Origin of the sequence: Pseudomonas sp. P4795, assembly GCF_048822895.1 — a bacterium.
Classification (GTDB): domain Bacteria; phylum Pseudomonadota; class Gammaproteobacteria; order Pseudomonadales; family Pseudomonadaceae; genus Aquipseudomonas.
On the sequence record NZ_JBMFBT010000004.1, the window covers coordinates 449,694 to 565,036 of the forward strand.

Annotated in this window: 95 protein-coding genes and 1 riboswitch (2 of these 96 cut by a window edge); of the genes, 52 read left to right on the forward strand and 43 right to left on the reverse strand. The window is 59.9% G+C overall.

Features of this window, described 5'->3' with window-relative positions:
• A protein-coding gene (gene gshB / locus ACOI8A_RS14205) for a glutathione synthase (RefSeq protein ID WP_420647345.1) crosses the window boundary here: on the reverse strand, positions 1-163 show its 5' portion. The gene continues 791 nt to the left of window position 1, outside the view; only the first 163 of its 954 coding nucleotides appear in the window; it begins with the start codon at positions 161-163; its stop codon lies off the left edge, out of view.
• 225 nt (positions 164-388) lie between these two features.
• Between gshB and pilG the strand changes: the two genes are divergently transcribed.
• The 7 genes from pilG to trhA all read left to right on the forward strand — a co-directional run bounded on the left by pilG (position 389) and on the right by trhA (position 11,041).
• Complete coding sequence (pilG, locus tag ACOI8A_RS14210; RefSeq protein WP_420647344.1) at positions 389-793, forward strand: twitching motility response regulator PilG; 405 nt, start codon at positions 389-391, stop codon at positions 791-793.
• Between the two features lie 59 nt (positions 794-852).
• A complete protein-coding gene (gene pilH, locus ACOI8A_RS14215; protein WP_027926574.1) occupies positions 853-1,218 on the forward strand; it encodes a twitching motility response regulator PilH in 366 nt (121 codons plus the stop codon).
• A 10-nt stretch (positions 1,219-1,228) separates the two neighbouring features.
• Entirely contained in the window at positions 1,229-1,768 is a 540-nt protein-coding gene (locus ACOI8A_RS14220; protein WP_420647343.1) for a chemotaxis protein CheW, read from the forward strand.
• A gap of 154 nt (positions 1,769-1,922) precedes the next feature.
• Positions 1,923-3,983 carry a methyl-accepting chemotaxis protein gene (locus ACOI8A_RS14225; protein ID WP_420647342.1) on the forward strand — a complete coding sequence of 687 codons (2,061 nt, stop codon included), beginning with the start codon at positions 1,923-1,925 and terminating at the stop codon, positions 3,981-3,983.
• 24 nt (positions 3,984-4,007) lie between these two features.
• Positions 4,008-9,911 carry an Hpt domain-containing protein gene (locus ACOI8A_RS14230; protein WP_420647341.1) on the forward strand — a complete coding sequence of 1,968 codons (5,904 nt, stop codon included), beginning with the start codon at positions 4,008-4,010 and terminating at the stop codon, positions 9,909-9,911.
• Positions 9,904-10,386 (forward strand): chemotaxis protein CheW, encoded by a 483-nt coding sequence (locus ACOI8A_RS14235; protein ID WP_420647340.1) that lies wholly within the window; start codon positions 9,904-9,906, stop codon positions 10,384-10,386. Before ACOI8A_RS14230 ends, ACOI8A_RS14235 begins: the two co-directional genes overlap by 8 nt.
• Positions 10,387-10,423: 37 nt before the next feature.
• Positions 10,424-11,041 carry a PAQR family membrane homeostasis protein TrhA gene (gene trhA, locus ACOI8A_RS14240; protein ID WP_420647339.1) on the forward strand — a complete coding sequence of 206 codons (618 nt, stop codon included), beginning with the start codon at positions 10,424-10,426 and terminating at the stop codon, positions 11,039-11,041.
• A 93-nt stretch (positions 11,042-11,134) separates the two neighbouring features.
• On the opposite strand, the gene ACOI8A_RS14245 is transcribed toward trhA, so the two are convergent.
• Together ACOI8A_RS14245 and ACOI8A_RS14250 are read right to left on the reverse strand one after the other, a co-directional pair.
• Positions 11,135-11,854, reverse strand: coding sequence for a 16S rRNA (uracil(1498)-N(3))-methyltransferase (locus ACOI8A_RS14245; RefSeq protein WP_420647338.1), 720 nt, complete (start codon positions 11,852-11,854; stop codon positions 11,135-11,137).
• Between the two features lie 209 nt (positions 11,855-12,063).
• On the reverse strand, positions 12,064-13,470 hold the full coding sequence (locus tag ACOI8A_RS14250; RefSeq protein WP_420647337.1) for an adenosylmethionine--8-amino-7-oxononanoate transaminase: 1,407 nt from the start codon (positions 13,468-13,470) through the stop codon (positions 12,064-12,066).
• A gap of 222 nt (positions 13,471-13,692) precedes the next feature.
• On the opposite strand from ACOI8A_RS14250, the gene ACOI8A_RS14255 reads away from it, so the two are divergent.
• From ACOI8A_RS14255 to ACOI8A_RS14265, 3 genes are all read left to right on the forward strand, one after another.
• Positions 13,693-15,552: a flavin monoamine oxidase family protein gene (locus ACOI8A_RS14255; protein WP_420647336.1), complete on the forward strand. Its 1,860-nt coding sequence runs from the start codon at positions 13,693-13,695 to the stop codon at positions 15,550-15,552.
• Between the two features lie 364 nt (positions 15,553-15,916).
• Complete coding sequence (locus tag ACOI8A_RS14260) at positions 15,917-16,468, forward strand: cytochrome b (RefSeq protein WP_420647335.1); 552 nt, start codon at positions 15,917-15,919, stop codon at positions 16,466-16,468.
• A gap of 32 nt (positions 16,469-16,500) precedes the next feature.
• Positions 16,501-17,076: a YceI family protein gene (locus ACOI8A_RS14265; RefSeq protein ID WP_008083105.1), complete on the forward strand. Its 576-nt coding sequence runs from the start codon at positions 16,501-16,503 to the stop codon at positions 17,074-17,076.
• A 182-nt stretch (positions 17,077-17,258) separates the two neighbouring features.
• Here the strand turns inward: ACOI8A_RS14265 and ACOI8A_RS14270 are convergent, their stop codons facing one another.
• The 4 genes from ACOI8A_RS14270 to ahcY form a co-directional block, all read right to left on the reverse strand.
• The gene (locus tag ACOI8A_RS14270) at positions 17,259-19,136 is read right to left on the reverse strand and encodes a DEAD/DEAH box helicase (protein WP_420647334.1); all 1,878 of its coding nucleotides are present in this window, start codon (positions 19,134-19,136) and stop codon (positions 17,259-17,261) included.
• A 221-nt stretch (positions 19,137-19,357) separates the two neighbouring features.
• A complete protein-coding gene (locus ACOI8A_RS14275; RefSeq protein ID WP_420647333.1) occupies positions 19,358-20,170 on the reverse strand; it encodes a substrate-binding periplasmic protein in 813 nt (270 codons plus the stop codon).
• Positions 20,171-20,294: 124 nt separating this feature from the next.
• Entirely contained in the window at positions 20,295-21,140 is an 846-nt protein-coding gene (metF, locus tag ACOI8A_RS14280; protein WP_420647332.1) for a methylenetetrahydrofolate reductase [NAD(P)H], read from the reverse strand.
• Positions 21,141-21,314: 174 nt separating this feature from the next.
• The gene (ahcY, locus tag ACOI8A_RS14285) at positions 21,315-22,724 is read right to left on the reverse strand and encodes an adenosylhomocysteinase (protein ID WP_420647331.1); all 1,410 of its coding nucleotides are present in this window, start codon (positions 22,722-22,724) and stop codon (positions 21,315-21,317) included.
• 23 nt (positions 22,725-22,747) lie between these two features.
• Positions 22,748-22,847: riboswitch (S-adenosyl-L-homocysteine riboswitch) on the reverse strand.
• Positions 22,848-23,045: 198 nt separating this feature from the next.
• On the opposite strand from ahcY, the gene ACOI8A_RS14290 reads away from it, so the two are divergent.
• Together ACOI8A_RS14290 and ACOI8A_RS14295 are read left to right on the forward strand one after the other, a co-directional pair.
• Complete coding sequence (locus tag ACOI8A_RS14290) at positions 23,046-23,453, forward strand: acyl-CoA thioesterase (RefSeq protein WP_007913723.1); 408 nt, start codon at positions 23,046-23,048, stop codon at positions 23,451-23,453.
• A 191-nt stretch (positions 23,454-23,644) separates the two neighbouring features.
• Positions 23,645-24,547, forward strand: coding sequence for a formate/nitrite transporter family protein (locus ACOI8A_RS14295; RefSeq protein WP_420647330.1), 903 nt, complete (start codon positions 23,645-23,647; stop codon positions 24,545-24,547).
• On the opposite strand, the gene ACOI8A_RS14300 is transcribed toward ACOI8A_RS14295, so the two are convergent.
• Positions 24,548-25,813, reverse strand: coding sequence for a cation:proton antiporter (locus ACOI8A_RS14300; protein WP_420647329.1), 1,266 nt, complete (start codon positions 25,811-25,813; stop codon positions 24,548-24,550).
• A 105-nt stretch (positions 25,814-25,918) separates the two neighbouring features.
• Positions 25,919-27,088 carry an MFS transporter gene (locus ACOI8A_RS14305; RefSeq protein ID WP_420647328.1) on the reverse strand — a complete coding sequence of 390 codons (1,170 nt, stop codon included), beginning with the start codon at positions 27,086-27,088 and terminating at the stop codon, positions 25,919-25,921.
• Positions 27,089-27,402: 314 nt separating this feature from the next.
• Here ACOI8A_RS14305 and ACOI8A_RS14310 point away from each other — a divergent pair, with 314 nt between their 5' ends.
• Positions 27,403-28,236: an EamA family transporter gene (locus ACOI8A_RS14310; RefSeq protein ID WP_420647327.1), complete on the forward strand. Its 834-nt coding sequence runs from the start codon at positions 27,403-27,405 to the stop codon at positions 28,234-28,236.
• Positions 28,237-28,272: 36 nt separating this feature from the next.
• Entirely contained in the window at positions 28,273-28,656 is a 384-nt protein-coding gene (locus tag ACOI8A_RS14315; protein ID WP_420647326.1) for an MAPEG family protein, read from the forward strand.
• Between the two features lie 45 nt (positions 28,657-28,701).
• Here ACOI8A_RS14315 and ACOI8A_RS14320 read toward each other — a convergent pair whose 3' ends face one another.
• Entirely contained in the window at positions 28,702-29,874 is a 1,173-nt protein-coding gene (locus ACOI8A_RS14320; protein WP_420647325.1) for a murein transglycosylase A, read from the reverse strand.
• A 127-nt stretch (positions 29,875-30,001) separates the two neighbouring features.
• Here ACOI8A_RS14320 and ACOI8A_RS14325 point away from each other — a divergent pair, with 127 nt between their 5' ends.
• On the forward strand, positions 30,002-30,451 hold the full coding sequence (locus tag ACOI8A_RS14325; RefSeq protein WP_420647324.1) for a c-type cytochrome: 450 nt from the start codon (positions 30,002-30,004) through the stop codon (positions 30,449-30,451).
• 157 nt (positions 30,452-30,608) lie between these two features.
• On the opposite strand, the gene ACOI8A_RS14330 is transcribed toward ACOI8A_RS14325, so the two are convergent.
• The 4 genes from ACOI8A_RS14330 to ACOI8A_RS14345 form a co-directional block, all read right to left on the reverse strand.
• On the reverse strand, positions 30,609-31,013 hold the full coding sequence (locus ACOI8A_RS14330) for a DUF1090 domain-containing protein (RefSeq protein WP_420647323.1): 405 nt from the start codon (positions 31,011-31,013) through the stop codon (positions 30,609-30,611).
• A 96-nt stretch (positions 31,014-31,109) separates the two neighbouring features.
• Positions 31,110-32,777 (reverse strand): NAD-dependent DNA ligase LigB, encoded by a 1,668-nt coding sequence (gene ligB / locus ACOI8A_RS14335; RefSeq protein WP_420647322.1) that lies wholly within the window; start codon positions 32,775-32,777, stop codon positions 31,110-31,112.
• A 208-nt stretch (positions 32,778-32,985) separates the two neighbouring features.
• The gene (gene metK / locus ACOI8A_RS14340) at positions 32,986-34,176 is read right to left on the reverse strand and encodes a methionine adenosyltransferase (protein ID WP_420647321.1); all 1,191 of its coding nucleotides are present in this window, start codon (positions 34,174-34,176) and stop codon (positions 32,986-32,988) included.
• Between the two features lie 18 nt (positions 34,177-34,194).
• Positions 34,195-35,190 carry an ArsR/SmtB family transcription factor gene (locus tag ACOI8A_RS14345; RefSeq protein WP_420647320.1) on the reverse strand — a complete coding sequence of 332 codons (996 nt, stop codon included), beginning with the start codon at positions 35,188-35,190 and terminating at the stop codon, positions 34,195-34,197.
• A 271-nt stretch (positions 35,191-35,461) separates the two neighbouring features.
• Between ACOI8A_RS14345 and tkt the strand changes: the two genes are divergently transcribed.
• The 6 genes from tkt (at position 35,462) to fba (ending at position 41,848) form a co-directional block, all read left to right on the forward strand.
• Complete coding sequence (gene tkt, locus ACOI8A_RS14350; RefSeq protein ID WP_420647319.1) at positions 35,462-37,459, forward strand: transketolase; 1,998 nt, start codon at positions 35,462-35,464, stop codon at positions 37,457-37,459.
• A gap of 163 nt (positions 37,460-37,622) precedes the next feature.
• Positions 37,623-38,681: an erythrose-4-phosphate dehydrogenase gene (epd, locus tag ACOI8A_RS14355; protein ID WP_420647318.1), complete on the forward strand. Its 1,059-nt coding sequence runs from the start codon at positions 37,623-37,625 to the stop codon at positions 38,679-38,681.
• A 27-nt stretch (positions 38,682-38,708) separates the two neighbouring features.
• Positions 38,709-39,872: a phosphoglycerate kinase gene (locus ACOI8A_RS14360; RefSeq protein ID WP_420647317.1), complete on the forward strand. Its 1,164-nt coding sequence runs from the start codon at positions 38,709-38,711 to the stop codon at positions 39,870-39,872.
• A 34-nt stretch (positions 39,873-39,906) separates the two neighbouring features.
• On the forward strand, positions 39,907-40,128 hold the full coding sequence (locus tag ACOI8A_RS14365) for a hypothetical protein (RefSeq protein ID WP_420647316.1): 222 nt from the start codon (positions 39,907-39,909) through the stop codon (positions 40,126-40,128).
• Between the two features lie 56 nt (positions 40,129-40,184).
• The gene (locus ACOI8A_RS14370; RefSeq protein WP_420647315.1) at positions 40,185-40,517 is read left to right on the forward strand and encodes an MliC family protein; all 333 of its coding nucleotides are present in this window, start codon (positions 40,185-40,187) and stop codon (positions 40,515-40,517) included.
• 266 nt (positions 40,518-40,783) lie between these two features.
• Positions 40,784-41,848: a class II fructose-bisphosphate aldolase gene (fba, locus tag ACOI8A_RS14375; protein WP_027617054.1), complete on the forward strand. Its 1,065-nt coding sequence runs from the start codon at positions 40,784-40,786 to the stop codon at positions 41,846-41,848.
• A gap of 275 nt (positions 41,849-42,123) precedes the next feature.
• Here the strand turns inward: fba and ACOI8A_RS14380 are convergent, their stop codons facing one another.
• The 3 genes from ACOI8A_RS14380 to ACOI8A_RS14390 form a co-directional block, all read right to left on the reverse strand.
• Entirely contained in the window at positions 42,124-42,561 is a 438-nt protein-coding gene (locus ACOI8A_RS14380) for a hypothetical protein (protein WP_420647314.1), read from the reverse strand.
• Between the two features lie 330 nt (positions 42,562-42,891).
• Entirely contained in the window at positions 42,892-43,251 is a 360-nt protein-coding gene (locus ACOI8A_RS14385) for a DUF6124 family protein (protein WP_420647313.1), read from the reverse strand.
• A gap of 468 nt (positions 43,252-43,719) precedes the next feature.
• Complete coding sequence (locus ACOI8A_RS14390; protein ID WP_420647312.1) at positions 43,720-43,959, reverse strand: hypothetical protein; 240 nt, start codon at positions 43,957-43,959, stop codon at positions 43,720-43,722.
• Between the two features lie 997 nt (positions 43,960-44,956).
• Between ACOI8A_RS14390 and ACOI8A_RS14395 the strand changes: the two genes are divergently transcribed.
• Positions 44,957-45,190, forward strand: a complete 234-nt coding sequence (locus ACOI8A_RS14395; RefSeq protein WP_420647311.1) for a hypothetical protein — start codon at positions 44,957-44,959, stop codon at positions 45,188-45,190.
• Between the two features lie 225 nt (positions 45,191-45,415).
• Here ACOI8A_RS14395 and ACOI8A_RS14400 read toward each other — a convergent pair whose 3' ends face one another.
• Positions 45,416-46,084 (reverse strand): polysaccharide lyase family 7 protein, encoded by a 669-nt coding sequence (locus ACOI8A_RS14400; RefSeq protein WP_420647310.1) that lies wholly within the window; start codon positions 46,082-46,084, stop codon positions 45,416-45,418.
• 323 nt (positions 46,085-46,407) lie between these two features.
• Between ACOI8A_RS14400 and ACOI8A_RS14405 the strand changes: the two genes are divergently transcribed.
• The 3 genes from ACOI8A_RS14405 to ACOI8A_RS14415 are packed head-to-tail and all read left to right on the forward strand — an operon-like array spanning position 46,408 to position 49,386.
• Complete coding sequence (locus ACOI8A_RS14405) at positions 46,408-48,531, forward strand: putative bifunctional diguanylate cyclase/phosphodiesterase (RefSeq protein WP_420647309.1); 2,124 nt, start codon at positions 46,408-46,410, stop codon at positions 48,529-48,531.
• A 46-nt stretch (positions 48,532-48,577) separates the two neighbouring features.
• Positions 48,578-49,069 (forward strand): M48 family metallopeptidase, encoded by a 492-nt coding sequence (locus ACOI8A_RS14410; RefSeq protein ID WP_420647308.1) that lies wholly within the window; start codon positions 48,578-48,580, stop codon positions 49,067-49,069.
• A 20-nt stretch (positions 49,070-49,089) separates the two neighbouring features.
• Positions 49,090-49,386: a winged helix-turn-helix domain-containing protein gene (locus tag ACOI8A_RS14415; RefSeq protein ID WP_420647307.1), complete on the forward strand. Its 297-nt coding sequence runs from the start codon at positions 49,090-49,092 to the stop codon at positions 49,384-49,386.
• Between the two features lie 208 nt (positions 49,387-49,594).
• Here ACOI8A_RS14415 and ACOI8A_RS14420 read toward each other — a convergent pair whose 3' ends face one another.
• Positions 49,595-50,047: a GNAT family N-acetyltransferase gene (locus ACOI8A_RS14420; RefSeq protein WP_420647306.1), complete on the reverse strand. Its 453-nt coding sequence runs from the start codon at positions 50,045-50,047 to the stop codon at positions 49,595-49,597.
• 258 nt (positions 50,048-50,305) lie between these two features.
• Here ACOI8A_RS14420 and ACOI8A_RS14425 point away from each other — a divergent pair, with 258 nt between their 5' ends.
• The gene (locus ACOI8A_RS14425; protein WP_420651293.1) at positions 50,306-51,043 is read left to right on the forward strand and encodes a substrate-binding periplasmic protein; all 738 of its coding nucleotides are present in this window, start codon (positions 50,306-50,308) and stop codon (positions 51,041-51,043) included.
• A gap of 6 nt (positions 51,044-51,049) precedes the next feature.
• Here ACOI8A_RS14425 and yccS read toward each other — a convergent pair whose 3' ends face one another.
• The 9 genes from yccS to betI form a co-directional block, all read right to left on the reverse strand.
• Positions 51,050-53,233: a YccS family putative transporter gene (yccS, locus tag ACOI8A_RS14430; RefSeq protein WP_420647304.1), complete on the reverse strand. Its 2,184-nt coding sequence runs from the start codon at positions 53,231-53,233 to the stop codon at positions 51,050-51,052.
• 234 nt (positions 53,234-53,467) lie between these two features.
• Positions 53,468-54,646 carry an NAD(P)/FAD-dependent oxidoreductase gene (locus ACOI8A_RS14435; RefSeq protein ID WP_420647303.1) on the reverse strand — a complete coding sequence of 393 codons (1,179 nt, stop codon included), beginning with the start codon at positions 54,644-54,646 and terminating at the stop codon, positions 53,468-53,470.
• A 148-nt stretch (positions 54,647-54,794) separates the two neighbouring features.
• Positions 54,795-56,180: an ATP-dependent RNA helicase DbpA gene (gene dbpA, locus ACOI8A_RS14440; RefSeq protein WP_420647302.1), complete on the reverse strand. Its 1,386-nt coding sequence runs from the start codon at positions 56,178-56,180 to the stop codon at positions 54,795-54,797.
• Positions 56,181-56,237: 57 nt separating this feature from the next.
• Entirely contained in the window at positions 56,238-57,665 is a 1,428-nt protein-coding gene (mdtD, locus tag ACOI8A_RS14445) for a multidrug transporter subunit MdtD (RefSeq protein WP_420647301.1), read from the reverse strand.
• A 196-nt stretch (positions 57,666-57,861) separates the two neighbouring features.
• Entirely contained in the window at positions 57,862-59,199 is a 1,338-nt protein-coding gene (locus tag ACOI8A_RS14450) for a TldD/PmbA family protein (RefSeq protein ID WP_420647300.1), read from the reverse strand.
• Positions 59,199-60,641, reverse strand: coding sequence for a TldD/PmbA family protein (locus tag ACOI8A_RS14455; protein ID WP_420647299.1), 1,443 nt, complete (start codon positions 60,639-60,641; stop codon positions 59,199-59,201). The genes ACOI8A_RS14450 and ACOI8A_RS14455 overlap by 1 nt, the downstream gene beginning before the upstream one ends.
• A 336-nt stretch (positions 60,642-60,977) precedes the next feature.
• Positions 60,978-62,681, reverse strand: a complete 1,704-nt coding sequence (gene betA / locus ACOI8A_RS14460) for a choline dehydrogenase (RefSeq protein WP_420647298.1) — start codon at positions 62,679-62,681, stop codon at positions 60,978-60,980.
• A gap of 205 nt (positions 62,682-62,886) precedes the next feature.
• Positions 62,887-64,359, reverse strand: a complete 1,473-nt coding sequence (betB, locus tag ACOI8A_RS14465) for a betaine-aldehyde dehydrogenase (protein ID WP_420647297.1) — start codon at positions 64,357-64,359, stop codon at positions 62,887-62,889.
• A gap of 110 nt (positions 64,360-64,469) precedes the next feature.
• Positions 64,470-65,063: a transcriptional regulator BetI gene (betI, locus tag ACOI8A_RS14470; RefSeq protein ID WP_420647296.1), complete on the reverse strand. Its 594-nt coding sequence runs from the start codon at positions 65,061-65,063 to the stop codon at positions 64,470-64,472.
• Between the two features lie 379 nt (positions 65,064-65,442).
• Here betI and ACOI8A_RS14475 point away from each other — a divergent pair, with 379 nt between their 5' ends.
• Positions 65,443-67,383, forward strand: a complete 1,941-nt coding sequence (locus ACOI8A_RS14475; RefSeq protein WP_420647523.1) for a BCCT family transporter — start codon at positions 65,443-65,445, stop codon at positions 67,381-67,383.
• A gap of 223 nt (positions 67,384-67,606) precedes the next feature.
• On the opposite strand, the gene choV is transcribed toward ACOI8A_RS14475, so the two are convergent.
• The 3 genes from choV to ACOI8A_RS14490 all read right to left on the reverse strand — a co-directional run bounded on the left by choV (position 67,607) and on the right by ACOI8A_RS14490 (position 70,651).
• Complete coding sequence (choV, locus tag ACOI8A_RS14480; RefSeq protein ID WP_420647295.1) at positions 67,607-68,785, reverse strand: choline ABC transporter ATP-binding protein; 1,179 nt, start codon at positions 68,783-68,785, stop codon at positions 67,607-67,609.
• Positions 68,782-69,627, reverse strand: coding sequence for a choline ABC transporter permease subunit (choW, locus tag ACOI8A_RS14485; RefSeq protein WP_420647294.1), 846 nt, complete (start codon positions 69,625-69,627; stop codon positions 68,782-68,784). The genes choV and choW overlap by 4 nt, the downstream gene beginning before the upstream one ends.
• Before the next feature lie 76 nt (positions 69,628-69,703).
• On the reverse strand, positions 69,704-70,651 hold the full coding sequence (locus ACOI8A_RS14490) for a choline ABC transporter substrate-binding protein (protein WP_420647293.1): 948 nt from the start codon (positions 70,649-70,651) through the stop codon (positions 69,704-69,706).
• Between the two features lie 433 nt (positions 70,652-71,084).
• Between ACOI8A_RS14490 and ACOI8A_RS14495 the strand changes: the two genes are divergently transcribed.
• A complete protein-coding gene (locus ACOI8A_RS14495; RefSeq protein WP_420647292.1) occupies positions 71,085-72,461 on the forward strand; it encodes an L-serine ammonia-lyase in 1,377 nt (458 codons plus the stop codon).
• A 533-nt stretch (positions 72,462-72,994) separates the two neighbouring features.
• Positions 72,995-74,098 carry a GlxA family transcriptional regulator gene (locus tag ACOI8A_RS14500; protein WP_420647291.1) on the forward strand — a complete coding sequence of 368 codons (1,104 nt, stop codon included), beginning with the start codon at positions 72,995-72,997 and terminating at the stop codon, positions 74,096-74,098.
• 114 nt (positions 74,099-74,212) lie between these two features.
• Here the strand turns inward: ACOI8A_RS14500 and ACOI8A_RS14505 are convergent, their stop codons facing one another.
• From ACOI8A_RS14505 to ACOI8A_RS14525, 5 genes are all read right to left on the reverse strand, one after another.
• Positions 74,213-74,476, reverse strand: coding sequence for a hypothetical protein (locus ACOI8A_RS14505; RefSeq protein WP_420647290.1), 264 nt, complete (start codon positions 74,474-74,476; stop codon positions 74,213-74,215).
• Between the two features lie 257 nt (positions 74,477-74,733).
• Complete coding sequence (locus ACOI8A_RS14510; RefSeq protein ID WP_420647289.1) at positions 74,734-75,210, reverse strand: thioesterase family protein; 477 nt, start codon at positions 75,208-75,210, stop codon at positions 74,734-74,736.
• A 115-nt stretch (positions 75,211-75,325) separates the two neighbouring features.
• Positions 75,326-76,291, reverse strand: a complete 966-nt coding sequence (locus tag ACOI8A_RS14515; protein ID WP_420647288.1) for an L-carnitine dehydrogenase — start codon at positions 76,289-76,291, stop codon at positions 75,326-75,328.
• Positions 76,292-76,415: 124 nt separating this feature from the next.
• On the reverse strand, positions 76,416-77,303 hold the full coding sequence (locus ACOI8A_RS14520; protein WP_420651471.1) for a 3-keto-5-aminohexanoate cleavage protein: 888 nt from the start codon (positions 77,301-77,303) through the stop codon (positions 76,416-76,418).
• Between the two features lie 74 nt (positions 77,304-77,377).
• A complete protein-coding gene (locus ACOI8A_RS14525; RefSeq protein ID WP_420647286.1) occupies positions 77,378-78,322 on the reverse strand; it encodes a choline ABC transporter substrate-binding protein in 945 nt (314 codons plus the stop codon).
• 206 nt (positions 78,323-78,528) lie between these two features.
• Between ACOI8A_RS14525 and ACOI8A_RS14530 the strand changes: the two genes are divergently transcribed.
• Positions 78,529-79,473, forward strand: coding sequence for a GlxA family transcriptional regulator (locus ACOI8A_RS14530; protein ID WP_420647285.1), 945 nt, complete (start codon positions 78,529-78,531; stop codon positions 79,471-79,473).
• 136 nt (positions 79,474-79,609) lie between these two features.
• Here the strand turns inward: ACOI8A_RS14530 and ACOI8A_RS14535 are convergent, their stop codons facing one another.
• Positions 79,610-80,026 carry a DUF3010 family protein gene (locus tag ACOI8A_RS14535; RefSeq protein WP_420647284.1) on the reverse strand — a complete coding sequence of 139 codons (417 nt, stop codon included), beginning with the start codon at positions 80,024-80,026 and terminating at the stop codon, positions 79,610-79,612.
• Between the two features lie 47 nt (positions 80,027-80,073).
• The gene (locus ACOI8A_RS14540; RefSeq protein WP_420647283.1) at positions 80,074-80,475 is read right to left on the reverse strand and encodes a lysozyme inhibitor LprI family protein; all 402 of its coding nucleotides are present in this window, start codon (positions 80,473-80,475) and stop codon (positions 80,074-80,076) included.
• A gap of 234 nt (positions 80,476-80,709) precedes the next feature.
• Between ACOI8A_RS14540 and ACOI8A_RS14545 the strand changes: the two genes are divergently transcribed.
• The 9 genes from ACOI8A_RS14545 (at position 80,710) to ACOI8A_RS14585 (ending at position 96,320) form a co-directional block, all read left to right on the forward strand.
• Positions 80,710-81,687, forward strand: a complete 978-nt coding sequence (locus ACOI8A_RS14545) for a dipeptidase (RefSeq protein WP_007911246.1) — start codon at positions 80,710-80,712, stop codon at positions 81,685-81,687.
• 105 nt (positions 81,688-81,792) lie between these two features.
• The gene (locus tag ACOI8A_RS14550) at positions 81,793-82,323 is read left to right on the forward strand and encodes a DUF5943 domain-containing protein (RefSeq protein ID WP_008033249.1); all 531 of its coding nucleotides are present in this window, start codon (positions 81,793-81,795) and stop codon (positions 82,321-82,323) included.
• Positions 82,324-82,338: 15 nt separating this feature from the next.
• On the forward strand, positions 82,339-84,399 hold the full coding sequence (dgcA, locus tag ACOI8A_RS14555) for a dimethylglycine demethylation protein DgcA (protein ID WP_420647282.1): 2,061 nt from the start codon (positions 82,339-82,341) through the stop codon (positions 84,397-84,399).
• 144 nt (positions 84,400-84,543) lie between these two features.
• Entirely contained in the window at positions 84,544-86,508 is a 1,965-nt protein-coding gene (dgcB, locus tag ACOI8A_RS14560; RefSeq protein WP_420647281.1) for a dimethylglycine demethylation protein DgcB, read from the forward strand.
• Entirely contained in the window at positions 86,508-87,728 is a 1,221-nt protein-coding gene (locus ACOI8A_RS14565) for an electron transfer flavoprotein subunit alpha/FixB family protein (RefSeq protein WP_420647280.1), read from the forward strand. Before dgcB ends, ACOI8A_RS14565 begins: the two co-directional genes overlap by 1 nt.
• Before the next feature lie 9 nt (positions 87,729-87,737).
• On the forward strand, positions 87,738-88,508 hold the full coding sequence (locus ACOI8A_RS14570; protein ID WP_420647279.1) for an electron transfer flavoprotein subunit beta: 771 nt from the start codon (positions 87,738-87,740) through the stop codon (positions 88,506-88,508).
• Positions 88,509-89,536: 1,028 nt separating this feature from the next.
• Positions 89,537-92,989 (forward strand): GMC family oxidoreductase N-terminal domain-containing protein, encoded by a 3,453-nt coding sequence (locus ACOI8A_RS14575; protein ID WP_420647278.1) that lies wholly within the window; start codon positions 89,537-89,539, stop codon positions 92,987-92,989.
• 192 nt (positions 92,990-93,181) lie between these two features.
• Positions 93,182-95,050 (forward strand): hypothetical protein, encoded by a 1,869-nt coding sequence (locus tag ACOI8A_RS14580; RefSeq protein WP_420647277.1) that lies wholly within the window; start codon positions 93,182-93,184, stop codon positions 95,048-95,050.
• Positions 95,051-95,075: 25 nt separating this feature from the next.
• Positions 95,076-96,320: a metallophosphoesterase family protein gene (locus tag ACOI8A_RS14585; protein ID WP_420647276.1), complete on the forward strand. Its 1,245-nt coding sequence runs from the start codon at positions 95,076-95,078 to the stop codon at positions 96,318-96,320.
• A 95-nt stretch (positions 96,321-96,415) separates the two neighbouring features.
• On the opposite strand, the gene gbcA is transcribed toward ACOI8A_RS14585, so the two are convergent.
• On the reverse strand, positions 96,416-97,708 hold the full coding sequence (gene gbcA, locus ACOI8A_RS14590; protein ID WP_420647275.1) for a glycine-betaine demethylase subunit GbcA: 1,293 nt from the start codon (positions 97,706-97,708) through the stop codon (positions 96,416-96,418).
• A 283-nt stretch (positions 97,709-97,991) separates the two neighbouring features.
• Here gbcA and gbcB point away from each other — a divergent pair, with 283 nt between their 5' ends.
• Positions 97,992-99,092, forward strand: coding sequence for a glycine-betaine demethylase subunit GbcB (gene gbcB, locus ACOI8A_RS14595; RefSeq protein ID WP_420647274.1), 1,101 nt, complete (start codon positions 97,992-97,994; stop codon positions 99,090-99,092).
• A 195-nt stretch (positions 99,093-99,287) separates the two neighbouring features.
• Here gbcB and ACOI8A_RS14600 read toward each other — a convergent pair whose 3' ends face one another.
• The gene (locus tag ACOI8A_RS14600) at positions 99,288-100,112 is read right to left on the reverse strand and encodes an SDR family oxidoreductase (RefSeq protein WP_420647273.1); all 825 of its coding nucleotides are present in this window, start codon (positions 100,110-100,112) and stop codon (positions 99,288-99,290) included.
• A 251-nt stretch (positions 100,113-100,363) separates the two neighbouring features.
• Positions 100,364-101,404: a low specificity L-threonine aldolase gene (locus ACOI8A_RS14605; RefSeq protein WP_420647272.1), complete on the reverse strand. Its 1,041-nt coding sequence runs from the start codon at positions 101,402-101,404 to the stop codon at positions 100,364-100,366.
• Positions 101,405-101,532: 128 nt separating this feature from the next.
• Here ACOI8A_RS14605 and ACOI8A_RS14610 point away from each other — a divergent pair, with 128 nt between their 5' ends.
• From ACOI8A_RS14610 to fdhA, 8 genes are all read left to right on the forward strand, one after another.
• Positions 101,533-102,240 (forward strand): TraX family protein, encoded by a 708-nt coding sequence (locus ACOI8A_RS14610; protein ID WP_420647271.1) that lies wholly within the window; start codon positions 101,533-101,535, stop codon positions 102,238-102,240.
• Positions 102,241-102,524: 284 nt separating this feature from the next.
• The gene (gene glyA / locus ACOI8A_RS14615) at positions 102,525-103,778 is read left to right on the forward strand and encodes a serine hydroxymethyltransferase (RefSeq protein ID WP_420647270.1); all 1,254 of its coding nucleotides are present in this window, start codon (positions 102,525-102,527) and stop codon (positions 103,776-103,778) included.
• Positions 103,779-103,798: 20 nt separating this feature from the next.
• Positions 103,799-105,049 carry a sarcosine oxidase subunit beta gene (locus ACOI8A_RS14620; RefSeq protein WP_047303829.1) on the forward strand — a complete coding sequence of 417 codons (1,251 nt, stop codon included), beginning with the start codon at positions 103,799-103,801 and terminating at the stop codon, positions 105,047-105,049.
• A gap of 29 nt (positions 105,050-105,078) precedes the next feature.
• On the forward strand, positions 105,079-105,408 hold the full coding sequence (locus ACOI8A_RS14625) for a sarcosine oxidase subunit delta (protein WP_420647269.1): 330 nt from the start codon (positions 105,079-105,081) through the stop codon (positions 105,406-105,408).
• Positions 105,405-108,422: a sarcosine oxidase subunit alpha gene (locus ACOI8A_RS14630; RefSeq protein ID WP_420647268.1), complete on the forward strand. Its 3,018-nt coding sequence runs from the start codon at positions 105,405-105,407 to the stop codon at positions 108,420-108,422. The genes ACOI8A_RS14625 and ACOI8A_RS14630 overlap by 4 nt, the downstream gene beginning before the upstream one ends.
• Positions 108,423-108,505: 83 nt before the next feature.
• Positions 108,506-109,138, forward strand: a complete 633-nt coding sequence (locus tag ACOI8A_RS14635; protein WP_420647267.1) for a sarcosine oxidase subunit gamma — start codon at positions 108,506-108,508, stop codon at positions 109,136-109,138.
• 216 nt (positions 109,139-109,354) lie between these two features.
• Positions 109,355-110,212 (forward strand): formyltetrahydrofolate deformylase, encoded by an 858-nt coding sequence (gene purU / locus ACOI8A_RS14640; RefSeq protein WP_420647266.1) that lies wholly within the window; start codon positions 109,355-109,357, stop codon positions 110,210-110,212.
• A gap of 129 nt (positions 110,213-110,341) precedes the next feature.
• Positions 110,342-111,541 carry a formaldehyde dehydrogenase, glutathione-independent gene (gene fdhA, locus ACOI8A_RS14645; RefSeq protein WP_420647265.1) on the forward strand — a complete coding sequence of 400 codons (1,200 nt, stop codon included), beginning with the start codon at positions 110,342-110,344 and terminating at the stop codon, positions 111,539-111,541.
• Between the two features lie 56 nt (positions 111,542-111,597).
• Here the strand turns inward: fdhA and ACOI8A_RS14650 are convergent, their stop codons facing one another.
• Positions 111,598-111,909, reverse strand: coding sequence for a hypothetical protein (locus ACOI8A_RS14650; protein WP_420647264.1), 312 nt, complete (start codon positions 111,907-111,909; stop codon positions 111,598-111,600).
• Between the two features lie 262 nt (positions 111,910-112,171).
• Between ACOI8A_RS14650 and ACOI8A_RS14655 the strand changes: the two genes are divergently transcribed.
• Complete coding sequence (locus tag ACOI8A_RS14655) at positions 112,172-112,729, forward strand: DUF2780 domain-containing protein (protein WP_420647263.1); 558 nt, start codon at positions 112,172-112,174, stop codon at positions 112,727-112,729.
• A 1-nt stretch (position 112,730) separates the two neighbouring features.
• Here the strand turns inward: ACOI8A_RS14655 and ACOI8A_RS14660 are convergent, their stop codons facing one another.
• Positions 112,731-113,618: an acyltransferase gene (locus ACOI8A_RS14660; RefSeq protein WP_420647262.1), complete on the reverse strand. Its 888-nt coding sequence runs from the start codon at positions 113,616-113,618 to the stop codon at positions 112,731-112,733.
• Positions 113,619-113,862: 244 nt separating this feature from the next.
• On the opposite strand from ACOI8A_RS14660, the gene ACOI8A_RS14665 reads away from it, so the two are divergent.
• The 3 genes from ACOI8A_RS14665 to creC all read left to right on the forward strand — a co-directional run.
• Entirely contained in the window at positions 113,863-114,369 is a 507-nt protein-coding gene (locus ACOI8A_RS14665; RefSeq protein ID WP_420647261.1) for an ATP-dependent zinc protease, read from the forward strand.
• A 67-nt stretch (positions 114,370-114,436) separates the two neighbouring features.
• On the forward strand, positions 114,437-115,117 hold the full coding sequence (gene creB / locus ACOI8A_RS14670) for a two-component system response regulator CreB (RefSeq protein WP_420647260.1): 681 nt from the start codon (positions 114,437-114,439) through the stop codon (positions 115,115-115,117).
• A protein-coding gene (creC, locus tag ACOI8A_RS14675; protein ID WP_420647259.1) for a two-component system sensor histidine kinase CreC crosses the window boundary here: on the forward strand, positions 115,117-115,343 show its start. It continues 1,192 nt past the right edge of the window; 227 of the gene's 1,419 nt are visible here — the first part of the coding sequence; its start codon is at positions 115,117-115,119; the stop codon falls past the right edge of the window. Before creB ends, creC begins: the two co-directional genes overlap by 1 nt.

Sequence of the window (115,343 nt, forward strand, 5' to 3'; positions counted from 1 at the left end):
TGCGCGCCCGCGCCTGACCTTCGCCCTGATACAGGTCGCGCTGTTCCATATAGAACAGTTCCCAGCCGCGCTTCTGCGCGGCCAGCAGCATGGCCAGCGAGCTATCCTTTTTATAGGAAATGCTGGCGATAGGGTCCATGACAATCCCGACGCGAACGCTCATTGGGTTTTCCTCGAAAATGGGCTACCGGAACGGTATGAAAAAAGTGCCGCCAGAGTGGCGCCGGGCGGGTTTGCGGTCAAGGAAAAACCCGTCGATAGATTGCATCTGGAGACTGTGCTAAAAAGGCTGGCAATACGTGCTGGCCCTTGAGCATCAAGGGTTTGAAGCCAGCGGTCATCGCAAAACGGACAAATTGATTCGCAAAGGCGACGGTAGAGCCCCCTTATGGAACAGCAGTCCAGCGCCTTGAAGGTCATGGTGATCGACGACTCGAAAACGATTCGTCGCACCGCCGAAACATTGTTGAAAAATGCGGGTTGCGAAGTCATCACGGCAATCGACGGTTTCGACGCTCTGGCGAAGATCGCCGATAACCATCCCGGGATCATTTTTGTCGACATCATGATGCCGCGTCTGGATGGTTATCAGACCTGCGCTTTAATCAAGAACAACAGCGCGTTCAAGGCCACGCCGGTGATCATGCTGTCGTCGCGTGACGGGCTGTTCGACAAGGCCAAGGGGCGGATTGTTGGTTCCGATCAATTTTTGACCAAGCCTTTCAGCAAGGAAGAGCTGCTCGACGCGATTTCGGCCCATGTTCCGGGCTTCGCCGCCGTTTTGCCGCAGTAAGACATGTATAGAGACGCGCGGTCAGCGGGCCGTGGGTCGACAAGAAAATGGGGAAGACCATGGCACGTATTCTGATCGTCGATGACTCGCCGACCGAAATGTACAAACTGACCGGCATGCTCGAAAAGCACGGTCATGAAGTGTTGAAAGCCGAAAACGGTGCCGACGGCGTAGCGCTGGCCCGTCAGGAAAAACCCGACGCAGTGCTGATGGATATTGTCATGCCCGGCCTCAACGGCTTTCAGGCCACGCGCCAGTTGACCAAAGACCCGGACACCGGGCACATCCCGGTGATCATCATCACCACCAAGGATCAGGAAACCGACAAGGTCTGGGGCACCCGTCAGGGCGCCAAGGACTACCTGACCAAACCGGTCGACGAAGAAACCCTGATCAAAACCCTGAACAACGTGCTGGCCGGTTGATCGCGCAGCCATGAGCGAATCGCTGACCGCGTTCGAGCTGTTATGGCAGATCGACCAGCGCTGCCGTTTGCTGGCGGCGGACTTGCCGTCGCAGGCGGCGCGCGAGGATCGCTGGAGCGGCATCGGCTTTCGTCTCGGCGAACACTGGTATGTCGCGCCGATGGGCGAAGTCAGCGAAGTGCTGCCGGAACCGCGCTTCACTCAATTGCCCGGGGTCAAGCCGTGGGTCAAGGGTGTGGCTAACCTGCGCGGGCGTTTGCTGCCGATCATGGATCTGTGCGGGTTCTTCGGCCATGAGCTGTCGCCGATGCGCAAGCAGCGGCGGGTATTGGTGGTGGAGCATCAGGACGTGTTTGCCGGGCTGATCGTCGATGAAGTGTTCGGCTTGCAGCATTTCGAGCAGGACAGTTTTGAACCGATGCCGATCAGCCAGCGCCACGGCTCGAAGGCCGAGTTTGTGCAGGGGCATTTTCGGCGTGAGCAGGACTGGCGCGTGTTCAGCCTGTTTGCGCTGGCGCAGTCACCGGTGTTCATGAACGTAGCGATATAACAGATCCAATACCGTCCACTGTGGGAGCGGGCTTGCCCGCGATGAGGCCGGTACATCCGAAATTGATTGCGACTGACTTGACGCCATCGCGGGCAAGCCCGCTCCCACAGGGTATTCGGTGAGCTTCAAATAGTGCGGGAATAGGCGAGGACCGATGATAAAAGCAAAAACAGGCAAGCCCGCAGAAGGCTCGCGCAGCCGCTCGCAGATCATCGTGCTGTTTATCGCGCTGATCGTGTTCATCATGCTGCTGTTCGCCAACTTCGCTTACCTCAACACCCAGGCCAACTACGACAAGCAGTACATCGGCCACGCCGGGGAACTGCGCGTGCTCTCGCAACGCATCGCCAAGAACGCCACCGAAGCTGCGGCCGGCAAGGCTGCCGCGTTCAAGTTGCTCAGCGATGCGCGCAACGATTTCGCGCAGCGCTGGGGCTATCTGAAAAAGGGTGACCCGCAGACCAGCCTGCCGCCAGCACCTTCCGCCGTACGCCCGGAAATGCGCGCCGTGCAGCTGGACTGGGAACGCTTGCTGAAAAACACCGACGCGATTCTCTCCAGCGAGCAGACCGTACTTTCGCTGCATCAGGTCGCCGCAACCCTGGCCGAAACCGTGCCGCAGTTGCAGATCGAATACGAAAAAGTCGTCGAAATCCTCATCCAGCGCGGTGCCCCCTCCGCACAAGTGGCCATGGCCCAGCGTCAATCGTTGCTCGCCGAGCGCATTCTCGGCGCGGTCAACACCGTGCTGTCCGGCGACGAAAACTCCCAGCAAGCCGCCGACGCTTTCGGCCGCGACGCCGCGCGTTTTGGCCAGGTGCTCAACGGTATGCTGCAGGGCAACCCGGCACTGAAAATCAGCCAGGTCGAGGACCGCGACGCGCGTGCGCGTTTGAGCGAGATCTCCGAGCTGTTCCAGTTCGTCTCCGGCTCCGTGGATGAAATCCTCGAAACCTCGCCCGAGCTGTTCAAGGTGCGCGAGTCCGCCACCAACATCTTCAGCCTGTCGCAAACCCTGCTCGACGAAGCCTCGCATCTGGCCACGCGTTTCGAAAACCTGGCCGGCGGGCGCAGTACCGACACCATCGGTGGCTACGTTTTGGGCTTGCTGGCGCTGGCCTCGATCATCCTGATCGGCCTGGTCATGGTGCGCGAAACCAACCGCCAGCTGCGCGAGACCGCCGAGAAGAACGAGCGCAACCAGAACGCGATCATGCGTTTGCTCGACGAGATCGAAGACCTCGCCGATGGCGACCTGACGGTGACGGCCTCGGTCACCGAAGACTTCACCGGCACCATCGCCGATTCGATCAACTACTCGGTCGACCAATTGCGCGATCTCGTCGCGACCATCAACCTCACCGCCGGCCAGGTTGCCGCAGCAGTGCAGGAAACCCAAGCCACTGCGATGCATCTGGCCCAGGCCTCCGAGCATCAGGCGCAGCAGATTTCCGAAGCTTCGACCGCCATCAGCGACATGGCCGAATCGATCGATCAGGTGTCGGCCAACGCCGCTGAATCCTCGGCGGTGGCCGAGCGTTCGGTGGAGATTGCCAACAAGGGCAACGAGGTGGTGCACAACACCATCCACGGTATGGACAACATTCGCGAGCAGATTCAGGACACCGCCAAACGCATCAAGCGTCTCGGTGAGTCGTCGCAGGAAATCGGCGACATCGTCAGCCTGATCGACGACATTGCCGACCAGACCAACATCCTCGCCCTCAACGCAGCGATTCAGGCTTCGATGGCCGGAGACGCCGGACGCGGTTTCGCCGTGGTTGCCGATGAAGTGCAGCGGCTGGCCGAGCGCTCGTCCGCCGCCACCCGGCAGATCGAAACGTTAGTGCGGGCGATTCAGACCGACACCAACGAAGCGGTGATTTCGATGGAGCAGACCACCACCGAAGTGGTACGCGGCGCGCGGCTGGCGCAGGATGCCGGTGTGGCGCTGGAGGAAATCGAAGGCGTATCGAAGACCCTCGCAGCGCTGATTCAGAGCATTTCCAACGCGGCGCAGCAGCAGACCTCTTCGGCCGGGCAGATTTCGCTGACGATGAACGTGATCCAGCAGATCACCTCGCAGACCTCGTCCGGCTCGACCGCCACTGCCGAGAGCATCGGTAATCTGGCGAAGATGGCCAGTCAGTTGCGCCGCTCGGTGTCCGGTTTCACTTTGCCGGCAGAGCCGGGCGCGGCGACGGACAAGGCTTGAGGCAGCATGTTGAGCGGAGCGGTTATGGTTGATCGGCACGATTACGTGGCCCTCGAGTGGATCAAGGGCGAAATTGCCGAAACGCTGAAGCAGGCGCATCAGGCGATTGAGTCGGTGCTTGATGATCCGCAGGCGTTCCCCGGTCTGGACCAATGCCTGGCGTGCATCCATCAGGTGCACGGCAGTCTGCAGATGGTCGAGTTCTACGGCGCGGCGCTGCTCGCTGAAGAAATGGAAAAACTCTGCGCCGCGCTGCAACACGAGCGGGTCAACCATCGCGACGAGGCATTGCACTTGCTGCTGCAAGCGCTCGGCCAGTTGCCGGTTTATCTGGATCGCGTACAAAGCGCGCGCCGCGATCTGCCGCTGGTGGTGTTGCCATTGATCAACGATCTGCGCAGCGCGCGTGGCGAAAGCCTGTTGTCGGAAACCAGTCTGTTCAGTCCGCAATTGCCCGAACTGCCGCCGCTCAGTGACGAAGCGCTGGCGCTGCTCGAACCGGCAGACTTGCCCAATGTGCTGCGCAAGCTGCGGCAGATGCTGCAAATGGCCTTGGTCGGTTTGCTGCGCGAACAGGATGATCAGACGCACATCGGCTACCTCGCCAAAGTTTTCACTCGCCTCGAAGCGTTGAGCGGCAACGCGCCGCTGAGTCCGTTGTGGCAGGTTGCCTCGGCGCTGGTCGAAGGCATGCTCGCCGGGCGGATCGCCAACAGCCCGGCGCTGCGCAGTTTGTTCAAGGACGCCGACCAGCAACTCAAACACCTGCTCGAACAGGGCATGTCGGGCCTCAATCAGCCGCCTCCGCCGGAGCTGCTCAAGAGCCTGCTGTTCTATATTGCCAAAGCCGAACATCCCACCGGGCAGATGCTGACCATGAAAGATCGTTACTCGCTGGATGACGCGTTGCCCGACAGCGTGATGGTCGACGAAGAACGCGCACGCCTCGCCGGCCCGGACCGCGATGCGATGCGCTCGGTGCTCACGGCGTTATGTGAAGAGCTGGTGCGGGTCAAAGAGCGCCTCGACCTGTTCGTGCGCAGCGACCGTCAGCACACCTCGGATCTGGACAGTTTGCTGGCGCCGCTGCGGCAGATCGCCGATACCTTGGCGGTGCTCGGTTTCGGCCAGCCGCGCAAGGTCATTATCGATCAACTGGCGGTGGTGCTGAGTCTCGTCCAGGGCCAGCGCGAACCGAACGACGCGATCCTGATGGACGTCGCCGGCGCCTTGCTCTACGTCGAAGCCACGTTGGCCGGAATGGTCGGCACGGTTGAACCGGAGAGCCAGGAGGACAATCGTCTGCCGACTACCGATCTGACGCAGATTCATCAGATCGTGATCAAGGAAGCGCGCATCTGCCTGCAACAGGCCAAGGATATGATCGTCGACTACATCGACGCCGACTGGGATCGCCAGCATCTGCAACCGTTACCCCCGCTGCTGACCCAGGTGCGTGGCGCGCTGGCGGTGATCGGCCTGAGTCGCGCGGCGAATCTGGTCGAGGCTTGCAACGGTTTTATCCGCGAGCATCTTCTGCTCGACCCGCAAGAGCCGGGCTGGCAGCAACTGGACAACCTCGCCGACGTTATCACCAGCCTTGAGTATTACCTCGAGCGCCTGACGGATGACCCGATAGCGCCGAGCGAACAGCTGCTCGACGGTGCGCAAAAGAGTCTGGCCAGTCTCGGTTACTTTCCCAGCGAACAACATGTGCCAGTGTTGGAAGACGTACTCAGCCCCAACGAAGCACAGGTGATGCAGGATCTGCAGGAACTCGACGATCCGCAAATCGTGCAGTCGTTGGCCGACGTGTTGGCCAGCCCGGTGTCGGCGGTCAACCCGCCTGCGCTGATCACTCCGGGCAGCCTGATGCCGCCGCCGGCCGATGAAGAGCCGGTGGATGATGAACTGCGCGAAGTGTTCCTCGAAGAGACTGACGAAGTCCTCGAAGTGCTGCGTGAATACCTGCCGCGCTGGTTCGCCGATTCCCGCGACCGCGCGGCCCTGAGCGAACTGCGTCGGGCCTTTCACACCTTGAAGGGCAGCGGACGCATGGTGCGCGCGTTGATCCTCGGCGAGTTGGCGTGGGCTGTGGAAAACCTGCTCAATCGCGTGTTGGAAGACAGCGTCGAACCCGGCCCTGCGGTGCAGCAATTGCTCACTGACAGCCTGCTGTTGCTGCCGGATCTGATCGCTGAATTTGCCGTCAATCGCCAGCGTCAGCGCCAGGATGTCGATCAACTGGCCGCGCGCGCCCATGCGTTGGCCAAGGGTGACAAACCACCGTCCGCCGAAGACGTGGAAGACGTCGCCGCGCTCGATCCGCTGTTGCTGGAGATCTTCCGCAACGAAGCCGAAACCCACCTCGCCAGCCTCAACCGCTTCCTCGATCAAGCCGCCGAACACGTGCCGTTGCAGGCCAGCGACGAGTTGCTGCGCGCCCTGCACACGCTCAAGGGCAGCGCGTCGATGGCCGGTGTGCTGCCGATTGCCGAACTGGCAGCGCCGCTCGATCATCTGGCCCGCGAATTCAAAGCGCATCAACTGGCGCTGGATCTCGATGAAGTGGAATTGCTGCTCGAAGCCGAGGGGCTGTTGCGCGTCGGTCTGCGGCAACTGCGTCACGATCCGCTGGCGCCGATTGTCGGCGCGCAGTCGCTGATCAAGCGCACCCAGACACTGCTGAACGAGCGACTCGAATCGATCCTCAATGCGCCGAGCAGCGGCCTGCGGGTCAAGCGCGATCCGCAATTGATCAACAGCTTTCTGGCGCAGGGCATGGACATCCTGCTCGACGCCGAAAACCTCTTGCAGCGTTGGCAGCAGCATCCCGGCGAACGCCAGGAACTCAGCGCGTTGCTGGATGAATTGACTACCCTCGGCGAAGGCGCGCATCTGGCTGATCTGCTGCCGGTGGATGTGCTCTGCGAAGCCTTGCTCGATCTGTACGGCGCGGTCGAGGAAAGCAGTCTGGCGGTCAGCGAACGGTTTTTCAGCGAGGCGCAACTGGCGCACGAAGCATTGATCAACATGCTCGACGAACTGGCGGCAGGCCAGGAAGTCACGCCGCAGCCGCAACGCATTCACGCGCTGCACGAGTTGCTTGATGAAAGCCTCGACCCGTCGTCGATGGGTCTGATCCGCAGCGACGGCAGCCGCACTCTGAGCATCCGCGAACTCGGCAGCGCCACCGCCGAACTGCAGAAGACTGCTGCCGAACCCGAGCCAAGCGACGAAATCGTCGACATCTTTCTCGAAGAAGCAGTGGATATTCTCGACAGCGCCGGCCAGGCCTTGCAGCGCTGGCTCGGCGATACCGACAACAGTGCGCCGCTGTCGTCGTTGCAACGCGATCTGCACACGCTCAAGGGCGGTGCGCACATGGCCGAAGTCGAAGCAGTCGCAGATTTGGCGCAGGAGTTGGAAAGCCTTTACGAAGGTCTGGTGGATCGGCGTTACAGCCACAGCGATGCGCTGGGACTTTTGCTGCTGCGCTGCCACGAACGTCTGGCGCTGTTCCTCGACCAGTTGCACAACCATCAGCCGCTGAGTCCCGCCGAGGATCTGATCGAGACTATCCGCCAGTTCCGTCAGGCCCAGTCTGGTGCTGCGCAAGCCGCCCTAACTGCTCCAAGCCAGACCGGCGCCGGGCACGATCCGGAGCTGCTGGAAATCTTCCTCGAAGAAGGTTTCGACATCATCGAAAATTCCGGCGCCGCGCTACAGCGCTGGCAAGCCGAGCCGGGCAACCGCCAGGAAATGGAAACCCTGCTGCGCGATCTGCACACCCTGAAGGGCGGCGCGCGCATGGTCGAGATCGGCCCGATTGGCGATCTCGCCCACGAGCTGGAATATCTTTACGAAAGCCTCGCCACCGGCGCGCAACAACCGGGGCCTGAGATGTTTGCGCTGGTGCAGCGCAGCCATGACCGATTGGCGCAAATGCTCGACGCGGTGCGCGCCGGCCAGCCGTGCCCGCCAGCCGATCGCCTGATCAATGCGATCCAGAATTTCAGTCACCCGATAGCCGTTGAAGCACCCAAGGCGCCGGCGTCGGTTGTGGTCAAAACCGAGCCGGCCGCACCGGTTGCCGAGGCCGGCGCGGACATGGTCAAGGTCTCCGCCGAACTGCTGGATGAGCTGGTGAATCTGGCCGGCGAAACCTCGATCTTCCGTGGGCGTATTGAGCAACAGGTCAGCGACGCGCAAATTGCCCTCAACGAGATGGAAACCACCATCGAGCGTATGCGCGATCAGCTGCGCCGACTGGATACCGAAACCCAAGGGCGAATTCTCAGCCGCCAACAAGTCGACGCCGAGCGCCTCGGCTATGAAGAATTCGATCCGCTGGAAATGGACCGTCACTCGCAGTTGCAGCAACTGTCACGCGCGCTGTTCGAATCGGCCTCCGACTTGCTCGATCTGAAAGAAACCCTCGACCGGCGCAATCACGACGCGGAAAACCTGCTGCAACAGCAAGGCCGCATCAACACCGAATTGCAGGAAGGCCTGATGCGTACGCGCATGGTGCCGTTCGAACGCATGTTGCCGCGGCTCAAACGCATCGTGCGGCAAGTTGCCGAAGAGCTGCACAAGGACGTGGAATTCAGCGTCGGCAACGCCGAAGGCGAGATGGATCGCAACGTCCTCGAACGCATGGCCGCGCCGCTGGAACACATGCTGCGCAACGCCGTCGATCATGGTCTGGAATCCGCCGAAGTGCGGCTGGCCGCAGGCAAACCGGCGCAGGGCCAGATCACTCTGGATCTGTCGCGCGAGGGCGGCGACATCGTTTTCGATATCCGCGACGACGGCGCCGGCGTGCCGCTGGAAGCCGTGCGGCGCAAGGCAATCAAGCGTGGTTTGCTCGCGCCGGACGCGGAAATCAGTGACCGCGAAGTGTTGCAGTTCATCCTTCAGCCGGGGTTTTCCACTGCCGAAAAAATTACCCAGATTTCCGGACGCGGCGTGGGCATGGACGTGGTGCACGAAGAAGTGCGTCAGCTCGGTGGCAGCATGGTGATCGATTCGGTGCCGGGGCAGGGCGTGCATTTCCGTATTCGTCTGCCATTTACGGTGTCGGTGAACCGCGCGTTGATGGTGCAGTGCTTTGATGATCAGTACGCGATTCCGCTGAACACCATCGACGGCATCGTCCGCGTGATGCCGACGGAGCTGGAAGGACATTTCCGCCACGATCCGCCGCACTATGAATATGGCGGCCAGCGCTATGAACTGTGCTATCTCGGCGAACTGCTGAAAACCGCGCCGCGCCCGAAACTCCTGGGGCAGAGCTTGCCGTTGCCGGTGTTGCTGGTGCAGTGCAACGAGCGGCACATTGCGGTGCAGGTCGATGCGATGGCCGGCACTCGCGAGATCGTGGTCAAAAGCCTCGGCGCGCAATTCGCGGCGGTGCAAGGCGTGTCCGGCGCGACGATTCTCGGCGATGGCCGGGTGGTGCTGATTCTCGATTTGCTCGCGCCGATCCGTGCGATGCAGGCGCGTTTGCCGCAACGCCCGGCCAATCCCGACATCGACAACGAGCCGCAGAAACCGCTGCTGGTGCTGGTGGTCGACGACTCGGTGACGGTGCGCAAGGTCACCAGCCGTTTGCTTGAACGCCACGGCATGCAAGTGCTGACCGCCAAGGATGGAGTCGATGCGATGCTGCTGCTCGAAGAACACATGCCCGACGTGATGCTGCTCGATATCGAGATGCCGCGCATGGACGGTTTCGAAGTCGCCACTCAGGTGCGTAACGACGAACGCCTGCAACACCTGCCGATCATCATGATTACCTCGCGCACCGGGCAGAAACACCGCGACCGCGCGATGGCCATCGGCGTTAACGACTATCTCGGCAAGCCGTATCAGGAAGCGCTGCTGCTGGAAAGCATCGCCCTGTGGAGCAAAAAACATGCATGAACGCCGGCATAACCAACGCACAAGCCAACTCACCGGGCTGCTGCTGCCGCTGGCGGATCGCAATCTGATTCTGCCCAATGTCGCCGTGGCCGAGTTGATCGACTACCAGCCAAGCGCGTTCGATCTGGATACCCCGCCTTGGTATCTGGGGCGCGTGACCTGGCGTGAGCGGCAGATTCCATTGTTGAGTTTCGAGTCGGCCTGCGGGCAGAAAGTCGTGATTGGTGAGCGGGCGCGGATTGTGATTTTGAATGCACTGGGCGGGTTGCCGCAGTTGCAGTTCATTGCGCTGTTGGTGCAGGGGATTCCGCGTTCGTACAAGCTCGACAGTCAGTTGAGTTATGTCGATGTGCCGCTGTGTGCGCTGGAGCAGGCGGCGGTGCAGGTGGGGGAGCAGGTGGCGAAGGTGCCTGATCTTTTAGCGCTTGAGCAATTATTGGTGGATACCGGGCTCGACGCGCTGTCAGTTGCGTAAAGAAGCTTTGCAATAACGATTACGAGGTGTGCGATACATGTATCACGGGGAAAAACTCAACGCCTGGACGCATCTGGTCGGGGCGGTGGCGGCGTTTATCGGCGGGGTATGGATGCTGGTGATCGCCTGTCTCGATGGCAGTCCGTGGAAGATTGTCAGCGTGGCGATTTACGCGTTTACGTTGCTGGTGCTGTATAGCGCTTCAACGGTTTACCACAGCGTGCGCGGGCGCAGGAAAGCGATCATGAAGAAGGTTGATCACTTTTCGATCTACCTGCTGATTGCCGGCAGTTACACGCCGTTCTGTCTGGTGACGTTGCGCGGGCCGTGGGGCTGGACGCTGTTCGGGATTGTCTGGGGGCTGGCGCTGATCGGCATATTGCAAGAGATCAAACCGCGCTCCGAGGCACGGATTCTGTCGATCGTGATTTACGCGGTGATGGGCTGGATCGTGTTGGTGGCGGTCAAGCCGCTGATCGCAGCGCTAGGCACCACGGGGTTTGCCTGGCTGGCGTCGGGCGGCGTGCTGTACACGGTGGGGATTATCTTTTTTGCGCTGGATCACCGGTTAAGGCATGCGCATGGGATCTGGCATCTGTTCGTGATTGCCGGGAGTTTGCTGCACTTTGTGGCGATTATGTTTTACGTCCTTTGAAGCAAGATCAAAAGATCGCAGCCTGCGGCAGCTCCTACAGTTGAAATGCGTTTCCCCTGTAGGAGCTGCCGCAGGCTGCGATCTTTTGGGGCCTTAGAAGTCACCCCAGAGTTGTTGGGCCACCGCCAATGCAACCACCGGCGCAGTCTCGGTGCGCAACACGCGCGGCCCGAGCCGTGCAGCGTGGAAACCGTTGCCCTTGGCCTGCTCAACCTCGGCATCCGACAAGCCCCCCTCCGGCCCGATCAGGAAGGCGAGGGTCGAAGGCTTGGCATGGCTCACCAACGGCTCCGCCACCGGGTGCAGCACCAGCTTCAATTCGGCTTCCGTCTGTTTCACCCAGTCCGCCAACAACACCGGCGGATGAATCACCGGCACCCGCGAACGACCGCATTGCTCGCACGCGCTGATCGCCACTTGGCGCCAGTGCAGCAGGCGTTTGTCGGCGCGTTCGTCTTTGAGGCGGACTTCGCAGCGCTCGCTGAAGATCGGGGTGATTTCATTCACGCCCAGTTCGGTGGCTTTCTGAATCGCCCAGTCCATCCGCTCGCCACGGGACAGGCCCTGGCCGAGGTGGATGTGCAGTGGCGATTCGATCTGCCCGGCGAGTTGTTCGTCGATGCGCACCGTCACGCGTTTCTTGCCGACTTCCAGCAATGCACCGTGAAACTCGTGGCCGGAGCCGTCGAACATCTGCACCGCATCGCCCTCGGCCATGCGCAGCACGCGGCTGATGTAATGCGCCTGGGCTTCCGGCAGTTCGTGGTCGCCGATGCTCAGCGGGGCGTCGATGAAGAAGCGGGACAGTCTCATGGTGGGTCTCTGAAAAATTGGCTCGGAATCGCTGGAATTGCTGAGGAGCTGTGGTGCTTGTGTGGCGAGGGAGCTTGCTCCCGCTCGGTTGCGCAGCAGCCGCAAAAACTGCCGACGCGGTGTTTCTGATAGATCGCGCCGGCTGGGTTTGGGAGTCCTTCGGCCTCCAGCGGGAGCAAGCTCCCTCGCCACAGGATTTGTGTAAGGGTCTAGCCCGGATCGCGGAAGCCGGGATGGAAATCCTTCGGCACTGCCACGCTGACGCTGTCACGCGTGGCGATGTCGATGCCTTCGCTGGCGACTTCGGCGAGGAAGTCGATCTGCTCCGGGGTGATCACGTACGGCGGCAGGAAGTACACCACGCTGCCCAGCGGACGCAGCAACGCGCCACGCTCCAGCGCATGCTGGAACACCTTCAGGCCACGGCGCTCCTGCCACGGGTAGGCTTCCTTCGAGGCCTTGTCCTTGACCATCTCGATCGCCAGCACCATGCCGGTCTGGCGCACTTCGCTGACGTTCGGATGATCAACCAGATGCGCGGTAGAGGAGGCCATGCGCTGAGCGAGGGCCTTGTTGTTTTCGATCACGTTGTCCTGTTCGAAAATATCCAGCGTCGCCAACGCCGCCGCACACGCCAGCGGGTTGCCGGTATAGCTGTGTGAATGCAGGAACGCGCGCAGGGTCGGGTAGTCATCGTAGAACGCGCTGTAGACCTCGTCGGTGGTCAGGCACGCCGCCAGCGGCAGATAGCCGCCGGTCAGGGCTTTCGACAGACACAGGAAGTCCGGGCGGATGCCGGCCTGTTCGCAGGCGAACATGGTGCCGGTACGGCCGAAGCCGACGGCGATTTCATCGAGGATCAAGTGCACGCCATAACGATCGCAGGCTTCGCGCAGCAACTTGAGGTACACCGGGTGATACATGCGCATGCCGCCGGCGCCCTGGATCAACGGCTCGACGATCACCGCAGCCACGCTGTCATGGTTCTCGGCGAGGGTCTGTTCCATCGCCGCGAACATGTTGCGCGAGTGTTCTTCCCAGCTCATGCCTTGCGGGCGCATGTAGCAATCCGGGCTCGGCACCTTGATGGTGTCCAGCAGCAGGGCTTTGTAAGTTTCGGTAAACAGCGGTACGTCGCCGACCGACATCGCCGCCATGGTTTCGCCGTGGTAGCTGTTGGTCAGGGTGACGAAGCGCTTCTTGTTCGGTTGCTCGCGGTTGAGCCAATAGTGAAAGCTCATTTTCAGCGCGACTTCGATGCACGATGAACCGTTATCGGCGTAGAACACCCGATTCAGACCGTCCGGCGTCATCTTCACCAGACGCTCGGACAGTTCGATCACTGGCTGATGGCTGAAACCGGCAAGAATCACGTGCTCCAGCTGATCGACCTGATCCTTGATGCGCTGATTGATGCGCGGATTGGCGTGGCCGAACACGTTGACCCACCACGAACTGACCGCATCGAGGTAGCGTTTGCCTTCGAAGTCTTCCAGCCAGACGCCTTCGCCGCGCTTGATCGGGATCAGCGGCAGCTGTTCGTGGTCTTTCATCTGGGTGCAGGGATGCCACAACACCGCGAGATCGCGTTGCATCCACTGATTATTCAGGCCCATTTACAGTCTCCTCGAGGCGGCTCGCGTCGGACGCGGGCAAACAATCGCGCAAGCCTATGCAATGCATCGCGTCGGGACAACCCATTGTGTCGATTGAGCTACTTTGTATGGGGCGATAGACGTCGCTGGCGGCGTTTTGATGGCTGACGTATTCTTCGCGGTTCTTTGGGTCGTCTGACCCGCACAACTGCTTTTTCCTACATGATTTCCGGAGTTCGCTGAATGTCTGTCGGTTGGCTGCGCGCCTGTGCGCTGGTGATGTTGGGGCTGTTCAGCGTGACTGCGCTGGCCAAGGATAAAACCGCAATCGTGATCGGCGGCGGCCTGTCGGGCCTGACCGCAGCCTACGAACTGCAAAACAAGGGCTGGCAAGTCACCTTGCTCGAAGCCAAACCAAGCCTGGGCGGTCGCTCCGGCATGGCCACCAGCGAGTGGATCGGCAACGACAAGACCCAGCCGGTGCTGAACAAGTACGTCTCGACATTCAAGCTGAGCACCACGCCAGCGCCTGAGTTCGTGCGGACTCCGAGCTACCTGATCGATGGCGTGTATTACACCGCCGCTGATCTGGCCACCCGCGAGCCGGCCACCGCCGAGGCGCTCAAGCGCTACGAGAAGACTCTCGACGATCTGGCGCGCTCCATCGACGATCCGCAAAACCCGGCGGCCAACAACACATTGCATGCGCTGGATCAGATCAATGTGTCCAACTGGCTCGATCGCCTGACGCTGCCTGCTACGGCGCGTCAACTGATCAACCAGCAGATCCGCACCCGTTATGACGAACCTTCGCGCCTGTCGCTGCTGTACTTCGCGCAGCAGGGCCGGGTGTATCGCGGCGTGTCCGACCGTGACCTGCGCGCTTCGCGTCTGGTCGGTGGCAGCCCGGTGCTGGCGCAAGCCTTCGTCAAACAGCTGAAAACCATCAAGACCAACGCTCCGGTATCGGCGATCGTTCAGGACAAGGACGGTGTGACCGTCAAGGTCGGCGCAGTCGGCTATCAGGCGGACTACGTCGTTCTCGCGGTGCCATTGCGCGCCCTGAGCAAGATTCAACTGACCCCGGCACTGGACGCCCAGCACCTGGCGGCGATCAAGGGCACCAACTACGGCTGGCGTGACCAGATCATGTTGAAGTTCAAGACGCCGGTCTGGGAAAGCAAGGCGCGCATGTCCGGCGAGATCTACAGCAACACCGGCCTGGGCATGCTTTGGGTCGAGCCGGCACTGAAGGGCGGCGCCAATGTGGTGATCAACCTGTCCGGCGACAACGCGCGGGTGATGCAAGCGTTCGGCGACAAGCAAATGGTCGATCAGGTGCTGATCCGTCTGCATGCGTTTTATCCACAGGCGCGCGGCTCGTTCACCGGTTATGAAATCCGTCGCTACAGCACCGACCCGTCGACTGGCGGTTCGTACCTGGCCTTCGGCCCGGGCCAGATCAGCAAATTCTGGCGCATCTGGGAACGTCCGCTGCAACGCGTAGCGTTTGCCGGCGAACACACCGACACCTTGTACCCGGGCACTCTGGAAGGTGCATTGCGCACCGGCCAGCGTGCGGCCAGTCAGGTTGAAGATCTGGCAGCAGGCAAATCGTTCGAGCCAGTCAAAGTTGTGCCGGCAGCCACTGCGGCAGCGGCGGGTGCAGTAGCAGCGAAGAAAGGCAATTTCTTCAGCAATATGTTCGGTGGCTCGGACGACAAGGCTGCTTCCAAAGCTGAACCGGCCAAGGCTGACGCGAAAGCCGATGAGGCGAAGCCAGGCTTCTTCAAGCGCCTGTTTGGCGGCGGTTCCGATGCAGCTCCGGCCAAGGCGCCAGAGCCGACTCCAGTTCCGGCGCCGGTTGCTCCAGCGCCTGCTCCTGTTCCTGCGCCAGCTCCGGTGGAAGCACCGAAGCCAGCGGCCCCGGTGAAAGCCGAGCCCGCGAAGAAGGCTGCGGCCAAACCGGCAGCGAAGAAACCGGCAGCCAAAACCGAAGCGAAAAAAGCGCCGGCCAAGCCTGCGGCGAAAAAGGCTGAACCGGCCAAGAAGCCAGCGGTTAAACCGGCTCCGGCAGCGACCACCGAGACCAAGACGCAGTAAGGCTTTGCGGTGAACGAAAAAGCGCGGCTCTGATGCCGCGCTTTTTTTTGCCTGTAAGGGCCTCATCGCGGGCAAGCCCGCTCCCACAATGGTCGGTGGTGTTCACAAATTTAGCGCTCACTGCAAAAACCTGTGGGAGCGGGCTTGGTCCGGGCGGCGATCCGACGATGAGGCCCATAAAGTCAGCACAGATTTCCTATCTTGCCGACTAACATCCCCTCACACTTTGGCCTTTAATCTTTCCTTAACTCGCCTGTTCAAGACTCTTGATCGTATTTCTCGATATTTCAAAGCGAAATTTTCCGCTTTAATTCGATAGATAACTCGCTAGTCTTGGTTCGCAGTTCTCCACAGGATTTGGGCAATGCAGCTACGTAACACTTCTTCGCGCTACGGTTGGGTCAGCATCTTCATGCACTGGGGTGTGGCGCTGGTGGTCTTCGGACTGTTCGCGCTGGGCCTGTGGATGGTCGGGCTGGATTACTACAGCACCTGGCGCAAAGACGCGCCGGATCTGCACAAAAGCATCGGTCTGGTGTTGTTGGGCGTGATGGTCCTGCGGGTGTTGTGGCGTTTTATCAGCCCACCGCCGCCAACGCTGCAAAGCTACAGCCGCATGACTCGCATTGGCGCGAAGTTCGGCCACGGGTTTCTATATGTCGCGCTGTTTGCTGTGATGCTTGCCGGTTACCTGATTTCCACCGCAGACGGTGTCGGGATCCCGGTGTTTGGCCTGTTTGAAGTGCCTGCACTGGTTTCCGGCCTACCGGATCAGGCAGATACCGCCGGGGTGATTCATTTCTACCTGGCATGGGCGCTGGTAATTTTTTCCGGCCTTCATGCGTTGGCAGCAATGAAGCACCACTTTATCGATCGTGATGCGACCCTGACACGAATGCTGGGACGCAAAGCCTGATATTCAACCTCGACTCCAAAGGAAAACAAAGCATGTTGAAAAAGACTCTGGCCGCTCTGGCAATCGGTTCTGCACTGCTCTCGGCCCAAGCCATGGCAGCGGACTACAAAATCGACAAGGAAGGTCAGCACGCCTTCGTTGACTGGAAAATCAGCCACCTGGGTTACAGCTTCATCCACGGTACCTTCAAAGATTTCGACGGTACTTTCTCGTGGGATTCGGCCAAGCCTGAAGCCAGCAAAATCGCTGTTGATGTGAAAACCGCCAGCCTGTGGTCGAACCACGCTGAACGTGACAAGCACATCGCCAGCAAAGACTTCCTCGACGTTGGCAAGTTTGCTGATGCCAAGTTCGTTTCCACCGCCGTTAAATCGACTGGCGAAAAGACTGCTGACGTGACCGGCGACCTGACTCTGCACGGCGTGACCAAGCCTGTGACCTTCAAGGCTACGTTCAACGGCGAAGGCAAGGATCCATGGGGCGGCGAGCGTGCTGGCTTCAACGCCAAGACTACCCTGAACCTAAACGATTTCGGGATCAAGGGCCCAGGTCCTACCTCGCAAACTGCGGATCTGGACATCTCGCTGGAAGGCGTGAAAGTTAAATAACTTTCCCCCTCCACACAAAACGCCCCCGGTCGAAAGGCCGGGGGCGTTTTTTGTTGCCCGGCACAAACCTTCGTATCACCGCAGCTCCCACAGGGGGATTGCAGTGTTTCAGAGGTGTCCATGGCTGCATGAAAAATGCCCCGGCTCTTGCAAGTCGGGGCATTTTTTATTGCCGGGGAAAATCAGCGATTGCGGGTCAGCAATGCCGGTTTTTCGCCGCGCGGGCGGCTTGGCAGTTGATCAAGTTGCTCTGGAGTCGGGAAGCGGTCGGCTTTCGATTCCTTGTGCATGATCTTCGGGCCGGTGCTGCGCGGGTTCTGTACCGCTGGCTCGGCACTTGGCTGATCGTCACGGGCCGGACGGCGGTTGCGCGAGGACTCGTCGCGACGGCCTTGACCGTCGCGTGGAGCGCCGCTGCGTGGGCCGCTGCGTTTGGCTGGCGGAGTACCGGTGCTCGACCCGTTGTTGTTACGCGGGTTGTTCTGACGGCCACCTTGCGGCTGACCGCTGCGTGGTGCACCCGAACCAGTACCTGCGCCTTGCGCTGGAGCGTTGGGACGACGACCGCGACCGCCGGCAGGGGATGGTTTTGGCACGTAGTCGACGCGGTTGCCGAAGTTATCCACATCGTCATCGAGGAACACGTCGGGAGCACGGTCGGAAGCGGCGCGCGGAGTCTGGCTCGGCTGACGCTGCTCGCGAGCCGGGGTGCCTTCGCGTGGCTTCTGCGAACGAGCTGGACGCTCGCCGCGTTCGCCGGCCGGCTTTTCCTTGCTCTTCTCTTTGCCTTTGTCCTTACGACCGCCGCCACCGCCGCCGCCATTCGGACCGTCGCCGCGTGGGCCACGCGGGTTGCGCGGGTTACGCACATCCGGACGCTCACGCACTTCCGGCTTCTCGGCTTCAATGGTGCTCGAGTCGAAGCCCATCAGGTTGCCGTCGGCGATTTTCTGCTTGGTCATGCGCTCGATGCTTTTCAGCAGTTTTTCTTCGTCCGGTGCGACCAGCGAAATCGCCTCGCCCGAACGACCGGCACGGCCAGTACGGCCGATGCGGTGAACGTAGTCTTCATCAACGTTCGGCAGTTCGAAGTTGACCACGTGCGGCAACTGGTCGATGTCCAGACCCCGTGCGGCGATGTCGGTGGCGACCAGAATGCGTACTTCGCCAGCCTTGAAATCGGCTAGAGCTTTGGTGCGCGCGTTCTGGCTCTTGTTGCCGTGGATCGCGACAGCCGGCAGACCGTGCTTGTCGAGGTACTCGGCCAGACGGTTGGCGCCGTGCTTGGTGCGAGTGAACACCAGCACCTGTTCCCACGCGCCAGCAGTGATCAGGTGCGCCAGCAGCGCACGCTTGTGGCTGGCCGGCAGACGGAATACGCGTTGCTCGATGCGCTCGACCGTGGTGTTCGGTGGAGTGACTTCGATACGTTCCGGGTTGTGCAGCAGCTTGCCGGCGAGGTCGGTGATGTCCTTGGAGAACGTCGCCGAGAACAGCAGGTTCTGACGCTTGGACGGCAGACGCGCGAGGACTTTCTTCACGTCGTGCACGAAGCCCATGTCGAGCATGCGGTCGGCTTCGTCAAGCACGAGGATTTCCACGTGGGACAGATCGACGCTGCCCTGGCCGCACAGATCGAGCAAACGACCCGGGCATGCCACCAGCACGTCAACGCCACGGGACATGGCCTGAACCTGCGGGTTGGTGCCGACGCCGCCGAAGATGCAGGCGCTGACGAATTTCAGGTCACGGGCGTAGATCTTGAAGCTCTCGTGCACCTGGGCCGCGAGTTCGCGGGTCGGGGTCAGGACCAGTACGCGCGGTTGGCGCGGGCCATGACGCTGGGATTTGTCCGGGTGACCATTGGGGAACAGCCGCTCCAGAATAGGGAGGGCGAAACCGCCGGTTTTACCAGTACCTGTCTGTGCCGCAACCATCAGGTCGCGACCTTGCAACACGGCGGGAATGGCCCGCTGTTGCACCGGAGTAGGCTCGGTATAGCCCGCATCATTGATGGCGCGGACTAAAGCCTCGGAGAGACCGAGGGAAGCAAAGGACATGAGTAATCCTGTTCTAGTTAGGGCTTGGCCCAATGGGAATCTTGCCTGGCGCGAATCGCGTTTAAGAGGACGCAATCCCGTCCGGTCCAGCTGCGGTTCCGAAGGCACGTCTGGAGCGCTCGCGCGGGCTGAAAGCTGCGCTGTAGCGGGTCGAGAAGCCTGTTACGGTTCCGGGCGTCCGGGCGTGAGCCTGGCGGGAACGCCGGAGTATAACAGAGCAATCACTGCGCGCCGCTTTCCTGCTGCTCAACGGTTTTACTGTTGGCGGTGGCGCTGCCCAGCGGTGCGGCGAGTGCCGGGGCTGCGCCGTAGCGCGCACTCAGCTCGGCATACGCCGGTTCACGCTTGAAACGCTTGAGTTCTGCGCCGAAACGCTGCACCAGCAAATCCATCCCGGCATTGCGCCGAACGGCCAGAAACTGGCTCTGACGGCTGATCACGGTCGGGTTTTCGCTGATTTTGTCCCGGATTCCCAGTTCATCGAGCAAATGCTGACCGACGCGGCGGTCGGTGATCAACAAGTCGATGCGCCCGCGTTCCAGCTTGCCGAAGTTGGCTTCGTGGGTCGGTGCGGGTTCGCGGGTGAACAGGGTCGACTCGCTGAAGTCGGGACTATAGAGATAGCCGGGCGAAGTGCCGATGGTCAGGCCTTTCAGTTCGTCCAGCGTGCGAAATGGATGCGGACGCTCATTGGCGTAGAACATCACGAACTCCACGTCCGACAGCGGTTCGCTGGGGTAGAGCAGGGTCGCGTCGCGCTCGGCGCTGTGGAATATATCCAGTGCGCCGTCGGCCTGGCCGGTCTCGAGCATGGACAAGCAACGCTTCCACGGCAGGAATTGCCAATCGACTTCAATCCCCAGCCGCTGGAACACAATCGCCGTGGTTTCGTAATCGAGGCCGAGGTTCTTGCCGCCTTCTTCGTAGACGTACGGCGCCCACGGTTCGGTGACAATGCGCAGCTTCTCGCCCCGAGCGGCAAAGCTCAGGCAAGCGAAAACCAGCACGGTGAATAACTGCGTGATCAAAGGCATGGCTTGAGATTACGACGAGAAACGGCAAAGAGCCAGAAACTGCCGGCACAAGCTCTAAATCGGGGATTCAAAAGCAAAAAATCGCAGCTTCGGAGGCTGCGATCTTTTGATCTTGCTGTGACGCTTAGCGCGGCAACTTCAGGTTATTCCAGATCGCCAGGCTAGGCTCAGCCTGGTTCATGGAATAGAAGTGCAGCCCCGGTGCGCCGCCCTGTAACAGGCGTTCGCACATCTCGCTGACGACTTGCTCACCAAAGCGCTGAATGCTTTGGCTGTCATCGCCATAGGCTTCCAGTTGCTTGCGGATCCAGCGCGGAATTTCCGCACCGCAGGCATCGGAGAAGCGCGCGAGTTTGCTGTAGTTGGTGATCGGCATGATCCCCGGTACCACCGGAATATCCACGCCCAGCGCCTGCAAACGGTCGACAAAGTAGAAGTAGCTGTCGGCGTTGAAGAAGTACTGGGTGATCGCGCTGTCGGCGCCGGCCTGGGCCTTGCGCACGAAATGGGCAAGATCGTCTTCGTAATTGCGCGCTTGCGGATGCATCTCCGGGTAAGCGGCAACTTCGATGTGGAAATGATCGCCGGTTTCTTCACGAATGAATTCAACCAGCTCATTGGCGTGACGCAGCTCGCCGCTGGTCATGCCCATGCCGGATGGCAGGTCACCACGCAGGGCAACGATGCGCTTGATGCCGGCAGCCTTGTACTCGTTCAGCAGGCCGCGCAGGTCGTCCTTGCTGTCGCCAACGCACGACATGTGCGGGGCGGCGGGTACTTTGACTTCGCTTTCCAGCTGCAACACGGTGTTCAGCGTGCGATCACGGGTCGAACCGCCAGCGCCATAGGTGCAGGAGAAGAAATCGGGATTGTACGTTGCCAACTGACGGGCAACGTTGAGCAGCTTTTCATGCCCAGCATCGGTCTTGGTCGGGAAGAACTCGAAGCTGTAGCGACGGTCTTGGGACATGGTCATATCCTTGCAAACACGAAAGCCGGACGCTGCATCCCTGTAGGAGTTGCCGCAGGCTGCGATCTTTGAAGATCAAAAGATCGCAGCCTGCGGCAGCTCCTACACAGAACGATCAGCAGCGCCAGTCAGGCAGCGCGGTGTGCCGGGCACACCGCGTTGACGCTCAGCTAATCAGTAGCGGTAAGCGTGCGGCTTGAACGGGCCTTCGACGGTTACGCCGATGTAGTCAGCCTGTTGCTTGGTCAGTTGCGTGACCACGCCGCCGAAGCCGCGAACCATTTCCAGAGCCACTTCTTCGTCGAGTTTCTTCGGCAGTACTTCAACCGTCAGACGCTCGGCTTTCTGGGCTGGCGACAGGTCGGCGTACTTCTGGCCGAACAGGAAGATCTGCGCCAGAACCTGGTTGGCGAACGAACCGTCCATGATGCGGCTCGGGTGACCGGTGGCGTTGCCCAGGTTCACCAGACGGCCTTCGGCCAGCAGGATCAGGTAGTCGTCGTTCTGAGCGTCGAACGCGCCCGGGCCGGTACGGTGAATCTTGTGTACCTGTGGCTTCACTTCTTCCCATGCCCAGTTCTTGCGCATGAAAGCGGTGTCGATTTCGTTGTCGAAGTGGCCGATGTTGCAGACAACAGCGCGCTTCTTCAGGGCTTTGAGCATGTTCGAGTCGCAAACATTGACGTTGCCGGTGGTGGTCACGATCAGGTCGATCTTGCCCAGCAGTGCTTTATCGATGCTGGCTTCGGTGCCGTCGTTGATCCCGTCGATGAACGGCGAAACCAGTTCGAAACCGTCCATGCAGGCTTGCATGGCGCAGATCGGGTCGACTTCGGAGACCTTGACGATCATGCCTTCCTGGCGCAGGGACTGAGCCGAACCCTTGCCCACATCACCGTAACCGATGACCAGCGCTTGCTTGCCGGACAGCAGGTGGTCAGTACCGCGCTTGATCGCATCGTTCAGGCTGTGACGGCAGCCGTACTTGTTGTCGTTCTTGGACTTGGTCACCGAGTCGTTGACGTTGATGGCCGGGATGCGCAGTTCGCCCTTGGCCAGCATGTCCAGCAGACGGTGTACGCCGGTGGTGGTTTCTTCGGTCACGCCGTGAACGCGATCCAGCACCTGTGGGTACTTGTCGTGCAGCAGCTGAGTCAGGTCGCCGCCGTCGTCGAGGATCATGTTGGCATCCCATGGCGCGCCATCTTTCAGGATGGTTTGCTCCAGGCACCATTCGTACTCTTCTTCAGTCTCGCCTTTCCAGGCGAAAACCGGGATGCCGGCAGCAGCGATAGCGGCAGCAGCCTGATCCTGAGTCGAGAAAATGTTGCAGGACGACCAGCGCACTTCGGCACCCAGGGCAACCAGGGTTTCGATCAGCACGGCAGTCTGAATGGTCATGTGGATGCAGCCGAGGATTTTGGCGCCTTTCAACGGCTGTTCGCCGGAGTACTTGCGACGCAGACCCATCAGAGCCGGCATTTCCGATTCGGCGATGATGGTTTCGCGACGGCCCCAGGCAGCCAGGGACATGTCGGCAACTTTGTAATCGGTAAAATCTGCAGGCGTGATAACAGCGCTCATGAAGAGCCTCCATTCGTAATGTATGCGAATGGGCGCCGTTGTGCGTTTAGTGTCCGGCACCAGGCCGGTCAACGCCCCATCCGAGCCTGACAGGTTGTACCTGCTGCAGCGCCCCTCGGACAGGTGGCGGGAAAACGGTAGCAAGTGAACATTACCGTTTTGAAACGGGCGCGATTATAGCTGTCCGGGCTGATCTTCCAAAGGGTTTCTGTCGGACAAATGAAGATTGCCAATCATGACCATAGCGGATCGGTCATGGAGCGTGACCGCCCGGTCTGCCATGATGGCGCCCATCATTCGGCCAGACGCTCAGGAGTGAACATGAATTTCCACACCCGCAAATGGGTAAAACCCGAAGACCTCAACCCCAACGGCACGCTGTTTGGCGGTAGCCTGCTGCGCTGGATCGACGAAGAAGCAGCGATCTACGCGATCGTCCAGTTGGGCAATCAGCGCGTGGTGACCAAGTACATTTCCGAAATCAATTTCGTCAGCGCCTCGCGCCAGGGCGACATCATCGAACTGGGCATCACCGCCACCGAATTCGGCCGCACCTCGATCACCCTCACCTGCGAAGTACGCAACAAGATCACCCGCAAAAGCATTCTGACGGTCGAGAAAATGGTCTTCGTGAACCTCGGCGAGGATGGGCTGCCGGCACCGCACGGGCGCACTGAAATCAAGTACGTCAAAGACCAGTTTCAGGAAGATGAACTAGTCAGCGAGTAATGCGAGCCCTGTAGGAGCTGCCGCAGGCTGCGATCTTTTGACTTTGGCTATTTAAAAACAAGATCAAAAGATCGCAGCCTGCGGCAGCTCCTACATGTCCGGCGTACATATAAGGATTTGCGCAGCGCCCACAGAACGTATTCCAGGCCGCAGGGGTCGTAGCTAAACGACACCCCCACGGTTCACACGCCATGACGACTCCAACAGACGGCAAGACCCCCGATCTCTCGGCTCAGGAACAACATGAAGTCGAGAAAAACCAGCCGCCCCGCGCGGCGGTTCTGCATGAAATCATTCGCACTCAGGGCGATCAGGAACTCGAGCGCAGCATCGCCGCGCTCTGGTGGTCGGCGCTCGCGGCTGGTCTGACCATGGGCCTGTCGCTGATGGGCATGGGTCTGCTCAACTCGCGCTTGCCCGACGGCGAAGAGTTCAAGGTGATCGCCAGCTTCGGCTACTGCGCCGGATTTCTCGCAGTCATCCTCGCGCGCCAGCAACTCTTCACCGAAAACACATTGACCGCCGTGTTGCCGGTGATGACCAAACCCACCCTGGCGAACTTCGGGCGGCTGATCCGACTCTGGACAGTGGTACTGGTCGGCAACCTGTGCGGCACGATTCTGGTGGCCTACGTGATGCTCGAACTACCGATTTTCGACAGCAAGACCGATCTGGCTTTCCTCGAAATCGGGCACAAGATCATGGAAAACGACGCTGGCCAGATGTTCGCCAAGGGCATCGTGTCCGGCTGGATGATCGCCACCATGGTCTGGATGATCCCGTCGATGGAGAGCGCGAAGATGTGGATCATCATCCTCATCACCTACTTGATGGCGCTCGGTGACTTCACGCACATCGTGGTCGGTTCGGCAGAGGTGTCGTATCTGGTATTTGCCGGCGAGCTGCCGTGGAGTGATTTCTGGATGGTGTTTGCCGGGCCGACACTGGCGGGCAATATCATCGGCGGGAGTTTCATCTTCGCGCTGATCAGCCATGCGCAGATTCGCAGCGAGAGCGGCGCGCCGAAAGAACCGGCGGCGAAGAAGGCTGCGGATCAGGCCGAAAAACCTGATCCGCAGCAGATCAAAAAGTGATCAGTGGTGCGCTGGCACACTGGCGTCGGCCGGCTCGTCGCGAGTTGCGTGCTTGACCAGTTTGCCGATGGTCAGGCCTTGCAGCAGGATCGATGACAGCACCACGATGTAAGTGATGCTGAGCAACAGATCACGCTCCGGGCCCAGCGGCAGTGCCAGTGCCAATGCCACCGAGACACCGCCGCGCAACCCGCCCCAGGTCAGGATGCGGATGGTGCCGCGTGGCACAGTGCGCCAGCGCCGCAGCAGGACAATCGCTGGCGCCACGGTCAGCAAGCGCGACGCCAGAATCGCTACCGCGAGCATGCTCGCCGCCGCCACGTGCGACCAGTTGAACGGCAGCAGCAACAGCTCCATGCCGATCAAGGCGAACAGCAGGGCGTTGAGCATGTCATCGAGCAATTCCCAGAAGCCGTCCAGGTATTTACGGGTCATGTCGTTCATCGCCAGATTGCGTCCGAGGTTGCCGATGATCAGACCGGCCACCACCATCGCAATCGGCGCCGAGACATGCAGCTCGGTGGCCATCGCCGAACCGCCGATCACCAGCGCGAGGGTCAGCATGACTTCGATCTGATGCTGCTCGATGCTCTTGATCATCAGGTACACCAGATAACCGATCAACCCGCCGAACAGCACGCCGCCAATCGCCTCATGCACGAACAGCATCGCGGTGGCACCAACCGTCGGCGTCTCGCCCAATTGCGCGATGCCCAGCAGCACGGTGAACACCACCACCGCCGTGCCGTCGTTGAACAGCGACTCGCCGACGATGGTGGTCTTCAATGGCTTCGAGGCATTGGCGGTCCGCAACACGCCGAGCACCGCAATCGGGTCGGTCGGCGAAATCAGTGCGCCGAACAACAGGCAGTACAGGTAGCTGACGTGCCAGCCGAACAGGGCAAAGATGTAATAAGCCAGGCTGCCGATCACGGCGGTGGCGATCAATACGCCGAAGGTCGCCAACAGGCCGATTGGCCAGCGGTAGCTGCGCAGGTCATTCAGATTGACGTGCAGGGCGCCGGCGAACAGCAGGAACGACAGCATCCAGTTCATCAACAGGTCGCCGAAGTCGATCTGGCCGATCAGCTGTTGCACGCGCTCTTCAAGACCGGGGTAGCCGAGCAGACTCAGGCCTTGCAACAGCAGGGAAAACATCAGCGCCGTGACCATAACGCCGATGGTCGGTGGCAGGCCGATGAAGCGGAAGTTGACGTAGGTGAGGAGGGTGGTGAGGCAGATGAAAGCGGCTACAAGTTCAAGCATCCGGGGTCCTTTGGATGGAGGGTTGGAAAGACAGCGCCGTGATTCTTCGGCGCATGGGTTGGATGGGCAGTTGCGGAGCGGGGACACAATTGTGTCCCCAGACAGTCAGCCGGCCACATGGACCGCAGTAGCATTGCGCCGTTGCAGATAAATAAAGAACAGCGCCGTGAGGACAGTCAACACCCCGACCAGTGCCCCGGTCCAAGGCAGGTCCGCCAGATCCGCGCCGCTGGCTACCACCAACCCGCCAATCCACGCCCCGGCCGCATTGCCCAGATTGAACGCGCTCTGATTCAGCGTCGAACCCAGATTCGGCGCTTCATGCGCTTGATCAATGATCAGCAATTGCAAAATCGGGCACAGCGCAAAAGCAAAAATCCCCCACAGCACCAGCGTGATCGCCGCTGGAATTAGCGAGCGGCTGGTCTGGCTGAATGCCGCCAGAATCACTACCACCGCCAGTGCCACGCCCACCAGAGAAGGCAGCAGTCGGCTATCGGCCAAGCGTCCGCCGAGCATGCTGCCGCCGGTCAAGCCAACGCCGAACAGCAGCAGCATCACGGTTACGCCATGCGGGCTGACCCCGGTGATGTCCTGCAAGATCGGCGCGATGTAGGTGAACACACTGAACAGGCTGGTCGACGCCAACACGCTCATGGCCAGCGCCAACAAAACGTTGGCCTTGCCCAGCACTTTGAATTCGCTGGCCAGATTGGCCTTGTTCATGGCGATGTGTTTCGGCAGCCACAGCCATTGCGCGAGTGCGGCGATCACACCGATCACCGAAACGGCCCAGAAGGTTGAGCGCCAGCCCGCGTACTGGCCGAGCGCTGTGCCGAGCGGCACGCCGAGGACGTTGGCCAGGGTCAGGCCGGTAAACATCATGGCAATTGCCTGAGCGCGTTTGTTCGGCGCGACGAGGCCGGCGGCAACTATCGAACCGATGCCGAAGAACGCGCCATGACACAACGCGGTGACCACTCGCGCGGCCATCAGCGTCGCGTAATTTGGCGCCAGCGCGCAGAGGAAGTTGCCGAGAATGAACATCAGCGTCATGCCTAGCAGTGTGGCTTTGCGGGGCATGTTTGCGGTGGCGATCGCGAGGATTGGCGCGCCGAATACCACGCCCAGCGCGTAGCCAGTGATTAACAGACCGGCATCGGGAATGCTTACGGATAAGTCGCGGGCGACATCGGGCAGCAGGCCCATGATGACGAATTCGGTGGTGCCGATGCCGAAAGCGGCGACGGCCAGTGCAAGCAAGGCGAGGGGCATGCGCAAGGTCTCTTGTCGGTAGTCTTGACGCTTTGATCAGGCATACGCAGGCCGACGACCGATCTCGGAAGAGAGCGGTGCAGGCAGCAATTATTGGAATTAGTTTGTGCGCAACTGAGTGCGGCGTGGTCGCTTGCAGTATAAACAGCAGCTGACACATCGCGAATCAACAATCTGACTATTCGACTAATCCCCCTCTGTAGGAGCTGCCGAAGGCTGCGATCTTTTGATCTTGTTTTTGAACGTTAACGTCAAAAGATCGCAGCCTTCGGCAGCTCCTACAGAGGGTTGTGAAAAATAATAGGGAGTGGGACGTGCTGGCGACGGCTTTGGTGTTGGTGGCGGCGCTGCTGCATGCGGCGTGGAATACGCTGATCAAATTCAGCGCCGAGCGGTTGCTGGTGGTGGCGTGCATGGACACGGTGGCGCTGTTGTTTGTCGCCGTGGCATTGCCCTTCGTGAACCTGCCGCCGTTGGAAATCTGGCCATGGATTCTGGCCTCGGCGGCGTTCGAGCTGCTTTATCGGTATCTGCTGATTCAGGCTTATCGGGTCGGCGATCTGGGGCTGGTCTATCCGCTGATGCGCGGATTATCACCACTGGTGGTGCTGGCGCTGACTCTGATCTTTGCCGGGGAAGTGCTGAGCACCCAGCAGATCTTCGGTATTCTGCTGATCCCGCTCGGCATGCTCTGCCTGCTGTGGCAGGGCGGTGGCGGAGCGCGCTTGCCGTGGTCGATGCTGCCGGTAGTGGCGCTGATTGGCTTGTGCATCGGTTGCTACACCTTCATCGATGGCCAGGCCTTGCGGCGCTGGTCGCATCCGCTGGATTACCTGGTCTGGGTCACGCTGCTCAGTGCCTGGCCGTTTCCGCTGCTGGCGTGGGTGGCCAGGCGCCCGGCGTTTTTGCAGTTCTGGCGCGAGCAATGGAAGTTGGGGCTGGCGGTCGGGTTCTGTGTGTTGTTCAGCTACGCTTTGGTGCTATGGGCGATGCAATTGGGCTCGATTGCCGAAGCGGCAGCACTGCGCGAAATCAGCGTGATTCTGGTGGTGTTGTTCGGCATGCGTTACCTGAAAGAACCTTTCGGCCGGCCACGGCTCTTAGCCTGTGGGCTGGTACTGATCGGCATGCTGGTGATGAAGTTCTGACGGCCTGAAATCAAATTCTGAAAAAAGGACTGCGTTATGACGGTGGCTTTGTGGTGTGTGTTGGTCGCGATCTTTCTGCCGTATCTGTGCACGGTGGTGGCCAAGGTCTCCGGCGGCTTCAGGCTGCGGGATAATTACGACCCACGGGATTTTCTTGAGAGTCTTAACGGCGTGGCCCGACGCGCGCATGCGGCGCAGTTGAACAGCTTTGAAGTGACCCCGGCATTTGCGGCGGCGGTACTGGTCGCGCATCTGGTGGGGACGGCGCAGTTGGTGACGGTGAATGTGCTGGCAGTGCTGTTTATCACCAGTCGCCTGCTGTACATCATTTGCTATCTGGCGGACTGGGCGGTGTTGCGCTCGCTGGTGTGGTTTGTCGGGATGGGGTTGATTGCCAGTTTCTTTTTTGTGTCGGTCTGAACCTGAAAAAGCTCGCAGGCTGGACCAGTCTGCGAGCTTTGGCTTTTATGGTTTGTCTGCGACCTGAGGCACTTGCGGCAATGCCGCGCCTTTTGGCCAGAGCATCCAGATCTGCCCTTGCTGTTTCATGTCGCCGGCCAGTTGTCCGGCGGCTTCGCCGGTGCCCCAGAACAGATCCGCACGCACTTCGCCGGCAATTGCGCCGCCGGTGTCCTGCGCTGCCACTGGCCGTACCAGCGCCGTACCGTCTGGGCGCGTGGTCGATAGCCACAACAGGCTGCCCAGCGGAATCACTTTGCGATCCACGGCTGCGCTGTAACCGGCAGTCAGCGGCACATTCAACGACCCACGCGGGCCTTCGTTGCTGTCCGGGTTGCGGGTGAAGAACACGTAACTCGGGTTGCTGCCCAGCAGTTCGGGAATGCGCGCCGGATTGGCCTTGGCCCAATTGCTGATCGCGCCCATGGTCACGTCTTCCTTTTTCAGCTCACCCTGCTCGACCAGCCAGCGGCCAATTGGTCGATATGGGTGACCGTTCTGGTCGGCGTAGGCGATGCGCAATTGGCGACCGTCGTCAGTCTGAATCCGTCCCGAACCCTGAATCTGCAAAAATTGCAGGTTCATCGGGTCAGTCAGCCATGCCACCACCGGTGCCTTGACGCCTTGGCTCTCGATGGTCGCCGCGTCGTCGTAAGGCTTGAGTACGCGACCTTCAAGGCGCCCGCGCAGGCGTTTGCCTTTCAGCTCTGGATAAATGCTGTCCAGCGAGACGATGATCATGTCTTCGGGTACGCCGTACACCGGCACGTTCGCCGTTTCGGTCTGGGTCAGACTGCCGGGGTACACCGGTTCGTAGTAACCGGTGATCAAACCGTTGGGATTGTCGTTGGCGGCGCGCAGCCCGTAGACCGCGAGGTTCTGCTTGAGGAATGCGCGGATGTCACCGGCGTTCTGCGGCACATTGGCCGCCGCTGCGCAGGTTGGACCCCAGACTGCGTCGGCTTTGAGTCGGGTGCAAGCGCTGCGCCATGAGCCGAAACCGGCCACCAGGTCGCTGTCAGTGACGGCAGGCAATGCCTCCCATGTCGCGCTGGAGTAGGTGGCCAGTGCGTGGGTTTTCGGTTTTTCAGTGTCTCCACCCGTACAACCAGCGAGCATTGCCAGCATCGGGACGGTGACGAGGAGCGGATGACGCCAGGCCTTGAAACGGCTGTTCATGGAGATTTTCCTGTGCCGGTTGCAGAAGTGCTCCATGCGCTCATGCAACCCTATTGTTAATAGGGCTATTGGTGTTTGCCCGTGACGCGGGGATACTGGCCGCCGATTTCCGTGACCTGAAGCCACCATGACTTTTAAAAGACTTTCTGTTGTATTGCTGGCCTGCCTGACCTTGTCCGCCTGTGGCGGTGTCGATCCAGACTCCCCGCTGGGCCAGCGCAAGGCCATCTTCAAACAGATGCTCAAGACCGGCGAAGACCTCGGAGGCATGTTGCGCGGGCGCATTCCGTTCGACGGGCCGAAATTCGCCGACGGCGCGGTCAAGCTGGATGCCTTGTCGCATGAACCGTGGAAACATTTCCCGCAGGTGCGCGAAGAAGATCACACCAGCGCCAAGGACGATGTCTGGCAGAAGCAGGCGCGCTTTCAAGAAATGGCCCGCACCCTTGAAGCGGCCACCGGTGAATTGGTGATTGCCAGCAAGGTTCAGCCGTACAAGGCCAGCAATCTCGGGCCAGCGGTGCAGAAGGTTGAAGATGCCTGCAGCGCTTGCCATAAAGAATTTCGTGATCATTAATCTCTGAATAACTGTGGCGAGGGGATTTATCCCCGTTGGGCTGCGAAGCGGCCCCATAACCATTCAATCGGGTTTCGTCAGGGATAACCGGCAAACTGGATTTGCGACGGCTTCGCCGCCGAACGGGGATAAATCCCCTCGCCACAGGGATCGTCGATTACTTATCCAGTTCGTCCAGTTCGTCCAGCGCGTCCTGCAGTTCCTTGCGCGACTCGGCGAGTTTGTTTTTGCGTTTGTCGATCTTTTCCGGATCGCCTTTCTTCATGGCCTTGTCCAGATCAGCCTGGCGCTGGCTGACTTCGTGCTTGGCGTCGAGCACCTTGTTTTCGCGTTCTTTCTTCAGACCAGCGTCGGTGCAGTGTTCAGTCACTTCGCGCAGAGCGGTTTCCAGACCCGCCTGCTGATCAGCGTTGCCGCGTGATTTGGCTTGTTCGATCTGGTTGATGATGCCCTGCTTCTTGGCAGCGCAACCGGTCAGGCCGGGCGCATCTTCGGCGGCCATCAGAGGTGCAGCCATTACGCCGCAAAGTGTCAGCAGGGCGAGCGGTGCAAGAAATTTCATAAAAGCTCCATGTGCAAAGACATTCGGGTCGGTGGGGCGCTGCGCTGTTGGAGCGCCCCGTGGACGTTGGGTTCCCGACGTGCCGGGGATACATATTCAGAAGCCGTCGATGCCGGCGGCTTGCAAGGTGTCTCTCAGGGCCAGCACCTGCGGGTCGCGGAAAAATGCGCTCAATTGCGCCGCGCGACCGGGGCCGATTCCGGGTTCTGCCTGCCATTGTGCAGCGTCACGTTGTGCCAACGCCTGCCATGAATCAGCCAATTGCGCCTGGCCGGTCGGCGGCAGTCCGAGGGCTTTGAGCCACTGCGCGAACGGTCGCTGGCGGGCGCCGCGAAAACTCTCCAGCAGGCGAATGCTACTGCGCTCGCCGAGGCCGGCAATGTTAGCAAGCTCTGGCCCGTCGAGGGTCAACCAATCCAGCAGGCTTTTCAGCTGGCCTGTTTCGAGAAGTTTCTCCCAGGTACCGGGACCGACGTGCGTCAGCGCCAGGCCCTTTTTGCCGCTGAGCCAGGTCAAGCGGGCGAGGAACTGACTCTCGCAGCCCGGCGTCGGTTGCCAGCAGCTTAGTGGGTGAAAGTCACTGGCGACTGGAATGTGCATTTCTGCACGTTCAGTCGCACGAAGCACGACACTGTCGAGACGCGGGATTGTCAGCCCGGCCAGACTGATTGCAATCTGATCGCCGGGCCGAATGTCCAGCTCTTGCCAGCGCTTGAGCGAACTGACGCTAACCCGTTTGATCTGCCGGTCGTCGAGCATCACCGGTTCCAGATCCAGCACCGGCGTGATGCGCCCGGTGCGGCCGATCTTGAAGTTGACCTTGCGCACATCGGCCAACGCTTGGGCGAACGGGTATTTCCAGGCGACGGCCCAGTAGGGTGGGCGTGCTTGCCATCGTTCGGCGGGTGGCCGCTGACTGTGGCGCAGAACCACGCCGTCGGTGGCGAAGGGCAGTGGAGAGCGATACCAGTGATCGCGCCATTTTTCTGCGTCGGCGAGTTTGGTGATTGATTGGCTGTAAGCCGACGTCGAAGCGAAACCCAATTGCTCCAAGGTCGAATTTCGTGCAGGCAGATCAGCCGGTCCTTGCGGCCAGTCCCAGACAAACAGACCTATTCCTGACGCTTGCTCCGCGCTCAATGTCTTGCGCCCCATCAGTCCGGCGACAATGGCGCGGGCGTTGAGGCTGCCGGAGCGGGCCTGCACATGCTTATCAAGTCGCCAGTAAAGCTCACCCTGTACCAGTAGATCTTGTGGGCCATTCAATCGTTGAGGTATTGCTGCAATTTTCTGAGCAGAAACCGTCCAGACCTGCCCGCGAACCCCGTCGCCGCGACTGATTGCCTGATGTAGCTTTCCGCCGCGATAAACCAGTGTGACTGCCACGCCGTCAATTTTTGGCTGTATCCAAACGTCTTTGCGGTCGCGCAGCCAGGCTTCAATGGCCGTTGCGTCGTGGAGTTTTTCCAGGCCAGTGTGGGCGATGGGATGCGCAACCGTGCCAGATGCCGTGCGCACGGGATCGGGTGCTGCAGGAAGGTTGAAACATTGCCGCCATGCACTCAGACGCAAGCGGGATTGGTCGTAGAGTTCGTCGGCGATCAGGGATCGGCCTTCGCGGTGGTAGGCGTCGTCCCATCGGTCGGTCTGCGTTTGCAGAGAGGTGATTTCGCGTTCTGCCTGGTCAGCGGGCCAGTTAGGGCATTGGGCGGAGTGGGCAGTGAGGCTGATGAAGCCAAGTAGAATCAGGAAAGAAAAACGCATCGTGAGCGTCCTTGCTCATAGGGAACCCTGAAGGCTAGTCAGGATTTTGAGCAAGGTCGGGCGGGTGTTTTGCGGGTTGTTTCGCAGCGTTAAAGTCAAAGGCGAATTCCTGTGTAGGAGCTGCCGCAGGCTGCGATCTTTTGATCTTCGAGCATGAAAAAGCCCCGCACGGCGCAAACCGTGCGGGGCTTTTCATGCAGCCAGAAAATTACAGGCCGGCAGCAGAACGCAGGGCGTCGGCGCGGTCGGTTTTTTCCCAAGTGAAGGTGGTGAAGGTGTCTTCGCCAACAGTCTTGGTCTGCGAGGTGCGGCCGAAGTGGCCGTAGGCTGCAGTTTCCTGGTACATCGGGTGCAGCAGGTCGAGCATGGTGGTGATCGCGTATGGACGCAGGTCGAACACTTCACGCACCAGTTTGACGATTTTGTCGTCGCTGATCTTGCCGGTGCCGAAGGTGTTCAGCGAGATCGACGTAGGCTGAGCCACACCGATCGCGTAGGAAACCTGAATCTCGCAACGCTCGGCCAGGCCGGCGGCAACGATGTTTTTCGCCACGTAACGACCCGCGTAGGCCGCCGAACGGTCAACCTTCGATGGATCTTTACCGGAGAACGCGCCGCCGCCGTGACGGGCCATGCCGCCGTAGCTGTCGACGATGATCTTGCGACCAGTCAGACCGCAGTCACCTACCGGGCCGCCAATGATGAACTGGCCGGTCGGGTTGATGTGGAACTGAGTGTCTTTGCTCAGCAGTTCGGCAGGCAGTACGTGCTTGACGATCAGCTCCATCACGCCTTCGCGCAGGTCTTTGTACGACACTTCCGGGTTGTGCTGGGTCGACAGAACAACAGCATCGATACCGACAACCTTGCCGCCTTCGTAACGGCAAGTCACTTGCGACTTGGCATCCGGACGCAGCCAAGGCAGCAGACCCGATTTACGCGCTTCGGCCTGACGTTGCACCAGCTGGTGCGAGAAGGTGATCGGTGCTGGCATCAGCACGTCGGTTTCGTTGCTCGCATAGCCGAACATCAGGCCCTGGTCGCCGGCGCCCTGATCTTCAGGCTTGGCACGGTCGACACCTTGGTTGATGTCAGGGGACTGCTTGCCGATGATGTTCATCACGCCGCAGGTCGCGCCGTCGAAGCCGACGTCGGAGCTGTTGTAGCCGATGTCGAGAATGACGTTACGCACGATCTCTTCCAGATCGACCCAAGCGCTGGTGGTCACTTCACCGGCAACGATGGCCACGCCAGTCTTGACCAGGGTTTCCACCGCAACGCGTGCGTGCTTGTCCTGGGTGATGATGGCGTCCAGCACCGCATCGGAAATCTGGTCGGCGATTTTGTCCGGGTGCCCTTCGGACACGGACTCGGAGGTGAAGAGGGAGTATTCGCTCATCTCGATTTTTTCCTGAATTTACCGATGGTGAGTGTCGCCAGCCGGTCGCTGAAAATGGCGGACCTGGATCTGGAAACCATTACGTAAGCCTACATAGAGGCTTTCCCCGGGAACGAGTCCCGCAGCGGTGGCCCAACGGGCCAAATCGTCCTGTTCAAACCCCAACCACAGATCACCGCAGGCCTCCCTGGCCCAACTCTGGTTGTGGCTACATAACTCTGTCACGAGCAGGCTACCGCCCGGTTGCAGAAGGTTGGCCATGTGCTTGAGCGCATCGGCCGGCGCGGCGAAATGGTGCAACACCATGTTCAACACCACGCAATCGGCCTGCAGGCTCACGCCATTCAATGCATCGGCCAATTGCAGGCTGACGTTAGCCAGCTGTTCACGAATACATACCTGACGCGCCAGTTCGAGCATCGCCGCGCTGTTGTCCAGCGCAGTCACGGCGCTGAAGCGGCGCGCCAGTTCCGGCAGAAAAGCACCGTCACCGGGGCCGACTTCAATAGCTGTGGCAGCGTCCTTGAAATTCAGCTTGTCGAGCAGGGCCAGCACGCTTTCACGGTATTGCGGCAGGCCGGCAATCAAATCTTGCTGGGCGCGAAACTTCTCCGCCACCCGTGCGAAAAAGTCCTGACTATTGGCTGCCCGTTGCCCGTGAACCTGTGCGATCCGCGCCTGTACATCGTCAGGCAGGATCAGATTATCGACTTCTTCGAGCAGCGCGGCGTGCAGCTTGCCGCCCAGCAGTTCGGTGTGCGGGAGGGCGCGGCGATAAAAGATCGCATTACCTTCGCGGCGCGTCGCCACCAGATCGGCTTGCGCCAACACCTTGAGGTGATGGCTCATGCCGGACTGACCGATACCGAAAATCTGCGCCAGCTCCAATACACCAAACGAATCGTTGGCCAGCGCGCGCAAGACATTCAGCCGCAGCGGATCACCGCCAGCCTTGCACAAGGCCGCCAGCTCGTCGCAGTCGTCATGGCGAATGGAGGGCACACGTAAGTTCATAGGGCCAGCAGTCTAGAGACGGCCGGAAAACACCGCAAGGCCAATATCAAAAAGTTTTGATATTGCACGATGGGTGGCGTTTTTTTGCACTTCTCACTGATCGGTTAACTCTACAAACCTGTAGCGGAAAGGTTTCACCAGCCGAAACCGCCGCTATCCATGGGAAAAACGCCTTCGGATGACTATCTGTCATTGCCCCGAGGCGTCCCGGTGAGGGAAAATGCTCGCCTTTTTTCCGATTCGTTTTATTCAAGCCCCCAGGAGATCAGCGATGCCTAGCCGTCGTGAGCGTGCCAACGCCATTCGTGCCCTCAGCATGGATGCCGTGCAAAAAGCCAACAGCGGCCATCCCGGTGCCCCGATGGGTATGGCGGATATCGCCGAAGTACTTTGGCGTGACTACCTCAAGCACAACCCGAGCAATCCATCGTTCGCTGACCGTGACCGCTTCGTGCTGTCCAACGGCCACGGCTCGATGTTGATCTACTCGCTGCTGCACCTGACCGGTTACGACCTGTCGATCGACGACCTCAAGCAATTCCGTCAACTGCACAGCCGTACGCCGGGTCACCCGGAGCTGGGTTACACCCCGGGCGTTGAAACCACCACCGGCCCGTTGGGTCAGGGTCTGGCCAACGCTGTGGGCTTCGCCCTGGCAGAAAAAGTCATGGGCGCGCAGTTCAACCGTCCTGGCCACAACATCGTCGACCACCACACCTACGTGTTCCTGGGTGATGGCTGCATGATGGAAGGCATTTCCCACGAAGTCGCTTCCCTGGCCGGTACTTTGGGCCTGGGCAAGCTGATCGCTTTCTACGATGACAACGGCATCTCCATCGACGGCGAAGTCGAAGGCTGGTTCACCGATGACACGCCGAAGCGTTTCGAAGCCTACAACTGGCAAGTGATCCGCAACGTTGACGGTCACGATCCTGAAGAAATCAAGATCGCCATCGAGACCGCTCGCAAGAGCGCGCAGCCGACCCTGATCTGCTGCAAGACCACCATCGGTTTCGGTTCGCCGAACAAGCAAGGCAAAGAAGATTGCCACGGCGCTCCGCTGGGTGATGCGGAAATCGCTCTGACCCGTCAGGCGCTGAACTGGAATCACGGCCCGTTCGAAATCCCGGCCGACATCTATGCCGAGTGGGATGCCAAGGAAAGCGGCCGCGCCGTTGAAGCCGAGTGGGATCAGCGTTTCGCTGCTTACTCCGCCGCATTCCCGACCGAAGCCAACGAACTGATCCGTCGTCTGAGCGGCGAGCTGCCGGCCGATTTCTCCGAAAAAGCCTCGGCTTACATCGCTGAAGTGGCTGCCAAGGGCGAAACCATCGCCAGCCGTAAAGCCAGCCAGAACACCCTGAACGCGTTCGGCCCGCTGCTGCCGGAACTGCTCGGCGGTTCGGCTGACCTCGCCGGTTCCAACCTGACTCTGTGGAGCGGTTGCAAAGGCGTCAACGCTGAAGACGCCAGCGGCAACTACATGTACTACGGCGTGCGCGAATTCGGCATGACCGCCATCATGAACGGCGTCGCCCTGCACGGCGGTCTGGTGCCTTACGGCGCGACCTTCCTGATGTTCATGGAATACGCGCGCAACGCAGTGCGCATGTCCGCTCTGATGAAGCAGCGTGTGATCCACGTCTACACCCACGACTCCATCGGTCTGGGCGAAGACGGCCCGACGCACCAGCCAATCGAGCAATTGACCAGCCTGCGTACCACGCCGAACCTCGACACCTGGCGTCCAGCCGATGCCGTTGAATCGGCAGTGGCATGGAAACACGCTCTGGAGCGCAAGGACGGCCCGTCGGCGCTGATCTTCTCGCGCCAGAATCTGCAGCACCAAACCCGTGATGCCGGCCAGATCGCCGACATCGCCCGTGGCGGTTACGTGTTGAAGGACTGCGCAGGCGAGCCTGAGCTGATCCTGATCGCTACCGGTTCGGAAGTCGGTCTGGCTGTTCAGGCTTACGACAAGTTGACCGAGCAGGGTCGCAAGGTACGCGTGGTTTCCATGCCTTGCACCAGCGCGTTCGACGCTCAGGACGCGGGCTACAAGCAAGCCGTCTTGCCGTTGCAAGTCAGCGCGCGTATCGCGATCGAAGCGGCGCACGCCGACTTCTGGTTCAAGTACGTGGGTCTGGAAGGTCGTGTGATCGGCATGACCACCTACGGCGAATCGGCTCCGGCTTCGGCGTTGTTCGAAGAGTTCGGTTTCACCCTGGAAAACATCCTGGGTCAGGCTGAAGAGCTGCTGGAAGACTAAGCAGTACAAATGCGGTGGCCCCGGCCACCGCGTTCTCTTGTAGGAGCTGCCGAAGGCTGCGATCTATTGATCTTGATCTCTTAAACAGCAAGATCAAAAGATCGCAGCCTTCGGCAGCTCCTACAGAGGGCTTGTGTTGTTAGCGAATTCTATCGAGAACCCCATGCCTCAACCGCGTCCCTACAAAGTTGCACTCAACGGCTACGGCCGGATTGGTCGTTGCGTCTTGCGTGCGTTGTTCGAGCGAGGGGCGAGTGCTGGGTTTGAAATTGTCGCGATCAACGATCTGGCTGACATGGCCAGCATTGAATACCTGACACGCTTCGACTCCACCCACGGCCGGTTTCCCGGCGAAGTGCGGATCGACGGCGATTGTCTGCATATTAATGGCGACTGCGTGAAGGTCCTGCGCAGTGCCACCCCCGAAGGCATCGATTGGGCGTCGCTGGGCGTCGATCTGGTGCTCGAATGCTCCGGTGCCTACAACACCCGTGAAGACGGCCAGCGTTTCCTCGACGCCGGCGCGCCACGGGTGTTGTTCTCGCAGCCAATGGCCAGCGAGGCGGATGTCGACGCCACCATCGTCTATGGCGTCAATCAGGATTGCCTGACCGGCGACGAACTGCTGGTGTCCAACGCCTCGTGCACCACCAACTGCGGCGTGCCGCTGTTGCGTCTGCTCGATCAGGCGATCGGTCTGGATTACGTGTCCATCACCACGATTCACTCGGCGATGAACGATCAGCCAGTGATCGACGCCTATCACCACGAAGACCTGCGTCGCACCCGTTCGGCGTTCCAGTCGGTGATCCCGGTGTCCACTGGTCTGGCGCGCGGCATCGAACGCCTGCTGCCGGAACTTGCCGGGCGAATTCAGGCCAAAGCCGTGCGTGTGCCGACGGTCAACGTGTCCTGCCTCGACATCACGATGCAGACCGCGAGCGACACCGACGCCAGCGAGGTCAACCGGATCCTGCGCGACGCCGCCACCAGTGGCCCGCTCAAAGGCCTGTTGGCTTACACCGAGCTTCCCCACGCAAGCTGCGATTTTAATCATGACCCACATTCGGCCATCGTCGATGCCAGTCAGACCCGCGTTTCCGGCCCTCGGCTGGTGAACATCCTGGCCTGGTTCGACAACGAATGGGGTTTTGCCAACCGAATGCTGGACGTTGCAGATCACTATCTGCAAACAGCGATTTCAAAAAAACCTGCTCTTTAAGAACAGCTATTTCAGGAAGTGCGACCCATGACCGTGTTGAAGATGTCCGACCTCGATCTGCAAGGTAAGCGCGTATTGATCCGCGAAGACCTCAACGTCCCAGTCAAGGACGGTGTTGTCACCAGCGACGCGCGCATCCTGGCTTCGCTGCCGACCATCAAGCTGGCCCTGGAAAAAGGCGCAGCGGTGATGGTCTGCTCGCACCTTGGCCGTCCGACCGAAGGCGAATTCTCTGCCGAGAACAGCCTCAAGCCTGTTGCTGACTACCTGAGCAAGGCCCTGGGCCGCGAAGTGCCGCTGGTGGCCGATTACCTTGGCGGCGTTGACGTCAAGGCCGGCGACATCGTGCTGTTCGAAAACGTGCGCTTCAACAAGGGCGAGAAAAAGAACGCTGACGAACTGGCCCAGCAATACGCGGCCCTGTGCGACGTGTTCGTGATGGATGCTTTCGGCACCGCTCACCGCGCCGAAGGTTCGACGCATGGTGTCGCCAAGTTCGCCAAAGTCGCTGCCGCCGGCCCGCTGCTGGCGGCTGAGCTGGACGCACTGGGCAAGGCATTGGGCGCTCCGGCGCAACCGATGGCTGCCATCGTTGCCGGCTCCAAGGTCTCGACCAAACTCGACGTGCTGAACAGCCTGAGCCAGATCTGCAATCAATTGATCGTCGGCGGCGGCATCGCCAACACCTTCCTGGCTGCTGCCGGTCACCCGGTCGGCAAGTCGCTGTACGAGCCGGACCTGCTCGACACTGCGCGCGCCATCGCCGCCAAAGTCAGCGTTCCGCTGCCAGTCGACGTAGTTGTCGCCAAGGAATTTGCTGAAACCGCTGAAGCCACCGTCAAGCTGATCGCTGACGTCGCTGCCGACGATATGATTCTGGACATCGGCCCGCAGACCGCTGCCAACTTCGCCGAACTGCTGAAGTCGTCGAAAACCATCCTGTGGAACGGCCCGGTCGGCGTGTTTGAATTCGACCAGTTTGGCAACGGCACCAAAGTGCTGGCCGAAGCCATCGCCGAGAGCGATGCGTTCTCGATTGCTGGCGGTGGCGATACGCTGGCGGCTATCGATAAATATGGCGTAGCGGAAAAGATCTCCTACATTTCCACCGGTGGTGGCGCGTTCCTCGAATTCGTCGAAGGCAAAGTGCTGCCGGCCGTAGAAGTCCTGGAAAGCCGGGCCAAGGCCTGAGGCCGCCCGTTTGGCCAGGCAAAGGAGTGTTTACATGGTCAAGTCGTTAGCGCTGTTGTTGCTGACCGGTACGCTGGCGGCCTGCGGGAGTAACCCGAAGGCCGAGCCGACGCCGGCACCCGGCGAGGCCCGGAAAGGCTGCTACCAGGCTGAATGGCAGGCCGAAACCAACCCGGTGCTGAACAAGCGCTCGGGGCCGGACGGTCTGGAAAAATACGAGACGCAAACCCCGGCCAAGGAACATGGTTGTCCTTGACCGGTCTGACTCATTACTCAGGGCTGGCGGCGTGTGCTGCCGGTCGAGGAATACGGATGAAAGGCTTGATCGCCGTAGCGGCATTGGCAATGTTGGGTGGCTGCGCGCAGTGGAACCCGTTCCAGTCCTCCGCACCTGTGGATAACTGGACCACCTGGACCTGCGACAGCCAGGCCAAAGTCCTCTGGCGCTACACCGATGCCGCGCGCAAGGAAGTCGATGTGCGCCTCGGCGGCGGCGATCAGGTGTATCGCCTGAAAGAAGAGCCGGGCGCCTCGGGTGCGCTGTACAGCGACGACATGCTGGCGTTTCACATCAAAGGTGAGGAAGGCCTGGTGTACTGGGTCGCCACCAATGATCTGATCGGCCGTGGCTGCAAAGCCGAGTAACCGATACAACGAAAGCCCAGGTAGGGCTTTTTGTGGCGAGGGGGCTTGCCCCCGCTGGAGTGCGAAGCGCTCCTCAGCTTTTTGACGACTGCTGCGCAGCCGAACGGGGGCAAGCCCCCTCGCCACAGGATTTCAGCGACAAACAGAATTTGCTGCACCGAATCACCGGACCGGGCCTCGACCCCCGATCCGCAATCACTTGAATAGCCGCCGCCGCTCCGGCAGGCTGGCACGATTAACGACCCAAACCGGGAGAGACACACACAATGGCACTTATCAGCATGCGCCAGATGCTGGACCACGCAGCCGAGTTCGGCTACGGCGTTCCAGCCTTCAACGTCAACAACCTTGAGCAGATGCGCGCCATCATGGAAGCCGCTGACAAGACTGACTCCCCGGTGATCGTCCAGGCTTCGGCCGGCGCTCGCAAATACGCTGGCGCGCCATTCCTGCGTCACCTGATCCTCGCGGCCATCGAAGAATTCCCGCACATCCCGGTGTGCATGCACCAGGACCACGGCACCAGCCCTGACGTTTGCCAGCGCTCGATCCAGCTGGGCTTCAGCTCGGTAATGATGGACGGCTCGCTGGGCGAAGACGGCAAGACCCCGACCGACTACGACTACAACGTCCGCGTTACCCAACAAACCGTAGCCCTGGCTCACGCCTGCGGCGTTTCGGTAGAAGGCGAGCTGGGCTGCCTGGGTTCGCTGGAAACCGGCATGGCCGGTGAAGAAGACGGCATCGGCGCCGAAGGCGTTCTCGATCACAGCCAAATGCTCACCGACCCGGAAGAAGCCGCTGACTTCGTCAAACGCACCCAGGTCGACGCCCTGGCCATCGCCATCGGCACCAGCCACGGCGCTTACAAATTCACCAAGCCACCTACCGGCGACGTGCTGGCCATCGACCGCATCAAGGAAATCCACAAACGCATCCCGAACACCCACCTGGTGATGCACGGTTCCTCGTCGGTGCCGCAAGAGTGGCTGGCAATCATCAACCAGTACGGCGGCGACATCAAAGAAACCTACGGCGTCCCGGTTGAAGAAATCGTCGAAGGCATCAAACACGGCGTACGCAAGGTCAACATCGACACCGACCTGCGCCTGGCATCCACCGGCGCAATGCGTCGCCTGATGGCCACCAACCCAAGCGAATTCGACCCGCGTAAGTTCTTCGGCGCGACCGTGACCGCGATGCGTGATGTGTGTATTGCTCGCTACGAAGCTTTCGGCACTGCGGGTAATGCTTCGAAGATCAAACCGATCTCGCTGGAAGCGATGTATCAGCGTTATCTGAAAGGTGAGTTGAACGCCAAGGTCAATTGAGACTGGGTGTTAAGCTGATTTAAAAGAACCCGTCGCGAGACGGGTTTTTTTTGCCATGAATTATCATGGCGAGCTCAAATTTCTACTGCGTGAAATGTCTCCTATAACGGACAAAATCCAGATCGTTTTGGCCGAAGTCCGATATGGGTGACATTTTAATGGCCTGCGCAACTTGTAGTGGTTTTAGTGTGAGGTTGGCGGTTAAATGAATTCGTCCCCTTTTATTTGCTTGTATTTGGATTTATGTGGCCTATTTTTATTTTATGTTTATTAGTTTAGGGAGAGACGAATGTTACGCTGTAAGAGTTAGGCGCCCAGTAGGTGTCTAATGATGCTGAGTATATGTCGCAGGTGATTCGTATATTTCCGATGCCCAGCTTTAGCATTTCTGCTGTGGTGAAATAAAATCGTGCGGGGCCGGCATAGGCAAGCGGGAGTTGGAATGACGATTTATATGCGTTGGGTCCTTTGCTCAGGCTTACGGCTTCAATGCTTAAAACATCTCCTTTCTGAAAGCTCGTATAAACATCGGTAAGTATGTTGAAGCCAGAGTCTTTAATATGTGTTGCCATGGGTAAGCCGTAAAGAGTATAGGCTACGTTGTTTGGGGCGTTTCGGTTAAATCCAATACTTGGGTGTACTTGGATGTTGTTGTTTGGAGATGTCATATAGTAGTAGGCTTTGGGAGTCGGTAATGGGATGTAGTTTGACATGGTTAAATAATCCACTGGAGCCTATGTGTGAGGGCAATAAAGGTGGCTGGGTGTGCATATTCAGCTGATAAATCGTTCCGCGCCAATTTGTTTAGCTTTCTATTAAGTCGTGAGCCTGTTATTTGGTTTCTGCGAGATGGTAGCAACTGTCATAGTTGACAGTTATTTATAATTTTTTGTTTGTTGGGAAATTTCGAATGGTTCTTAATCGAAGAGGAATGTGGCTGTTTTAAATGTTGAAGGGTTTAAGCTTTTGGCGCGGATGCCCGGAGAAATGGCTGAGTGTGATGAAGGGGGCCGACTCAATGAAGTCGTCCCCTTTTGCACTTATCACTTTGGCTCTACATGATCCAGCGCCTGATTCACCGCCAATTCTCCAAGCATCACCAATTGCCCAATACCCAGTGCAGTTTTGCGGTGAGCGGGATCAAGCACTGCGGCGAAGTTGTTGAGCATTTCGCTGGCGGAGCCGAGGGTTTCGCTGGCGTTGGCCAGCAGGGATTCGGTGTTGTAGGCGGGGTTGGCGAGGTACATGGTTTCGGGTTCGTTGACCGTGGCCATGATGCGGGCGCCGGGGCAGAGGTAATGATCGAGGGCGCGGTCGGCGGATTGGTTGAGCTTTTTCGAATCTAGGGATTCATAGGGGGAGGCCGGGTCTGTGACCGGCGGCTGTGGTGTCGATATAGTCATTTGCTCAAAACCTGATTGGAGTGCCCCCGCTCTGGCTACTAATCAAAGTGGAGGCAACTGTACGCAGGTTAGTAGACCGGGGTTTCGAGCAAGCCGGCGCACCCGAAGGTGCCCTGCGCGCAGTCGCCATTGAGTGCAGGAATCGAAATTCCTGACTGACAGATGCTTGTGCACCAAGCTTGAAACCGCGGGCTACTAAACCCGATCACTGCGAATCAGTGACCCGAATCAAGTTACCGATGGCCCTCCAGGCGCACAAGCCGGCGGATTCTGGCGTAGTGGTAGGTAATGGCGCAAGGCGTTGTAGGCTGAATGACGTAACGCTGAGTGTCTTAAAACAGCAGGGTAAACAGCGACGGGATTGGCCTAATGATGAACCTGTGGCTAGGGGATAAATCCCCTAGCCACAGGTTTGGCGCAAACAAGGGCGCAACAACGTGACAGATTTATTTTTGGGACTGGCCGCCATTAAATAAATCTGTCCCCAATGTTAATGTTCTGGTCCCCAATGTTCTCTGCTGCAACACAGCTGGGCATACTGAATTCAATACTCGATGACGACACAACCGTCAGACCCTGCGCTGGCATTTTGGCCTTTTTGGCCTGTTTGTGAACTTGAATTGATAATGCCACCTTCACCGCCGCGGCCACCGTGGCCTCCGCCACACGCGGTATCAGCAGGTGCGCCTCCAGGTCCAGGTATTTCACTGCCACCGGATCCGTTATTGCCGCTATTTTGACCTTTCCCGCCCCAGTTTAAAGTGCATCCGGAGGCGTAAGGGGCGCCGCCGTCACCACCAACTCCTGCGGTGTTGCCAGTCGGGGATCGACCTTTGCCCCCGCCCCCTCCTCCCTTTCCCCCGTTTGCGGAGTATTTGGTGGGAATAAAAACTCCACCCCGATTTCCGCGTGTTGTTTCAACACCGGTTCGGTCTCCTTCTTGACCTCCTGCTCCGTCGCCGTCTAGAGCACCACCATGTCCCGGAATTCCTCCAGCTCCCACGCTAACTTGAAGCTCGTCACCTTCATTGACGCCTATAGCACAACTAACACTAGAGCCGCCGCCGCCGCCGCCGCCGCCCCCCGCGCCACGCGAATTCAATGCAAGTCCATCATGGGCGCCACCACCACCGCCTCCACCACCTCCTGCACCAACGAGCGTGAACTTTATTCCAGTAACTCCCTGAGGTACGGTAAAAATTTCAAACGAATGCTGGCTGTAAATTACAGTACTGGCGAGAGCAGGATAAGCGCACGCTGAGAGTATTCCAGTGCCTAAAGCCATCGCTAATTTCAAGTTTTGCATAGTTTAACTCCTGATTTGTGTGCTTTTTTACTGTACGAGGAACGGTATGCATCCGAGGTACAGGTTGAAGCTCCGGAGCACAGTTTCCAACTGTCAGAAATGACAGTTGTTTATATCAATTATGAATATTAAATGTCGTGTATCTGCGATTCGTGGATTGAAGGGGTTCTTGGTTCTTGGCTCTTGGGGGAAGGAAGTAGGAGATAGGAGATAGGAGATAGGAGATACATCCGAAATCTACGACGGGATGCGTGACAACACGTTTCGATGAATTGCGCTTGTGATATTTGAAGTTGGTATATAGAACTGTCAAATGTTACAGGTGCAGTTGCTCTGGCTTTTGCGCATATTTGAATAGTTAAGTCCTGCGCATCCTCGTGTATGACGTGGAAATTTAAGATGAGACGCATGCAATCCATATTGATTTATAACGTTGAAACGATGATTGAAAAGGGAGATAAGTTAGATCCCATGCTCAAGAATGAAGGCGCTGGAAGTGGTACATTGATTTCGACAGACTTTGATGTCGCCGCTTTTTGTTATTGCAATGAACATGAGAAGCGGTGGGAATCACTACATTCATCCTTTTATCCTTCGCTTTCTTTACTAAACCCGATGACTGCGAATCAGTGACCCGAATCAAGTTACCGATGGCCCTCCAGGCGCACAAGCCGGCGGATTCTGGCTTAGTGGTAGGGAATGGCGCAAGGCGTTGTAGGCTGAATGACGTAACGCTGAGTGTCTTTAAACAGCAGGGTAAACAGCGACGGAATTGGCTTGGGAATACAGACCTGTGGCGAGGGGACAAGTCCCCTCACCACAGGTTATGTGCTTGGCCAAGAGACTAATGAGGCCGCGTTATTTGTCGTGATCAATGTCGAGCTTGCTGAAGGTTACCTGGCCACCCTCGCTGGTGTAACCGGTGTTGTCCTGCACATAAACGCCAGCCTTGAAGTACAACGGTTTATTCCTCCAAGTCGCGCTGATCTGCGAATCCCACTGATACCCCGCCGCACTGATGCCCAGTGCGCCACCCGGGCTCAGGTGGATCAAGTAATTGAACTCGCGGTCCATTTTGATCCCGGTCGCCAAGGTGATGACGCGACTTTCGTCGTCGTCCGGGTGCATGCGTACTTTGATGACGAGGTTGCCGGTTTCTGTCTTGGTTTTGTACTGATACTCAAGCTTGACCATCGGTTTCTGGCTTTCATACGCATGAATCTGGCCGATGACGATCTTGCCTGAGCTGGGGACTTTGTTGACCGTCAGGGTCGCGCGCAGCGAGTTATCGGCGTCTGGATAGAGCCAGTTGCGCAAGGTGCCGTTGCTGTAGGTTTCGCGCAGTTCGGTGCGGGGGTAGATGGCGTTTTCGGTTTTCGAGCCTGTCACCGGGGACCAGAAAAACAAGGTGCCGGTGTCTGAATGGAAGTATTGATTCTTGAAGCCTTTGACCAGTTTGGAGGTTTCGACGGTGTAGGGCGGGCTGCCAACGGGAACGCTGAGGTTCCAGGTTGCGAGATCGATCATGTCGTTTGTTCCATTCTGTTTTCGCTGCACGCTCGTGCCAGAAGCTCTAGCACGCGGGTTTTGGGGGCGGCCTTTATAAACGTAGAGGATTTTTTTGTTAACGCCCGTCCGGCAGATGATTGGCGCCAAACTCCTGTCGAAATGCCATCTGTCCCGGTTTACGGGGGCTGTGGCGGTGACCGTTAGTCGGCTAACCGTGGCTGGGGGCAAATGATGGCTTGATGACAGCTATTGCTTTGAGCGATCCCGGACTAGAGTGGACGTTCAGTACGTGTACGGTTTTTAACCGCGAAACCGCCTGAAGTCCCGACAAGAGAAGCAGCATGGAATGCGCGCAAAATCAGCCAGGTGAAGGCAGCTCTGTCCTTTTGATCGTTGATGATTACCCCGAAAATCTGACCAGCATGCGCGCCTTGTTGCAGCGCCAGGACTGGCAGGTGCTGACGGCTGCCTCGGGTTTCGAGGCGCTGAGTCTGTTGCTTGAACATGATATCGATCTGGTCCTGCTGGACGTGCAGATGCCGGGCATGGATGGCTACGAAGTCGCGCGGTTGATGCGTGGCAGCCAGCGCACGCGACTCACGCCAATCATCTTCCTCACCGCTAACGAACAATCCCAGGACGCCGTGATCAAGGGCTACGCCAGTGGCGCGGTGGATTACCTGTTCAAACCGTTCGACCCGCAGATCCTCAAGCCCAAGGTTCAGGCGTTACTGGAGCACCAGCGCAACCGTCGGGCGTTGCAGCGCTTGAGTCATGATCTGGAAGTCGCCCGCGCGTTTAATGCGTCGGTGCTGGATAACGCGGCCGAAGGCATTCTGGTGCTGGGTGAGGACGGAGTGATCCGCTTCGCCAATCCGGCCATCTCACGGCTGTTGAATGCGCCGGTGAAGGAGTTGGAAGGTAAGGAATTTCTCGATTACTTGCAGAAACCGCACATTGCCGAGTGGGCTGATTCCGAGTTTTACGCCCATTACAAATCCGGTCAGACCTTGCGACTGCACGACGCGCTGCTGCGAACTGCGCCCGGCCAGCAAGTGCCGGTCGCTCTTTCCTGCGCCGCGCTGCCGGCCGAGCAACACGCGATGGTGGTGACGGTGCTGGACATGTCGGTGGTGCGCCATCTGCACCAGCAACTTGAGTTCCAAGCGGTGACTGATCCGCTGACCGGGCTGCTCAATCGGCGCGGTTTTTATCAGACTGTCGAGAATCTGCTGCTGCGCGGTGAGCGCGCGGACAGCCGTTGGGTGCTGATGTACCTCGACCTCGACGGCTTCAAACGGGTCAACGATTCCCTCGGCCACGATGCCGGCGACCGTGTGTTGCGTTGGGTCTCCGAGCAGTTGAAGGCGTGCCTGCGGCCATTCGACATTCTCGCCCGGATGGGCGGTGATGAATTCACTGCGCTGCTGGATCTGGAGTTTCCCGAGCAAGCGGCGAAGATTGCCGAAAAGCTCATCGAACGGGTGTCGATCTGTCAGCAGATCGAAGGCATGGACATCGCCCTCGGCGCGAGTATCGGCATCGCCACTTACCCGGATTGCGGCAATAACCTCGACGGGCTGATGCGCGCATCTGACATCGCCATGTACGAGGCCAAACGTGCCGGGCGTCAGCAATACCGCTTCTACGATCACGAAATGAACGGCCGCGCGCGCTCGCGCTTGATGCTCGAAGAGAGTGTGCGCAACGCCATCGAGAATCGTGATTTCAATCTGGTCTATCAGCCGCAGGTGGCCATCGCCGATGGGCGGATCCGCGGTTTCGAGGCGTTGTTGCGCTGGCAGCATCCGAGTGTCGGCGATGTGCCGCCCGGCTTGTTCTTGCCGTTGCTCGAAGAGGCGACGCTGATCAGTCGGCTCGGCAGCTGGATTTATCATCGCAGCGCCGGCCAGCGCAAGGCGTGGGAAGGGCAGTTCGCGGATGATCTGGTGCTCGGCGTAAGCCTGAGCAACACCCAGTTCGGCATGCCGAATCTGGTCACCGAATTGCGTCAGGTGCTGGAGCGGCATGGCTTGCAGCCGCATCAGATGGAAGTCGAGGTGACTGAGGAAGCGCTGACGATCAATGCGGACGAAACGCGCAAGCAATTGCGGCTTTTGCGCAATCTCGGGGTGCGGGTGGCGCTGGACGATTTCGGCTCGGGCGCCTGTTCACTGGCGCATTTACGCGATCTGGAACTGGACACGCTGAAACTGGATCGACACTTGATTGCCAAATTACCTGACTCGACGCGGGATGCTTCGCTGGTGCGCAGCGTGCTTGAACTGTGCAAGGAATACGGTTTGCTGGTGATTGCTGAAGGCGTGGAAACCGTCGAGCAACTTCAGTGGCTGCAGGCCCACGGCTGCGAATATGTTCAGGGCTTCCTGGTGGCTCGACCGCTGATCGCCGAGGACGCCGTGCGCTTTGCCCAGCCGTTCGAGTGGAGCGCGTTGGCCGATTGAATTCGCTACACTGGCGACCTTTTCCTGAGCCGTGTCTGCCCGCCCGATGACTGCGTTGAAATACCTCCAGGCCTATCCCGCGAATTTGCAGGATCAGGTGCGCCAATTGATTGCCGAAGAACGCCTCGGTGACTACCTGAGCCAACGCTATCCGGATCGCCACGACGTGCAGAGCGACAAGGCGTTGTACGGCTACGCGCTCGACTTGAAGCAGGAATACCTGCGCAACGCGCCGGCCATCGACAAGGTGTTGTTCGACAACCGCCTCGACCTGACCCACCGCGCGCTCGGCCTGCACACCACGGTGTCGCGAGTGCAGGGCGGCAAGCTCAAGGCCAAGAAAGAGATCCGCATCGCCTCGCTGTTCAAGGACGCCGCGCCGCAGTTTCTGAAAATGATCGTGGTGCATGAGCTGGCGCACTTCAAAGAGTCGGATCACAACAAGGCGTTCTACAAATTGTGTGAACACATGCTGCCGGGCTATCACCAGATCGAGTTTGATCTGCGCGTGTACCTGACGTGGCGGGATATGCAGTGAACGATCAAGAGGATTCATGCATGGACGTGAGCAAGACCAAGAGCAGTTTCTATCGGCGTTTGTATGTGGCGTATCTGATCGACAGCGGTCTGGCCTGCAGCGTGCCGGCCCTGACCGAAGTCACAGGCATGCCCCGGCGTACGGCGCAGGACACGATTGCGGCGTTGGCGGACCTGGATATTGTTTGCGAGTTCGAGCAGGAAGAGGGCGGGCGTAACCATGCCGGAGGTTATCGGATTCGTGAGTGGGGCGCGATTGATCGGGGCTGGATCGAGCGCAATCTGCGGCAGGTGAAGGCGGTATTGGGGTATCCCTGAGTTGCGTGTTCGCCTTGAGATCGTTTGCCCTCACCCCAGCCCTCTCCCAGAGGTAGAGGGGGCCTATTGGGGGATATTGGGGAGAGATGCCGACGTGCACCGGCGCTGGTGAATCCATAATCGCCAAGCTTTTTCAGGTCGATGTTTAGCGCAAGACACCTCGGTCAGTCCCCTCTCCCTCCGGGAGAGGGCTAGGGTGAGGGGCTTTTCAGGAACGCCGCATACCTATATGCGGAATATCATCCTCAAGGTATTCCTCACCCGCGACAACAAACCCGTACCGCCCGTAATACCCCTGCAAATGCGCCTGCGCTGAAAGATAGATCGGCACCTGCGGCCAATGCTTATCCGCCTGCTTCAGCGCCTGTTCCATCATTTCATGTCCCAAACCTTTGCCACGCCCGGCAGGCGCCGTCAGCACCCGCCCGATCACCACGTCGCCACCCTGGGATTCCGGATCGAGCAGGCGCAGGTAAGCCATCAACTGGTCATCCTCCCAACCCATCAGGTGATAGGTATCGCCGTCCAGATCCTGGCCGTCGAGGTCCGGGTAAGCGCATTTCTGTTCGACCACGAACACTTCCGACCGCAGCTTCAACAGCGCGTACAGCTGCTCCTTGCCCAGATCGCTGTGATGTTTGCAAACCCACTCGATTGTCATCTTCTGATTCCTTGAACTGTGTCGCCCGATACTAAGCGCCGCGACGAATTCTGTCTGTATGGCGCATTAATCTGTGACGAAGGCCAAAATGCCATCATTCCTTTTCCGCGCCGCTGACATCTTTGTGTAATCTGCTGGGAAGCGCTGTGCGATGGCTTCAATGAGCTAACGTTAGGGCCTGGGATTTGCCGGAAAAGGGGTCTTGGGGTTTTGACTGGAAAGCACGCCGGGCTGCCCGCCCGCTAAGGATTTTCAAGCATGCCGCGATTGCATCAAGCCTTTGCTTTGGTCGGGTTGCTGTTGCTGGGTCAAAGCGCTGCAGCAGAGAAACTGCGGCTGGTGTTCAACGTCTGGCCACCGTTTACCGATGACACGCTGGTCAATGGCGGCGTGGCCACCGATATCGTCAGCACTGCACTGGCGCGTGCCGGCTATGCCAGCGCCTACGAACAAGTGCCGTGGGCGCGGGCGTTGCTCGGTGTTGGTGAGGGGCGTTATGACGTGCTGGTCAACGCCTGGTACAACGACGACCGCAAGAAGCTCGGGCAGTTTTCCGGTGAGTATCTGCTCAACCGCATCCGCTTTATCAAGCGTAAAGACGCCCCCATCGAATACAACAACCTGCAGGAGTTGCACACTTATCCGATTGCGGTGGTGCGCGGTTATGCCTATTCACCGCCGTTCGATGGCGACAGCGCGTTGCAGAAAGTCCCTGTGCATAACTTCGCCATGGCCGTGCGCATGCTTGCGGCAGATCGGGTCAAGCTGACGCTGGAAGACGAGTTCGTCGCGCGCTATTACCTGGCGCGCGAATCATCGAAAGTGCGCAATTCCGTGGAGTTTCTGCCCAAGCCGCTGAGCGAGAACAGCCTGCATATTCTGGTCAGCCTGAAGAACCCGCAGCATGCGCAGATCGTCGCCGGGTTTGATCGGGCGATTGCGGCGATGAAAGCTGATGGCAGTTATGACAAGTTGCTCAGGCAGCATGGAATGTGAGCTGACTCATGCCTCGCTGGTGTCCTTGATCAGATGCGCCGCCAGGGTGCGCAACGGCCCCAGCTGGCGGCAGATCAGCGCCAGTTGGGTTTGCACCAGCCGCTGGCCTTCATCGATCTCGTCGGGCATCTGCTCCAGTTCGTTGGCCAGCGCTTCCTCTTCATCACTCTGAATCGCAATCGGCTGCTTGCTCGCCAGCCCCTGCGCGATCTCATCAATGCTCGCCGCCAGACTCACGCCCGCGCCATCGATCAGATGCTCGCGTACATCCGGCGGTAGCGGAGTGTCGCGGTGCGCACCGAGGCCCGAGAGATAGCTGAGCAACGTGTGCGACAGCACCAGAAAGCGGAAACCGACATCGGCTTCTTTGCGGAAATGCCCCGGCTCCATGAGCATGTTGGCCAGCGTAGTCGAAAGCGCCGCATCGGCGTTGTGCGCGTTGCGGCGGGCCAGACGATAGGCGAGGTCATCGCTCTTGCCGGCGGCGTATTGCTGCATGATCTGCCGCAGATAGATGCTGTTGCAGGTCAGCGTATTGGCCAGCACTTTGTTCAGGCGCCGACCCTGCCAGTCCGGCAGAAACAGAAATACCGCAAGGCCGGCGATCAAACTGCCGAGCAACGTATCGAACAACCGCGGCAGGAACAGTCCATAACCGTCGCCGACCTGGTTGAAGCAGAACAACACCATGATCGTGATCGCGGCCGTCGCCAGCGTGTAGCGCGTGGTGCGGTTGGTGAAGAACACCACCCCGGCGGCGATGGCGAAACATGACTGCACCAGCGGACTCGGGAACAGATCGAACAGTGCCCACGCCACGGTCAGGCCGATAGCGGTGCCGAAAATCCGCTGACCGAGCTTGCGCCGCGTCGCGCCATAGTTCGGCTGGCAGACAAACAGCGTGGTGAGAATGATCCAGTAACCCTGCGACGGGTGAATCAGATGCACCATGCCGTAGCCGATACTCAACGCCAGCGGCAGGCGCAGGGCATGGCGGAACAGCAGCGAAGTCGGTGTCAGTTGTGTGCGCAGACGAATCCACACGTCTTTGAAATTGCGCGGCGAGCGGTCGAGCAGGCTGCTGTCGGTAGCGTCCGCGAGTGCATCGGGATTGCTCGCGTCGCTGAGCAAACGGTCGAGGGTGCCGAGGTTGGCCGCCAGTGCGCGCAGCGAGCGCAGTAAGCCGCGCCATGCCGGGTTGTTCTGGATGCGCAAGTGTTCGAGGGAGGCGTGCAGGTCGTTCAGCGCTTCGGCAAAACTCGCGTCATAGATGAACGGCTGGCGCATCTGGATTGATTCGGCCAGAGCTCGGCAAGCCTTGCCTTGCTGGCGCAGCAGGCGCTGGCAGCGGAACAACACGTCGCTGTGGAAAAAGGCATCGGCCAGCGCGTTGTACGGATAGTGCGAAGAACTGGCGCGTTCGTGGATGTCCTGTGCGAGGAAGTACAGCTTCAGGTAGCGGCTGACTTTCGAGCCGGGGCGACCGTTGCCGACCCGGTGCAGGATGATTTCCTTGGCGCTGTTCAGGGCGGCCACGACACGACCATTCTGCTGCGCCAATTCCAGGCGCCGGGCTTCAACGTCCATCTGCCGGATCGGCTCGAACAGTGCGGATTTCAGCTTCAGGTAAAAACCCAGTTCACGGAACAGCCGCGCCAGACTCTGCTGTACCGGTTGGTTGGAAAACATCGCCTGCCACAGAACCGAGAGCAAGCCGTACCACGCGGCGCCAGCCACCAGCAGCATCGGCTCATGCCAGAAATCGGTGACCGCACCGCCGCGCTGATCCACGCCGATCATCGTGTAGACAGACAGAATCAAGGTTGCCGAAGCGATCGCACCATAACGCTCGCCGAGTGCACCGAGCATGGTCAGGCCGAAGCTTGCCAGCGCCAGCGCAATGGCGAAAACGATGGGATAGGGGAAAAGCAATTCCACCGACAGCGCGGCGACGCTGAAACACACCAGCGTTACGGCGAGTGCGTTGAGGCGGCCTTGCCAACTGTCGTCGGTTTCGGCCAGGGCGCTGGCGATAATCCCGAGGAACAACGGGATCAGCAGCCCCATTTCATCCTGATACCAACACAGCGCCATGCTGCCGGTCAGGGCGATGAACACCCGCACGCTGTAGCTGAATTTATCCAGCGCCCACAGGCGCCGCAAAGACTGACGAAACGAGGTCGAGGACATGAAGTGCGAAGGCCTTCCGAGGCGATGCCGCTAAATTGAGCCAGTAATGACGCCGACGCAATGGCGCCGATCACATCTGACAGCAAAAAATGTTCCTTGCTGCTTCTGTACCCTCTGAAATCAACCGCGTCCCTGTAGGAGCTGCCGCAGGCTGCGATCTTTTGATCTTGTTTTTAAGATCAAGATCAAAAGATCGCAGCCTGCGGCAGCTCCTACAGGAGAGTGTTGTTTCGGTCAGACGTACTGCGCGGCAGCGTAACCGGAGGCCCAGGCCCACTGGAAGTTGAAGCCGCCCAGATGCCCGGTGACGTCGAGCACTTCGCCGACGAAATACAGGCCGGGGCTTTTCAGCGATTCCATGGTTTTCGACGAGACTTCGCGCGTGTCCACGCCGCCCAGTGTTACTTCGGCGGTGCGATAACCTTCGGTGCCGGCCGGGACGACTTTCCAGCTGCCCAGCTTCTCGGCGATCTCCGCCAGTTCCGCGTGGGTGTACTGCTTCATCGGCTTGGACACGAACCAATTGTCCGCCAGCAGGTTGGCCATCTTCTTGGTGAAGATCTCGCCGAGCAGGGTTTTCAATTCGCTGTTCGGGCGCTCGGCGGTTTGCTGTTGCAGCCAGCTGGCGGCGTCATGATCCGGCAGCAGGTTGATCTCCACCGTGTCGCCGGATTCCCAGAACGAGGAAATCTGCAAAATCGCCGGGCCGCTGAGACCACGATGCGTGAACAGGATGTTCTCGCGAAAACTCTGATCGTTGCAGCTGACCAGACAATCCACCGAGGTGCCGGATAATTCGGTGCACAGCTCTTTCAACTGATCGGTGATGGTGAACGGCACCAGCCCGGCGCGAGTCGGCAGCAATTCGTGGCCGAACTGTTTGGCGACCTGATAACCGAAGCCGGTAGCGCCCAGCGTCGGGATCGACAGACCTCCAGTGGCGATCACCAGAGACTGGCATTGGATCTGCCCGAGCGTGGTGTCGAGCAGGTAACCGCCTTCGACTTTCTCGATGGTCTGAATCGAGGTGTCGAGGTGCAGGCTGACGCCGACCTGATCGCACTCGGTGAGGAGCATTTCGAGGATGTCGCTGGATTTGTTATCGCAGAACAACTGGCCGAGTTTTTTCTCGTGGTAGGGCACGCCGTGCTTGGCGACCATACCGATGAAATCCCACTGGGTGTAACGCGCCAGCGCGGATTTGCAGAAATGCGCGTTGTGCGAGAGGAAATTGCTCGGCTCGGTGTACATGTTGGTGAAATTGCAGCGGCCACCGCCGGACATCAGGATTTTCTTGCCGGCCTTGTTCGCATGATCGAGCAGCAACACCTGACGCCCACGCCCGGCGGCGGTCAGTGCACACATCAAACCTGCGGCGCCAGCGCCAATGATCACGACTTCGGTAGAGCGCAAAACGGTGTCCTCAAAAGTTTTATAGATTCACCGACTACCCAATGTGGGAGCGGGCTTGCCCGCGATGAGGCCAGCACATTCAACATAGATGTTGTCTGTCAGTCCGTCATCGCGGGCAAGCCCGCTCCCACAGGGATTTAAGCCGTTCTTACAAGATGCGGACGCGCAGCGAGCGGCCTTTGATCTTGCCGTCGTTCAGACGCTGCAACGCCTGCATCGCCACGGTGCGTTCAACCGCCACATAGGCCTGGAAGTCGAAGATCGCGATCTTGCCAACCTGTGCGCCCGGAATCCCGGCGTCGCCAGTCAGAGCACCGAGAATGTCGCCCGGACGCACTTTGTCTTTACGCCCGCCACCGATGCACAGCGTGCTCATCGGCGGCTGCAGCGGGGCGCCGCCCTGGGATTTCAGGTTATCGACCTGATCCCAGTTCAGCGGCGATTTCTGCAGTTGTTCGATAGCCTGCGCGCGGTGCGCTTCCGACGGCGCGACCAGGCTGATCGCGATACCTTTTTCGCCCGCACGACCGGTACGGCCAACGCGGTGAATATGGATTTCCGAGTCGCGCGCCAGTTCGACGTTGAGCACCATGTCCAGCGAATCGATGTCCAGACCACGCGCGGCGACGTCGGTGGCGACGAGTACCGAAGTACTGCGGTTGGCGAACATCGCCAGCACCTGGTCGCGGTCACGCTGCTCCAGATCGCCGTGCAGGCCGACGGCGGAAATGCCTTTGGAGGTCAGGTGATCAACGGTTTCCTGCACTTGCTGCTTGGTGAAGCAGAACGCCACGCAAGACGCCGGACGGAAGTGGTGCAGGACTTTGGTCACCACGCTCATGCGCTCTTCCGGGGTGATCTCGTAGAAACGCTGCTCGATCTGCGTGTCATCGTGGAACGCTTCGGCTTTAACCGTTTGCGGATCACGCATGAACTTCGACGCAAGTTGCTTGATGCCCACCGGGTAGGTCGCGGAGAACAGCAGCGTCTGACGGCGCGCAGGCGTCTTCTCAATGATGTCTTCGATGGCGTCGTAGAAACCCATGTCGAGCATGCGGTCGGCTTCGTCGAGGATCAGCGTGTTCAGGCCGTCGAGGACCAGCGAACCCTTGCGCAAGTGCTGCTGGATGCGTCCCGGCGTGCCGACGATGATGTGCGCGCCGTGCTCCAGCGAAGCGATTTGCGGGCCGAAGGACACGCCGCCGCACAGGGTCAGAATCTTGATGTTGTCTTCGGCACGGGCCAGACGACGGATTTCCTTGGCGACCTGGTCAGCCAGTTCGCGCGTCGGGCAGATCACCAGTGCCTGGCAACCGAAGTAGCGCGGATTGATCGGGTTCAGCAGGCCGATGCCGAACGCAGCGGTTTTGCCGCTGCCGGTCTTGGCCTGAGCGATCAGGTCCATCCCTTTGAGGATCACCGGCAAGCTCTGCGCCTGAATTGGCGTCATCTGGGCATAACCGAGAGATTCGAGGTTAGCCAGCATGGCGGCGGAGAGCGGCAGAGTATTAAAAGCGGTGGCGATGGTGGTCACGGGACTGGCCTGCAAAACAAAATGTCGCGCAGTGTACCAGCCCGGTGGCCATTCGCCCTAAGGCTCGATGTGTTCTTCCGGACGTTTGACCCGCCGTCCGTCATTCTTCGACAGTTGCGAGAAGATCGTTGCAGCCAGCATGGCCATGATGCCAACGGTGACGAACGTGAGCTGAAATGCGCCCAACACGGTGTCAATGCCGTCGTTTCCGACCTCTGCCGTGAAGCCGCCGAGCAAGGCGCCGGCACAGGCGACGCCGAGGCTCAACGACAGTTGCGCGACCACCGACAACAAGCTGTTGCCGCTGCTGGCGCTGGCGTCGTCGAGGTCGATCAGGGTCACGGTGTTCATTGCGGTGAATTGCAGCGAATTGATCGCGCCGAGCACAGCCAGCAGGCACAGCAGCAGCCAGTACGGCGTCTGCTCGCTGACCAGGCCCATGCTCGCCAGCATGATCCCCAGCAGCAACGTATTAGCCGTGAGAATGATGCGGTAGCCAAAACGCTCGATCAGCGGCCGCGCCACGGATTTGGCGAACATCGCCGCAGCCGCCAGCGGCAACATGCTCATGCCCGCTTGCGACGGCGAATAACCCAGCGCCACTTGCAGCAGCAACGGCACCAGAAACGGCAGGGCGCCGCTGCCCAAACGGGCGAACAGGTTGCCGAGAATCCCGACGGCAAACGTGCGGGTTTTGAACAAAGAAGGCGCGAACAGCGGATTTTCAATGTGCCCGGCCCGCAACCAGTAAGCCGCCAGACAAGCCATGCCGCCAAACAGCAACAGCATCACCCGCAGGTGCGGCAGGTGCAACTCGCCGAGGCCTTCCATGGCGATGGTGATCAGCACCATCGCCGCGCCGAACAGCAGAAAACCCAGGCTATCGAAGCGCGTGCGCTCGCTGCCGCGCAGGTCGGGAATGAATTTCCACACCGCGTAGCAACCGATGGCGCCGACCGGCAGGTTGATCAGGAAAATCCAGTGCCACGTCAGATATTCAACCATCCAGCCGCCCATGGTCGGGCCGATCAGCGGGCCGAGCAGGCCGGGGATGGTGATGAACCCCATGATCCGCACCAGTTCCGAGCGCGGGTAGGCGCGCAACACCACCAGGCGCCCGACCGGCAGCATCAGTGCGCCGCCGAGGCCTTGAATCACCCGCGCGCCGATCAGCATGCTCAGGCTGTTGGAAAGCGCGCAAAGCAGCGAGCCGATGCTGAACAGCAGAATCGCGCCGAAAAAGATTTTCTTGGTACCGAAGCGGTCGGCGATCCAGCCCGAGGCCGGGATCAGCAATGCGACCGTGAGCATGTACGCGATGATCACGCCCTGCATGCGCAGCGGATCTTCAGCGAGATCGCGGGCCATGGCCGGCAGGGCGGTGTTGAGAATGGTCCCGTCGAGGGACTGCATGAAGAACGCAATGGCCACGACCCACGGCAACCAGCGGGCGGTGATGGCGTCGAGAGGCAGGCGGTTGGGCATGGAACCTCTGGTGGGTGGTTAATCCGGATTTCTCGTTCTGACCTGAATCCCTGTGGCGAGGGAGCTTGCTCCCGCTCGGCTGCGCAGCAGTCGTAAATCCGGCCAATCCGGTATCACTGGAATACCGCGTTGCCTGGTTTTGGGGTTGCTGCGCAACCCAGCGGGAGCAAGCTCCCTCGCCACAGTGTGTTATGCGCTAGAGGGTCAAGGTCAATCGGCTGACCAGCGCTCCCGGCAGCAGCGCTGAGGAGGTATTGCGCTGGCTATAAGTGCTCGCCGACAACAGCAACTCGCGCTCTGCCGTCAACGCTTCCAGCTGCGAACCAAGCAGGCTGTAAGCACTGTCATCAAAACGCATGGTGCTGACCGGCGCCTGAATCTCGCCGTTCTCGACCCAGAACGTCGCAAACCGGGTCATCCCGGTCAAACGCGCCGCCGGCTGATCGGAGAAGTTCAGGTACCACAGGTTGCTGATGTACAGCCCGGTGCCCAATTGCTTGAGGATCTCCGCTTGCGGCAGATCACCGGCGGCCATGTTCAGCGCACTCGGCGCTTCACCGCCGCCGGCGCCGTTAGCCGTCAGGCCATACTCGGCAGCGCTGCGCGAGCCGACCAATTGCTCGCCGGCCTTGCCTTCGATGATCAGCCGCAGATCGCTGCGCGGATAACCTTCGCCGGAGAATGCCGGGCTTAGCGAGTCGCTGACTTTCTCATCCAGCGACACCAGCGGACTGAACGACTGATCGCCGACATACAGCTTTTGCAGCGGACTGCTCTTGCTTGCAATCGACTGCGCCGAGAACCCGCCCCAGCACAGCATGCTCATGATTTCTTCCAGCGCGGCAGGTGCCAGATAAGCGCGGTATTGCCCCGGCGCCAGGGTGCGCAACGGCCGACCGAGAAACTCCAGTTGCTCGCGCGCCTGCTGGAAGCGCTGGGCGAAACCCTCGCTGCTCCAGTCATGCCCGGCATAGCTAGCTTTAACCGCTTCGCCGTTCTCGTGGAACAGGCTGAAGTCGAAGTTGAAACTGTTGGCCTGATGCCAGCCAAACGCGCCCGCCGAACTGGCAAAGCCACGGCTGATCGGCCCGGCGGCATAGAAACCGACCAGGTCCAGACCTTCAGCGGCTTGGGCGATTTCCGCCACAACCTGCTCGGTGTCCGGCAGTGGAATGTCCTGCACATTCTGGCTCTGCCAGTCGTTGTGATTGAGCAGCAGGTACGGATCCTGCGGCAGCAACGGCAGGGTTTCGCGCAATTGTTGCAGGCCTTCGGCGAGGCGTTGCAGATCGGCGTCCTGATCACCGGAGAGGGTGATTTGCAGATCAGCGTGGCGCCCGTCATCGACCAGCTTCAGACCGATATCGGCCTGCTGCACTTGCCCGGCCTGACGCACCTTGGCGTGATTGAAGCGCACGAACGCCGAGGACTCGGCGGCGTAGCTGACAGTGAATTGTTCCGGCTCGCGCACCGCGTCACGCAGCCAGTTGACCAGTGTCTTGAAGGCCTCGGCCTGATTCTTTACCGTACTCATCAGGCGTCTCCCCCAAACACATCAACATTGCTGAACACGCAGGCCGGCGAAGCGTGGCCGACGCGGATTACCTGATTCGGTTCGCCTTTGCCGCAGTTCGGCGTGCCGAGCACCTTGACGGTGTTGGCGTCGCCGACCGCGCGCAGGCTCTTCCAGAAGTGCGCGGAAATCGCCCGGTAATTCGGGTTTTTCACCACGCCTTTGAGTTCGCCGTTCTCGATCAACTGGCCCCATTCGCAGCCGAACTGGAATTTGTTGCGCGCATCGTCAATCGACCATGAGCGGTTGGTGCTCATCAGAATGCCGTGCTCGATGCCGCCGATCAATTGCTCCAGCGACTGGTCGCCCGGCTCGATGTTGAGGTTGGCCATGCGGTCGATCGGCGGACGGTTCCAGCCACAGGCGCGGCTGTTGGCCACGCCATCGAGACCGGCGCGGAACTGCGACAGCGCACCGCCCAATGGGCGCAACAGCAGGCCCTCGCGAATCAGGAATTGCTTGCTGGCGGCAGTGCCGTCGTCGTCATGGCCATAGCTGGCGAGTTCTTCCGGGATGTCCGGATCGAAGGTCACGTTGAGCAATTTCGAGCCATATTGCAGGCTGCCGAAATCGGCGGCTTTGACGAAACTGGTGCCGGCGTAATTGCGCTCATCGCCGAGAATCCGGTCAAGTTCCAGCGGGTGACCGATAGATTCGTGGATCTGCAGCATCATCTGATCCGGCATCAACAACAGGTCGCGCGGACCTTGCGGGGTGTTCGGCGCGAGCAGCAATTGCAGCGCCTGATCGGCGACTTGCGGGCCGGCGCCGACCAGACCACAACGGCTGATCACGTCCGCGCCGCCCTGTTGGCCAAAGTTCTCGCGGCCGAGGCTGCGGGTCTGGCTGTCGTTGCCGTCATATGCAGTGACGTCGAGACTTGGATACACGAAGCGCTGGGCCCGGCGCAGTTCCGCCCCGGCGCTGCTCAGATAGATCTGCTCGACGTTGGTGATGCCGACGCTGACTTCCCAACTCACCAGGCGCTCATCCTTTGGCACCGAGGCGGACTCCTTGCCGAGCAGCTCATAGCAATCGCTCAGGGACGGGAATGCTTGCGCGTAATCGGGTGAAAAGTAATCCGCGCGATCGCTCGACACCGGCTGCTCGCGCAGATCGAGCAAGGCGTGCGGCTTGAGTCGGCGGGCTTGCTGTTCGGCGCGTTCGAGGGCGGCTTGCAGGCCTTGCTGCGACAGGTCATTGGTCGCGGCATAGGCTTCGACGCCGTTGACGCGCACGGTGAGCATCGCCCCTTCGTCACGGCTCAGGCTCGGCGGTTCGGCGACATTCTTGCGCACCGACAGGAACTGGCCGGACTCACGTACATACCGCAGGGAAAAAAACTCAGCGCCCGTGCGCAAGGCAGCAAAGCGCTGCTTGAGCTGGGGGTGGAAATCGAACATTCAGGAACCTCCGTGTAATGGGAGTAGCGGCGATGCAGTTCGGCGGGGAAGGGGTGAAACGATTGCGCGAGGTCTAGAGTAGGCCTGCGTGGGGGTAGGATCAAGTGAAGAGGGGGTGTAGGGGGATTTACTGTGAATCAGATGGAGGTGTGCTGATTTTGAGGGCCTCATCGCTGGCAAGCCAGCTCCCACAGGTTTTTTTGGTGATCACAACATCTGTGAACAACACAAATCACTGTTGGAGCAGGTAAGCCATCTCCCACAAGATTTGTGAACGACACAAAACCCTGTGGGAGCTGGCTTGCCAGCGATTAGCCTTGATGCGGTGTAACGATCTTACTGAGCAACAGGCGTGATATCACGCATCGGCTTGCCTTTCACCGGTGCATCGCCAGCCACGTAGTACGCGGCGTTGCTGCGCGGCAGTGGCTGACGGCCACGGATCTTGTCGGCGATTTTCTCGGCGATCATGATCGTCGGGGCGTTCAGGTTGCCGGTGGTGATGATCGGCATGATCGAAGCATCGACCACACGCAGACCCTGCATGCCATGCACGCGACCTTCGCCATCCACGACCGCCATCTCGTCGGTGCCCATCTTGCACGAGCAGGACGGGTGGAACGCGGTTTCGGCGTGTTCACGGATGAACTTGTCCAACTGCTCATCGGTTTGCACTTCGATGCCCGGGCTGATTTCGCGGCCCCGGAACTGGTCCAGTGCCGGCTGCTGCATGATTTCACGGGTCAGGCGGATGCCGTCACGGAATTCCTGCCAGTCCTGCTCGGTGGCCATGTAGTTGAACAGGATGCTCGGGTACTCGCGCGGGTCTTTCGACTTGGCCTGGATGCGACCACGGCTTGGCGAACGCATGGAACCCATGTGCGCCTGGAAACCGTGCTCTTTCACACCGTTGCTGCCGTTGTAGTTAATCGCGACCGGCAGGAAATGGTACTGGATGTTCGGCCATTCGAATTCCGGACGCGAACGGATGAAACCGCCGGCCTCGAACTGGTTGCTGGCGCCGATACCGGTGCCGTTGAACAGCCACTCGGCACCAATGGCCGGCTGGTTGTGCCAGAGCAGCGACGGGTACAGTGAAACCGGCTGAGTGCAAGCATATTGCAGGTACAGCTCAAGGTGATCCTGCAGGTTTTCACCGACGCCCGGCAGGTCGTGAACCACCGGAATGTCGAGCTGGTTCAGCAGTGCGGCAGGGCCGACACCGGAACGTTGCAGAATCTGCGGCGAAGCGATGGCGCCGGAGCACAGCAGGACTTCTTTGCGGGCGCGGGCTTCAACGCGCTCTTCAGCGGCGCCGATCAAGTAACGCACGCCGGTCGCACGCTTGCCTTCGAACAGAATCTTGTCGGTCAGGGCATGGGTGACGATGGTCAGGGTCGAACGCTTTTTCGCCGTGTCGAGGTAACCACGGGCGGTGGAAGCACGACGGCCGTTCGGCGTCACGGTGCGGTCCATCGGGCCGAAGCCTTCTTGCTGGTAGCCGTTCAAGTCTTCGGTGCGCGGGTAACCGGCCTGCACGCCCGCTTCAACCATGGCGTGGAACAGCGGGTTGTTGCCAGCCTTCGGCGTGGTCACGCTGACCGGGCCTTCGCCGCCGTGGTAATCGTTCGGGCCGATGTCACGGGTTTCCGCTTTGCGGAAGTACGGCAGGCAGTCGAGGTAGCTCCAGTCTTCCAGACCTGGCAGTTTCGACCAGCCGTCGTAATCCATCGCGTTGCCACGGATGTAGCACATGCCGTTGATCAGCGACGAACCGCCGAGGCCTTTGCCGCGACCGCATTCCATCCGGCGGCCGTCCATGTGTGGCTCTGGATCGGTTTCGTAAGCCCAGTTGTAACGACGACCCTGCAGCGGGAATGCCAGTGCAGCGGGCATTTGCGTGCGGAAGTCGAGACGATAATCCGGGCCGCCGGCTTCGAGCAGCAGAACGGTGACGCCTTCGTCTTCAGTCAGACGGGTCGCCAGGGTGTTACCGGCCGAGCCGGCACCGATGATGATGTAATCGAATTCTTGGGACATTGGATGCACCCTCTTTGATAGTGGTCAGGTCAACTGTGCCCGCGCACCTGTGGCGAGGGGATTTATCCCCGTTCGGCTGCGCAGCAGTCGCAAAATCAGCGACCGGGATCTATCTGAAAGTCTGCAGTGTCTGGATGGGGCCGCTTCGCAGCCCAACGGGGATAAATCCCCTCGCCACAAAGGCCCCATCCGACTCTGAGTCAGATCAGAACACCGAGACGTAATCGCCCAGTTCGACCTGTACCGATTTGATGCGGGTGAAGTTGTTCAACGAGCTGATGCCGTTCTCACGGCCAACGCCCGACTGCTTGTAACCGCCAACCGGCATTTTTGCGTCGGACTCGCCCCAGGCGTTGATCCAGCAGATACCGGCTTCCAGTTGATGAATCACGCGGTGAGCGCGGTTCAGGTCTTTGGTAACCACACCGGCGGCCAGGCCGAAGTCGGTGTCGTTGGCGCGGCGGATCACTTCTTCTTCGGTCTCGTACGACAGGATCGCCATGACCGGGCCGAAGATTTCTTCGCGGACGATGGTCATGTCGTCGGTGCAGTCAGTGAACACGGTTGGAGCCACGAATGCGCCTTTGGCGAATTCGCCGTCGGTCAGACGACCGCCACCGCACAGGACGCGCGCACCTTCTTCCATACCTTTGGCGATGTATCCGAGCACGCTTTCCATGTGGGCGAAGCTGACCAGCGGGCCGAAGTTGGTGTTTTCGTCTTCCGGGTTGCCAACGCGGATACGCTTAACGCGTTCAACGATCTTGGCTTCGAAAGCGGCTTTCAGGTGGCTCGGTACGAACACGCGAGTGCCGTTGGTGCAGACCTGGCCGGAGCTGTAGAAGTTGGCCATCATCGCGGTGTCGGCAGCGCGATCCAGATCGGCGTCGTCGAAAATGATCAGCGGCGACTTGCCACCGAGTTCCATGGTCACGTCTTTCAGCGAGGATGCCGAAGCGCTGGCCATGACTTTCTTGCCGGTGTCGGTGCCGCCGGTGAAGGAGATCTTCTCGATGCGCGGGTGCTCGGTCAGCCAGGTGCCGACTTCACGGCCGCTGCCGGTCAGAACGTTGAACACGCCAGCCGGAACGCCGGCTTCGGTGTAGATTTCAGCCAGTTTCAGCGTGGTCAGCGAGGTGACTTCGCTTGGCTTGAAGATCATCGCGTTACCGGCGGCCAGCGCTGGAGCGGATTTCCACAGAGCAATCTGGATCGGGTAGTTCCACGCGCCGATACCGGCAACCACGCCCAGCGGCTCGCGACGGGTGTAGACGAACGCGGTGTCACGCAGCGGGATCTGCTCGCCTTCGATGGCGGGCACCAGGCCTGCGTAGTATTCCAGCACGTCAGCGCCGGTGACGATGTCGACGTATTTGGTTTCGGAGAATGCTTTACCGGTGTCCAGGGTTTCCAGAGCGGCCAGTTCATCGTTGCGCTCGCGCAGGATGTCGACGGCACGACGCAGGATGCGCGAACGCTCCATGGCGGTCATCGCAGCCCAGATTTTCTGGCCCTTTTCGGCGCTGACGACAGCGCGCTCGACGTCTTCCTTGGTCGCACGTTGTACTTGTGCGAGGACTTCACCGTTAGCCGGGTTGATGGCTTCGAAGGTGGCGTCGCTGCTGGCATCGGAGTACGCGCCATCAATGTAGAGTTTTTGCAGTTCGAAACGGGCCATAGTGTCCTCGCAAGAGCATAAGTGGTTGGCGTTGGTCACCGGGTGAGCCATATACAGCTGTGGCATCGCTGGTCGGTGACAGTTCAGGGGCCGAGCGTTTTCTCTGTGCTCTAGCTCACCTGCTTGGCCAATTGGAAATCCATGTATTCGTAAGCGATCTGTTGCGCCTGCTCGGTGTCGAAAGCGTCTCCCGACAGCGCGCCGCGCAACCACAAACCGTCGATCAGAGCTGCCAGTCCTCGCGCTGCGCTGCGCGCATCTTCGAGCGGCAACACCCGGCGGAACTCGCAGCACAGGTTGGAATACAGGCGGTGATCGTTGATCCGCTGCAACCTGTGCAATGACGGCTGATGCATGCTGGTGGCCCAGAAGGCCAGCCAGGTTTTCATTGCCGGTCCATTGACCTGGCTGGCGTCGAAGTTGCCTTCGATGATCACCTGCAGATGGGCCCGTGGGCTGTCATCTGTCAGCGCCTGACGGCGCGCGGTGACGTTCTCGCTGAGGACGTTCATCAGATACCGCATCGTGGCGGCGATCAGGCCATTCTTGTCCTGAAAATAATGACTGATGATGCCATTCGAGACACCGGCCAAACGGGCGATCAGCGCAATGCTGGCGTCCCCCATGCCGACCTGATCAACCGCCAGCAATGTGGCTTCGATCAACTGTTGGCGGCGGATGGGTTGCATACCGACCTTGGGCATCTTGCACATCTCCTTAGGCCTTCCGAGGGGCGATCAACGCTCATCGGATTGACGGCCAGTCTATTTTGTTTTGATTGAACGTTCAATCAACAAAGAATAAGATCTGCGACAAATCGTCGCTACCTACAGGTTTTTCCTACGTGTAAATGGCGAGTATCCGACATCTAAATCGGCTCGAAACCTATACGCCACGGCGTTTCTGGGGCTTCGGGTTTTTCGCGGTGTCTTTATATCACCCGCTGGTCGGCTGCCAAGTAACCGATTGGTCGGGTGCCCGTGTTGCCTTGTGTTCTTCTCTCGCACTGCCTGGAGCATTTGTGCCATGAGTTCTGCCTTTCTTATAAAGACCCCGCCCGAGAAGGTGACGGTCAACGGTTGGGTGTTCTACACCTCTACCGCGCTGATTCTGTTGTTGACCGCCATTCTGATCATCGCCCCGCAAGAGGCCGGCAGAATGTTGGGAGTGGCTCAGGCCTGGTTGTCGCGCAGCTTCGGCTGGTACTACATGGTGGTGATTGCCGCCTATCTGGTATTCGTCGTGGGTCTGGCGTTTTCCTCGTACGGCAAACTCAAACTGGGCAGCAAGGACGACACCCCGGATTTCAGTTACGGCGCCTGGGCGGGGATGCTGTTCTCGTCGGGTATCGGTATTTCGCTGTTGTACTTCGGCGCATCCGAGCCACTGGATCACTACTTCAATCCGCCGGAAGGCGTGGCCGGCAGCAACCTCGCGGCGCGTCAGGCGGTTCAGCTGACGTTCCTGCACTGGGGCCTGCACGGCTGGGCGATCTACGCACTGGTCGGTCTGGCCGTGGCGTATTTTGCTTACCGCCACAACCAGCCGCTGGCCTTGCGTTCGGCGCTGTATCCGCTGGTCGGCGAGCGCTGGGTCAAAGGCGCGGCCGGGCACGCGGTGGACGGCTTCGGCATGTTCGTGACCCTGCTGGGGCTGGTGACCAATCTGGGGATTGGGTCGCTGCAAGTGTCGTCGGGGCTGGAAAACCTGTTCGGCATGGAACACAGCAACACCAACCTGCTGATCGTGATCATCGTGATGAGCACCGTGGCGACCATCGCTGCCGTGTCCGGCGTGGAAAACGGCATCCGTCGTCTGTCCAACCTGAACATCGTGCTGTTCAGCGGTCTGCTGATTTTCGTGCTGCTGTTTGGCCCGACCCTGCACCTGCTCAACGGCTTCGTGCAGAACATCGGTGACTACCTGAACGGCATCGTGCTGAAAACCTTCGACCTGTATGTGTACGAAGGCAGCGGCGAGAAGTCTGAACGCTGGATGGGTCTGTGGACGCTGTTCTACTGGGCCTGGTGGATTTCCTGGGCCCCATTCGTCGGCATGTTCATCGCGCGGATTTCCCGTGGTCGTACCGTGCGTGAACTGGTGGCCGGCGTGCTGCTGATTCCGCTGGGCTTCACCCTGGCCTGGCTGTCGATCTTCGGTAACTCGGCGCTGGACCTGGTGATGAACCATGGGGCGGTGGAACTCGGCAAGACGGCGCTGGAACAGCCGTCGATGGCGATCTACCAACTGCTTGAGCATTACCCGGCGTCGAAGATTGTCATCGGTGTGTCGATCTTCGTCGGTTTCGTACTGTTCCTGACCCCGGCCGACTCTGGCGCGGTGATGATGGCCAACCTTTCCTGCAAGGGCGGCAACGTTGACGAAGATGCGCCGCACTGGCTGCGGATTTTCTGGTCGGCGGTGATCACGCTGGTGACCATCGGTCTGCTGTTCGCCGGTAACTTCGAAGCCATGCAAACCATGGTGGTGCTGGCCGGTCTGCCGTTCTCGGTGGTGCTGGTGTTCTTCATGTTCGGCCTGCACAAGCAGATGCGTCTGGACGTGCAGATCGAGCAGGAACAGGCGCAACTGGCTGAACGTGGTCGTCGTGGTTTCAGTGAGCGTCTGACGCAACTGGATCTGCAACCGAGCCAATCGGTGGTACAGCGCTTCATGGACAAGCACGTCAGCCCGGCGCTGGAAGATGCGACCGCGCAGATGCGTGCTCAGGGTCTGGAAGTGCAGACGCTGTTGGGCAAATCCAAGCGCTGCATGGGCGTGCGCGTCGAGATGGAAGAGGGCAACCCTTTCGTTTACGAAGTCAGCCTCGATGGCTATCTGGCGACCCCGACTGAATCGGCGCAGTCCGACGAGGAGCGCCAGCGTTACTACCGGGCCGAGGTGTATCTGCACAACGGCAGCCAGGACTACGACCTGATGGGCTTCACCCAGGATCAGATCACACGTGATGTGCTCGATCAGTTTGAAAGCCATCGGCAACTCCTTGGCCGGGTGTATAGCTAAGATCAAGGGCTACCCCTCACCCCAGCCCTCTCCCTAAGGGAGAGGGAGCAGATCGTCGTGATCTTCAAGGCCTGAGTTCGACTCGATAATTCAGGTCGATGTAGCTTGGAAGTACAACTTGGTCAGTCCCCTCTCCCTCCGGGAGAGGGTTAGGGTGAGGGGCTCTTTTCCCTGACCCAATAAAAAAGGGATCGCTCACCGCGATCCCTTTTTTTATCCCGCCTTAACCCAGGTTCTTGCCAAGCAACGCGTGATACAGCTCGCTGTCGCCCAAGATCCCCACCACATGATTGTTGTCATGCAGCACCAGTTTGTTGCCGGTCTGATAACGAATCTGCAACGCGTCGCGCATGCCGATATTCGAGTCCACCAGCGTCGGCCTGCGCTCCAGCGCTTCAACCGCCTGGCCCGGTGCCCAGTTCTGCAAGTCCAGCGCCACGCCGTTCTGCCGTGCGCCTTTGATGGTGTTGCCTTCCGCCAGGTCCAGCCACGAATCGCCGCCCGGATCGAGACACACTGAACCGTTGATGCGTTTGCAGTTGTCCAGCGTGCGCATCAGGCTGCGCCCGCAGAGCACGTTGAGCGGATTGGTGTGCGCGACGAAGGTCCGCACATAATCGTCCGCAGGGTTGAGCACGATCTCTTCCGGCACGCTGTACTGGATGATTCGCCCGTCCTTCATGATCGCGATGCGGCTACCCAGTTTGAGTGCTTCGTCGAGGTCGTGACTTACAAACACAATGGTCTTGTTCAGTTTGCGTTGCAGTTCCAGCAGTTCGTCCTGCAGGCCTTGGCGGATCAGCGGGTCAAGTGCCGAGAACGGTTCGTCCATCAGCAGAATGTCGGCGTCCATCGCCAGTGCGCGAGCCAGGCCCACACGCTGCTGCATGCCGCCAGAGAGTTCGTCGGGTTTCTTGTTGCGCCATTGGGTCAGGCCAACCAGTTCGAGTTTTTCGTCGACCAGTTTGCGCCGTTCTTTTTCCGGGCGACCCTGCATTTCCAGACCGAAACTGATGTTCTCGCGTACCGTCAGCCACGGCATCAGGGCGAACTTCTGAAAGACCATGGCGATGCGTTTGGTGCGCATCATTTTCAGCTCGGCCGGGGTGCAGGACGCGATGTCGATCTGCTTGCCTTCGTGCTCGACGAACAGCTTGCCGCGGCTTACGGTGTTGAGGCCGTTGATGCAGCGCAGCAGGCTCGACTTGCCGGAGCCGGACAGGCCCATCAGCACGCAGATCTCGCCTTTGTTGATATCGAGGCTGGCCTTTTCCACGCCGACAATCTGCCCGGTCTTTTTCAGGATCTCACTGCGTGTCAAGCCTTGATCGAGAAGTTTCAGTGCTTCGCGCGGATCTTTGGTGAAGATCACGTCGACGTCTTCGAAGCGAATAATGCTCATGCGTCACCCCCTGCTTTGGCGTCGGGTTGTTTGCAGATACGGTCGAGCATGATCGCCAGCAGTACGATCGCCAGACCTGCTTCGAAGCCCAGGGCGATATCAGCAGTGTTCAGTGCGTTGACCACCGGTTTGCCGAGTCCGTCGGCGCCCACCAGTGCCGCGATCACCACCATCGACAGCGACAGCATGATGCACTGGGTGATGCCGGCCGCGATGCTCGGCATGGCGTGTGGCAATTCGATCCGTGAGAGCAATTGGCGACGCGAGCAGCCGAAGGCTTTGCCGGCGTCCATCAGTTCTTGCGGGACATCGCGGATGCCCAGGTAGGTCAGGCGGATCGGCGCGGCGATGGCGAACACCACCGTCGAGATCAGGCCCGGCACCACACCCAGCCCGAAGAGGGTCAGGGTAGGAATGAGGTAAACGAAGGTCGGTACGGTCTGCATCAGATCGAGTACCGGCCGCATCATGGTGTAGAACATCGGTTTGTGCGCGGCGACGATGCCTAACGGCACGCCGATCAGCACGCAGACAAAGGTGGCGAACAGCACTTGGGCGAGAGTTTCCATGGTCTCCTGCCAATACCCCAGATTGAGGATCAGCAGAAAGGAGGCGATGACGAATACCGTCAGTCCCCACTTGCGCTGGATGAAATGCGCGAGCAGGGCGATGAGGCCGATCAAGACAAAAGGGTTGAACCAGGTGAGCGCAAACGTCACGCCGTGGATCATCGTTTCCAGTGTCACGGCGATTGCGTCGAAGGTGTTGGCGCCGTGCTGCGTCAACCATTCAACGAAGCCCGCGATGTACTGGCCTAAAGGGATTTTCTGATCAATCAGCATGGTATTGAACGTCCGCATGCGAGGAAAAAACAGCCCGGACAGCCGAAGCCGTCCGGCATAAGCGATGCTCCTGAATTCAAGGCGCCAGCTTGGCTTTCACGGCTTCCAGGCCAGGTTTACCGTCAATGGTGGTCACGCCGGCGAGCCAGGTTTCGAGTACCTGTGGATTGTTTTTCAGCCAGGCCTTGGCGGCCGCGTCAGGCTTCATTTTGTCGTCGAGGATGTTGCCCATCAGTTCGCTTTCCATATCGACGGTGAACTCGAGGTTTTTCAGCAATTGGCCAACGTTGCTGCATTCCTCGGCGTAGCCCTTGCGGGTGTTGGTCGCTACGGTGGCGGCGCCGAAATCCGGGCCGAAGAACTCGTCGCCGCCGGTCAGGTACTGGATCTTGAAGCGCTTGTTCATCGGGTGCGGCGCCCAGCCGAGGAACACCACTTCGGTGCCACGGCGCGAGGCGCGGTCAACCTGCGACAGCATGCCGGCTTCGCTGGATTCGACGACTTTGAAACCGGCGGTTTTCAGGCCGAAGGCGTCCTTGTCGATCATGCTCTGGATCAGACGGTTGCCGTCGTTGCCCGGCTCGATCCCGTAGATCTTGCCGTCGAGTTCTTTCTTGAATTTGGCGATGTCGGCGAAGTCATGCAGACCTTTGTCGTACAGCGCTTGCGGGACGGCGAGGGTGTACTTGGCGCCCTTGAGGTTGGTGCGCACGGTTTCCACGGTGCCGGCCTCGCGGTAGGCCTTGATGTCGTTTTCCATGGTTGGCATCCAGTTGCCGAGGAACACGTCCATGTTCTTGCCGTCGGCCAGCGACTTGTAGGTCACCGGCACGGAGATCATGGTGGTCTTGGTCTTGTAGCCGAGGGCGTTGAGCACCACGGAAGTGGTGGCGGTGGTGGCGGTGATGTCGGTCCAGCCGACATCGGAGAAATTAACGGTACTGCACTGTGCCGGCTCTGCGGCTTGAGCCAGCAACGGCAGACTCAGCATGGCGGCCAACAACAACGACGGGGAACCTTTCATGGATGGACTCCTTGGTGTTTTTTTTGGCAGTGTTCCGACTGGACCACCGCACTTATGGGTTGCGGTTGGATGGCGTTCTGGAGACAGCTCTACCGCAGCGCCTTGCAATCGAGTCGATACGATCATGTACCAGTGAAAATCTGACGCCTACAGGGTGCGTCGTATCCAGTACAGGGATGGTCGCATCCAGTGTCGGTGACGTCGTTTACAGCTTTTTTTCGCTCGATTTGCCCGACTGCACCGCATAAAACGGCGAGATTCTTCGGTAAAAACGGCACGGCGCTGGTGGACATGAGTGCGTCGGTGTCAGACGCCGGGCGAGTGACCAAAAGCCTGATGATGCGGCCATCCTGGCGGATCGCAGCTTGAGCGTAGCAGCTCCGCCAGCGGGCGCTCCCCGCCCCGAACCGGCATCTACAGGAGTCCTGCAGTAATGGCTATCAGCGTGTTCGACCTGTTCAAAATCGGTATCGGGCCATCCAGCTCGCACACCGTCGGCCCGATGCGCGCCGCCGCGCTGTTCGTCGAAGCGCTGCGCGACCGGCATCAACTGGAACAGGTGCGCAGGGTCGAGGTGCAACTGTTCGGTTCGTTGTCGGCTACCGGTATCGGTCACGGCAGCGACAACGCGGTGATCATGGGCCTGATGGGCGAGTGGCCGGACGCGATCGATCCATCGCAGATCGGCCCGCGGATTCAGGCGCTGCGCGAAACCCACACTCTTTTATTGGACGGTCGTTTGTCGGTGCCTTTCGTCTGGGCGCGCGACATGCGCCTGATCGATGAAAACCTGCCGTTCCACCCTAACGCCATGCGCCTGATCGCCGAGGGTGATCACGGAGAGCTGCATAGCGACACTTACTACTCGGTCGGTGGCGGATTTGTCGTGGATGAGGCGCAGGCTTCCAGCGGCGTGGTGGATCTGGATCGCACTGAATTGCCTTACGACTTTTCCAGCGCGGTCGAGCTGTTGGAGCTGTGCAAACACAACAATCTGCGCGTCGCCGAATTGATGATGGCCAACGAAAAGGTCTGGCGCAGCGAGGAAGAAATCCGCGCCGGGCTGATGAAGCTCTGGCGAGCGATGCAGGATTGTGTGGAACAGGGCCTCAAGCACGAAGGCATCCTGCCCGGTGGACTCAATGTGCGCAGGCGTGCGGCCAAGTTGCATCGCAGTCTTCAGGAGCTGGGCAAGCCCAACGTGATCGGTTCGACCCTCAGCGCCATGGAGTGGGTGAATCTGTTTGCCCTCGCCGTGAACGAAGAAAACGCCGCCGGTGGGCGCATGGTCACAGCGCCGACCAATGGCGCGGCGGGGATCATTCCGGCGGTGTTGCACTACTTCATGAAATTCAGCGAAGCGGTGACTGACGCCAACGTGGTCGACTATTTATTGGGCGCCGCAGCGGTAGGGATTCTGTGCAAGAAAAACGCTTCGATCTCCGGCGCTGAAGTGGGTTGTCAGGGCGAAGTCGGCTCGGCCTGCGCGATGGCGGCGGCGGGGTTGGCAGAGATTCTCGGTGCCACGCCGGAACAGCTATGTAATGCGGCGGAAATCGGTCTGGAACATAACCTCGGCCTGACCTGCGATCCGGTGGGTGGTCTGGTGCAAGTGCCATGCATCGAGCGCAATGCGATTGCCGCAGTGAAAGCGATCAACGCGGCGCAGATGGCCTTGCGCGGGGATGGTCAGCACTTTATTTCGCTGGATCGGGTGATCCGCACCATGCGTGATACCGGCGCTGATATGCATGACAAATATAAAGAGACTTCGCGGGGTGGCTTGGCTGTCAGTGCTGTCGAATGCTGAGATCGGGTTCCCGTGGCGAGGGGATTTATCCCCGTTGGGTCGCGCAGCGGCCCTGAAATTCCACGACTGCTGCGCAGCCGAACGGGGATAAATCCCCTCGCCACAAATAGCAGTCAAAACTGCGCGCTAAGTGCACACCCGAATCAAAACGCGCCACGTTTTGGCGCGTCGCAATCAGATAAGAGCCTTTCCCACTGCCAGCGCCTGCTGCACGCCGCTACCGCCCGTCCCCTGTGCCTCTGGTGACACTGTCCGACAATCGCACCAAGCCTGTTCCCAAAAGTGCTACCGATATGCTCACAGGCTTTGGGACAGGGCGCCCGCTGCGGTTGATGGCACTTCGAAATACCCCTCGTCCGGCATCTTGTATAGACGCCTCGCGACGTCGTTTTCAGGAGTTATTGAACGGCCATTCAATTTCAGGCATGGCAATTGCTCTGTCATAACAAAGCCCGTCTCCCACGCGAGAACGATGGCAATAACAAGAGCCTCCGCCTGAGGCCATCACCCGCTTTGTGTGAGGAGATACCGCGATGACGACGTTCAACTCCGGGGCCCAACCCCAGAACCGTGCGCCTCAATCCATCGGCTTTCTGCTGCTGGACAATTTCACGCTGATTTCTCTGGCTTCCGCAGTCGAACCGCTGCGCATGGCCAATCAGCTGTCCGGTCGCGAGCTGTATCGCTGGAGCACCCTCACCGTCGATGGCGGGCAAGTGTGGGCCAGTGACGGTCTGCAGATCACCCCCGACGCCTCCATGCACAAAGCCCCGGCGCTGGACACCATCATTGTCTGCGGCGGCATCGGCATTCAGCGCACCGTTACCCGTGAACACGTCTCGTGGCTGCAAAGCCAGGCGCGTCAATCCAAGCGTCTCGGTGCCGTGTGCACCGGCAGTTGGGCGTTGGCTTGCGCCGGCCTGCTCGACGGTTTTGATTGCAGCGTGCACTGGGAATGCCTGGCGGCGATGCAGGAAGCTTTTCCGCGGGTGGCGATGAGCACTCGCTTGTTCACCCTCGATCGCAACCGCTTCACCAGCTCCGGCGGTACCGCGCCACTGGACATGATGCTGCACCTGATCAGCCGCGATCACGGGCGTGAACTGTCCGCCGCGATCTCGGAGATGTTCGTCTATGAACGCATCCGTAACGAGCAGGATCACCAGCGCGTGCCGCTCAAGCACATGCTCGGTACCAATCAGCCGAAGTTGCAGGAAATCGTTGCGCTGATGGAAGCCAACCTCGAAGAGCCGATCGACCTCGACGAACTGGCGGTGTACGTCGCCGTGTCGCGGCGTCAACTCGAGCGGCTGTTCCAGAAATACCTGCACTGCTCGCCGTCGCGTTATTACCTGAAACTGCGACTGATTCGTGCACGGCAATTGCTCAAGCAAACGCCGATGTCGATCATCGAAGTGGCCTCGGTGTGTGGCTTCGTCTCGACACCGCACTTCTCCAAGTGCTACCGCGAATACTTCGGCATTCCGCCGCGTGACGAACGCGTCGGTTCCAACACCACCCAGCAGGTAGCGATGCTGCCGTTGCCGCAGGCGCTGGTGCTGGCGCCGCTGTCGGGGCCTATGTCGGCGTTGAGTCAGGCGCGCAATGAGTCGACTTTCGCCAGTGTAAGGCTCTAGACCGAGCTGGCTTTATCGCTGGCAAGCCAGCTCCCACAGGTTTCTGTGTTGAACACCAATTCGGTAAACGACAACGGTCACTGTGGGAGCTGGCTTGCCAGCGATGACGGACTGTCAGGCGCTACGGATCTGCTGGTATTGCGCCAGTGCCGGCAACAACTGCTTGTCGAACGCCTCACGCACCGCCGGCAAAATCGTCGCGCTGCTGGTGTACATCTGCTTGACCATCGTGCGCAACGTATTCGCCCGCACATCATCCAGCCCGCGCACCGCGTACTCGCAGGCCTGCTCGGCCGTGGCGCCGGACGGCACTTCGAAACCCAGCGACTTGAGCTGGCCCAACAGATCTTCCTGGTCAATCAAATCGGCGTACATCATTACGCAAATCCTTCTTCGGCATCGGAGGTCGTGGCTCGATTCTGGTAGTCGCGTGCGGTGACGGCAAGGGAGTTTTGTCGCAGTGGCTGGCACGGCTATGAACAGGTCGTTTTCGGCTAACTCGCCGGGGAGGGGAATCGGCACACTGGGCCCAGCTCGCTTCACGAAGGTTTGGTCACCCTCGCCGCGCCAGCTCCTCAACAGTATGTTCGCCCCGATCCGGTCACGGCTGGTCTCGGGGCTTTTTTTGTCTGCGTTTATCGCGATGGCGGCAGGGCGATGACCCGGCCAATGTAAGCCGGTGTGGGCATGTCGGATTGCTCAGTGACGATGGTTTGCAGGCAGCTCAGGGTTTCAGGACTGAACGGTGCAGAGCGCGGCCCAGCGAGGTCGACGTGCAGAAGCATTTGTTCATTACCGGCCAGTTCCTGGTCATCACTCGCCAGATGCAGGCTGTGATAGAGGTGCAGGCGTTTCTGGTCGTGGCCGATGATCTGCGTGCGCACTTCGACATCGGCGTCGAGTTTCACTTCGTGCAGGTAGTTGAGGTGCAGTTCGAGGGTGAACAGCGAGTTGCCACTGGCTTCGCGGTTGCTGCTGTCCATGCCGAGGCGATCCATCAAGGCGTCAGTGGCGTAGCTGAAGATAAGCAGGTAGAAGGCGTCGCGCAGGTGGCCGTTGTAGTCGACCCAGTCGGGGATGATTTTGGTTTGGTAGGTGGTTAACTTGGGCATATCGGCTGATCCAGAACTGATTGTGATTGGGCTGCCGCCATCGCTAGCAGGCTAGCTCCCACATTGGAGTTGTGTCGTTCGGCCATCCCGTGTGGGAGCCGGTACTGCAGGTCGATTACTCGCTGAAGGCCATGCCGTGCTTTTCCTTGGTAGTTCTCACCGCATCGAGCACAGCCAGCAGGCAATCATCACGATAACGCTCCAGCGCCGAAATACTGCGTTCACCCAACTGCTCACTCGTCCCGTCCACCACATCATCAATCAACTTGTCCGTCAGTTCCGGCGCCGGCAGATACGTCCACGGCAACTGTAATGCCGGCCCGAACTGCGACATGAAGTGCCGCATCCCCGCATCGCCGCCCGCCAGCGTATAGGTCAAAAACGTACCCATGAACGACCAGCGCAAACCGGCGCCAAAGCGGATCGCATCGTCAATCTCACCGGTGGTCGCCACGCCGTCATTGACCAGATGCAGCGCCTCACGCCACAGCGCTTCGAGCAAGCGGTCGGCAATAAACCCTGGCACTTCCTTACGCACATGCAGCGGGCGCATGCCGAGGGATTCGTAGACTTGCATCGCCGCTTGCACTGCCTCAGGCGCGGTGTTTTTGCCGCCTACCACTTCCACCAGCGGCAGCAGGTAAACCGGGTTGAACGGATGCCCGACCACGCAGCGTTGCGGATGAGTGGAGCTCTCGTAAAACTCGCTCGGCAACAGGCCAGAAGTGCTGGAGCCGATCAACGCATTGGGCTTGGCTGCAGCGCTGATTTTGCTGTGCAGATCCAGTTTCAGTTCGAGGCGCTCAGGGGCACTTTCCTGGATGAAATCCGCATCACGCACGCATTCCTCGATGGTCGCGACAAAGCGCAGGCGATCTTGCGACGCACCCGACGCCAGGCCATTTTTCTCCAGCGCGCCCCAGGCATTGGCCACGCGTTTGCGCAGCGCCGCTTCAGCGCCCGGCGCCGGGTCCCAGGCCACCACGTCGAGGCCATGGGCGAGGGCGCGGGCAACCCAGCCGCTGCCGATGACACCACTGCCGAGTGCGGCGAAGGTTTTGATTTCGGTGATAAAGCTCATGGTCACTTCCTGAATGAGGCTGAACCTGTAGGAGCTGCCGAAGGCTGCGATCTTTTGACTTTGTTTTTGAAGATCAAGATCAAAAGATCGCAGCCTTCGGCAGCTCCTACAGGGGGGAGTTGGATTAGCCGCGCTGGGTCAGGCCCATTTTCTTGCGACCTTCAGCCGGCGTCAGTACGCGGGCGCCGAGGCGGCTGAGGATTTCGCTGGCGCGTTCGACCAGTTGGCCATTGGTCGCCAGCACACCCTTGTTCAGCCACAAATTGTCCTCCAGCCCGACCCGCACGTTGCCGCCGAGCAGCACCGCTTGCGCCGCCATTGGCATCTGCATCCGGCCAATACCGAAACCCGCCCACACCGCGTCTGCCGGCAAGTTGTCGACCATGGCTTTCATGGTGGTGGTGTCGGCCGGCGCGCCCCACGGGATGCCCAGGCACAGCTGAAACAACGGGTTGTTGAGCAAACCTTCCTTGATCAGCTGTTTGGCGAACCACAGGTGACCGGTGTCGAAAATTTCCAGCTCGGCTTTCACTCCGAGTTCGGTAATGCGTTTGGCACCGGCGCGCAGTTGCGCCGGGGTCGAGACATAAATCGTGTCGCCATCGCCGAAGTTCAGGGTGCCGCAATCCAGCGTGCAGATTTCCGGCAGCAGTTCCTCCACATGGGCAAGGCGAGTCAGCGGGCCGACCAGATCGGTGTTGGGGCCGAACTCCATCGGGTTCTCGCCGGCGCCGATTTCCAGGTCGCCGCCCATGCCGGCGGTGAGGTTGACGATGATGTCGACGTCAGCCTCGCGAATGCGCTCCATGACTTCGCGGTACAGCGCCACGTCGCGGCTGAACTTGCCGGTCTGCGGATCGCGCACATGGCAATGCACAACCGTTGCGCCAGCCTTGGCCGCTTCCACCGCTGCGGCGGCGATCTGTTTCGGGGTGACCGGCACGTGCGGGCTGCGGCCGGTCGTGTCGCCAGCACCGGTGAGTGCGCAGGTGATGATGACGTCGTGGTTCATGAGGCGGTTTCCTTCAGGCGTGTTGGGTCTGTTCGCAGCCCGGTGGGGCTGCGAAGCGTTGATTCGGTTACGGGTTACTTGGTGGTCAGTTGCAGGTTTTCCGCCGCTGGTTTGCCGTCGAAAGTGGTCACGCCTTCGAGCCAGCGCTGCTTGTCCTGCGGGTGATCCTTGAGCCATTGCCTGGCCGACTCAAAGGCGTCCTTGTGATCGAGCAGCGGCTGCATCATCCGGCTCTCGTCTTCGGCGGTGTAGGTCAGGTTGGTCAGCAGGCGTCCGATATTCGGGCATTGCTCGGCGTACTTCGGTGACGTGACCGTCCACACCGTGGCCATGCCTTCGTTCGGGCCGAGGGCGTCTTCGCTGCCGGTGAGATAAGTCATCTGCACGTTGACGTTCATTGGGTGCGGCGCCCAGCCGAAGAACACCACAGCCTCCTTGCGGCGTACCGCGCGATCAACCGCTGCGAGCATGCCGGCTTCGCTGGATTCGACCAGTTGGAATTTGCCGAGGCCGAACTGGTTCTTGGCGATCATCGCCTTGATCTGCGTATTGGCCCCCGAGCCGGGTTCGATGCCGTAGATCTTGCCGCCGAGTTCTTTTTCAAACTTGGCGATATCGGCAAAAGTCTTCAGGCCCTTGTCGGCCAGATAAGTCGGCACAGCGAGAGTCGCGCGCGCGTCTTTCAGGCTTGGCGCTTCGAGGACTTTGACCTGGTTGGCGTCGACGAACGGGGTGATGGTTTGAGTCATCAGCGGGTTCCAGTAGCCAAGGAACAGATCCAGCCGCTGATCGCGAATCCCGGCGAAGATAATCTGCTGGGAGGCGCTGGTTTGTTTGGTGTTGTAGCCGAGGCCGTCTAGCAGTACCTGGGTCATGGCGCTGGTGGCGATCACGTCGGTCCAGTTGACCACGCCCATGCGCACGTTTTTGCACGACGCGGGTTCGGCGGCGATGACGCTGGCGCTAAAAAACGCAGTACCACTGAGTGCAAGAACACAGCTGCTGATCAGTCGTTTCATGTCGGGTTCCTCGGCAGGTCGTTATTGTGATTTCCGCCATCTGCGTGCCGGTGATGCAAAGTTACGCAGCCAGCGCGCCGTGCAAACGCACTAGGGCGACTGGCACTTGCACTGTAGCGACCTGTGCTCTTGAATGCCGCTCGCAACTGGCGTATCAACGCTGCACGCTACCCTCCCTCTCGTTACCCGCGAATCGAGTGCGCGCCATGTCTCAGGATTTCTACTTTCTGTTGCTGCCAGGGTTTTCCGCCATCGGCTTCATCTCCGCCATCGAGCCGCTGCGAGTAGCCAACCGTTTTCGTGGCGAGTTGTATCGCTGGCACGTGCTGAGCATCGACGGCGGGGCGGTGTTGGCGAGCAACGGGATGTCGGTCAACGCCGATGCGGCGCTGGAACCGTTGAAGAAAGGCGCGACGTTACTGGTGGTCGCCGGTTTCGAACCGCTGAAATTTGCCACCCCTGCGCTGGAGCATTGGCTGCGCCGACTGGATAACGAAGGCGTGATTCTTGGCGCCATCGACACCGGCAGCTTCGTCCTCGCTGAAGCCGGTTTGCTCGACGGCCATCGCCTGACCCTCCATTGGGAAGCCATCGACGCCTTCAAAGAGTCTTATCCACAGCTCAGCGTCACCCAGGAATTGTTCGAGATCGACCGCCGGCGCATCACCTCGGCGGGCGGCACTGCTTCCATCGATTTAATGCTGGATCTGATCGCCCAGGCCCACGGCCCGCAACTGGCAATCGAGGTCAGCGAGCAATTCGTACTCGGGCGCATCCGCCCGCGCAAAGACCACCAACGCATGGAGGTCGCCACCCGCTACGGCATCAACAACAAGAAACTGGTGCATGTGATCGGCGAGATGGAGCAACACAGCGAGCCGCCGCTGAGCACGTTGCAACTGGCGGAATCGATCAAGGTCACGCGACGGCAATTGGAGCGCTTGTTTCGCCTGCATCTGAACGACACGCCGAGCAACTTCTACCTGCGCTTACGGCTGGAGAAGGCCCGGCAATTGTTGCGTCAGACCGATATGAGCGTACTGGAAGTGAGCATCGCCTGCGGGTTTGAGTCCCCGTCCTACTTCACCCGCAGCTACCGGGCGAAATTTGCCCGCTGCCCACGCGAAGATCGACGTACTGCACAAGCGTAATGGATGTACACAAAAACAATGTGGGAGCCAGCCTGCTGGCGATGGCGGTGTATCAGGCAACAATGTTGTCGACTGACACTCCCTCATCGCCAGCAGGCTGGCTCCCACATTTGATCTTCACTGTCAGAAAAACTGGTTACTTCTTCAAGAGTGCCGAGCAAGCAGCCTTGTAAGCCTCATGCTGATACTTGTTCAACGTCCCCGGCAGCTCGAAATTGTGCTTCTTCGCCTGCGCATTGATCGTCTGCGGCGACAGCAGCGTCACCTCACAACCATCGAGCAACTGAAACACTCCCTCAATCTTGAACGTGGTCGGCCCACCGGCAAACTCACCCTTCTTGCTGCGCTTCTTGATCGCAATCCGATCAATCGAATTCTCGCGCACAAACGACGCCACCTGCGCGGCGAAGCGTTTGACGTTGGCCGCTTCGTCGTCATCATCGAGGGCAATTTTCTTGGTGCTCAGGGCCACATGGCTCAAGGTCAAACCGTCGAGCGAGGCCACAGCGATGATCGCTTCACTGCCCTTGATTTCGATACCGCAGATGTTCATGAGAATCCCTTTTTTGGGTGAAGGGGTGCAGCTTACAGCTCAAGCACTCACTCCTGCCCAATCGACTCCAAAAACTCCGACCGCTCATCGCTCATCCGGGCCACGCAATCATTCTGCGCAATCTTGAATGCCTTGCTGCCGTCCGTCGCCGGGAAGGCTTCTACCGCGCAATCGGCGTCGCGGGTTTTTAGCCATTGCTGCTGGGCGGTTTTGATTTTGGCTGTGATGTCGGCCAGTTGCGTCGGGTTTTTGCCGTAGGCGGTCTGCATGCGCTCGGCCAGGCTTGTGTAGTTTTCCTTGAGCAGGTCTTCGGCCGTGGTGCGGCTGTAGGTCGAGCATTCCAGGGTTTGCACGTCGTTTTCGACCGCGTCACACGGGTTGTTGTCGGACTCTTCAGCAGCGTGTACGCCGGTCGCAATCAGTGTCAGGGCCAGGAAGATCGATTTCATTGAGGTCGCCGCTCTAATCCGGTGATGTTTCCAAGATGCGGGAGATTCTGGCCCAAGGAAGCGGGCTTGAACAGGTGGTCGGTCGGGCCGGCTGGCGACCCTTTGTCGCGGATTGACGCTTTCGGCAATTCCCCTGTCGTTTTTGCACCCGGCTGCTGCTGCACCGAGGCATATGCTGGCCCCAAAGCGCCGGCAGACGATTCGGCGCATGGATTGCCAATAAGGGGACGCCTGATGAGCCCAGCCGAATTACACGCCGACAGCATCGTTATCGACGGTCTGATCATTGCCAAATGGAACCGCGAGCTGTTCGAAGACATGCGCAAGGGCGGTCTGACGGCGGCCAACTGCACCGTGTCGGTTTGGGAAGGCTTTCAGGCGACGGTCAACAACATCGCCGCCAGCCAGAAGCTGATCCGCGAAAACAGCGACCTGGTGATGCCGGTGCGCACCACCGCCGACATCCGTCGCGCCAAGGAGCAGGGCAAGACCGGCATCCTCTTCGGCTTCCAGAATGCCCATGCGTTTGAAGACCAGATCGGCTATGTCGAGGTGTTCAAGCAGCTCGGCGTCGGCATCGTGCAGATGTGCTACAACACCCAAAACCTTGTCGGCACCGGGTGCTACGAGCGTGACGGCGGCCTGTCGGGTTTCGGTCGCGAAATCGTTGCCGAGATGAACCGCGTCGGCGTCATGTGCGACCTGTCGCATGTCGGTTCCAAGACCTCCGAGGAAGTCATCCTCGAATCGAAAAAACCCGTCTGCTATTCCCACTGCCTGCCGTCGGGGCTCAAGGAGCACCCGCGCAACAAGTCTGATGAAGAGCTGAAATTCATTGCTGACCACGGCGGTTTCGTTGGCGTGACCATGTTCGCGCCGTTCCTCGCCAAGGGCATCGATTCGACCATCGACGACTACGCCGAAGCCATCGAATACGTGATGAACATCGTCGGCGAAGACGCCATCGGCATCGGCACCGATTTCACCCAGGGCCACGGCCAGGACTTCTTCGAATACCTGACCCACGACAAGGGCTACGCCCGGCGTCTGACCAGTTTCGGCAAGATCATCAACCCGCTGGGCATCCGCACCGTCGGCGAATTTCCCAACCTGACCGAAACCCTGCTCAAGCGCGGCCACTCCGAGCGCGTTGTGCGCAAGATCATGGGCGAAAACTGGGTCAACGTTCTCAAGGACGTCTGGGGCGAGTAACGCTTTCGACAGACCGCCGCCGAACTGCCCCCTCTCCTGCGGGAGAGGGCTGGGGTGAGGGCCGCGGCCACCACTGAACCATCATTTTTCTGGAGTCAAGTTTCCATGGCCAAGATCGCCCCGCAATTGCCAATCGAAGTCGACAGCGAAACCGGTGTCTGGACCTCCGACGCCCTGCCAATGCTCTACGTACCACGGCACTTTTTCGTCAACAACCACATGGGTATCGAGGAAGTGCTGGGCGCCGACGCCTACGCGGAAATCCTCTACAAGGCCGGCTACAAATCCGCCTGGCACTGGTGTGAAAAAGAAGCTGAATGCCACGGTCTGGAAGGCGTTGCGGTGTTCGAGCACTACATGAAGCGCCTGTCGCAACGCGGCTGGGGCCTGTTCAAGATTCAGGACATCGACCTCGACAAAGGCACTGCCAGCGTCAAGCTCGAACACTCGGCGTTCGTCTACGTGTACGGCAAGGTCGGGCGCAAGGTCGATTACATGTTCACCGGCTGGTTCGCCGGTGCGATGGATCAGATTCTTCAGGCGCGCGGCAGCAAGATCCGCACGGTTGCCGAGCAAGTCTACGGTGGCTCCGAAGAAGGCCACGACGACGGCCTGTTCACCGTCAAGCCGTTGTAAGTCGAGGAACCCGCCATGGCTTTCGAAGCAATGTTCCAGCCGATCCAGATCGGCAAACTGACCATCCGCAACCGCGTGCTCAGCACCGCCCACGCTGAGGTCTACGCGACCGACGGCGGCATGACCACCGACCGCTACGTCAAGTATTACGAAGAGAAAGCCAAGGGCGGCATCGGCCTGGCGATTTGCGGCGGTTCGTCCAGCGTGGCCATCGACAGCCCGCAAGGCTGGTGGAAATCGGTCAACCTGGCGGACGACCGGATCATCCCGCACTTCCAGAATCTGGCCGACGCCATGCACAAGCATGGCGCCAAGATCATGATTCAGATTACCCACATGGGCCGCCGTTCGCGTTGGGACGGTGAGCACTGGCCAACTCTGCTGTCGCCGTCGGGCATCCGTGAACCGGTACACCGCGCGACCTGCAAAACCATCGAGCCGGAAGAAATCTGGCGCGTGATCGGTAACTACGCAACTGCCGCTGGCCGCGCCAAGGCCGGTGGCCTGGATGGCGTCGAATTGTCCGCCGTGCACCAGCACATGATCGACCAGTTCTGGAGCCCGCGCGTCAACAAACGTACCGATGAATGGGGCGGCAGCTTCGAGAACCGCATGCGTTTCGGCCTCGAAGTACTCAAGGCTGTGCGCAAGGAAGTCGGCGACGATTTCTGCGTCGGCATCCGTCTTTGCGGTGATGAGTTCCACCCGGACGGCTTGTCTCACGAGGACATGAAACAGATCGCCAAGTACTACGACGACACCGGCATGCTCGACTTCATCGGCGTGGTCGGTTCGGGGTGTGACACCCACAACACTCTGGCCAACGTCATCCCGAACATGAGTTATCCACCGGAGCCGTTTCTGCATCTGGCTGCGGGGATCAAAGAGGTCGTCAAAGCTCCGGTTCTGCACGCGCAGAACATCAAGGATCCGAATCAGGCCACACGCATTCTCGAGGGCGGTTACGTCGACATGGTCGGCATGACTCGAGCGCACATCGCTGACCCGCACCTGATCGCCAAGATCAAAATGGGCCAGATCGACCAGATCAAGCAGTGCGTCGGCGCCAACTATTGCATCGACCGTCAGTACCAGGGTCTGGACGTGCTGTGCATCCAGAACGCCGCGACTTCCCGCGAATACATGGGCGTGCCGCACATCATCGAGAAATCCACCGGCGTCAAACGCAAAGTGGTGGTGGTCGGTGCAGGCCCGGCCGGGATGGAGGCGGCGCGCGTGTCCGCCGAACGTGGCCATGACGTGACGTTGTTCGAGAAGAAAGAATTCATCGGCGGGCAGATCACCACCGCATCGAAAGCGCCGCAGCGTGACCAGATCGCCGGTATCACGCGCTGGTTCCAGCTGGAACTGGCGCGGCTGAAAGTCGATCTGCGTCTGGGCACGGCTGCCGATGTCGCGACGATCATGGACTTGCGTCCGGACGTGGTGGTGCTGGCGGTTGGCGGTCATCCATTCCTTGAGCAGAACGAACACTGGGGCGCCGCTGAAGGGCTGGTGGTCAGCAGTTGGGACGTGCTCGACGGCAAGGTTGCGCCGGGCAAGAACGTGCTGGTCTACGACACGATTTGCGAGTTCACCGGGATGTCGGTTGCCGACTTTCTTGCGGACAAGGGCAGCCAGGTCGAGATCGTCACCGACGACATCAAACCGGGCGTGGCTATCGGCGGTACGTCGTTCCCGACCTACTACCGCAGCATGTACCCGAAAGAAGTGATCATGACCGGCGACATGATGCTCGAGAAGGTCTACCGCGAAGGCGACAAACTGATCGCGGTGCTGGAGAACGAATACACCGGCGCGAAAGAAGAGCGTGTGGTCGATCAAGTCGTGGTGGAAAACGGCGTGCGTCCGGACGAAGAGCTGTATTACGGGCTCAAGGACGGATCGCGCAACAAAGGCCAGATCGACATCGACGCGCTGTTCGCGATCAAGCCGCAGCCATCGCTGAGCACCACGGGTGAAGGCTACTTGCTGTTCCGCATCGGCGACTGCGTGGCGCAGCGCAACACCCACGCCGCAATCTACGACGCCCTGCGCCTCTGCAAGGATTTCTAAGACCTTGCACAAAACCTGTAGGAGCTGCCGAAGGCTGCGATCTTTTGACTTTTTCTGTTTAAAGCAAGATCAAAAGATCGCAGCCTGCGGCAGCTCCTACATATACACCGTGTTTCTCCAAGCTGTACTGGTGGGAGCTTCACCATGTTGAACACCCTTCTTCCAATCCTGTTGTTCGCCGCCCTGGGCCTGGCTGTCCTCGGCGCGCTACGGCGGGTGGCCATGTGGCGTCGGGGTCGTGCCTCGAAGGTCGATCTGGTCGGCGGCCTGCTGGCCATGCCCAAGCGCTACATGGTCGATCTGCACCATGTCGTGGCGCGGGACAAATACATCGCCAACACTCACGTGGCAACGGCCGGCGGCGCAGTGGCGTCGATTGTGCTGGCGATTCTGGTTCATGGTTTCGGCCTGCATAACCGCATCCTCGGCTACGCGCTGCTGGTCATGTCAGCGGTGATGTTCGTCGGGGCGATCTTCGTTTATCTGCGTCGACGCCACCCGCCTTCGCGGCTGTCGAAAGGCCCGTGGATGCGCCTGCCGAAAAGCCTGCTGGCGTTCTCGGCGTCGTTCTTTCTGGTGACCTTGCCGGTGGCCGGGATTCTGCCGGAGAACTTCGGCGGCTGGTTGCTGGCGGCGATTCTCGGGGTGGGCGTGCTGTGGGGCGTGTCGGAATTGCTGTTCGGCATGACCTGGGGCGGGCCGATGAAACACGCCTTCGCTGGTGCCTTGCATCTGGCTTGGCACCGTCGCGCCGAGCGCTTTGGCGGCGGCCGTTCCACTGGTTTGAAACCGCTGGATCTCAACGATCCGACTGCGCCGCTGGGCGTTGAGAAACCCAAGGATTTCACCTGGAATCAGTTGCTCGGTTTCGACGCCTGCGTGCAATGCGGCAAGTGTGAAGCTGCATGCCCGGCGTTTGCCGCCGGCCAGCCGCTGAACCCGAAAAAACTGATTCAGGACATGGTGGTCGGCCTCGCGGGCGGCACCGATGCCAAGTTCGCCGGCAGTCCTTACCCTTCAATTAACGGCAGCGGAAAACCCGTCGGCGAACACAGTGGCAATCCGCACCAGCCAATCGTCAACGGCTTGGTCGATGCAGAGACATTGTGGTCATGCACCACCTGCCGCGCCTGTGTCGAAGAATGCCCGATGATGATCGAGCACGTCGATGCCATCGTCGACATGCGCCGTCACCTCACTCTGGAAAAAGGCGCAACCCCGAACAAGGGCGCCGAAGTCCTCGAAAACCTGATCGCCACCGACAACCCCGGCGGTTTCGCACCGGGTGGGCGGATGAACTGGGCAGCAGATCTGAGCCTCACTTTACTCAGCGAAAAGAAAGCCACCGACGTGTTGTTCTGGGTCGGCGACGGCGCGTTCGACATGCGCAACCAGCGCACCTTGCGCGCGTTCGTCAAAGTCCTGAAAGCGGCCAAAGTCGATTTCGCGGTGCTCGGTCTCGAAGAGCGTGACAGCGGTGATGTCGCTCGACGTCTCGGCGATGAAGCGACCTTCCAGTTACTCGCCAAGCGCAATATCCAGACCCTGGCCAAATACAGCTTCAACCGCATTGTCACCTGCGATCCGCACAGTTTTCATGTGCTGAAAAACGAGTACGGCGCCTTCGACGGCAACTACCTGGTGCAGCACCACAGCACCTACATGGCGGAAATCATCGGTGCAGGCGCGCTGAACCTCGGTCAGCACAAAGGCAGCAGCGTGACCTATCACGATCCGTGCTACCTCGGCCGCTACAACGGCGAATACGAGGCGCCGCGCGAAGTGCTGCGCGCCCTCGGCATCGAAGTGAAAGAGATGCAACGTTCCGGTTTCCGTTCGCGCTGCTGCGGTGGCGGTGGCGGGGCGCCGATTACCGACATTCCGGGCAAGCAGCGGATTCCTGACATGCGCATGGATGACATCCGCGAGACCGGCGCCGAACTGGTGGCAGTGGGTTGTCCACAGTGCACGGCGATGCTCGAAGGCGTGGTCGAACCGCGTCCGTTGATCAAGGACATTGCCGAGCTGGTGGCCGACGCGCTGCTCGAAGACGCTGCGCCAAACAAACCCGCCACCTCGGCCAAACGTGAACCTGCGGAGGCCCACTGATGAGCGACATTATCCGCCGCGACCCGCGCGCTGAATGGATCGCACGCAACCGTCTGCATCCGCTGCATGCGGCGATGCAACCGGCGCAACATAGCTGGATGGGGCCCAACGGCGTCATTCGCAAAAATCTGCACGGCATCGGTTTCATCGGGCCGAACGGCATCAAGCGGATTGATCGCAGCGGCGCGCAACAGGGCGGGGCGACTAAGCGTTCTGCCGCTGTGGAAGTGCAGTTGCCGCTGCATCAGGTGCCGGCGCCGGCGTTCTACATCAGCGTGGTGCCGGACATGGTTGGCGGCCGTTTGAGCAGTCATGATCGTGACTTGCTGGGTCTGGCGCATCAATTGGCTGGCAGCGATGGCGCGGTGTTGGCGGTGGTGTTTGGTGAACATAAAGAGAGCGCCTTCGCCACGGCCGGCGTTGATCGCTTGCTGGTACTCGAAGGCGAAGCATTCAGCGGTTATGCACCGGAGCAACGGGTGCAGGGTTTGCGGGCTGTGGATAATCAGTTCAGTCCGCGTCATTGGCTGCTGCCGGACAGTCGCAGTGGTGGCGGCGAACTCGGTCGCAGGTTTGCTGCGGCTATCGGCGAGCGCCCGGCGACACGGGTATGGCAGGTCAAGGATCAGGAGTGCATCGGACGGGCTGGCGCGGGGTTACAAGACTTGGCGCGTCCGGTCGCACGGCTCATTCTCGCATCCGCCGAATGTGCCGAGCCGGTCAGTGAAACGCGGCATGAAGCGCTGCCGGTAGAGTTATCCACAGGCGTCGCGCGCAGCTTGTCGCGGATCGAGGATCTCGGCGCAGTGGCGGTCGATCCGGGGGCGATTCCCATGGCCGAAGCCGAGTTCATCTTCTCCGGCGGCAATGGTGTTCGTGACTGGGAGCTTTTCCACAGGACTGCCGCAGCGTTGGGCGCCACCGAAGGCGCCTCACGCGTGGCGGTGGACGATGGCTTCATGGCCCGCGACCGCCAGGTCGGCGCGTCCGGCACCTGGGTCACCGCGCGGGTTTATGTGGCGGTGGGGATTTCCGGGGCGATTCAGCATCTGCAAGGCATCGGCGCCTGCGACAAAGTCGTGGCGATCAACCTTGATCCGGGCTGCGACATGATCAAACGTGCCGACTTGTCGGTGATCGGCGAGAGCGCGGAGATTCTTCAGGCCTTGATCGCCGCGGTAGAGGCTTACCGCAACGAAGCCAAGCGCGATGCGGCTTAAGGAACGCTTATGAACACGAAAATCATCAGTCTGGTTTCAATCGGTGCGCATCCGACTTCGGGTCGCCCACGTCGTGCCGAACAGGATGCGCGCGCCGTGGAGCTGGGCTTGCAACTGGCTGGGGATAACTTGCAGGTGCTGCATGCCGGTGATGTTGCGGAACCCGCGCTACGCGCCTACTTGGGCATGGGCCTTGAGCAGATGCATGTGCTGGAACAACCGGCTGGCGCAGATGCATTACCGGCGTTGACGGCTTATTTGCGTGAGGCTGGTGCTCAGGTGGTGCTGACCGGTAGCCAGGCAGAAACCGGTGAAGGCTCGGGGATGCTGCCGTTCCTGCTCGCCGAAGGGCTGGGGTGGCCGCTGGTGGTGGGTTTGGCGCAGGTTGAGTCGATCAGTGAGGGTTCGGCGCTGGTGCTGCAAGCATTGCCGCGCGGGCAACGACGGCGGTTGAAGGTGAAGCTGCCGTTTCTGGCGACTGTGGATAACGCAGCGCCCAAGCCTCGGCAGAGCGCTTACGGGCCGGCGCGGCGTGGGGTGTTGCAGGCTGATGATGTTGAGGTGGTGGATGACGAGTTGCTGGCGGTGGCCACGCTGCAACCGGCCAAACCACGACCCAAGCGCTTGAAAGTGATCAAAGCCAAAAGCGGCGCTGACCGGATGAAAGCCGCCACCGCTAAAGCCAGTGGCGGCGGGGGGCAGGTGCTTAAGGGTTTGAGTGCGGAGGCTGGTGCGGAGGCTATTCTCAAATTGTTGATTGAGGAAGGCGTTGTACGCTGAAGAGCCCCTCACCCTAGCCCTCTCCCGGAGGGAGAGGGGACTGACCGAGGGGGATTGGCCGGGTACATCGACCTGCGACTTCAGTGGTGGCCTTGGGTTGCCAGGATTCAATTGCCTTGCTTTAGCCAGTTTAAGGTCGCGGCGAACGCTCAGGTCGATGTACCTCGCAAGTTCACCACCGTAGGCCCCCTCTACCTCTGGGAGAGGGCTGGGGTGAGGGCAAGCAGATATCAAACCATCCACAAAGCTAAAAGTACCCACAATCTTTGTTGGCGCTTCTGTGGATAAGATGTTCGCTATTGTCTGAGAGCCATATATAACGTGGCTTTCAGTGTGCTGGTTGAAAAATGAGCAATCCACTCGATCAGCCCTGTAAACCTCGCCAAAGCTCTTATATCTCAAGGCCCTCAGCACTTTTCCACAGACACCCCAAAGTTACCCCCGATCTCTGTTGGTGCTTCTGTGGATAACGTGTTCGCTATCCTCTATAAGCCAAGTAGAACGGCGCTTTCAGAGCTTCGATCAAAAAATACTCAATCCACTCGGCAAACCCTCCTTCTGAATAAGTCACGCTTTTTCTACACATATCCACCGATTGATTTGCACGATACCCACAGTTGTCCCCATTACCTGAGGGTATCTATGTGGATAACTTGTACACCAAACCCTGCAACCCCCGCTGTATATAGTCCAAATCGCTATTGATCACATTTCATACAGTTCTAAACCCCTGCCTTGACTTAGATCCGACCGCTGTCTTCACTGCAATGGCACAAGGACAGCCGTCACTTATCCACATCTGGTTCAGGGAGAACGCGTGATGGATATCCCGCCACACAGCCCGCCCCCGATTCCCCGTCAGCGCACGTTGCGCCGCGCCGCCAATCAGCGCGCCCGCCTCTAGCTGCTCGATCACGTTCACATCGCTGTTCTGCCGCCGCGCATTGCCGGTGGCCAGGTGCCCGTTCGCCCATTGATTGCAGGCAACCGCAGAGTTGCCCTCATCTGCCTGATAGAGGAACTACCTCATGACCCGGATCGCTACGCCCATCAGCGCCATCAAAGAACACTACGACGTGATCGTCATCGGCTCCGGCTATGGCGGCGGCATTGCCGCTTCGCGCCTGTCCCGAGCGGGGAAAACGGTCTGCCTGCTGGAGCGCGGCCGGGAAATCCAGCCCGGCGAATACCCCAACACCATGATTGCCGCGACTGAAGAGCTGCAGGTGCACGACCCGGACGGGCATATTGGCTCACGCACCGGACTGTTCGACCTGCACGTCAATGCGCAGCAGAACGTGGTGGTCGGTTGCGGCCTCGGCGGCACGTCGCTGATCAATGCCAACGTCGCGCTGGAGCCGGAGCCGGGCGTGTTCGACGATCCGCGCTGGCCGCTGGAGGTGCGCGAACACCGCGACACGCTGCTCAAGGACGGCTACGCCCGCGCCCGGGAAATGCTCAAACCCAATCCATACCCGAGCACTGCGCCAAATCTGCCGAAACTCGATGCCAACAAAAAGTCTGCGGACTTTCTCAAGCAAGGCGCGCATTTCTACAAGCCGCCGATCAACGTGACCTTCGACAAACTGCCGAACAACCTCAACCACGTCGGCGTCGAGCAACTGCCGTGCAACCACTGCGGCGACTGCGTTTCGGGCTGTAACAACAAGGCCAAGAACACCACGCTGATGAATTACCTGCCGGACGCCAGCAACCATGGCGCGGAGATTTTCTGTCAGGCCCAGGTGCGCCATCTGGAGCGCGACGGTAACGGCTGGATCGTGCACTTTCAGTATCTGGACAGCGGCCGCGAGAAATTCGATGCGCCGACCTTGTTCGTCAAAGCCGACATTGTTGTGGTGTCGGCGGGGACCCTCGGCTCCACGGAAATTCTCCTGCGCTCGCGGGACAAAGGCCTGGCGATGTCGGCTCAGCTCGGCGAGAACATGAGCGGCAACGGTGACATCCTCGGCTTCGGCCACAACTGCGAACAGACCATCAACGGCATCGGTTTCGGCGCGCACCCGGCCAAGGAACTGCAGCCGGTCGGCCCGTGCATTACTTCGGTGATCGACATGCGTACCGAAGGCGACTGGCGCAGCCGCATGGTCATCGAGGAAGGCTCGATCCCCGGGGCACTCGGTCGGCCGATGGTGCCGGCGATGGCCGGTTTTGCCGAGATGATCGGCGAGCCAACCGACACAAGTTTCAGTGCCAAGGTGAAGTACAAGGAGCGCGAAGTCGAAAGCTTCTTGCGTGGCCCGTACTACGGCGCGCTGCACAACATGCAGACCTATCTGATCATGAGCCACGACAGCGGCAACGGCCGGATGCTGCTGGATAACAAGGATCAGCTGCGCATCGACTGGCCGGGCGTCGGCGAGCAGGAAAACGTCAAACTCGGCAACCAGCGTTTGCACCAGAGCACCGAGGCGCTGGGCGGGATCTGGGTGGAAAATCCGATCTGGACCAAGTTGCTCAAGCACAGCATCGTCTCGGTGCATCCGCTCGGTGGATGCGTGATGGGCGCGGACGCCGGGCAAGGCGTGGTCAATCACAAGGGCCAGGTGTTCAGCGGCGCCAGCGGCACCGATGTGTATGCCAATCTGTATGTGACCGACGGCGCGGTGATCCCGACGTCGCTGGCGGTCAATCCGCTGCTGACTATCTCCGCTGTCAGTGAGCGCAACATGGCTTTGCTCGCCGCTGATCGAGGCTGGCAAATCGACTACACCTTGCCGTCGGCGCCGCGCAAACCGGCAGTGCCGCCGACCCTTGGCGTGCAGTTCACCGAGACCATGAAAGGCTATTTCTCCGAGGCATTCACTGGCGCGCAGAGCACCGATCTTAAAGTCTATGAAGCCGCTGCCAAACGCGGTGAGGCGGACAATTCGCCGATCGATTTCACCCTGACCATCACCGCCAACGACCTGAACCGCATGATCAAGGAGCCGGAACACGCCGCAACCATCGTCGGCACGGTCATCGCTCCGGCGTTGTCGCCAGAGCCGCTGACCGCCAGCAACGGCGTGTTCAATCTGTTCGAACAATTCGAGGAGCAAGTCGATACGCGCCACATGAAGTACGACATGAAGCTGACCGCCGAGGACGGCAGCGACTACTTTTTCAGCGCGTTCAAAACCGTGCCGGAAGACAACGGCGTGCTGAACATCTGGCACGACACCAGCACCCTCTACGTAACGCTGTATCGCGGTTCGGACAAGTCCGGTGAAGTGATTGGCTCGGGGGTGATGCACATCAAACCGACCGATTTCGCCAAACAGATGACCACCATGAAAGTGCTCAACGCGCGCAACGAGCGTGAGCGTATCGAAGGGCTGGCGCGGTTCGGCAAGTTCTTTTCCGGGATTCTCTGGGAAAGTTACGGCGGGGTATTTGCCGGGGATATCTACTTCAACCCCGACGCACCGCCACGTCTGAAACGGCCGCTGGATGCGCCGACGCCGCAAGTGCATTTTTTCCCCACCGAGGACGGCGTCGAGCTGCGGCTGACCCGCTATCAGGCCGGCAGCAAAGGCCCGGTGATGCTGGTGCATGGGCTGGGCGTGGGTTCGAATATCTTCTCCACCGACACCATCCAGACCAATCTGCTGGAGTATCTGTGCAAGCACGACTACGACGTCTGGCTACTGGATTTCCGCGTGAGCATTCTGTTGCCGGCGAGCAAGAAGGAGTGCAACGGCGATCAGATCGCCCAGTACGACTTCAAGGCTGCGATCGCGCAGATTCAGCAACAGACGCAGGCCAAAGACGTGCAGTGCGTGGTGCATTGCTACGGCGCGACGACGTTTTTCATGTCGCTGCTGGCCGGCCTGCAAGGTGTGCGTTCGGTGGTGTGTTCGCAGATTGCCGCCGACACGGTGGTGGCGACTGCGACCGGGCTGAAGGCCGGATTGCACCTGCCGGGCATGCTCGATGCGATTGGTGTGAAGTCGATGACCGCTTACGCCGACACCAAGGAAAACTGGTTCAACAAGCTCTACGACAAGGCCCTCAACGGCTACGCGCGAATCGAAGCGCAGGGCTATTGCACCAACCCGGTCTGTCACCGCATCACCTTCATGTACGCCTCGCTGTACCGCCACGACACCCTGAATGAAACCCTGCACGACAACCTGCACGAGTTGTTCGGCGAGTCGAATATTCAGACTTTCGAGCACTTGGCGTTGATCGTGCGCAAAGGCCATTTGGTGGATTTCAAAGGCCAGGATGTGTACATGCCGCACTTCGAACGGCTGAGCATGCCGATCTGCTTTATCAGCGGCGCCGACAATCAGTGTTATCTGCCGGAAAGCACGCTGAAGACTTACCAGCGCGTTTGCGATGTCCATGGACCTGAGCGCTACAGCCGGCATGTGGTGCCAGGCTACGGGCATATCGACTGCATGTTCGGCAAGAACGCAGTGGTCGATGTCTACCCGATCATCCTTGAACACCTGGAGAAAACGGCCCTCGGCTGATGGTGTTTTACCTGTGGCGAGGGAGCTTGCTCCCGCTGGGCTGCGAAGCGGCCCCGAAACCAGACGGTGCGGTCGTTCAGAAAGACCGTGAGCATCGATTTACGACTGCTGCGCAGCCGAGCGGGAGCAAGCTCCCTCGCCACAAAAGCCATCAAGGTGTCTTCTTTAGGTCATTGCAAGGACAAGGACAATATGGACAGCTACATCCGCTGGTTTCAACGCTTCATCTGGATCGGCATCGCCATGAACATGGTGTTCGCGATCCCTGCGCTGTTCGCGCCGGGGTTGCTCACTTCGGTGGTCGGCCTGCCGCCGCAACTCTCCGACCCATGGCTGGAAAACGCCGGGATGCTGCTGGTAGGCATCAGCGTGTTGTACATGCCGTCGGGCTTCAATGCGCCGCGCTACGTGGTGCATTCATGGCTGTGCGTACTGACGCGCTTGATCGCCGTGGCGTTCTGGATTTACCTGATCAACACCAGCAGCCAGGGTTCGGTATTTGTGCCGATGCTGATGGGTGATCTGAGCTTTTTCCTGATCCTCGGCATCCTGCTGTACCTGGGCAACACACCGGCCAATCGGCCCGTGGCGTTGCTGTGTGATGGCTGGCGTGAATGGCGCGCCGGTTGGGCGCGGCGTTGGCAGAGTCATGCGTTCAAGGTTGGAACTCTGGTCGTGGTGTTGCTGCTGGGATTCATCGGCTACCAGACCTGGTATCAGATGCTGCGCGTGGTGCCGGAGCAGGAATACGCCTCCGACGAGGACCACTACAAATACGCCGCTATCGGTCTCGGTATTGAGGCGCGAATCCCGTATTACCTGTTCGCTGTGCTGCCGCAGATGTGCCCGGAAAAAATGCCCAAACCCGGCGGCTGGGAAGTCTTCGGTTTCCTGTTCGAGAATGGCAAAGACCTGCCGATCGGCATGGCCAAGCGACAGATTGGCTACCCGACGGTCGAGCCGAACTGCGCGTTGTGCCACACCGGCTCCTATCGCGCGAATTCCAGCGACGTCGCAGTGAATGTCGCCAGTGCACCGGCCAACACCCTGCAACTGCAAGCCTTCCAGTGGTTCGCCTACGATTGCGCCAGCGATCCGAAATTCACCACTGACGCACTCATGACAGCGATCAATGCCAAGTTCCAGTTGGGCTTCTTCGAGCGCCTCTACAACCGCTACCTGATCATGCCGATGGCGAAAAGCGCGCTGCTCAAACAGAAGCAAGCCTACGCCTGGCAGAAGCTGCGCCCGCAACAGGGCCCGGGGCGTACCGACACCTTCAACCCGACGAAAATGGTGGTGTTCGGCTTCCCGGATGACTCGACCATCGGCACCGTCGATCTGCCGCAAGTGTGGAACCAGAAACCCCGCGAATCGATGTACCTGCACTGGGACGGCAATAACAACAAGATCCACGAACGCAATTACGCCGCCGCGATGGCCGTCGGTGCAACGCCGGAATCGGTGCTGCCGCCGAGCTTCAACCGCGTGACCAATTGGCTGCTTGGGCGCAAACCTCCGGCGTGGCCGTGGGCGCTGGATCAAGCCAAAGTCGCGCAAGGCAAACCGATCTGGGAAAGCAACTGCGCCGGTTGTCACGACTTCGGCCGTGCCGACACCGGACAAGTGACCACTAACATCGATCAGTTGGGCACCGATCCGCACCGGCTCAATTCCTTTACCACCGGGCTGGTCGCGGCGTTCCACAGCTTCAAGAAACCGCCGTTCGATTTTGGCGCGTACCGCAAGACCCAGAGCTATAGCAACACGCCCACCGATGGTATCTGGCTGCGCGCGCCGTACCTGCACAACGGCTCGGTGCCGACCCTGTGGGACTTGCTGCAAACACCGGACAAACGCCCGCAGGCGTTCATCACCGGCTCGGACATCTACGACCCGGTCAACGTCGGTTTCGTCAGCAGCGGCGCCCAGGCCAAAGCCTCGGCCGACTTCAACTACGACACGCGCCAAGAGGGCAACCACAACAGCGGTCACCTGTACGGCACGCAATTGTCGGACGTCGACAAACGCGCGCTGATCGAATTCATGAAAACCCTGTGAACCCTTACGGATAGAGGAATGCGCCATGTCACTGGTCAGTCATTGGGAACACGAATACGACAAGGTCAAATTGCGTCTGCACGGCTTGTTCACGCGCATGGAAATGGCCTGGATGAAGCTCATCAGCGAACTCGAACCGGAGGAGTTCAAGGCGATCATCGGGCTGCTGCAGCGCGGTCACGATCAGGCTCACTACGTGCTCAAACATGGCGAGTTGCCCGACGACGAGCCGAGCGTGCCGTGGGAGCTGGCCCACGGCTTGTCGATCCTGCGCATCGGCAATGCCACGCCGTTGCCGCAATCCACCGCCGAGTTGCAAACCCGCGTACTCAAGGACGGCAGTCTGCTCGGCTGTCGCAAGTGGGAGTTGCTTGATCTGCTGTGGAGTGAAGCGCTGCTGAAGTGGATCGAAAACCTGCGCCATCACGCGACCTTTGGCACCGATCCGGCGCTGGTGAAAATGGATCGCGAAGTGACGCTGGCCATCGCCGGAGATTGGGGCACCGGCCCATTCGACAGCCACGCGCCAGCGGTGTCGGTGGCCAATCAGATGCAACTCGCCCAGGCCGATTTCACCGTGCATCTGGGGGATGTGTATTACGCCGGCAGTCATTCTCAGGAAGACGTCGACATGGCCGGTTGGCCGATGGGCACCCATGGCTCGTTCACCCTCAATTCCAACCACGAGATGTACAGCGGCGCCCACGGTTATTTCAAGGAATTGGCCAAGCGTTTTCCGGGGCAGCAGGGCACCAGTTACTTTGCGCTGTACAACGATGACTGGCTGGTGGTCGGACTGGATTCGGCCTATGCCTCAGACGCCCTGAATCTGTACATGGACGGCACGCTCAACGAGCCGCAGATCGAGTGGATGAAGGGGTTGCCGAAACGCAAAAAAATCATGGTGCTCAGCCACCATCAGGGCTTCGACATTTCCGGGCACAACAAGACTGCGCTGTATCAACCAGTGTGTGATGCGCTGGGGCGTGAGCCGGATTACTGGTATTGGGGACATCTGCATAACGGCATTGTTTACGCGCAGCAGGGCGGGTTGCAGGCACGCTGTGCCGGGCACGGGGCGATTCCCTACGGCAACGCCAGTGAACTGGACGGGCATTTGCGGGTGTTGTGGTCGGAGACACAGAGTGCGAAGGACCCGGCATATCCGGATCGAGTGTTGAATGGATACGCGAAGATCAGGTTGGTGGGGGAGGAGATTTTTGAGGAGTTTATTGGCGAGGATGGCTCGGTGAGGTGGTCATCACAATGATGTGAAAACTGGCGCGGCCTCTTCGCGAGCAAGCTCGCTCCCACATTGGAATGCATTTCCCTGTGGGAGCGAGCTTGCTCGCGATGCTTTTGCTTTTAGCCCTGGGCTGGAACACCTTTGAGGTAAGGCGCAGGCTCGGCGCCCAGATTGCTCAGCAACCGCTCGCTGTACCAATCGACGAAATTCACCACGCCGAACTCATAGGTCTTCGAGTACGGCCCCGGCTGGTAGGCGGTGGAGTTGATGCCGCGCTGGTTTTCTTCGGCCAGACGGCGGTCCTGATCGTTGGTGGCGTCCCACACCTGGCGCATGCGTTCGACGTCGTAATCCACGCCTTCAACCGCGTCCTTGTGCACGATCCATTTGGTGGTGACCATGGTTTCCTGCGCGCTGATCGGCCACACGGTGAAGACGATGATGTGGTCGCCCATGCAATGGTTCCACGAGTGTGGCAGGTGCAGGATGCGCATCGAACCGAGGTCCGGGTTCTTGATCCGCCCCATCAGTTTGGCGCAGCCCTGTTTGCCGTCGAGGGTCATCGACACGGTGCCTTTGAGCAGCGGCATGCGCACGATGCGGTTGCGCAGGCCGAAACTGGCGTGCGCATAAGGGATTTTCTCGGCTTCCCAAGAGGCAGCGGAAGCGGCGACGTGATCCTTGAACGCCTGATCGGCGCGCGGGTCGGTGACGTCGTCCCATTCGAGCAGGGTCTTGAGCAATTCCGGGTGCGACGCGTTGCAGTGGTAGCACTCGCGATTGTTTTCCAGCACCAGTTTCCAGTTGGCTTTTTCCATCAAGGTGGTGGTAATCGCCACCTTGGTGTTCTCCATGTCGTACGGTTCCATGTAGTGGTTCAGCGTCGACAGGAAGTCATCGATGGCCGGTGGATTCTCCGCCAGGCTGATGAAGATGTAGCCGCCGGCCGTCTTCACGTTCACCGGTTTCAGGCCGTATTGCTTCATGTCAAAGTCGGCGCCCATTTCGGTGCCGGCGAACAGCAGGCGGCCGTCCAGCTCATACGTCCACTGGTGGTAATGGCAGACCAGTTTGGCGACCTTGCCTTTCTCACTGGTGCACAGGCGCGAGCCACGGTGGCGGCAGACGTTGTGGAACGCATGCACCACGCCCTCGGCGCCGCGAATCACGATGATCGGGTTCTTGCCGATCTGCAGCGTCAGGTAGTTGCCCTTGGCCGGGATCTCGCAGGTCATGCCGGCGATCAACCATTCTTTCTGGAAGATCTCCTGCATGTCGATATCGAACAGGCGCTCGTCACTGTAGAACGGCTGCGGCAGCGAAAAGGTGCGTTCGCGCTCTTGCAGCATTTGTGCGGTGGCCTTGCGTGCGGGTTCCAGCGGATCGCCCAGGCTGATTTTTGCGGTGTCCATCGATGTGATCCTCAAGGCCATTCTGTGTGGCCGGCGAAAGTGGCTGATCAGAGCTGCAACGCAAGGTGTAAAGAATCTGTTTTGTCTGGAGCCGAGTGTGGGGCCGGCGCGGGCGCGAACCTTATCCATGGGCGACATGATGCAATCTGTTCCCGACGCGCAACCCCCGGTGGCTGGGGGCTGGTCGCGATAAGTATGTCAATGTCGCGGATAGGTAAACGGGCCGTCTGCGCTATACGCAGAATCGCCACATGAAGGCCGACAGTCGGCCGTGGAGAACAGCATGTCCAACAGCTTCCTGAATCCGGTCACCACACAGACCTGGGCCAATGGCCGACACATCGTCCGTTGCGTCAAAGTCATCCAGGAAACCTGGGACGTGCGCACCTTCTGTTTCATGGCCGATCAGCCGATTCTGTTCTTCTTCAAACCGGGGCAGTTCGTCACCCTCGAGCTGGAAATCGAAGGCCAGCCGATCATGCGCTCTTACACGATTTCCAGTTCGCCGTCGGTGCCGTACAGCTTTTCGGTGACCATCAAGCGGGTGCCGGGCGGCAAGGTGTCCAACTGGCTGCACGACACGCTGCATGAAGGCCAGGAGCTGGCAGTGCACGGGCCGGTCGGGCTGTTCAACGCGATGGACTTCCCCAGTCCGAAAGTCCTCTACCTGAGCGGCGGCGTGGGCATCACCCCGTGCATGTCGATGGCGCGCTGGTTCTACGACACCAACGCCAACGTCGACATGACCTTTGTCCACAGCGCGCGCTCACCGAAAGACATCATTTACCACCGCGAGCTGGAACACATGGCGTCGCGGATCGACAACTTCAGCCTGCACCTGATCTGCGAGAAGCACGGTCTGGGCGAGCCGTGGGCCGGCTATCGCGGTTATCTGAATCACAAGATGCTCGAACTGATGGTGCCGGACTTCCTCGAGCGTGAAGTGTTCTGCTGCGGGCCGACGCCTTACATGACCGCGGTCAAGCGCTTGCTGGAAAACGCTGGTTACGACATGAAGCGTTATCACGAGGAGTCCTTCGGCGCGACACCGCCAGAGGCGCGTGCCGACGCGGTGGAACAGGCCGAACAGGCGGCAGACGCTCCGGAAGTACCGGCGGCGGATCTGCATCTTGTGGAGTTCACATCTTCGGACAAGAGCATTCGGGTGGCACCGGGCGAGACCGTGCATGCGGCGGCGGCCAAGGTCGGGCTGTTGATTCCGAAGGCTTGCGGGATGGGGATTTGCGGGACGTGCAAGGTGTTGAAGTTGGGCGGGGAGGTGGAAATGGAGCATAACGGCGGGATTACTGAGGATGATGAGGCTGAGGGGTACATTCTTTCTTGCTGCAGTGTGCCTAAAGGGGATGTGCGGATCGATTTCTGACCGGAGGTGAGGCTAACTCCTGCGCCAGGCTCACCCCTCACCCCTCACCCCAGCCCTCTCCCGAGGGAGAGGGAGCCGATCTGTATGCTTTTCAGATCCTGAGTTCGACTCGGTATTTCACGTCGGGGTACCTCAAATAAACACCTCGGTCAGTTCCCTCTCCCTCTGGGAGAGGGCTAGGGTGAGGGGCTTTTTTCAGTCGATGAACAGATCCGGCATTAGTGCCGCCTCGCTTTCCCGTTCAAAGCGGTAATGATCGAACTCGGTCGCACCGTCTTCCCGCAGGATTTCTTCATCAATCAACAACCGCCCGGTAATCCCCCGCCCGACGCTATTCAAAACCACATAAGCCGCATCCGCCATGATCTGCGGCGTGCGCGCATGCTTGAACGACTCTCTGCTCCCCAACTGAAACTCGATCGCCGCCGTGGCAATCATGGTCTGCGGCCACAGCGAATTCACGCTGATTCCGTAATTGGCGAACTCTTCACTCATCCCCAGCGTCAGCATGCTCATGCCGTATTTGGTTACCGTGTAAGGGCTGTACTGCGCAAACCATTTGTTCGCCAGATTCAGCGGCGGCGACAGGTTGATAATGTGCCCGGAGGATTTCTTCAGGTAGGGCAGGGCGGCTTGACTGCACAGCAACACCGCACGGGTGTTGATCTGGTGCATCAGGTCGAAGCGCTTGAGTTCGATGTGTTGCACGCCGGTCAACTTGATCGCCCCGGCATTGTTCACCAGCGCATCAATTGCGCCGAAATGCTCATTGGCCTGGGCTAGCGCCTGGCGTACCGCGGCTTCATCACGCACATCCAGTTGCAGCGCCAGAGCCTTGCCGCCAGCGGCTTCGACCTCCGCAGCCACGCTGTGGATGGTGCCGGGCAACTTGGGGTGCGGCTCGGCGCTCTTGGCCGCAATCACGATATTCGCCCCGTCCTTGGCGGCGCGCAGCGCAATCTCACGCCCGATGCCACGGCTGGCGCCGGTGATGAACAGGGTTTTGCCTTTTAGCGACATGCCGATGCTCCTGCTTATTGTTCTGTGAGCGAAGGGCTCGACAGACAATGTAGACCAAGAGGCTGATGCGGCAGGAATGGCTTTGAACTTGTGGCGAGGGGATTTTGTGACGAGGGGATTTATCCCCGTTGGGCTGCGAAGCGGCCCCAAATCCAGAGACCGCGGTTTTGTCAGGAAATACCGCGTTCTCTGGTTTTACGACGGCTTCGCCGCCGAACGGGGATAAATCCCCTCGCCACAGGGGATCGGCGTTAAGCGGACATTACTTCGCGGATATCACGCGCCAGTTCGCGCACGCGTTCTTCTTCGGTGTCCCACGAGCACATGAAGCGTGCGCCGCCCTTGCCGATGAAGGTGTAGAAACGCCAGCCGCGTGCGGTCAGGGCGGCGATGGCCGGTTCCGAGAGTTGCAGGAACACGCCGTTGGCCTGCACCGGGAACATCAGTTCGACGCCCGGAATGTCGCTGACCAGTTCGGCCAGCAATTGCGCGCAGTGGTTGGCGTGGCGCGCGTATTTGAGCCAGGCGTCGTTTTCGAGGATGCCGACCCACGGTGCCGACAGGAAGCGCATCTTCGAGGCGAGTTGCCCGGCCTGTTTGCAGCGGTAATCGAAGTCTTCCGCCAGTTTGTGGTTGAAGAACAAAATGGCTTCACCGACCGCCATGCCGTTTTTCGTGCCGCCAAAGCACAGCACATCGACGCCTGCCTTCCACGTCAGGTCGGCAGGCGAACAGCCGAGGAATGCGCAGGCGTTGGAGAAGCGTGCGCCGTCCATGTGCAGGTTCAGGCCCAGCTCTTTGCAGGTGGCGCTGATGGCGCGGATTTCTTCCGGGGTATAAACGCTGCCGACCTCGGTGGCCTGGGTCAGGGTCACGACGCGCGGTTTCGGGTAGTGAATGTCCTGGCGTTTGAGCGCGACTTCGCGGATCGAGGCCGGGGTGATCTTGCCGTTTTCAGTGCCGGCGATCAGCAGTTTCGAGCCGTTGGAGAAGAATTCCGGCGCGCCGCATTCGTCGGTTTCGACGTGGGCGGTTTCCGAGCAGATCACGCTGTGGTAACTCTGGCACAGCGACGAAAGGGCCAGCGAATTGGCGGCGGTGCCGTTGAAGGCGAAGAACACTTCGCAGTCGGTATCGAACAGTTTGCGGAAATCATCCGAGGCGCGTGCGGTCCATTCATCGTCGCCATAAGCGCGTTGGTGGCCGTGGTTGGCCTGTTCCATGGCGGCCCAGGCTTCCGGGCAGATACCCGAATAGTTGTCGCTGGCGAATTGTTGGCTCTTGTCGGTCATGGCCGGCTTCCGTGATCGAGGCGCTTGTGGCGCTTCGTTTGGTCAATGATGGTGCGCACTTTACCGAAGATCATCCGGGGAGCACACGAGATGTCGCTGACAGAACATTACAGGGACGCGAGGCGATTATGCACCTGAGCCAACGCGACGGCGCGCTCGATCTGCTCAAGTGGCTGGCGCTGTTGAGCATGCTGCTCGATCACCTGCGATATGTCGGGATCAGCGCCGATTGGCTGTTTGTGCCGGGACGTCTGGCGTTTCCGTGGTTTTGTCTGGCAATGGCGGCAAATCTGGCCCGGGCCGGCGCGCGCAAGACCGAGTGGCGTTATCTGGGCTGGTTGCTGGTGTTCAGCGCGCTCAGCGAGATTCCGTATCGGTTGTACATTCCTGATCCCGACACGTTGAACGTCATGCCGACGCTGGCGTTGGGCTTGATGGTCGCACGGGGCTGGCAGGATCGGGCATGGCCATCGCGTTTGCTGGCGGTCGGAGCTTTGCTGTTGGCGGCGCTGTTCCCGGAGCGACTGATGTTCGGTTTCTTCGGAGTGCTGCTGCCGTTGGCGATGTTGCTGGTGATTCGCAAACCCTGGTATTTCAGTCTGCTGCCGGGTGCGATCTGTCTGGCGGCAAATCAATGGCAGGTGCTGTTGGAATCGGCACAGTTCGGCAATAGCGTCGCAATCCTCGGCCTCGGCGCATGCCTGTTCGCGCCACTGCTCGGAATGTTCCTGTTGCGACATGCCACATCCGTGCACCCGCCAGCCATGCGCCGCTGGGCGTACGCGCTGTATCCCGCGCATTTCCTGATCCTCCTGGCCGTGCGCTCAACCCTGTAGGAGCTGCCACAGGCTGCGATCTTTTGATTTTGCTTTTTAAGATCCAGATCAAAAGATCGTCCGAACGCGGCCCGAGCCTGCGGCAGCTCCTACAGGGGATCTCTGTGGATTTGGGGAGTGTGTGCGGTCAGCCATTTCGCGCTATGTCGTAAACGCACCTTTGCGTGGCGTCCGTAGGCATTTGAACTCCCGGCGCCGGTCATACCATCGCATCAAAGGGCACTGCCGCCAGGCAAGGGCCTCACTGATACGAATGGCGCACCGCCGCCGCCGGGAGAGACGCGATGTTCAGCAAGCAAGACCAGATCCAGGGTTACGACGATGCACTGCTGGCGGCGATGAATGCCGAGGAGCAACGTCAGGAAGATCACATCGAGCTGATCGCGTCGGAGAACTACACCAGCAAACGCGTGATGCAAGCGCAAGGCAGCGGCCTCACCAACAAATACGCCGAAGGCTATCCGGGCAAGCGCTACTACGGCGGCTGCGAGCACGTCGACAAGGTTGAAGCGCTGGCCATCGAACGCGCCAAGCAACTGTTCGGCGCCGATTACGCCAACGTCCAGCCGCATTCCGGTTCTTCCGCCAACAGCGCCGTTTACCTGGCGCTGATCCAGCCGGGCGACACCATTCTGGGCATGAGCCTGGCCCACGGCGGTCACCTGACCCACGGCGCCAAAGTGTCGTCCTCGGGCAAGCTCTACAATGCCGTGCAGTACGGCATCGACACCAAAACCGGTCTGATCGATTACGACGAAGTCGAGCGCCTCGCCGTCGAGTGCCAGCCGAAAATGATCGTTGCCGGTTTCTCCGCTTACTCGAAGACTTTGGACTTCCCGCGCTTCCGTCAGATCGCTGACAAGGTCGGGGCGTTGCTGTTCGTCGACATGGCCCACGTTGCGGGTCTGGTCGCCGCTGGTCTGTATCCGAATCCACTGCCGTACGCCGACGTGGTGACCACCACCACGCACAAAACCCTGCGCGGCCCGCGTGGTGGTTTGATCTTGGCCAAGTCCAACGAAGAGATTGAAAAGAAACTTAATTCTGCAGTGTTCCCCGGCGCCCAGGGCGGCCCGCTGATGCACGTGATCGCCGGTAAAGCCGTGTGCTTCAAGGAAGCGCTGGAGCCGGGCTTCAAGGCGTATCAGCAGCAAGTGATCGACAACGCTCAGGCGATGGCGAGCGTGTTTATCAAACGTGGCTACGATGTAGTGTCCGGCGGCACCGACAACCATTTGTTCCTGGTCAGCCTGATCCGTCAGGGACTGACCGGCAAAGACGCCGATGCCGCCCTCGGTCGTGCGCACATCACCGTGAACAAGAACGCCGTACCGAACGACCCGCAGTCGCCGTTCGTGACCTCCGGCCTGCGCATCGGCACCCCGGCGGTGACCACGCGTGGGTTCAAGGTGACCCAGTGCGTGACGCTGGCCGGCTGGATCTGCGACATCCTCGACAACCTCGGTGATGCCGACGTCGAAGCGAATGTTGCCCAGCAGGTTTCGGCCCTGTGCGCTGACTTCCCGGTTTATCGCTGAGCGTTCTGGAGTACATGACTATGCAACGCTATTCAGGCTTCGGCCTCTTCAAACACTCGCTCAGCCACCACGAAAACTGGCAGAAAATGTGGCGCACGCCGACCCCGAAAAAGGTCTACGACGTGGTCATCGTCGGCGGCGGCGGGCACGGTCTCGCCACGGCTTACTACCTGGCGAAAGAACACGGCATCACCAACGTGGCGGTGGTCGAGAAGGGCTGGCTGGGCGGCGGTAACACCGCGCGCAACACCACCATCGTGCGTTCCAACTACCTGTGGGATGAGTCGGCGCATCTGTACGAACACGCGATGAAACTCTGGGAAGGCCTGTCGCAGGACCTGAACTACAACGTGATGTTCTCCCAGCGTGGCGTCTATAACCTGTGCCACACCTTGCAGGACATTCGTGATTCCGAGCGTCGGGTCAGCGCCAACCGCCTCAACGGTGTCGATGGCGAACTGCTGAACACTGAGCAAGTGGCCAACGAAATTCCGTACCTCGATTGCTCGAAAAATACTCGCTACCCGGTACTCGGTGCGACCGTGCAGCGGCGCGGCGGCGTGGCTCGTCACGATGCCGTGGCCTGGGGCTTCGCGCGTGCCGCTGATGCGCTCGGCGTGGATTTGATCCAGCAGACCGAAGTGATCGGTTTCCGCAAGGAAAACGGTGTGTGCATCGGCGTAGAAACCAACAAGGGCTTCATCGGCGCCAAGCGCGTCGGCGTAGTGACGGCGGGTAACTCCGGACACATGGCCAAACTCGCCGGTTTCCGTCTGCCGATCGAATCCCACCCGCTGCAAGCGCTGGTGTCCGAGCCGATCAAACCGATTATCGACAGCGTGATCATGTCCAACGCCGTGCACGGTTACATCAGCCAGTCGGACAAGGGCGACCTGGTAATCGGCGCCGGTATCGACGGCTACAATGGCTATGGCCAGCGTGGTTCGTACCCGGTGATCGAACACACGATTCAGGCAATCGTCGAGATGTTCCCGGTGCTGTCGCGGGTGCGCATGAACCGCCAGTGGGGAGGCATCGTCGACACCACCCCGGACGCCTGCCCGATCATCTCCAAGACCCCGGTACCGAACATGTTCTTCAATTGCGGTTGGGGCACCGGCGGCTTCAAGGCTACTCCCGGCTCGGGCAACGTATTTGCCGCAAGCCTGGCCAAGGGTGAAATGCACCCGTTGGCCGCACCTTTCTCCATCGACCGTTTCCACAACGGTGCGTTGATCGACGAACACGGCGCTGCTGCCGTCGCCCACTAACCGTCGACCTGATAAAGAGGAGAAACCCCATGTTGCATATCTTCTGTCCTCACTGCGGCGAACTGCGCTCCGAAGAGGAATTCCATGCATCCGGCCAGGCGCACATTCCGCGTCCACTGGATCCGAACGCCTGCTCTGATGAGGAGTGGGGCGACTACATGTTCTTCCGTGATAACCCGCGCGGTCTGCACCACGAGTTGTGGGACCACGTCGCCGGTTGCCGCCAGTACTTCAACGTCACCCGCGACACCGTGACCTACGAGATTCTCGAAACCTACAAGATCGGCAGCAAGCCGCAATTCACCGACAAGGCTGACGCTGCGAAAACAGCCACGACGGCGCTGGGAGAGAAGGTATGAGCCAGACCAATCGCCTGTCCAACGGTGGACGGATCGACCGCGATAAAGTGCTGAGCTTTACCTTCAACGGCCAGACCTACAAAGGCTTCGAAGGCGATTCGCTGGCCGCTGCATTGTTGGCCAACGGCGTCGACATTATTGGCCGCAGCTTCAAGTATTCGCGTCCACGCGGGATCTTCGCAGCCGGTGCCGAAGAGCCGAACGCGGTGCTGCAGATCGGCGCCACCGAAGCCACGCAGATTCCCAACGTGCGCGCCACGCAACAGGCGCTGTATCAAGGTTTGGTCGCCACCAGCACCAACGGCTGGCCGAGCGTCAATAACGACATGATGGGCATTCTCGGCAAGGTCGGCGGCAAGCTGATGCCGCCGGGTTTCTACTACAAAACCTTCATGTACCCGCAATCGTTCTGGATGACTTACGAGAAGTACATCCGCAAGGCCGCAGGTTTAGGCCGTTCGCCGACCGAGAACGATCCGGACACTTACGACTACATGAACCAGCACTGCGACGTGCTGATCGTTGGCGGTGGCCCGGCCGGTCTGGCGGCTGCTCTGGCCGCTGCGCGCAGCGGTGCCCGGGTGATTCTCGCCGATGAGCAGGAAGAGTTCGGCGGCAGCCTGCTCGACTCACGCGAAAGCCTCGACGGCAAGCCTGCGGTGGAATGGGTCGCCAGCGTCATCGCCGAATTGAAGGACACCCCGGACGTGCTGCTGTTGCCGCGCGCCACGGTCAACGGCTACCACGACCACAACTTCCTGACCATTCACGAGCGCCTTACCGATCACCTCGGCGACCGTGCGCCAATCGGCCAGGTGCGGCAGCGCATCCACCGGGTTCGCGCCAAGCGCGTGGTTCTCGCGACCGGTGCTTGCGAGCGTCCGCTGGTCTACGGCAACAACGACGTGCCGGGCAACATGCTCGCAGGTGCAGTCTCGACTTACGTTCGCCGCTACGGCGTGGCACCGGGCAAAAAGCTTGTCTTGAGCACCAACAACGATCACGCCTATCGCGTGGCGCTGGATTGGCTCGATGCCAGTCTGCAAGTGGTGGCGATTGCCGATGCCCGCAGCAATCCGCGCGGCGCGCTGGTGGAAGAAGCACGCGCCAAAGGCATTCGCATCCTCACCGGCAGCGCCGTTATCGAGGCCCGTGGCACCAAGCGTGTGACCGCTGCCCGTGTGGCTGCAATTGATGTCAAAGCGCACAAAGTCACCAGCCCGGGTGAATGGCTCGACTGCGATCTGGTTGCCAGCTCTGGCGGTTACAGCCCGATAGTTCACTTGGCTTCGCACCTTGGTGGCAAGCCGACCTGGCGCGAAGACATCCTCGGTTTTGTACCGGGCGAAGCACCGCAGAAACGCGTGTGCGTCGGTGGCATCAACGGCGTCTACGGTCTCGGCGATTCGCTGGCCGATGGTTTTGAAGGCGGCGCGCGTGCGGCCAGCGAAGCCGGCTTCAGCGTCGTGGAAGGCACCTTGCCCAAAGCGCTGAGCCGTCATGAAGAACCGACGCTGGCGCTGTTTCAGGTGCCGCACGAAAAAGGCACGACACGCGGACCGAAGCAATTCGTCGATCTGCAAAACGACGTCACTGCCGCTGGCATCGAACTGGCGACCCGAGAAGGTTTCGAGTCGGTCGAGCACGTCAAACGCTACACCGCGCTGGGCTTCGGCACCGATCAGGGCAAGCTCGGCAACGTCAACGGTCTGGCCATCGCCGCGCGTTCATTGAACGTGACCATCCCGCAGATGGGCACCACCATGTTCCGTCCCAACTACACGCCGGTGACTTTCGGCGCGATCGCTGGCCGGCATTGCGGGCACATTTTCGAGCCGGTGCGTTACACCGCGCTGCATCAATGGCACCTGAAAAATGGCGCCGAGTTCGAAGACGTTGGCCAGTGGAAACGTCCGTGGTACTTCCCGAAAAACGGTGAAGATCTGCATGCCGCCGTCAAACGCGAATGCCAGGCCGTGCGCGACAGCGTTGGCCTGCTCGACGCTTCGACCCTGGGCAAGATCGATATTCAAGGCCCGGATGCGCGCGAGTTTCTCAACCGCGTCTACACCAACGCCTGGACCAAGCTCGATGTGGGCAAGGCGCGCTACGGTTTGATGTGCAAAGAAGACGGTATGGTCTTCGACGACGGTGTGACGGCGTGTCTGGCCGACAATCACTTCGTGATGACCACCACCACTGGCGGCGCCGCGCGCGTCCTGCAATGGCTGGAGCTGTACCACCAGACCGAATGGCCGGACATGAAGGTGTACTTCACCTCCGTCACCGACCACTGGGCGACCATGACCTTGTCCGGGCCGAACAGCCGCAAGCTGCTCAGCGCCGTCACCGACATTGATCTGAGCAACGAAGCGTTCCCGTTCATGACCTGGAAAGAAGGTCAGGTCGGCGGTGTGCCGGCGCGGGTGTTCCGCATCTCGTTTACCGGAGAGCTGTCGTACGAAGTCAACGTACAGGCCGACTACGCCATGGGCGTGCTGGAAAAAATCGTCGAGGCCGGCAAGCAGTACAACCTGACGCCGTACGGCACCGAGACCATGCACGTGCTGCGGGCCGAGAAGGGTTTCATCATCGTTGGTCAGGATACCGACGGCTCGATGACCCCGGACGACCTGAACATGGGCTGGTGCGTTGGTCGCACCAAACCGTTCTCGTGGATCGGCCAGCGCGGCATGAATCGCGAAGACTGTGTGCGAGATCAGCGCAAACAGCTGGTGGGCCTGAAGCCGATCGATCCGACCAAGTGGCTGCCGGAAGGTGCGCAGTTGGTGTTCAACACCAAGCAGGCGATCCCGATGACCATGGTCGGCCACGTGACCTCCAGTTATGCGCACAACTCCCTCGGTTATTCGTTTGCCATGGGCGTGGTCAAGGGTGGTCTGAAGCGTTTGGGCGAGCGGGTGTTTGCACCGCTGGCGGACGGCAGCGTGATCGAGGCGGAAATCGTGTCTTCGGTGTTCTTCGATCCGAAAGGTGATCGCCAGAATATTTGATGGCCTCGAGTCCTGTGGGTGGGCTGCCAATCGCTAGCAGGCTAGCTCCCACAGGAACCAACAGAATTCAGGAAGGGTGCTTTATGACCACAGCCAATGTTTACCAACAACGCCCGACTACCGGGGCTAAAGCCGAGTCGTCGCTGCATCACGCCGACCTCGCCAGCCTGGTCGGCAAGGGCCGCAAGACCGCTGGCGTGACCGTGCGCGAAAAGAAACTGCTCGGCCATTTGACCATTCGTGGTGATGGTCATGACGCTGCATTTGCTGCTGGCGTGCACAAGGCGTTGGGCATCGAATTGCCCGGCGCCCTGAGCGTGATCGTCAAAGGTGAAAGCAGTCTGCAATGGATGGGCCCGGATGAGTGGCTGCTGATCGTGCCGAGCGGTGAGGAGTTCGCCGCCGAGCAGAAACTGCGCGAAGCGCTGGGCGATCTGCATATCGCCATCGTCAACGTCAGCGGCGGCCAGCAACTGCTCGAACTGAGCGGGCCGAACGTGCGTCAGGTGCTGATGAAATCCACCAGTTATGACGTGCATCCGAACAGCTTTCCGGTGGGCAAGGCTGTCGGGACGGTGTTTGCCAAGTCGCAGTTGATGATTCGCCATACCGGCGAAGACACTTGGGAATTGCTGATTCGCCGCAGTTTCTCGGATTACTGGTGGTTGTGGTTGCAGGATGCTTCGGCTGAATTTGGGCTTAGTGTTCAGGCCTGAAAGATCAAAAGCTACCCCCTCACCCCAGCCCTCTCCCCCAAGGGGGAGAGGGGGAAAGGGAGCAGATTTGTGTAGTTTTCGGGCCTGAGTTCGACTCGGTATCTCACGTCGGCGTAACTCGACAGAACACCTCGGTCAGTCCCCTCTCCCTCTGGGAGAGGGCTAGGGTGAGGGAAAAACCTGACACCCCGCACAAAGAACAGGAGTCATCGCACCATGAGCCGCGCCCCAGACACATGGATTCTGACCGCCGACTGCCCCAGCGTCCTCGGCACCGTGGACGCGGTGACGCGTTTTCTGTTCGAGCAGGGTTGCTACGTCACCGAGCACCACTCGTTCGATGACCGCCTCTCGGGCCGTTTCTTCATCCGCGTGGAATTCCGTCAGCCCGATGGTTTCGACGAACAATCCTTCCGCGCCGGCCTCGCCGAACGCGGGCAGGCGTTCGGCATGATCTTCGAGCTGACCGCGCCGAACTACCGGCCGAAAGTGGTGATCATGGTGTCCAAGGCCGATCACTGCCTCAACGACTTGCTCTACCGCCAGCGCATTGGCCAGCTGTCGATGGACGTTGCAGCCGTGGTATCGAATCACCCAGACCTCAAGCCGCTGGCCGACTGGCACCAGATCCCGTACCACCATTTCCCCCTCGACCCGAATGACAAACCGGCGCAGGAGCGCAAGGTCTGGCAGGTGATCGAAGAGTCCGGCGCCGAGCTGGTAATCCTCGCCCGCTACATGCAGGTGCTGTCGCCGGAGCTGTGCCGCAAGCTCGATGGCAAGGCGATCAACATCCATCACTCGCTGCTGCCGGGCTTCAAGGGCGCCAAGCCGTATCACCAGGCCTACAACAAAGGCGTGAAACTGGTCGGCGCCACCGCGCATTACATCAACAACGACCTCGATGAAGGGCCGATCATTGCCCAGGGCGTCGAGGCGGTGGATCACAGTCACTATCCCGAGGATCTGATTGCCAAGGGGCGGGATATCGAGGGCCTGACTTTGGCGCGGGCGGTTGGGTATCACATCGAACGAAGAGTGTTTCTCAACGCCAATCGCACTGTCGTTCTTTAGGCCGCTATCGCTGGCTTGCCAGCGATGAGGCCCTCACAAGCAACACATAAACAGCATCTGTACCCGAGCACTTAACGCGCTGCCTGCCTGGGCAACGCGGTTTCATAAAAACAACAGCGAGGTGAAAGCATGTCTGGCAATCGTGGTGTGGTGTATCTCGGCGCGGGCAAGGTCGAAGTACAGAAAATCGACTATCCGAAAATGCAGGATCCGCGCGGCAGGAAGATTGAGCACGGCGTCATCCTGCGCGTGGTTTCAACCAATATCTGTGGCTCTGACCAACACATGGTGCGCGGCCGCACGACGGCGCAGACCGGTTTGGTGCTGGGCCATGAAATCACTGGCGAAGTGATCGAAAAAGGCTCCGATGTCGAGAACCTGAAGATCGGTGATCTCGTCTCTGTGCCGTTCAACGTGGCTTGCGGGCGCTGCCGTTCCTGCAAAGAGCAGCACACCGGCGTCTGCCTGACCGTCAACCCGGCCCGTGCCGGCGGTGCTTATGGCTACGTCGACATGGGCGACTGGACCGGTGGCCAGGCCGAATACGTGCTGGTGCCTTACGCCGACTTCAACCTGCTGAAGCTGCCGGATCGCGACAGGGCCATGGAGAAAATCCGCGACCTGACCTGCCTTTCCGACATTCTGCCAACCGGCTATCACGGCGCAGTGACCGCTGGCGTCGGTCCAGGCAGCACCGTTTATATCGCCGGTGCCGGCCCGGTCGGTCTCGCCGCTGCAGCGTCTGCACGCTTACTCGGCGCGGCGGTGGTGATCGTTGGTGACGTCAATACCATCCGCCTGGCGCATGCCAAAGCGCAGGGTTTTGAAATTGTCGACCTGTCCAAAGACACACCGCTGCATGAACAGATCGCTGCGTTGCTGGGCGAGCCAGAAGTCGATTGCGCGGTGGACTGTGTTGGCTTCGAAGCGCGTGGCCATGGTCACGATGGCGTGAAATCCGAAGCGCCGGCCACCGTGCTCAACTCGCTGATGGGCGTGGTGCGTGTCGCCGGCAAGATCGGTATCCCGGGCCTGTACGTGACCGAAGATCCGGGCGCCGTGGATGCCGCGGCGAAAATGGGCAGCCTGAGCATTCGCTTCGGTCTCGGCTGGGCCAAATCCCACAGCTTCCACACCGGGCAGACGCCGGTGATGAAGTACAACCGCCAGTTGATGCAGGCGATCATGTGGGACCGGATCAACATTGCCGAAGTGGTGGGCGTGCAGGTCATCAGCCTCGACCAGGCGCCGGAAGGTTACGGCGAGTTCGATGCGGGCGTGCCGAAGAAGTTTGTGATTGATCCGCACAAGTTGTTCAGCGCGGCGTAAGTTGCGTCCATGAAAAAGAGCAACCGGTCAGGTTGCTCTTTTTTTGCCGATCAAATTCAACGTGTGTATGAGCACTGTTTGGCATCACCGTCGGTGACTGCACAATCACCCTTTTCCCAAGCGGTTCCCTTGCCTTTTATCGGAGCTCCGGGTTTGTAAACGGTAGTAATGCCAGTGCTGCCTTCAGCATCATACTGGCAGATCAATTTGGCTTGCTTAGTGGTTCCGTCTTTGATGCGAGCAGCTGTAAATTTGGCGTCATGGGCGCCACTTGAAGTGGTGACAGATACCTCCGCGCAGGTCTCTGCGTACGCAGTACTCATCATGGTCAGGCAAACCAATGCACCGGTGAAAAGTTTCAGCATCATCGTTTGTACTCCGTTACGTAAGTTGAACTCAAATCATCCGTAGTCGAGCCAACATTTCCTACTGTCATAAATGACAGTCTTTTAGTCCTTTTCGAAATAGTTGCCATTTACATCAGAAGTAATCGAACTAAACGTGTGGGATCGCGAGCAATCTTGCGCGAGGAAGTGCACCGCCCAGGATGGAACATGCCGATGAATACCCGGTCCAATCGGCAGTTTGATCGCTGAGTGGGCGGTCTTTACGCCACAAGAGGATGTCTGAATGAAGATTTCACGCGGTTTTGCCCTGGCATCGCTCCTGACTCTGGCTGCCGGCCCGGTGTTTGCCGGTTTCAACCTGAACGATGTGGCGAGTGCGGTATCGGGCATGCAGGGTGGCGACAAGGCGGCTGCCGCAGCGCCGACGTCGGAAACCGCGGGTCTGTTGAGCGCGCTGAGTGCGCTGGACGTTACGCCGCAGCAAGCGGTGGGTGGCACCAGTGCCATGTTGGGGCTGGCGAAGAACCAGCTCAGCAGCACTGACTATTCGCAGTTGGCCAAGGAAGTGCCCGGCATCGACAAGCTGTCGGGCGGCGGCGGTAATCTTGCGGCGTTGAGCGGGCTGCTGGGTTCGTCGGGCAAATCCGCCGGGCTGGAGAACGCCTTGGGCAACGTCAAGGACACCAATGACCTGAACAGTGCCTTCAGCGCGCTGGGCATGGACAGCGGGATGATCGGCCAGTTTGCCCCGGTGATCCTGCAATACCTTGGTCAGCAGGGCGTTGGCGGTTCGCTGTTGCAAAGCCTCGGCAGCATCTGGGGCACTGGCACCGGTAGCTGATTCAGCGGCGCTCGCCGTGTAGCTCGGCGATGCGCTGATCCTTGAGTGTCCAGAGCTGGTTGACCCAGTTCTGGACCTGAACGCGAAACTGCGGATCATTTTCGTAATCGCCCTGCCACAGCGCCGGATCCAGCTCGCGGGTCTGGATGTCGATGATCACCCGTGGCACGCCGCCGCTGATCAAGTCCCAGAATCCGGGAATTTTCTGCTGTGGATAAACCACGGTCACGTCGAGAACCGCGTCCAGCTGTTCGCCCAGCGCCGCCAGCACAAACGCCACGCCGCCCGCCTTGGGCTTGAGCAGATGCTTGAACGGTGATTGCTGCTGAGCGCTTTTCGCTGCGGTGTAGCGCGTGCCTTCCAGATAATTCACCACCGTCACGGGCTGGCGTTTGAACAGTTCGCAAGCGGCTTTGGTGATCTGCAGATCCTTGCCGGCCAGTTGCGGATGTTTCGCCAGAAAGGCCTTGCTGTAGCGCTTCATGAACGGGTAGTCCAGCGCCCACCACGCCAGCCCGAGAAACGGCACCCAGATCAGTTCTTTCTTGAGGAAGAACTTGAAGAACGGCGTACGCCGGTTGAGGGTCTGGATCAGCGCCGGGATATCGACCCACGACTGATGGTTGCTGATTACCAGATACGAGGTGTCGCCACGCAGATCGTCGCCGCCGCGAATGTCCCATTGGGTGGGGATGCACAGGCGGAAAATCAGCTTGTCGATCTCTGCCCAGGTCTCGGCAATCCACATCACCGCGCCGGACGCGTAATCGCGCCAGCGGCCGGGGGCGACCAGTTTGAGCAGGGCGAATACCAGCAACGGCCCGATCAGGATCAGGGTGTTGAGCAGCAGCAACAGGGTGACGAAACAGCCGGTGAGCAGGCGGCGCATAAGCAACTCTTTGAAATCGGATGGCGCGCCATGATAAGCAGCTTCGGGCGACAGGCCAAATCGGCGCTGACGAATGTTTCACCTCAATCTCGCTAAGATCAAAAGATCGCAGCCTGTGGCAGCTCCTACATAGATCGGTGTAGGAGCTGCCACAGGCTGCGATCTTTTGATCTTTGGTTTGCCGAACGAATTCAGAGGCAACGGTCTAAAATCCCGTGCCTAACTCCCCAAGGAAGCCCCTTACGTGAAATCCCTCTTTGCACTGCTTGCCCTGGTGACCCTGCCGGTCATGGCCGCCGAGCCGACGCTATACGGTCGTTACGAATACATCGCGCTGCCGGAAATCGGCGGTGAAGTGCTCAAGGCGAAAATGGACACCGGTGCACTGACCGCCTCGCTGTCGGCCAAGGATATCGAGACTTTCACCCGCGATGGTGAAGACTGGGTGCGGTTCCGCCTGGCCACCAAGGATGCGAGCAACAAGGTCTACGAGCACAAGGTCGCGCGAATCAGCAAGATCAAGAGTCGCTCCGACGAGGACGATGACGAGCGTGACAGCGCCGATCCCGCCAAGCGTCCGGTGGTCGATCTCGAGCTGTGCCTGGGTAACGTCAAGCGCACCGTCGAGGTCAACCTGACCGACCGCAGCCATTTCAACTACCCGCTGCTGATCGGTGCCAAAGCCTTGCGTGAGTTTGATGCCGCAGTCAATCCGGCACGCCGTTATACCGCCGACAAGCCGGATTGCTAAGTGGTCTCATTGACGTAACGTCAGGCTTGGGGCACCGTTCGCGCACTTAACCACGGGCTCGGACGCCATGCCGCATATCCTGATTGTCGAAGACGAAGCGGCGATTGCCGACACGCTGATTTTTGCCTTGCAGGGCGAGGGCTTTACCACGACGTGGGTGAGCCTCGGCGCGGCGGCGCTGGAGCATCAGCGCCAGACCCCGGCCGATCTGATCATCCTCGACATCGGCCTGCCGGATATCAGCGGTTTCGAAACCTGCAAACAGCTGCGACGCTTCAGCGAAGTGCCGGTGCTGTTTCTCAGCGCGCGGGATGCCGAGATCGACCGTGTGGTCGGTCTGGAGATCGGCGCTGACGACTATGTGGTCAAGCCGTTCAGCCCTCGCGAAGTTGCGGCGCGGGTTCGCGCGATTCTCAAACGCATGGCGCCGCGAGCGCTGGCCGAAACGTCATCAGCGCTGTTTCGCATCGATGCCGAGCGGGTGCAAATCAGCTATCGCGGTCAGGCATTGACCCTGACCCGGCATGAATTCCGTCTGCTGCAATGCCTGCTCGAACAACCCGAACGAGTGTTCAGCCGCGAACAATTACTCGATGCCTTGGGCGTGGCGGCGGATGCCGGCTACGAGCGCAGCATCGACAGCCACATCAAAAGCCTGCGCGCCAAGCTGCGGCTGGTGCGCGCCGAAGCCGAGCCGATCCAGACCCATCGCGGCCTCGGCTACAGCTACAGTCCGGGGCACAGCTGATGTCGCTCGGGCTGCGGATTTTCCTCGTTTACGTGCTGTTCATCGGCCTGACCGGCTACTTTGTGCTCAACACGGTGATGGAAGAAATCCGCCCCGGCGTGCGTCAGTCCACCGAAGAAACCCTGGTCGATACCGCCAACCTGATGGCGGAAATCCTGCGTGACGATTTCAAGGCCGGCACCCTAAGCGAGAACCGCTGGCCAGAGTTGCTGCGCGCGTATGGCGA

Bases quoted from the DNA above. Each gene is read 5' to 3' on its own strand.
- ACOI8A_RS14260 (WP_420647335.1), top strand. From the start codon at position 15,917: ATGCAGCTACGTAACACTTCTTCGCGCTACGGTTGGGTCAGCATCTTC.
- ACOI8A_RS14610 (WP_420647271.1), top strand. From the start codon at position 101,533: ATGCACCTGAGCCAACGCGACGGCGCGCTCGATCTGCTCAAGTGGCTG.
- fdhA (WP_420647265.1), top strand. From the start codon at position 110,342: ATGTCTGGCAATCGTGGTGTGGTGTATCTCGGCGCGGGCAAGGTCGAA.
- ACOI8A_RS14540 (WP_420647283.1), bottom strand. From the start codon at position 80,475: ATGAAATCGATCTTCCTGGCCCTGACACTGATTGCGACCGGCGTACAC.
- fba (WP_027617054.1), top strand. From the start codon at position 40,784: ATGGCACTTATCAGCATGCGCCAGATGCTGGACCACGCAGCCGAGTTC.
- ACOI8A_RS14575 (WP_420647278.1), top strand. From the start codon at position 89,537: ATGACCCGGATCGCTACGCCCATCAGCGCCATCAAAGAACACTACGAC.
- ACOI8A_RS14250 (WP_420647337.1), bottom strand. From the start codon at position 13,470: ATGGGCCTGAATAATCAGTGGATGCAACGCGATCTCGCGGTGTTGTGG.
- betA (WP_420647298.1), bottom strand. From the start codon at position 62,681: ATGTCCCAAGAATTCGATTACATCATCATCGGTGCCGGCTCGGCCGGT.
- ACOI8A_RS14580 (WP_420647277.1), top strand. From the start codon at position 93,182: ATGGACAGCTACATCCGCTGGTTTCAACGCTTCATCTGGATCGGCATC.
- ACOI8A_RS14415 (WP_420647307.1), top strand. From the start codon at position 49,090: ATGGACGTGAGCAAGACCAAGAGCAGTTTCTATCGGCGTTTGTATGTG.
- ACOI8A_RS14255 (WP_420647336.1), top strand. From the start codon at position 13,693: ATGTCTGTCGGTTGGCTGCGCGCCTGTGCGCTGGTGATGTTGGGGCTG.
- ACOI8A_RS14630 (WP_420647268.1), top strand. From the start codon at position 105,405: ATGAGCCAGACCAATCGCCTGTCCAACGGTGGACGGATCGACCGCGAT.
- betI (WP_420647296.1), bottom strand. From the start codon at position 65,063: ATGCCCAAGGTCGGTATGCAACCCATCCGCCGCCAACAGTTGATCGAA.
- glyA (WP_420647270.1), top strand. From the start codon at position 102,525: ATGTTCAGCAAGCAAGACCAGATCCAGGGTTACGACGATGCACTGCTG.
- ACOI8A_RS14565 (WP_420647280.1), top strand. From the start codon at position 86,508: ATGAGCGACATTATCCGCCGCGACCCGCGCGCTGAATGGATCGCACGC.
- ACOI8A_RS14600 (WP_420647273.1), bottom strand. From the start codon at position 100,112: ATGTCGCTAAAAGGCAAAACCCTGTTCATCACCGGCGCCAGCCGTGGC.
- ACOI8A_RS14315 (WP_420647326.1), top strand. From the start codon at position 28,273: ATGACGGTGGCTTTGTGGTGTGTGTTGGTCGCGATCTTTCTGCCGTAT.
- ACOI8A_RS14500 (WP_420647291.1), top strand. From the start codon at position 72,995: ATGACGACGTTCAACTCCGGGGCCCAACCCCAGAACCGTGCGCCTCAA.
- ACOI8A_RS14550 (WP_008033249.1), top strand. From the start codon at position 81,793: ATGGCCAAGATCGCCCCGCAATTGCCAATCGAAGTCGACAGCGAAACC.
- ACOI8A_RS14295 (WP_420647330.1), top strand. From the start codon at position 23,645: ATGACGACTCCAACAGACGGCAAGACCCCCGATCTCTCGGCTCAGGAA.
- ACOI8A_RS14515 (WP_420647288.1), bottom strand. From the start codon at position 76,291: ATGAGCTTTATCACCGAAATCAAAACCTTCGCCGCACTCGGCAGTGGT.
- creB (WP_420647260.1), top strand. From the start codon at position 114,437: ATGCCGCATATCCTGATTGTCGAAGACGAAGCGGCGATTGCCGACACG.
- ahcY (WP_420647331.1), bottom strand. From the start codon at position 22,724: ATGAGCGCTGTTATCACGCCTGCAGATTTTACCGATTACAAAGTTGCC.
- ACOI8A_RS14345 (WP_420647320.1), bottom strand. From the start codon at position 35,190: ATGAACTTACGTGTGCCCTCCATTCGCCATGACGACTGCGACGAGCTG.
- tkt (WP_420647319.1), top strand. From the start codon at position 35,462: ATGCCTAGCCGTCGTGAGCGTGCCAACGCCATTCGTGCCCTCAGCATG.
- yccS (WP_420647304.1), bottom strand. From the start codon at position 53,233: ATGTCCTCGACCTCGTTTCGTCAGTCTTTGCGGCGCCTGTGGGCGCTG.
- ACOI8A_RS14450 (WP_420647300.1), bottom strand. From the start codon at position 59,199: ATGAGTACGGTAAAGAATCAGGCCGAGGCCTTCAAGACACTGGTCAAC.
- mdtD (WP_420647301.1), bottom strand. From the start codon at position 57,665: ATGCCCAACCGCCTGCCTCTCGACGCCATCACCGCCCGCTGGTTGCCG.
- ACOI8A_RS14620 (WP_047303829.1), top strand. From the start codon at position 103,799: ATGCAACGCTATTCAGGCTTCGGCCTCTTCAAACACTCGCTCAGCCAC.
- dgcB (WP_420647281.1), top strand. From the start codon at position 84,544: ATGTTGAACACCCTTCTTCCAATCCTGTTGTTCGCCGCCCTGGGCCTG.
- ACOI8A_RS14300 (WP_420647329.1), bottom strand. From the start codon at position 25,813: ATGCTTGAACTTGTAGCCGCTTTCATCTGCCTCACCACCCTCCTCACC.
- ligB (WP_420647322.1), bottom strand. From the start codon at position 32,777: ATGCGTTTTTCTTTCCTGATTCTACTTGGCTTCATCAGCCTCACTGCC.
- purU (WP_420647266.1), top strand. From the start codon at position 109,355: ATGAGCCGCGCCCCAGACACATGGATTCTGACCGCCGACTGCCCCAGC.
- ACOI8A_RS14360 (WP_420647317.1), top strand. From the start codon at position 38,709: ATGACCGTGTTGAAGATGTCCGACCTCGATCTGCAAGGTAAGCGCGTA.
- ACOI8A_RS14245 (WP_420647338.1), bottom strand. From the start codon at position 11,854: ATGAGACTGTCCCGCTTCTTCATCGACGCCCCGCTGAGCATCGGCGAC.
- pilG (WP_420647344.1), top strand. From the start codon at position 389: ATGGAACAGCAGTCCAGCGCCTTGAAGGTCATGGTGATCGACGACTCG.
- ACOI8A_RS14370 (WP_420647315.1), top strand. From the start codon at position 40,185: ATGAAAGGCTTGATCGCCGTAGCGGCATTGGCAATGTTGGGTGGCTGC.
- ACOI8A_RS14230 (WP_420647341.1), top strand. From the start codon at position 4,008: ATGGTTGATCGGCACGATTACGTGGCCCTCGAGTGGATCAAGGGCGAA.
- ACOI8A_RS14305 (WP_420647328.1), bottom strand. From the start codon at position 27,088: ATGCCCCTCGCCTTGCTTGCACTGGCCGTCGCCGCTTTCGGCATCGGC.
- ACOI8A_RS14235 (WP_420647340.1), top strand. From the start codon at position 9,904: ATGCATGAACGCCGGCATAACCAACGCACAAGCCAACTCACCGGGCTG.
- ACOI8A_RS14520 (WP_420651471.1), bottom strand. From the start codon at position 77,303: ATGAACCACGACGTCATCATCACCTGCGCACTCACCGGTGCTGGCGAC.
- ACOI8A_RS14535 (WP_420647284.1), bottom strand. From the start codon at position 80,026: ATGAACATCTGCGGTATCGAAATCAAGGGCAGTGAAGCGATCATCGCT.
- ACOI8A_RS14425 (WP_420651293.1), top strand. From the start codon at position 50,306: ATGCCGCGATTGCATCAAGCCTTTGCTTTGGTCGGGTTGCTGTTGCTG.
- ACOI8A_RS14405 (WP_420647309.1), top strand. From the start codon at position 46,408: ATGGAATGCGCGCAAAATCAGCCAGGTGAAGGCAGCTCTGTCCTTTTG.
- metF (WP_420647332.1), bottom strand. From the start codon at position 21,140: ATGTCCCAAGACCGTCGCTACAGCTTCGAGTTCTTCCCGACCAAGACC.
- ACOI8A_RS14655 (WP_420647263.1), top strand. From the start codon at position 112,172: ATGAAGATTTCACGCGGTTTTGCCCTGGCATCGCTCCTGACTCTGGCT.
- ACOI8A_RS14570 (WP_420647279.1), top strand. From the start codon at position 87,738: ATGAACACGAAAATCATCAGTCTGGTTTCAATCGGTGCGCATCCGACT.
- ACOI8A_RS14400 (WP_420647310.1), bottom strand. From the start codon at position 46,084: ATGATCGATCTCGCAACCTGGAACCTCAGCGTTCCCGTTGGCAGCCCG.
- choV (WP_420647295.1), bottom strand. From the start codon at position 68,785: ATGAGCATTATTCGCTTCGAAGACGTCGACGTGATCTTCACCAAAGAT.
- ACOI8A_RS14410 (WP_420647308.1), top strand. From the start codon at position 48,578: ATGACTGCGTTGAAATACCTCCAGGCCTATCCCGCGAATTTGCAGGAT.
- ACOI8A_RS14380 (WP_420647314.1), bottom strand. From the start codon at position 42,561: ATGTCAAACTACATCCCATTACCGACTCCCAAAGCCTACTACTATATG.
- ACOI8A_RS14525 (WP_420647286.1), bottom strand. From the start codon at position 78,322: ATGAAACGACTGATCAGCAGCTGTGTTCTTGCACTCAGTGGTACTGCG.
- ACOI8A_RS14490 (WP_420647293.1), bottom strand. From the start codon at position 70,651: ATGAAAGGTTCCCCGTCGTTGTTGTTGGCCGCCATGCTGAGTCTGCCG.
- ACOI8A_RS14495 (WP_420647292.1), top strand. From the start codon at position 71,085: ATGGCTATCAGCGTGTTCGACCTGTTCAAAATCGGTATCGGGCCATCC.
- ACOI8A_RS14660 (WP_420647262.1), bottom strand. From the start codon at position 113,618: ATGCGCCGCCTGCTCACCGGCTGTTTCGTCACCCTGTTGCTGCTGCTC.
- ACOI8A_RS14635 (WP_420647267.1), top strand. From the start codon at position 108,506: ATGACCACAGCCAATGTTTACCAACAACGCCCGACTACCGGGGCTAAA.
- ACOI8A_RS14545 (WP_007911246.1), top strand. From the start codon at position 80,710: ATGAGCCCAGCCGAATTACACGCCGACAGCATCGTTATCGACGGTCTG.
- choW (WP_420647294.1), bottom strand. From the start codon at position 69,627: ATGCTGATTGATCAGAAAATCCCTTTAGGCCAGTACATCGCGGGCTTC.
- dgcA (WP_420647282.1), top strand. From the start codon at position 82,339: ATGGCTTTCGAAGCAATGTTCCAGCCGATCCAGATCGGCAAACTGACC.
- ACOI8A_RS14530 (WP_420647285.1), top strand. From the start codon at position 78,529: ATGTCTCAGGATTTCTACTTTCTGTTGCTGCCAGGGTTTTCCGCCATC.
- ACOI8A_RS14385 (WP_420647313.1), bottom strand. From the start codon at position 43,251: ATGACTATATCGACACCACAGCCGCCGGTCACAGACCCGGCCTCCCCC.
- ACOI8A_RS14320 (WP_420647325.1), bottom strand. From the start codon at position 29,874: ATGAACAGCCGTTTCAAGGCCTGGCGTCATCCGCTCCTCGTCACCGTC.
- metK (WP_420647321.1), bottom strand. From the start codon at position 34,176: ATGAGCGAATACTCCCTCTTCACCTCCGAGTCCGTGTCCGAAGGGCAC.
- ACOI8A_RS14275 (WP_420647333.1), bottom strand. From the start codon at position 20,170: ATGCCTTTGATCACGCAGTTATTCACCGTGCTGGTTTTCGCTTGCCTG.
- trhA (WP_420647339.1), top strand. From the start codon at position 10,424: ATGTATCACGGGGAAAAACTCAACGCCTGGACGCATCTGGTCGGGGCG.
- ACOI8A_RS14270 (WP_420647334.1), bottom strand. From the start codon at position 19,136: ATGTCCTTTGCTTCCCTCGGTCTCTCCGAGGCTTTAGTCCGCGCCATC.
- ACOI8A_RS14585 (WP_420647276.1), top strand. From the start codon at position 95,076: ATGTCACTGGTCAGTCATTGGGAACACGAATACGACAAGGTCAAATTG.
- ACOI8A_RS14650 (WP_420647264.1), bottom strand. From the start codon at position 111,909: ATGATGCTGAAACTTTTCACCGGTGCATTGGTTTGCCTGACCATGATG.
- ACOI8A_RS14455 (WP_420647299.1), bottom strand. From the start codon at position 60,641: ATGTTCGATTTCCACCCCCAGCTCAAGCAGCGCTTTGCTGCCTTGCGC.
- ACOI8A_RS14220 (WP_420647343.1), top strand. From the start codon at position 1,229: ATGAGCGAATCGCTGACCGCGTTCGAGCTGTTATGGCAGATCGACCAG.
- ACOI8A_RS14510 (WP_420647289.1), bottom strand. From the start codon at position 75,210: ATGCCCAAGTTAACCACCTACCAAACCAAAATCATCCCCGACTGGGTC.
- betB (WP_420647297.1), bottom strand. From the start codon at position 64,359: ATGGCCCGTTTCGAACTGCAAAAACTCTACATTGATGGCGCGTACTCC.
- gbcB (WP_420647274.1), top strand. From the start codon at position 97,992: ATGTCCAACAGCTTCCTGAATCCGGTCACCACACAGACCTGGGCCAAT.
- ACOI8A_RS14605 (WP_420647272.1), bottom strand. From the start codon at position 101,404: ATGACCGACAAGAGCCAACAATTCGCCAGCGACAACTATTCGGGTATC.
- gbcA (WP_420647275.1), bottom strand. From the start codon at position 97,708: ATGGACACCGCAAAAATCAGCCTGGGCGATCCGCTGGAACCCGCACGC.
- ACOI8A_RS14420 (WP_420647306.1), bottom strand. From the start codon at position 50,047: ATGACAATCGAGTGGGTTTGCAAACATCACAGCGATCTGGGCAAGGAG.
- ACOI8A_RS14290 (WP_007913723.1), top strand. From the start codon at position 23,046: ATGAATTTCCACACCCGCAAATGGGTAAAACCCGAAGACCTCAACCCC.
- ACOI8A_RS14225 (WP_420647342.1), top strand. From the start codon at position 1,923: ATGATAAAAGCAAAAACAGGCAAGCCCGCAGAAGGCTCGCGCAGCCGC.
- pilH (WP_027926574.1), top strand. From the start codon at position 853: ATGGCACGTATTCTGATCGTCGATGACTCGCCGACCGAAATGTACAAA.
- epd (WP_420647318.1), top strand. From the start codon at position 37,623: ATGCCTCAACCGCGTCCCTACAAAGTTGCACTCAACGGCTACGGCCGG.
- ACOI8A_RS14365 (WP_420647316.1), top strand. From the start codon at position 39,907: ATGGTCAAGTCGTTAGCGCTGTTGTTGCTGACCGGTACGCTGGCGGCC.
- ACOI8A_RS14395 (WP_420647311.1), top strand. From the start codon at position 44,957: ATGAGACGCATGCAATCCATATTGATTTATAACGTTGAAACGATGATT.
- ACOI8A_RS14265 (WP_008083105.1), top strand. From the start codon at position 16,501: ATGTTGAAAAAGACTCTGGCCGCTCTGGCAATCGGTTCTGCACTGCTC.
- ACOI8A_RS14330 (WP_420647323.1), bottom strand. From the start codon at position 31,013: ATGAAATTTCTTGCACCGCTCGCCCTGCTGACACTTTGCGGCGTAATG.
- ACOI8A_RS14625 (WP_420647269.1), top strand. From the start codon at position 105,079: ATGTTGCATATCTTCTGTCCTCACTGCGGCGAACTGCGCTCCGAAGAG.
- ACOI8A_RS14325 (WP_420647324.1), top strand. From the start codon at position 30,002: ATGACTTTTAAAAGACTTTCTGTTGTATTGCTGGCCTGCCTGACCTTG.
- ACOI8A_RS14505 (WP_420647290.1), bottom strand. From the start codon at position 74,476: ATGATGTACGCCGATTTGATTGACCAGGAAGATCTGTTGGGCCAGCTC.